Below are 113,882 nucleotides of genomic sequence, written 5' to 3'. Positions count from 1 at the left end.
GGACAGCCAGCGCTGGCCTTCTCGGTCAGGATCGTCGGCGTCGTCGGTACACGAGCTGCCGAAGGCGTCCTCGAAGTAGCCGCAGGTGTTGAGCTCGTCCATCATCACCGTGAACGCCACCCGCAAGGTGGCCGGGCGCAGTGGTGCCGGGGGCTCCGGCGGCCGATGGCGCTGCGAGTAGTAGCGCTTGGGCCGGTATCGGGGCAGCGCCTCGGCGTCGCGGATCAGCTCGGCGACCAGCTCCACGGCCGGATCGACGGCGCGGTTGCTTCTGACGACGTCGAGCTGGCCTTGCTGGGCGGCGCGGATGTTCTCTAGTGCCGCCGCGACGGCCGTCATTGTCTTGGCGCGGTGGTACTCGACGAACAGCCGGTAGCCGCGGTCGCCGTGGAAGGCCTCGGCCAGCAGCCAGCCCAGAGTGTCCTCATCGTCCTGCCCGGCCTCGAGCAGCGCGATGGCCTCGGCGGCGAACAGGGCTGGCGGCCAGACCAGCTGCAGCTCGGAGCGCTCCACGGGCACCGCGTCACGGTAGCCAGTGCACGGGGTTCCCTGCGTTATCCCGCCTGATGCGAGGACCGATGTCGACATGGGCGTCAGCGCCCAACCGGAGGCATGCTTGGCGGATGTCCGACCTGGAGCCTGCTGCTGACGCTCCGGACGAGGCGGGAGACCTGGTACCGCTCGCGGCGGCCTTGGACCGTGCGTCGCGGGAGCGGTCCAAGTACCTGATGGCGCTGGAGGCCCGGGAGGCCCTCGGGTTGTCGCTGCTCGACGAACTGCCTGACGACTTGCCCTGCGCGGAGCGGGCGACGGTATGGGCGCTGGAGTACCACGTTGAGACGGTCGACGCGCAGGGCCGACGCCGAGTGCGGCTCGCGCCGACGCACGAGCATGACGAGGGAGCCGACCCGCCGGCGCCAGCTGACGTGCCGGAGCCCGTCGCCGAGGTGTGGCGGGCCCTGCTCAGTCTGGTGACACAGCCACCGGCGCGGGCCCGTCTGCACCACCTGCTGTTCGAACGTGGCGGACCGGCCCGACGGGAGCACGCCCAGTCCGCCGCGGCGGCGTACATCGCCTCGGCGCAGGACTGGGAACGGGGCCTGGACGCCGTGCAGGATCTGACCGCCGCCACCAGACTCGCCCGGGCGACCGGGGACCGAGACCTCACGGCCGAGTCGCTGACCGGGATGTGCACCCTCGTGGCGCGTCGCCTGGAGGAGGACGACCCGCCTGCCGGGATCGTCACACGGGGGCTCCGGCACCTGGTGGGTGAACCGGACTGCCCACCAGAGGTCGACGAGCTGCTGGAACGGGCGGCCGCGGCCTGGCCCGACGCCAACCGTAAGGACGGCGCGCTGGTGCTGATGCTGGAGCGCTGCTCGGACGACGAGGCCCGCAGGCAGGTATGGCGACGACGGGTCGCGGCGTTCACCGAGGAGGCGGCGGCCGCCTCGTCCGGGATTCTACGTGCGGTGCGGCTCCAGCAGGCTCTGGGTCTCGCGGAGGCGTCCGGTGACAAGGAGCTCCGGCAAGACGCCGCCGCCGCACTCCAGACGGTCCGGCACGACGACCTCGGGCTCATGTCGTTCACCGCCACGTCGCGCCGCTACGAGGAGGAGTTCGAGCGGCAGGTCACGGCGCTGTCCGTCGGCGACTCCTGGCAGCAGGCGCTCATCACGTTCGCCCTCGCTTCGCCGCTCAGCGGCGACACCGAGCGCAACCGCGAGCTGGTCAGGCGCCGCCACGCCGAGCACCCCCTCAGCGCACTCTTCCCCACCCAGCTCCTCGGTCCGGACGGCCTGCCCGCCTACACCGGCACCAGCGAGGAGGACCGGTTTGACCTGGATCTGGTCCAGTGGGAGACCGACCTCATCGGACAGTGGCTCCCAGTCCTCGCCGCCGCCCTCCACGAAATCCCTCGCGTGCATGGGCTCCCAGACCTGCAGGACATCACTAAGTTTCTTGCCGAGTGGCCCGCCGTCGACGGCCCCCTTGCGCCCGCACTGGCCAGAGCGCTGCTGCGCTACTGGGCCGGCGACAGCGAGGGCGCCGCCTACACCGTCCTGCCGAGGATCGAGTCGGTCGTCCGGGGTCTGGTCCTGGCGACCGCCCGCGGCGTGTACCGGCTGCAACGCGAGCACAAGCCCGGCCAGTACGCCGGGCTCGGGCAGCTCCTGCCAATCTTGCACGAGGAGTACGACCTGAAGGAGTCCCAGACCCGCTTCCTGTCCGCCTTGCTTCGTCACCCGGCCGGGCTCAACCTGCGCAACCAGATGCTGCACGGCTTCATCGGCGACCCCGGCCCTGGGCTCGCCGCCACGCTGCTGCACGCCGCCTTGTCTCTATGCGTCATTGCCCGCCCCAAGCCGCAGGCGGACGAGGCCCGCTGATTGAACGGTCATGCTGCTCGAGGGGCTCAGTCACGAGCCGTCACTCAGGGCCTGATTGCCAAGACGATCGACCTGATCATCGCGATCGCGCCCCGCTTCGCCGGAGCACCGACTGAGCCACCGAGGCTGACTACGGTCCCATCAGCGTCGCCGGGACAACTCCGTGGCCGCGCGTCGGTCGAAATTGGTCCGACTTCGTCCTCCGCCGACCCCGGCAGGCGCTCCAGCGGAGCGGGTCGGACAGGCGGTAGGACGCCGGTGATCGTCGCCGGCAGAGCCCCGAGGGTCATGGGGTGGGCTCCGCGTCGGAGCGCTCGTCTCCCTGTTCGGCGGGCTGGTTGACCGCGGTCGGGAGGAGCCTGGCGGTTAACTCCTCGTGGCGGCGGAGGCGATCCGCGTAGGCATCGGCGCGCTTCTGGTCGACCTGAGGGCCGTCGTAGACGGCCACCTTCGTCATCTGCTGGGGGACCGCCAACTTGTGGAGGTCCTTCGAGATCTTCTCTAGGTGTCCCACGGCCTGGTGAACGCCCTTCTCGACCATCCACTGACGCGACGTGAAGACGCCCCAGTCCAACACCGAAGGAGTGGTGTGGACCTCGTCAAACGAGTCGGTGTAGGTGATCGACACATCGTGCCGGGTCGGGAGGTGGTCGTACCTCTCCTCGCTCCGCTCCCGCCCCTGGTCCCAGAACGTGCGCCACTCCTGGCCCGGAGCCAAGAACGGGATGGTCCCTGGGAGCTTCACCTCCTGAGCTCTGTCCTCCTGGTCAGTGCGGACAAGCGGAGGTGTGCAGGAGATGATGACGTCCCGTGCGCCGGTGGTGCCGAGGTTCTGGATCACGACCTCGATGAACTCCGGCATGGCCTGGTTGGGCACGGCGGACATCACGACGTAGGGCTGGGCCTGCTCGCGGCGCAGCGTTCGCGCCTCTTCCAGCTGGTCGCTGGCCACGGTCAGCTGGCCGCTGGCGACGGTCAGCGAACGGCGGAGGCCGTCCAGCTGCCCCTTGGCGTAGTACGCCGCGATGAGGGCGACGAGCAGGGTGAGCCCCCCGAAGATCGCAGCGCCAAGGGCGCTCCAGGCGGAGAGGACGTCGGTCCACGGGATCGGGTCACTCGCCGGATCGGTCGGAACCACGTCCGTTGTCGCCATGCCCGGAGAGTAGGACGAGGGTCCGACAGCAAGAACCCGTAGATACGTCCTTAATCTGCCGGTGTCGTCTCGCCGTCCGACTCCAGTGAAGTCGTCGAACATGTCGTCAGGAATCGACCCGGTGCCCAACGCCACGTCCAGGATTTCCTGCACCCTCTCGGGGACGATCTCGCCGTCCACGTAGGCGTACCGAGCTCACTTGACCTCCCGCGCCAGTGCGTCCTGGAAGTAGTCATCGAGGCGGGCAGTCACCGCTGGCGAGCCGCTCAGTTGGTCGAGCTGCTGCAGTGCGGAGACGGCTTTGAGGTCGTCCTGATGCTGGGCAGAGGTCACTTGCTCCGGCGACGCGGTCGGGACTCACCCGAAGACCCGCAGCGCGGTGTCAAATGCCTCCCTCGAGGCCATCGGTGAGCCGACGCTTTGTCTGCAGGGCATCGAGGCGCTCGGCGGCGAACTTCTCCGCTCGAGCACGGAGGCGCTCCAGTGCCTCCTCCACCACAGGGCGCAACAGTGCCAACTCGCTGTCGATCTGGTCGGCGCGCTTGCTGGCCCAGTCTTTGATCTGCTCCGGGTCGACATCGGCCGCGAAGTCCTGCTTCATCTCGATCAGGGTCTTGGCCGAGTCGAAGCGGCCTGGGCCGACCAGTTTGCCGGGGATGACCGGGTGCTGGCCGCCCGTGCGGACCGGCATCTCGAGGAACTGCCAGTTGCCGCTGAACGGGATGCGGCAGGTGACGTGAGCTCGGCCGGACTGCACTGACATGGGGAAGGTGGTCTTTGACCGATCGAGCGCGGGGAACTGGACGTTCACCTGGGGGTCGATGATCGCTGTTGGGGAGGCTAGTTCTGCCTCTGATGCCAGGTTCAGCAGCCGTTCGAGTGTCGTCCACCTGCTCTCGATGAATTTCGCCAGCTCGACGCCGTGGAACAGTTCTTCCGTCACCATCGTCACAGCCTGGCACGGCGGATCGGGCCTGGTACGGAGCGGATGGCCGATGCGTCCGGTCGGACGCGGTGGATCACGATCTCCGGCCGGAGGACCCGACCCGTTCGCTGAGCAGAGTGCCAGGGACGGCGCGCGCAGGCAGAGGGCGAGCGCATGCACGCGGCGGGGGTGAAGCCGGCCGAGCTAGCTTCGGCGCTCGGCGTGGGACGCGCGACCGCCTACCGGCACCTGGGCGAGCGCTCCAACAGCACCGCCAAAGGTGTCCGGTGGCGCCCAGCCTTCCCGTCGGGGCCGGCTTTGCTTGCTTCCACCGGCTGCATGCCGGCGACGAGGCTCGGGCGCAGGCGGCTGCTCAGCTTGCGAAAAAGTTTGGTCGAGGGCGCGACGTTGACCGCGGTCGGCTCATACGGTCCCCGCGACACATCCCCCAAACGTGGAGACCGCCATGAACAGCACCGCCGGTGCGACGCCGAACGACCCCTACCTGTCCGTCGAGACCGATACATGGCAGCACGACCTGGACCGCCGTATCCCGACCTCCGGCATCACCACGACGACCCACGCCCAGAGGCCGGGGTCTCCCGGTATCACCGTGTGCAAGCAGCAGCCATCGACCGGGCAGGACGCCACCCGGTACCCGGTGCACCGGGTCGCCGGCGCCGGGGAGTGCCCGGACTGCGTCCGACTGGCCGGCTGACGAGCCACCTATGTGACGCCGGCCGGAAGGTCAGCATTCCGCGCGGAGTTGCCTCGAGTCGTCGATCCACTGGCGCCGGGTCTCGATCTTCTGGCCGCAAGGACGCCGGAGCGATGCGCACGTGGGCCCCGGGAGAACGGCCACGAGGTGTCCGAACGAGGTGCGGCGATCCCGCTGAACTACCTGACCGCCACTTCGCGCTGCACCGCCGGGCCCGCCTGCTCGCCGGGGCGCCGCCGGCGGCCTGGGCACCGCCGCCTGCCAGCTCGCCGCGGCGCACGGGGCGCCGGTGCTCGCCGTCGCGTCCAGCGGGGCCAAGGCCGAGGTCGCCCAGGCGGCGGGGGCGCACGGGACCCTCCCGGTCGAGGGTTTCCTGGGCGCCGCACGCGAACTGACCGGCGGGAGGGGGGTGGACGTCATCGTGGACCCAGTCGGCGGCGACCGCTTCACCGACTCTCTGCGGTCACTGGCCACCGAGGCCCGGGTCGTGGTCCTGGGCTTCGCCGGCCGGCAGATCCCCACCGTGAAGGTCAACCGGCTGCTGCTGACCGACACCACCGTGCTGGGTGCCGCCTTGGAGGAGTTCTGGCAGAACCACCCCGGGTACGTCGGGCAGCAGTGGCGCGAACTGCTGCCGCTCATCGAGTCTGGTGTCGTCGACCCCCCGATCAGCGGCGTGTACCCAGTATCGCAGTCGACGGCTGCAAAAAACTATCAACTGCATGCACACCCGTCGCCCCGTCTGCGCCTTAGTGAGACTGTACGAGGGCCGATATAAGCTGTGAAAGAATGCGGCACGCATGCTACCAATAGAGGTAGTCCGGGCCCCGCCTCGCGGGGCCCATCGTCGTTTCTAGGGGTGACGTGTTGGTCATTGTCGAATGGCGTTGGAAATGCATGGCGGGATAAAGGTGTACGCCGGTCCGCCGGCGGCCGCCCGGGCGTACCTGGAGGCCGACCGCGGCCGCGCTGATGACTACTACCTGGCCGAGGGCACCGGCCTGGCCCGCCGCTTCACGGCCACCGCCGGGCGGCTGGAGGAGCTCTTACCGCTCACCGGCGACGGCTACGAGAGGTGGGTTGCCGGGCGGGACCCGGACACCGGCGCGCCGCGCGGGCGGCTGCGTACCGACGAGCGGGCCGTACGGTTCGTCGAGGCTGTGGTCAACGGCCCGAAGTCCTGGTCCCTGGCCGCCGCGGTGCACCCGGACGTCGCCGCCGCCTACGACGCCGCCCAAGACCGCGCAGCGGTCGAGATCATCAGCTGGCTCTCCGGGCATGCCACCACGCGGGTCGGCCCGCGCGGTGGGCAGGTGCAGGTGCCGCTCGACGTCCTGGAGGCGGTGGCGGTGCGGCACTACACCTCCCGCGCCGGAGATCCGCACCGGCATCTTCACCTGCAACTCAACGCACGAGTGTTCGCCGCCGAACAATGGCGCGGGCTGCACACCGTCGGCGTCCGCGACTTCCTCGCCGCGATCAACGGAATCGGGCACGCCGCGGTCGCCTGCGACCCGCAATTCCGCGCCGCGCTGGCCGCCCACCGCTACACCCTGAATGCGACTGGAGAAATACTGGAGTTCGCCAGGTATGTCGGTCCGTTCAGCGCGCGGGCGGCGCAGATCGGGCGCAATCTCGATCGCTACGAACGCGACTGGATGGCCGCGCACCCCGGCGAATTCCCGGGGCCGGCTCTGCGGCGGGCGTGGGACGCCCGCGCATGGGCCGACGGCCGCCCGGACAAGGTCACGCCGCGTTCGGGGGCCGACCTCACCGTGCGCTGGCGGGGTGAGCTGGCCGCCCTCGGCTACCGCGATCCCGACCGACCGGTCCAGTTGCGGCCCACCCCGGTCGGTGTCTTGGACCGCGACCGCGCCGCCGACCAGATCCTCACCCGGCTGGCTGCCGGCCGCTCGGCCTGGAACGCCGCCGACCTGCGCGGCGAGGCCGAACGGCTGATTGCCGCCGCGGCCGTCGTCGCCGAGGCCGCGGTCCGTAACGAGTTGGCCGAGGACCTCACTGCCCGCGCTCTGGCCCGCTGCCTTCCGCTGCTGGCGCGCGACGGGGTGCCCGAGCACGTCCGGGCCTGGACCTCTCCGGCGGTGCTGGAGGTCGAGGCCGACATGGTCGCCCGCCTCGCCGCCCGCGGCACCCACCACGGTGCACTTGCCGACCTGCGACCGGACTGGGTCGCCGGTATGGAGCGGCTGGACCCCGGACAGGCCGCTACCGCGGCCGCGCTCGCCGGGAACCGGCCGCTGGTGGTGGTGGAGGGCGCGGCCGGCGCGGGCAAGACCACCACCCTGGCCGCGGCCCGACGACGACTGGAGGACCAGGGGCGGCGGCTGACGGTGGTCACCCCCACCCTGAAGGCGGCCAGGGTCGCCGCCGCCGAGGTCGGCGCCACCGCCGGCTCGGCGGCCTGGCTGGCCTTCCAGCACGGCTGGCGCTGGACCGACGACGGCGCCTGGACCAGGTTGACCCCCGGTGAGGCCGACCCGGCCACCGGCCAGCTCTATGCCGGACCTGGGAAGAACGCGCGGCTGCGGCCGGGGGACATCCTGGTCGTCGACGAGGCCGGGATGCTCGACCAGGACACCGCCCGAGCCCTGCTGGTCGTCGCCGACGAGCACGACGTCCGGGTGACCCTGCTCGGTGATCGTCACCAGATCGCCGCCGTCGGCCGCGGCGGGGTACTGGACCTCGCCGTGCGCCGGGTCGAACCGGCCGCGCACGTCACCCTCTACCGGGTACACCGCTTCACCCGCACCGACCAGGCCGGGCAGACGGTGCCCGACACTGAGTACGCCGACCTGACCCTGGCCATGCGCGACGGCGCGGATCCCGACGGGGCGTTCGACGCGCTGGCCGCCCGCGGCTATGTCCGCCTGCACGCCGACGCCGCTGCGCTGCGGGAGGCGCTGGCCGCCCTGGCCGCAGAGCTTCACCGCCGAGGCGAGCAGACAGCGATCGTGGTGGACACCCGCGAGCAGGCCGCCGAGCTGGGCGCCGCGATCCGGGAGCGGCTGGTCGCCGACGGCCGGGTCGAAGACACGCGGGTCGCGGTCACTGGGGCGGGGCAGCGGATCGGTGCCGGGGACCGGATCGCCACCCGCCGCAACGACCGAGTACTGGGCGTGGCCAACCGGAATGTCTGGACCGTCACCGCCGTCGGTTCGTCCGGGGCGCTGGCCGTCGTCCCGGCCGATGTCACCCCGACCCGCGCCGTTCCGGCCGATGTCACCCCGGGTGTCACCCCGGCCGGAGCGGGGGAGCGGGTGCTGCCCGCCGGCTACGTCACCGCCCACGTCGAGCTGGCCTACGCCAGCACCGCGTACGGGGTGCAGGGCGACACGGTCACCACGGCCCATGTGGTGATCGGCGAGCACACCGGCGCCGCGTCAGCCTACGTGGGCATGACCCGCGGCCGCACCGCGAACACCGCGCACCTGGTGGCCGCCGACCTGGCCGAGGCGCGGCAGCAGTGGATAGCGGTGTTCGGCCGCGACCGCGCCGACCTGGGCCCCGGCCACGCCGCGCAGCTCGCCGCCGCCGAAGCCGCCCGCTACGCCCAGCCTCGCCCGCTCGACCAGGTGCTCGCCGAGCTGCGCGAGGCGTGGACGGTCGAGCAGCGCTGCCTGGATCGGCTGGACAGCCTTCAGCCTCAGCACGACACGCTGCGCGCTGTCGTCGCCCTTCAGGCCGCCCAGAAGCTCACCCGGGTGGGCGTGCTCGGCTGCAGTCCGGGCCCTGCCGAGCGGCTGAGCGACGTCGACCGGGGCATCGCGGCCGCCGAACACGAGCTGGCCGGCGCGCGGGAACGCATCGCCGCGCTGTTGGCCAACCCGACCCTGCGCGACCAGCCCGCCGATCGGCTCATCGCAGAACGCAACGCCTGGCGCGCCCGAGACGCCGATCCCTCCCAGTTCCCGGCAGCCCCGCGACCAGCCGCCGTCGACCCCGGCGTACCGCGGCCGGAGTCCGAGCGCCGCGGCCCCTCTCTCACCCGGGGCGGCTCGTCCCCCGGCCTCGGGCGATGAGCAGCGCCCCGGAGAACTGCAGACCAACTGGAGAAACCCGGCAGGATCTTGCGGTCGGCTGTCACCAATGGGCTTCGTTTGGCGCCTTCTACAGGTGACGGGGCCCAGCCCATCCGACCACGACCGGAGCCGACCATGACCGACCATCCCGCCGGCCGCGAACCCGAGCTGCTCACCGTCACCGAAGCGGCCGACCCTCTTCGCGCGCCGGTCGCCACCCTGCGGTACTGGCGACACCTGGGCACCGGCCCCCGCAGCTTCCGCCTCGGCCGCCGCGTCCTGTACCGCACCGACGACCTCCACGCCTGGATCGCGCAACAGCACGCCCAGGCCCTCGACCGTCGATGAGCGGGCGTCGTCCACAGGCGTGCCGGCCTCCCCAGAGACTCGAGACGGCGTTGACCCGGGGAGCCGTCGTGGGCACGGTCGACTGATGGCCGGCAGCATCACCGTGGACGTGCTCAGCGACGGCAGCAAGCGGTACCGGTCGCGGTACCGCGATGCTCGTGGGCGGCAGCACGAGAAGCGATTCGTGCGCAAGGTCGACGCCCAACGATGGCTCGACGAGCAGACGTCGGCGATCGTCACGCAGACCTGGACGGCGCCGGAGCGTGGCCGGGTCACCGTCGATGTCTGGGCAGAGCAGTGGCTCGCCGCGCAGACCGGGCTGAAGCCCAGCACGCTCTACCGCTACCGGTCGCTGCTGCGCGTCCAGATCCTGCCGCGCTGGGGTCGGCACCGGCTGGCCGACGTCACCCATGCCGAGGTCGCCGCGTGGGTGGCCCAACTCGTCGCCGGCGGCCTCGCGCCGGCGACGGTGCGGCAGGCGCACCGTGTCCTCGCACTCGTCCTGATCCTCGCCGTCCGCGACGGGCGCATTCCGCGCAACCCGGCATCCGGTGTGCCGCTGCCCAGGGCCCGGCGCGCCGATCCCCGGTTCCTCACCCGCATCGAGGTGGAGCGGCTGGCGGATGCAGCGGGGGAGTACGGCGACGTCGTCCGCCTGCTGGCGTACACCGGCCTCCGGTTCGGCGAGATGGCCGCCCTACGGGTCCGCCGGGTCGATTTCCTCCGCAAGCGGCTCACCGTCGCCGAGAGCGCCACGGAGGTCGGCGGCACCGTCGAGTACGGAGCGCCCAAGACGCACCAGCAGCGCACCGTGCCGATCCCGAGCATCCTCGTCGAGCCCCTGTCCCGCCGCTGTCAGGGCAAGGGCCCGGACGACCTCGTCCTGACTTCGCCGGGCGGCGCCGTCCTGCGCTCGGGGAACTTCCGGCGGCGGTTCTTCGACCCGGCGGCCATGGCCGCCGGGCTCAAGGACCTCAGCCCGCACGACCTCCGGCACACCGCCGCCAGCCTGCTGGTGGCCAGCGGCGCGAACGTCAAGGCGGTCCAGCGGATGCTCGGTCACGCCTCCGCAGCGATGACCCTCGACGTCTACTCCGGGCTCTTCGACGACGACCTCGGCGCGCTTGCCGATCGCATGGACGCCGCCCACGAGGCGTCCGTAACAAGACGTAACGGTGGGCGGGCAGGAGCAGGTCTGCGTCCTATAGAAAAAGGTGCCACAGCAGGCGTGGTTGGTCGCTCAAATCCGCCCGCTGGACGGGCTCCGCTCAGGAAGGAACGTACTCCCGCACGGCCCTGAGGAACTGGTCAGCCATCGCCCCCGGGTTCGCGGTGAGGTCGACGGTGGCGAACCGAATCCGGTGCCCTTGGATTACGACCTCCTCGTCGAGGTTGCCGTCGACGACGGGGTGGAGCATCAGTCCCTCCGACTTCGGCCCCACCTCGTGGGCGTCCTGGGACATCAGGTAGGCGTAGATCTGGTAGGCGTAGTTGCTCGACAGCGCCTCCTTGCCGAACTGATTCGGCTTGGTCACCGACGTGAACTTGGTGTCGATGACAATCTGTCTTGGTCCCGCTCCTGACGGGTCAGGGTGACGTAGCCGGATGTCGAGCAACATCCCAGGCAGGATGGCTGCGATCCCCGGGGACGCGCGCGTGATGTCCCAATAGAGCCGCTTACCGTGTTGCACGTCCCAGCCCTGGGGAGCCATTCGGTGACGGTAGAAGCCGTACGCCGCATGCTCGAACAGGTGGCGGAGATAGTGGTCGCCGAGGAAGGGGAGGGGCAGCATCTTGGTGCCGGCGTCGGTTGTCGGGATCGTCAGGGTTAGCAGGAGCTCCGCCGCCGCAAGCATCTTTCGGTCACGGGCGAGCAGTCGCTCTCGCTGCATTGCTGACGCTGCGCCGAGCGGCGGACAGGGAGCGCGAACCCCGGCGGCTCCCATCTGGAGGGCTAGGGACCGGTAACGCGGCTGCTGCGGTACTAGCGCGGCCGCCTTTTCGAGCGCTGCCTTCGCGAGACGATTGGCCGGCGTGTCGGTGACGACCTCATCGAAGGTGCAGCTGATCTGACCTCGGCTGAGCAGTTGACGGCGCTCGGTCGCTAGGACGTTGATACGTCCCCGGACTCGCGTGACGGCCCGCGTCGTCCGACTAAAACCGACCGAGAGTCCAGTGTGGAGCCGCACCGTAACCTCGTCGGCCAGGATCCTCGCGACTAGGTCCGGGAGCGTCTCGGGATCGTCCTCAGCGGCGGCGAGGCCGGCGCCATCACTGCGGTAGAGCGATGACGCATAGAGCTGGAGCAACCAAACATTGCGGATGGGGATCTGGAGTGTCACGACCCCAGCAGCTTCTGGCACGCGGTCTCAGCCAGCTCCGGCCGGTCAAACCAGTACTCCTCGAGCAGCGGGCGGACGTCGGTGTCGACTACGCGGCGCCACCACGCGTCCGTGGTCAGTCCGGTCTCGAGGGCGACTGTGGGTGTGAAATAGCTGTGACCAACGCAGTACTGACGTCCGAGGGCGCTGTCCTTCGTGATTGCATCGTTCAACACATCAAGCTGCTCGCTGTACTTCTCGAGTAGCTCGCGGTCGTACCCGAGTCCGCTGACGTGTTCCACCCAGTCCTCGCCGAACAACGGTTTGAGCTCGATGAAGGCGAACCTGCGCCGCAGGGCCATGTCCACGATGGCCAGGGAGCGGTCAGCGACGTTCATGGTCCCGATGAGATAGAGGTTCTTCGGGACGAAGAAGGCCTCCTCGTCGGGGCGAGGGTAGGCGAGGCTCATTGCTTGCTCAGGAGCGCGTTTGTCAGCCTCGATGAGCGTCAGCAGTTCCCCGAACACCTGAGCGGGATTACCTCGGTTGACTTCCTCGATCACGAGGACGTGAAGGTGCTCGGGGTCGGCCCTCGCCTTCGTGCACATGTCTAAGAACGGACCGTCAGACAGTACGAGCCCTGAGTTGCTGGAGGGGCGCCAGCCCCGCACGAAGTCCTCGTAGGTGAGCGACGGGTGGAACTGAAGAACGTGGACCCGCTTGCTGCCGCGCTCGTTGCACAATGCCCACGCCAGTCGGCGTCCCAGCCATGTTTTGCCAGTACCTGGTGGCCCTTGAAGAATGATGTTCTTACGGCTACGGAGTCGCTCGAGCATCGGCTCTAGCTCGGCTGCGGGGACAAAGCAGCCATCGTCGCGGATTGAGTTGACGTCGTACGTCTCGCCGGGCACTCCGACCACTGCGTCGGTCGCGAGCGGCACTGGATCGTCTATCAGTGTGTCCGGGTCCAGCGGCGCCGTGACGGAAGTGAGGTCGTTGTAGGCAGCCTGCGAAAGCTCGGGGAAGGAGTTATACGGCGAGTTGGCGTCGGCCAGCCAGGCCGCGACCGCCTCGGTATTGGCGAGGAACTGCTCTCCGTCGATAGTGGCGTTGAGTGACAGTCTGGCGGCGAGCTCCGGGAACTCTTTCTTGAAGAACGCAGTGTTGGTGGAGTCGTAGGCGGCGAAAGTCTGTGGTCTGATCCAGTAGATGCCCATCGTGAGCTTGCGGGTACCGCCGTGGGCGCATACATCGAACGCTGCGACCAGCCGCTCGCGCGTCTCCTCGTTCGCCTCCGCTGCGTAGTCGACTGCGGCGCGGGCCAGTTCCCACAACGAGGCGACAGCGCGATCGCCACGCTCGATCTCCCAGGGGATGAACCAGGAGTTAAGGTTGTTCACCACTGGCACACCGGCGAAGGAGCGCGGGTACGGAGGGGCCACGTCAAGCGCTTGGCCGTACGCCTCCGCAATGCGCGCACGTGCCTCCTGCTTGATGCCCCGGTTGAAGGAGCCGAGCACGGTGAAAGGGTCGACGTCTCGGAGCGGCCCGCGCGTGCCGTCGGTAAGGCGATCAGACCGGAGGTACTTGAAGAGCTGGGGGCGCCCGGATGCGCTGGCCACTGCCCACATCTTGGCGAGCAGCGCGCCGTGGTCGTCATGGTAGGTCAGCAGAGCGTCGGCGAGGCGGGGGTAGAAGTCGGCCCACGAGTAGTCGGGTGTGCCGCTTGGCTGGGGAGTCGTCAGCAGATGCTCGAGCTCGTCCTCAGCGGTCTTGACGGTGAAGAGCGTGGTGGCAGAGCTGATCTCTTCCTGCGCCGCCTCGGAGAGTTCGCTGCGCGGGACGCCTGTCCGTACCCACGTCACGGGGCGCCAATGTTTGTGGACGTCGCTCTCGGGATGGAACTCGTAGGGACCTGATACCCGGCCGATGTCCAGAGTGTTGGTGGCGCGGTCCGGGCACACGACCACGTCGCCGATCTCCATGGTGTGCACGAATCGGTACAGAGTCCCGGCGTGGCTAGGGATCTTCTCGTCGCTGATCTCCGGCATCTTCGTGACCAGTGCTGCCTTGAACGCGTCCCGGGTTGGCGCGATAGTCGACAGGTCGCCAACCTCGTCCCAACCAATGCGCACTGCCTTGTCCACCCGAGGGTCAATCGCCGGCTGGTTGTTGTGGATCCCCCATGTCGCCATGCTCGGATGCTATCCGCCGACTGAGTGCGGGGCTCCAGCGTCGACTGCTGGCAGCGAGGCGGCGTAAAGGGCCACCAAGCTCAGCCCGGCACAGTGAACTGGCCGGTTCCACGGCCGCGGGTGTCGGCAGCGATCCACTTTCCCGCGGGGTCCATCGCGACCCCTTTCTGACGACGATGACACCCCCTGTACAGCGATGTTCACGTGCCGAAGGGGTGCCGCTGGAAGGATGTTCACCTTTGAAGCAGATCGCAGCCGATGTTGGGATCAGCGAGTCGTGTCTGGCGAACTGGATGAAGGCCACCGACGTCGCAGACGGAGTCAAGCCCAGGACGACCGCTGCGGAGAACGCGGACCTTCGCCGGCCCGCAAGCGGATCCGCTACTCGAGCAGGAGAACGAAGTTCTGCGCCGGACTGTGGCGTACCTGTCCCAGGCCAACCTGCCGGGAAAGGACCTACCCGCTCGTCCTGGCTCGCGGTCGACGGGATCCTCGTCGCGGTGACGTGCCGGGTCCTCAAAATCGCCCGCCAGCCCTACTACCGGTGGCGGTCGCCGAGAGCGCTACCGAGGTCGGCGGCACCGTCGAGTACGGCGCGCCCAAGACGCACCAGCAACGCACCGTGCCGATCCCGAGCATCCTCGCCGAGCCCCTGTCCCGCCGCTGTCAGGGCAAGGGCCCCGACGACCTCGTCCTGACTTCGCCGGGCGGCGCCGTGCTGCGCTCGGGGAACTTCCGGCGGCGGTTCTTCGACCCGGCGGCCATGGCCGCCGGGCTCAAGGACCTCAGCCCGCGCGACCTCCGGCAGCCTGCTGGTGGCCAGCGGCGCGAACGTCAAGGCGGTCCAGCGGATGCTCGGTCACGCCTCCGCAGCGATGACCCTCGACGTCTACTCCGGGCTCTTCGACGACGACCTCGGGGCGCTCGCGGAACGCATGGACGCTGCCCACCAGGCCTCTGTAATTAGACGTCACGGTACGTAGTGTGGGCACCGTGTGGGCACGGCGCCCTGGTGTCAAGATCGACGTGCCCGGATCGGCCCGCTGACCTGGACTTATATCGGTGGGGCGGGTGGGGCGGGTGGGGCTCGAACCCACGACCCAGGGATTATGAGTCCCATGCTCTGACCGGCTGAGCTACCGCCCCAGGGCGTTCACGCTAGCGGTCGCCCTCAGTCGGTCGGCACGGTGCTGCCCAGCACGCGCCCGTCGGCGTCCAGCGCCTCGACGGCCAGGTAGGCCGGGTCGCCGTCCACCGGCAGCCGGGTCTCGAAACCGGACCGCGGGACCGGCTGCCCGGCCTCGGCCGACACCTCGTCGTCCCCGGCGACCAGCCGCCACGAGTCGACCTCGGTCGCGCCGTTCCAGCTGACGTGCACGGCGCCGTCGGCGAGCACCGCGTCCGGCGGCTCAGCCGGCGTGGCGCTCCACTGCTGCCGGTAGGCGCGGTAGTTGTCGCCGCTGCCCAGTGCGGCGTCCCAGAGCAGCGTGCCGTCGGCGGTGAACTCCGAGTAGTACGGCCGCGACCCCCAACCGATGAACACGTTGCCGTTGGGCAGCTGCTCCAGGCTGCCCTGGCTGCCGGCGAGCCGGTCGGGGTCGGGCGGCAGGTACTCGGTCACCAGCGTCGCGGTCCGGGCCTGCTCGTCCAGCTCCAGCCGCAGCCCCCGCGAGGTGGGGCCGATGTCCGGCTCGGACTGGTTGTCGAAGAGGGTCAGCGTGCCGTCGGCCTGCCGCTCGGCATCGTGCTGCCAGGCGAACTCCACCCCCTCACCCAGGTCGAAGTCGCTCTCCTCGCCGCCGAGGGTCCACAGCACCTCGCCGGACTCCCGGTCGAGGTCGTAGACGCCCCAGGTGTTCCGCGCCGAGACCAGCAGCGACCCGTCGGCGTCCTCGGCGACCGAGTTGACGTGGAAGTAGTCGAACGGCGCATCCTCGGTGCCGCCGTCCTCCGGGAGCTCGCTCTTGGTCTCCTCCAACGGCACGTGGTCCAGGGACCGCCAGGAGAACAGCACCTCACCGGTCGCGACGTCGACCTCCTGGACGGCGTTGTCCCACACCCAGCCGTCCTCGGGGCCGCCGACCGGGGTGAGGTCGATCTGCTCCTTGACGTAGGCGGCGATCAGCGCGGTGCCGTCGGAGGTGAGCCGCCCCTCGTGGATGTCGGCCTGCCCCGGCTCCACCTCGCCGCCGGTGGTGATCGTGGCGATCTCCCGGTAGGAGTCGTCGACGACGACGAACTCCCCGAGCCCCATCCCGACCACCGGGCTGGTGCCCTGCCACCAGGTCAGCACCGGCTCGCCGTCGAGCTCCTGCACGCGGACGTCGTAGCTGCGGCTCTCGGTCGGGTGGATCCAGATCGGCTCGCCCGTCTCGTCGACGATCAGCACCCCGTTGAGCGGCGCGCCCTCGCTCTTCGGTCCGAGCAGGACCACCGACCCGTCCGCCGCCGGTGCGGCTGCCGCCGTGGTGACCTCGATGTCGGGAGCGGTCAGGTCGGGGCGGCTGGCGTACGCCGGCACCGCGGGCCCGACCGACACCTCCGCCTCATCCTCCGCCGCGCCGCCGTCCGCGCCGCAGCCGGCGACGAGCCCCAGTGATGAGATGCTGGCGCACAGCGCGAGGGGCAGGGACCGGGTCCGCGGCATGCGGGGATCCTCGCAGGGGTCAGGGATCCGCGCAGGGGCCAGAGACCCGCGCAGTCGCCGCCGACACCATGGACACTTTCCGCCCAGAATGTCCACGTGTCGCGCCCATCGGTGCCCCGACCTGCTGGATCATGCGCCTCGTTGGACCACTCGAGTCCCAGACGTCTCATCTGCACCGCTCCGCACTGGCGCAGCAAGGTCACGATCAGGCAAACTGTCGAGCGGTTGCTCCGGGAACCGCCGAAGTACGAACGCAGTCATCACGCGACAGGTCCGTTGGGGAAGACGAACCAGTCGAGTCGATGGAGGTGCGCCGTGCAGCGACGGTCAACCCAGGGTGTCGTCTTCGTGCACGCGTGCCCGAAGGCGCTCTGCCAGCACGTCGGATGGGCGCTCGAAAGCGTCCTGGGCGCGCCGGTCTCTTTGTCATGGGCTGACCAGCCCGTGGCCCACGGGTCCTACCGTGCCGAGATCGCCTGGACGGGTGCGCCCGGCACCGGGGCCAAGCTGGTCGCTGCCCTCAAGCAGTGGCCGATGCTGCGCTTCGAGGTCACCGAAGAGGCCAGCCACGGCAACGACGGCGAGCGCATGTCCTACGTGCCCGGGCACGGCGTGCACCGGTCACCGGTCAGCGCCAACGGCGACCTGGTCATCAGCGAGCAGCAGCTGCGCCACCTGGCTGCGACCGCCACCTCGGTCGAGGCCTTCCGGCACGGCGTCGACGCCCTGCTCGGTTCAGCCTGGGACGCCGACCTCGAGGCCTACCGCTACGCCGGCGACGCCACCCCGGCCACCTGGCTGCACCAGGTCGTCTGAGGAAGGACCTGCTTCCCGGAGCAGCTCGCATGATCGCCGCACTCGCAGTACCGCCGCCGTCCTCACGCTGCAGAGGAGGGTCGGCGACTGGGAGGTGAGGCTGACGGCCGGCCCCGCACACGCACAGCGGCCCGGCACCCTCCACGGAGGGTGCCGGGCCGCTGTACGTCAGGCCCCGTCCGGAGGCTCGCCCCGAGCGTGCGAGGGGTGAGTGGGACGGGGTCCTTCGTCAGAGCGGGATGTTGCCGTGGGCTCCCCGCCCGGACGGTGCCTCCGCCAGTGCGGCGACCAGCCTGCGCTTGGTCTGCGCCGGCTCCACCACCTCATCGACGACACCGATCTCCCGGGCCCGGTTGACCCCGCCGGCGATCCGCTCGTGCTCGGCGGCCAGCTCGGCGTGCAGGGCCTCGCGCTCCCCGGGCGGGGCGGCGGCGAGCTTCTTGCGGTGCAGGATGCCGACGGCGGCCTTCGCGCCCATCACGGCGACCTCGGCACCCGGCCACGCGAACACGGCGGTCGCGCCGAGCGAGCGGGCGTTCATCGCGATGTAGGCGCCGCCATAGGACTTGCGGGTCACCAGCGTCACCCGCGGCACGACGGCCTCGGCGAAGGCGTGCAGCAGCTTGGCGCCGCGGCGGACCACGCCGTCCCACTCCTGCCCGACGCCGGGCAGGTAGCCGGGGACGTCGACCAGCACGACCAGCGGCACCCCGAAGGCGTCGCACATCCGCACGAACCGGGCCGCCTTCTCCGCCGACGCGGAGTCCAGGCAGCCGCCCAGCCGCAGCGGGTTGTTGGCGATCACGCCCACCGTCCGGCCGGCCAACCGGCCCAGGGTGGTGACCACGTTCGGCGCGAACCGCGGGTGCAGCTCCAGCCCGGGCCCGTCCAGCAGTGAGGCGACCAGCGGCTTGACGTCGTAGGCCCGGTTGCGCTGCTCGGGGAGCAGCGCCATCAGGTCGACGGCGGGCTCCTCGGCGGCCGGGGCGAAGGTGCCCTGGGCGGCGAGGAGGTCGACGGCCTGGCGGGCGGTCTCCAGGGCCTCGGCCTCGGTCTCGGTGACCACGTGCACGACACCGGAGCGCCGGCCGTGGGTGTCCGGCCCACCGAGCTGCTCCTGGTCGACGACCTCACCGGTGACCGAGCGGACGACGTCCGGGCCGGTCACGAAGACCCGCCCGGCCGGCCCCATGATCACCAGGTCGGTCAGCGCCGGGCCGTAGGCAGCCCCACCGGCGGCCGCACCCAGGACGACCGAGACCTGCGGCACCCGCCCGGAGGCGCGGACCATCGCGGCGAACACCTCACCGACCGCGTGCAGGGCGGTGACGCCCTCGGCCAGCCGGGCCCCGCCGGAGTGCCAGATGCCGACGACCGGCACCCGTTCCCGCAGTGCGGTGTCGATCGCGTCCACGATGTGCCGGCAGCCGTCGAGGCCCATGGCGCCGCCCATGATCGTGGCGTCGGTGCAGTAGGCGATGGCGGGGGAGCCGGCCACGGTGCCCCGGGCGGCGAGCACCCCGGAGGTGTCCCGGGCGGCCAGCAACTGCATCGAACCGGGGTCGAAGAACCGGGCGAGCCGGTCCTCGGGGTCCCTCGGGTCGATGGTCGGTGTGGTCGGCGGTGCGGCGGAGACGGTGGTCATGAGCAACTCCTCGAAGCGCAGGTCCGGAGGGGGTGGCCGCGCAGCAGGGCCCCGCCGCGAGCCCGGGGGTGGACGGGGCCCGTCCTCACGCCGTCGTGAACACCAGGGCCATGTTGTGGCCGCCGAAGCCGAACGAGTCGTTCAGTGCGGCGGAGAAGGTCGCCTTCCGCGCGTCGCGGCGGACGATGTCGAGGGCCTGGACGGCGGCGTCGTCGTCGGGGTCGTCCAGGTTCGCGGTGGCCGGCACCAGCTGCTCCCGCAGCGCGAGGATGGTGAAGACCGACTCCAGCGCACCGGCCGCCCCGAGCAGGTGCCCGGTCTGGCTCTTGGTGGCGGTGACGAGCGGGTGGTCGCCGATCGCGTCGCGGATCGCCGCAGCCTCCGCGGTGTCGCCGATGGGGGTGGAGGTGGCGTGGGCGTTGACGTGGCCTATGTCGGCCGCGGTCAGCCCGGCGTCCCGGATGGCGGCGGTGATCGCCCGCCCGGCCCCCTCGCCCTCGGGGTGCGGGGCGACCAGGTCGTAGCTGTCGGCGGTGCCACCGGCACCGGCCAGCCGGGCGTGGACCTTCGCCCCGCGTGCCTTGGCGGCGTCGGCCCGCTCCAGCACCAGGGCGGCGGCGCCCTCACCGAGCACGAACCCGTCACGGCCCTTGTCGAACGGGCGGGAGGCGCGGTGGGGCTCGTCGTTTCGGGTGCTCATCGCCCGCATCGCGGAGAAGCCGGCCATCGGCAGCGGGTGCACGCAGGCCTCGGTCCCGCCGACGACGACCATGTCGGCCCGGTCCAGCCGCAGCAGGTCCAGGCCCCAGCGGATGGCCTCGGCCCCGGACGCACAGGCGCTCACCGGGGCGTGCACCCCGGCCCGGGCACCGACGGCGAGGCCGACGGCTGCGGCCGGGCCGTTGGGCATGAGCATCGGGATGGTGAAGGGGGAGACCCGCTTGGGCCCCTTGCTCGCGAGGATGTCGTTCTGGTCGAGCAGGGTCACCGCACCGCCGATGCCGGTGCCGAACACGACGGCGACCCGCAGGGGGTCGACGCCGGAGTCGGCGCCGGCGGCGTCGCGCCAGGCCTCCTCGGCGGCGATCACGGCGACCTGCTGGCTGCGGTCCAGCCGCCGGATGCGCACCCGGTCGAGCACCTCGGCCGGTTCGGTGGACAGCCGGGCGACGAGCTGGGCCGGGAAGTCCTTGGCCCAGTCGTCGGTGATCCGGCTCACCCCGGACCGGCCGGCCAGCAGCGCGTCCCAGGTGGAGGCCACGTCGCCACCGAGCGGCGTGGTGGCACCGAGCCCGGTGACGACGACGTCAGCGGTGGGCGTGGTCATGGACGTTCCTCCTGGGAGTAGCTGAGCCCGGCCGGCCGGCCGGGGGGAGTGCGGGGGAGAGCTGGATCAGCCCTGGTTCTTCTCGATGAACGACATCGCGTCGCCGACGGTCTTGATGTTGGCGAGCTCGTCGTCCGGGATCGCCACGCCGAACTTGTCCTCGACGGCGGTGGCGATCTCGACCATCGACAGCGAGTCGACGTCGAGGTCGTCGGTGAAGGACTTCTCGGGGGTGGCGTCGGCGGGGGCGACCCCGGCCACCTCCTCCAGGATCTCGGCGAGACCGGCCTGGATGTCTGCGGTGCTGGGCACGCGGGGTCCTCTCTGTGGCATGGGTGGCGGGGGCCCGGGAGGGTCTCCGCCTCGTCCGGGACGGGTGTCCCGGGGGTCTGTGGCCGGTCGGTCGCGCGCCTCAGGGGAGGCGCAGCACCTGACCGGCGAAGGTGAGCCCGGCGCCGTAGCCGAGCACCAGGGCCAGGTCACCGGACTTGGCCTCACCGGACTCCATCAGCGCGGTGAGCGCCAGCGGGACGGAGGCGGCCGAGGTGTTCCCCGACTGGACGACGTCCCGGGCGATCACGGTGTTCTCGCCGAAGCCGAGCTTCTTGGCCATCGACTCGATGATCCGCAGGTTGGCCTGGTGTGGGGCGAAGACGTCGATGTCGGCGGCGGTGACGCCGGCCTTCTCCATCGCCTCGATGAGCGTCTGGGTCAGCTTCGTGGTGGCCCAGCGGTAGACGGCCTGACCGGCCATCGTCATGGTCGAGCGGCCGGCGGCGATCTCGATGGCGGTGTACTGGTCGCCGTCGCTGCCCCAGGCGACCGGGCCGATGCCCGGCTCGTCGGTGGGCCCCAGGACGGCGGCCCCGGCGCCGTCGGCGAAGATCACCGCGGTGCTGCGGTCGGTCTGGTCGGTGACGTCGGAGAGCCGCTCGACCCCGACCACCAGCACGTTGGTGGCCTCGCCGGTGCGGATGGCGTCGTTGGCCACGCTGAGCGCGTAGCAGAACCCGGCACAGCCGGCGTTGAGGTCGAAGGCGCCGGGGCGCGGGATGCCCAGCCGGTGCGCGACCTGCGGGCCGATGCCCGGGATCGGGGCGGTCAGGCTCGCGCTGGCCACGATCACCAGGTCGATCTGGTCGGGGGCCAGTCCGCTCGCCGCCAGCGCCTTGCCGCCGGCGGCGATGGACATGTCGACCAGCGTCTCGTCCTCCGACGCCCAGCGGCGCTCGGCGATGCCGACGCGGGACTGGATCCACTCGTCGTTGGTGTCCATCACCTGGGCGAGCTCGTCGTTGGTCACGCGGCGGCGGGGGCGGTAGGAGCCCAGGCCCAGGATGGTCGCGCCGGCAGCCCCCTCCCGCAGCTTGATCGTGGTCACTCGGAAACCTCCGGGTAGAGACGGGCGATCGGGTCACCGGCGTCGACGAGGTCGCCGTCCTGCACGAGCCACTCGGCGAGGACGCCGTCGTAGCCGGTGGAGACGTTGACCTCCTCGCGCCGGCTGCGCACGGAGCCCAGGGGGCTGCCGGCGGGGAGGTGGGTGCCCTCGGGGACCTCGGCCGGGCGGACGGTGCCCCGGACCGGGGAGACCACGACGCGCCAGTCGGGGGAGTGTTCGGCCTCGGCGCGGCCGCGCTCGGCGGCGATCAGGTCGCGAGCCCGGTCGAGATCGGCCGGGCTGGTCAGGGCCAGCACCTCGATGTCGCTCCCCTTCCACTCGCGCTTGGCCAGGCCGGCCAGCGCGCCGGCGGGCGGGAGCTCCAGCACGGCGGTGACGCCGAGGTCGCGCAGGGTGGCCAGGCACGCGTCGAACCGCACCGGGCTGGTGACCTGGCTGACCAGCCGGGAGAGCACCTCGGCGCCGTTGTCGACCGCGGCGCCGTCGGCGTTGGAGAGCAGCAGCCGGCTCGGGGCGGCCGGGCGCAACCCACCGATCAGGCCCTCCAGCTCGGCGCGAGCGGAGGCCATGTGGTGGGTGTGGAACGCCCCCGCCACCGACAGCGGCATGATCCGCGCCTTGGCCGGCGGGTCGGCCTTGAGCGCGGCCAGCCCGTCGAGGGTGCCGGCGGCGACGACCTGCCCGCCGCCGTTGCGGTTGGCCGGCACCAGGCCGTGCTGCTCGATCGCGGCGAGCACCTCGTCGGGGTCGCCACCGAGGACGGCGGACATCCCGGTCGGCGTCTGGGCGCAGGAACGGGCCATGGCCCGGCCGCGGACGGCGGTCAGCGCGATCGCCGCCTCGACGGAGAGCACGCCGGCCAGCGCGGCGGCGGTCAGCTCGCCGACGCTGTGCCCGGTGATCACGACGTCCCGCCCGGCGTGCGGGGAGTGCACCACCGGCCCGGGCATCCCGCCGAGCTCGCGGGCGATGAACAGGCTCATCGCGACGACCAGCGGCTGGGTGACCGCGGTGTCCTTGATGGCCTCGGCGTCACCGGTGGTGCCGAGCTCCAGGAGGTCGGCGTCGGCGACGGCACCGGCCCAACGGAAGAAGGACTCGGCGCCGGGGAGCTCGAGCCAGTCGGTGAGCATCCCGGGCTTCTGTGCACCCTGTCCGGGGGCGAGAACGGCCAACACGTGTTCACCGTGCCAGCCCGAGCGCCCGCGCGGGGTGGCATCGCCCACGAAGATCTACGACCTCCTCTTGGAGGATCCCTCCAAATGGATGCCCAGCAACCCGACATCGTGGCCGCGTGTCGGTCCGATAGACCACAAGAAGGCGACCCTCAGTGCCAGAGGGAGTGGCTGCCCTCCAGCTGTGCGAGGGCCAGCGCCAGCTGCAGCGTCCAGGCCCCCCGGGGATCGGTGGCCGAGTAGCCGGTGAGCTCGGCGGCCCGCTTGAGCCGGTACCGCACCGTGTTCGTGTGCACGAACAGCGCCCGGGCGCTGGCCTCCAGGTTGCCCCCGTTGCCCAGCACGGTGCGCACGGTCTCCAGCACCTCGGCACCGGCCGCCTGCAGCGGCGCCGTCACCCGCTCGGCCAGGGCCGCGCGGGCCAGCGGGTCGCCGTCCAGCGCCCGCTCGGGCAGCAGGTCCTCCGCCTCGACCGGCCGGGGCGCGGCCGGCCAGGCCGGCGCAGCGCGCAGCCCGGCCAGGGCCACGCTGGCGGACTCCCCGGCATGGGCCAGTGAGTCGACCCGCGGGCCGAGCACCACCGGGCCGGGGCCGAACTCCCGGCACACCCGGGAGGTCACCTGGGCGAGGTCGGAGGCGCCACCGAGGACGACGACGAGCTCGTCGGCGTGCACCCCGACGAGCACCTCGCAGCCCAGCGACCGGGCCGCCCGGCGGACGGCGGCGCGGGCGTCCTCGGCGCCCGGCGGGGCCGAGCCGACCAGGACGACGACCGGCTCGGTCTCCGTCCAGCCCAGGGCCGCGGCCCGGCCGGGGAGCTCGTCGGAGCGGTCGCCGCGGACCAGGGCGTCGACGACGAGCGCCTCCAGCCGGGCGTCCCAGGCGCCGCGGTTCTCGGCGAAGCTGGCGTAGACGTGGGCGGCGGCGAAGGCGATCTCCCGGCTGAACTGCAGCACGGTCAGCCGCAGCCGGTCGGCGTCCCCGGGTTCGGCGACCTGCTCGACCCGGTCCTCGACCACCTCGACGGTGACCTTGATCAGGTCGACCGACCGCTTGAGCGGCAGGGCCTGCATCAGCTCGCGGGGCGCGGCGCCGAACACCTCACCGGTCAGCCGCGGCGGCCGGCCGGGGTGGCGGCACCACTCGACCAGCGAGGCGATGCCGGCCTGGGCGACCAGCGTCACCCAGGACCGCTGGCTGGCGGGCATCGCCCGGAACCAGGACAGCTCCTCGTCCATCCGGGCCACCGCCTGGGTGGCCAGAGCGCCGGAGGAGCGTTCGAGCCGGCGCAACGTCGCCTCCGAGGGCTGCGTGCGCACCGGACCGGCTCCCATCCCGCCAGCCTGTCACGGCGCACCGCCGGTCAGGCATCGTGGAGTCGTGCACACCGCTCCTCCGGGTCAGCCCGCCCCCACCGTCCGCCGGGAGACCGGCCGATGAGCGGGCTGGACTCCCGGGTGCTGCTGGCCCCGCAGGACGGGTCGCTGGGCCCGCTGCTGCGGCTGGCCGACGACCGGCTCGGCGAGGCCGCCGGCTACGGGCGGCACGCCCACGCCGACGTCGACGTGGTGGCGGTCGTGCTCGCGGGCTCGCTGCGGCACGCCTGGGGGCGCGAGGCCGTGCTGGGGGCCGGGGACGTCGCCGTCCTGCGCGCCGGCCGGGGGCTGGAGCACGACGAGGTGGCCGGCACCGGGGGAGCGCACGTCGTCCAGACGTACCTGCGGGCCGCCGACCCCGGGGCGCCGCCGTCGCACGACGTCGTGCTGCGGCCGACCGGGTGGGTCGACCTCGGCCGGCCCGACGCCCGGCTCTGGGTCGGCCACGCCGGTGCCGGCGTGCCGCCCGGGCTGCGGGTCCTCGTCCGGGACGGCGAGGTGACCGTCGAGCCGGGGGACGGCCCGGTCGAGGGCCCGGCCGCCGTGCTGGTCTGGCACCTGGACGCCGCCCGGCCGGCCTGGGCGGACTGAGCTACCGCAGGTGCTGAGCCCTGCTACAGACTGGCCGCATGCCTGCCGACGCATCTCTCGCCGCTGACCTGCTCTCCGCCGCCCGGGCCGACGCCGACCGCACCGTGGACCTGCGCCGCCGGCTGCACCGCCAGCCCGAGGTCGGCCTGCAGCTGCCGGCCACCCAGGCGATGGTGCTGGCCGCCCTCGGCGACCTGCCGATCGAGCTGACCACCGGCACCAGCACCAGCTCGGTCGTCGGGGTGCTGCGCGGCGCCCGCCCCGGGCCCACCTACCTGCTGCGCGGGGACATGGACGCCCTGCCGCTGACCGAGGCGACCGGGCTGCCGTTCGCCTCCGAGGTGCCCGGCGCGATGCACGCCTGCGGGCACGACACCCACGTGGCCATGCTGGCCGGCGCCGCCCGGCTGCTGGCCGCGCGCCGGGAGACCCTGGCCGGGCAGGTGGTGTTCATGTTCCAGCCCGGGGAGGAGGGCCACCACGGCGCCCGCTTCATGCTGGAGGAGGGGCTGCTCGACGTCGTCCCGGACGCCCCGGTGAGCGGCGCGTTCGCGCTGCACATCTCCACGGTGTTCCCGACCGGCACGATCAACGTCCGGGCCGGCGCCATGATGGCCTCGGCCGACCAGTTCCGGATCGTCGTGCACGGTCGCGGCGGGCACGCCTCGACCCCGCACCTGGCCGCCGACCCGGTGCCGGTCGCGGCGGAGATCGTGCTGGCGCTGCAGGCGATGGTCACCCGCCGGGTCGACGTCTTCGACCCGGCCGTGGTCACGATCGGGCACCTGGAGGCGGGCACGAAGGACAACATCATCCCGCCGTCGGCGGTCATGGACGGCACGATCCGCACCCTCTCGCCGGAGCGACGGGCCGACGTCCTCGCCTCGGTGCAGCGGGTCGCCGAGCACGTCGCCGCCGCCCACGACCTGCGGGCGGAGTTCGTCCGGGTCGAGGGCTACCCGGTGACCGTCAACGACGCCGGGGTGGCCGGGCAGGTGACCGAGGCGGCCGCGCAGCTGCTGGGGCAGCAGGCCAGCGCGGTGATGGCGGCGCCGCTGATGGGCGCGGAGGACTTCTCCTACGTGCTGGAGCAGGTGCCCGGCGCGATGGCGTTCCTGGGTGCCTGCCCGCCCGACCTCGACCCGGCGACGGCCCCGGGCAACCACTCCGACCTGGTCGTCTTCGACGAGGACGCCCTGCCGGCCGGGGTGGCCATGTACGCGTTCATGGCGGCCCAGGCCCTCGCGGGCTGACGGGTCACCTCGGGTCCCTGAGGTCCGCCGCGGCCCGGAGCGCCCGGGCCGCGGCGGGCGGGTCGTCGGCGGCGAACCGCACGGCCGTCACCGTGGCCGAGCGGCGGCCGAGATCGATCGTGGTGGGGCCGGTCAGCCGGACCTCCACGCCGGTCGAGCCCGAGACGCCGAGCACCAGCTCGTCATCGGCGACCGAGATCGTCCGGTCCGGTGCCGGTCGCCGGCGGACGGAGACCGAGGCCACCCGGTCGAGCGGCACCCGGACGTCGGCGAACGTGGCCGCACGCAGTCGCAGCACCTCCGCGGTCACCACGTGCGGGCGGACGACGTTGGCGGCGGCCATCCCGGCGACGAACAGCAGCGTCCAGACGCCGACGACCAGCAGCACCCACCGCAGGGCGACCCAGGGCACGGCGAGCTCGACGACGGCCAGCTCGACCACCGTGAGCCCCAGGAACGCCACGGCCAGCGGGCGCAGGTCACGGTCGTAGGGGATCGCGACCGCGCCCGGCGGGACCCCGTGCCGGCGGCGGCGCACCAGCAGCACCAGGGACGCCCAGAGCCGCAGCTCGTGGTGCACCGCAGCGGCGACCGGGCCGGGCAGCACCGCGCGGAGGGCGTCGCCCAGGGCGGCCTCGGCCTCGGTCCCCGCAGTCCGGGCCTGCCGGTACCGCCGCCGGGCGGCGACCAGCTGCCCCGCCACGGTCAGCGCGACCAGCCCCTCGACCAGGAGGAACAGCAGCGCGGCACTGCCCAGCGAGAGCACGCCTGCGGCGACCAGCACCACCTCGACGAGCAGCACCGCCGGCCCGGCCCACCTCAGGGCGCGCACGTCGGCCACCCCTGGCCCGCGAGTTCGACGCAGCGGCGCTGGGCCGGGGTGAGTGAAGCGAGGAAGGCCGCCCAGGCGGTCTCCCCGTGCCCGCCGTCCTCGGCCGGTGAGCCGGTCGGGCCCGGGAAGAGCTCGGGGCCCAGCATCCGGAGCTCCGTGGCGACCTCGGTGACCACGGGATCGGCGGCGGCCACCCCGGCCAGCGCCTCGAACCGGGCTGCCCAGGCGCCGATCCGGTCGACGGCGGCGGGATCGGCGAGGACGGCCCGGTAGCGGTCGGCGATGCCGGTGAACCCCTCGGCCCCACCGGAGGTCTCGAGCAGCTCGAGCAGGTCCCGTTCCCGGCGGAGCTGGTCGGGGCCGGTCCCCGGTGCGGCCGTGGTCAGGTCGCGCAGCAGGTCGGCGACCTGCTCGGAGGTGGTCAGGTCCTCCCGGGCGAGGAGGTCGGCGAGCTGCCGACGTCGGGCGCCGATGGTCTCCGCCTGCTGGGCCAGGTCCGCATCCAGCGCGAGCAGGGCGTCGCGCACCCCGGCTCCTGGGGTCGGGTGGCTGCCCAGTGCGGCGGTGACCCCCGGCAGGGACAGGCCGAGCTCGACCAGCCGGCGTACGCGGAGCAGCTGCGCCGCGTCGTGTGCGTCGTAGTCGCGGTAGCCGTTGGACAGCCGGCTGGGCTCGGGGAGCAGCCCCACGGCGTGGTAGTGCCGGATCGTCCGGGTCGTCGTCCCCGCCAGCCTGGCCAGCGCACCGATGCTCACCACGCCGTCAGGATGGACCTTGCCGCAGCGTCAAGGTCAACACGACGAACGGCCCGCCTCCCCGGGATCGGGGAGGCGGGCCGTTCGATCGGACCGGAGCTCGTCGGCGACTACGCCTCGGGCTGCTGCTCCGGGGCGGTGCTGGTGTCGGCCGGAGCAGCCTGCACCTCACCGATCTGGTACTTCTCGACCGCCTGCCGGACGACGTCGCGCTCGATCTCGCCGTACTGGGCCAGCGAGGCCAGCGTGCGCACCACGATCGACTCGGCGTCGACCCGGAAGTGCCGGCGCAGCGCCGGGCGGGTGTCGGACAGCCCGAACCCGTCGGTGCCCAGCGACGTCAGGCCGCCCGGGACGAACGGGGCGAGCAGGTCCGGCACCGCCTTCATCCAGTCCGAGACCGCGATGACCGGACCGGGGACGTCGGTCAGCTGCTGGGTGACGTAGGGGACCTTGGGCTCCTCCGCCGGGTTCAGCAGGTTCCACTCCTCGGCCCGGACCGCCTCGCGACGCAGCTCGTTCCACGAGGTCACCGACCAGACGTCGGCCGAGACGCCCCAGTCCTGGGCCAGCAGCTCCTGCGCCCGCAGCGCCCACGGCACGGCCACCCCGGACGCGAGCACCTGGGCCTTCTTGCCGTCCTCCAGCTGCGGACCCTCGGCGTAGCGGTACATGCCGGCCAGCAGCCCGGTGACGTCCAGGCCCTCCGGCTCGGCCGGCTGGACGTAGGGCTCGTTGTAGACCGTCAGGTAGTACATGACGTCGGGGCTGCGGTGCCCGCCCAGCGGGGCGCCCGGGTCCTCGCCGTACATCCGCCGCAGGGCGTCCTTGATGATGTGCCCGAGCTCGTAGGAGAACGCCGGGTCGTAGGAGACGACCGCCGGGTTGGTCTCCGCGAGCAGCAGCGAGTGCCCGTCCTCGTGCTGTAGGCCCTCGCCGTTGAGCGTGGTGCGCCCAGCGGTGGCCCCGAGCAGGAACCCGCGGGTCATCTGGTCACCGGCCGCCCAGAACGAGTCGCCGGTGCGCTGGAACCCGAACATCGAGTAGAAGATGTAGATCGGGATCATCGGCTCGCCGTGCGTCGCGTACGACGTCCCGGCGGCGATGAACGACGCCGCGGAGCCGGCCTCGTTGATCCCCTCGTGCAGGATCTGCCCGGTCGTGGACTCCTTGTAGGCCAGCATCAGCTCGCGGTCGACCGAGGTGTAGTTCTGGCCGTGCGGGTTGTAGATCTTCTTCGTCGGGAAGAGCGAGTCCAGCCCGAAGGTGCGGGCCTCGTCGGGGATCACCGGGACGAAGCGGGGGCCGAGCTCCGGGTCCTTGATGAGCTCCTTGAGCAGCCGGACGAACGCCATCGTGGTGGCGACCTCCTGCTTGCCCGATCCCCGCTGCACGACCTCGAAGGCCTTGTCGTCGGGTGCCTTGAGGGGCTTGGCCGCGTAGCTGCGCCGGGGGATGGACCCGCCCAGCTGACGCTTCCGCTCCTCCATGTACTGCATCTCGTCGGAGTCGGGTGCCGGCTTGTAGTAGGGCGGCAGGGTCTTGTCCAGCTGCTCGTCGGGGATCGGCAGGTAGAGCCGGTCCCGGAAGTTCGCCAGGTCCTCCGCGGTCAGCTTCTTCATCTGGTGCGTGGAGTTGCGGCCCTCGAAGTGGTTGCCGAGCGTCCAGCCCTTGATGGTCTTGGCGAGGATGACGGTGGGCTGGCCCTTGTGGTCCATCGCGGCCTTGTAGGCGGCGTAGACCTTGCGGTAGTCGTGGCCACCGCGCTGGAGCTCCCAGACCTCCTTGTCGCTCATCCCCTCGACCAGCTTGCGGGTGCGCGGGTCGCGGCCGAAGAAGTGCTCGCGGACGTAGGCGCCGTCCTCGGCCTTGTAGGTCTGGTAGTCGCCGTCCGGCGTGGAGTTCATCAGGTTGACCAGCGCGCCGTCGCGGTCGGCGGCCAGCAGCTTGTCCCAGCCGCGACCCCAGATCACCTTGATGACGTTCCAGCCGGCGCCGCGGAAGAAGGACTCCAGCTCCTGGATGACCTTGCCGTTGCCGCGGACCGGACCGTCGAGCCGCTGCAGGTTGCAGTTGACGACGAACGTGAGGTTGTCCAGCTCCTCACGCGCGGCCAGGCCGATCGGCCCCAGCGACTCGGGCTCGTCCATCTCGCCGTCGCCGAGGAACGCCCACACGTGCTGGTCGGCGGTGTCGGCGATGCCGCGGTCGTGCAGGTAGCGGTTGAACCGCGCCTGGTAGATCGCGTTCAGCGGGCCGAGGCCCATCGACACGGTGGGGAACTCCCAGAAGTCGGGCATCAACCGCGGGTGCGGGTAGGACGACAGGCCACCGCCGGGGTGGCTGACCTCCTGCCGGAAGCCGTCGAGCTGGTGCTCGTCGAGCCGGCCCTCGAGGTAGGCCCGGGCGTAGATGCCGGGGGAGGCGTGCCCCTGGAAGTAGATCTGGTCGCCGCCGCCGGGGTGGTCCTTGCCGCGGAAGAAGTGGTTGAAGCCGACCTCGTACAGCGATGCGGACGACGCGTACGAGGAGATGTGACCGCCGACGGCGATGCCCGGGCGCTGCGCGCGGTGGACCATGATCGCGGCGTTCCACCGGATGTAGGCCCGGATCCGACGCTCGACGTCCTCGTCGCCGGGGAACCACGGCTCCTGCTCCGGCGCGATCGTGTTGATGTAGTCGGTGCTGCGCAACGCGGGTACGCCGACCTGCTGCTCGCGGCTGCGCTCGAGCATCCGGAGCATCAGGTAGCGGGCCCGGCCGCGACCGGCGTGGTCGACCACCGCGTCGAGGGACTCCAGCCACTCCTGGGTCTCGTCCGGGTCGGTGTCGGGGAGCTGGCTGGCCCGCCCGTCGGTGATGACCGCACGGGGGCTGCCGATGGTGCGGGCGGGGTCTCCGTCCGACTGCTGCGTTGCGCTCATGGCCACATCGTCTCCTGCCGGGGCGGCGCACGTCACGTCCGCCCCGCGCCGTGTCCTGCCAGACGGGATGCGCGGCGCGACCGTGCCGCCCGGTCGGGGCCTTGCGCCTGCCCGTCGATGCCCTACGCTCCGCTGCAAAGGTGGCCCGGACAGCGTGGGCCCGCACCCCCGCGAGACGCGGGGGACGGGCACGTCACGGGCCGTCTTCCACCCGGGCGGAGGGGGTCGGGTCGAGTCCACGAGAGGTCCCGACCGGGCAGGCCGGGCCGGGACAGGGCACCATCCCCCCAGGACGATCGCACCGGCGCACCACGCGACGGGGCGGGACAGACAGCACGGCAGCACACGACACCGCCCGGACAGACCGGGCAGCGAGCACACGGAGGAACAGCGGGGATGAGCGTCGACTCGGGCAGCACCAGCATGGCTGCCCGGCTGGGGATCAAGCCGGGCATGGTCGTGCAGGAGCTCGGCTGGGACGAGGACGCCGACGAGGACCTGCGCGACTCGGTCGTCGAGCTGTCGGGCGGCGAGATGGTCGACGAGGACTCCGACGAGGTGGCCGACGTCGTCCTGCTGTGGTGGCGCGACGAGGACGGCGACCTGATCGACGCGCTCGTCGACTCGATCGCCTCCCTCGCCGAGGACGGCGTCGTCTGGCTGCTCGTGCCGAAGTCCGGGCGCCCCGGCCACGTCGAGCCCGGTGACGTCACCGAGGCCGCCCCCACCGCCGGGCTCGCACAGACCTCGAGCATCTCCGCGGCCAAGGACTGGTCGGGCATCCGGCTGGTCACCCCGAAGGCGGCCCGCTCGCGCCGCTGAGGCACGATCGGGTGATGACCCTCACCGTGGGCGGCGCCGCCCCCGAGTTCAGCCTCCCCGACCAGGACAAGCAGGTCGTCTCCCTCTCCGGGCTGCGGGGTGCTCCGGTCCTCGTCGTGTTCTACCCGTTCGCGTTCTCCGGGATCTGCACCGGTGAGCTGTGCCAGCTGCGCGACGAGCTGGCCACCTACACCGACGCCGGGGTCCAGGTGGTGGCCATCTCCACCGACCCCACCTTCAGCCTCAAGGCGTTCCGGGCCGAGCAGGGCTTCGGCTTCCCGCTGCTGTCGGACTTCTGGCCGCACGGCGCGACCGCCCAGGCCTACGGGGTCTTCAACGAGCGGGCCGGGATGCCGCTGCGCGGCACGTTCCTCGTCGACGCCGAGGGCACGCTCGTCTTCGCCGAGGTCAACCAGCCCGGTGACGCGCGTGCGCAGTCCGGCTGGAAGGACGCGGTCGCCAAGCTGTCCGCCGCCTGAGCTTCGGTCCACCGGCAGCTCGTCGAGCGGCGGGGGCGGCGGGGTCCTCCCGCTACCCTGGCCGCACGGGCGCGTAGCTCAGCGGGAGAGCTCTCGCCTTACAAGCGAGCGGTCGCAGGTTCGATCCCTGCCGCGCCCACCCGTCGGCAGCGGCGCACGCGCTCGGTGGAGCGGGCTGCTCAGTCCTCGGTGCCGCGGACGCCGGACCGCCGGCCCGGGGTGGTCTCCCGGATCAGCCGCCGGGCCGCGTCCACCTCCCGGGCGACCGGGGCCAGCACGCCGTCGGCGTCGATCTCGGCGTCGTCGGGGGCGCGGTGCTCACGCAGGTCCCGCTCCAGCTCCCGGATCGCCTTGCGCAGCACGCCGACCTGCGCCGGGTCGGGGGCCGGTTCCCCGGCGCGCAGCGCGATGACAGCCTCGGTGACGGCGTCCGACGTCCGCTCCAGCTGCACGATCACCGGCCACCAGGCCGCCGCCCGGCTGCTGATCGGCGGCGGCTCGGCCAGTCGGCGCTGCAGCTGCGTCTGCAGCTCGGTCAGCGCCCGGTAGCTGCCCCGACGGGCCCGCCGGGTGGCCTCGGGGCCCTGGGTGAACGCGGCGTCGACGAAGCGGTCCAGCGCCAGGGTCGCGCTGCGCAGCGCGTCGTCCAGCGGGGCCCGCCAGGTCTGTGGCCACAGCAGGTAGCCGAACACCAGCACGATCCCGCAGCCGATCAGGGTGTCGACCAGCCGGGCACCGACCAGCCCGGCGCCACTGGGCGTGGCCAGGTCCAGCAGCAGGATGATCAGCGGGGTCTGGAAGACGGAGAACAGGCCGAAGTTGCCGCTGCGGGCCCACGGCAGTGCCCCGGCGGACAGCGCCAGCGGGAGCAGCACCCAGGCGTCCCGCTCCAGGAAGGTCAGCAGCAGCGACCCGATCAGGACGCCGAGCAGCGTGCCCGCGCCGCGCTGCACCGCCCGGGTGAACACCGATCCGTAGTCGGGCTTGAGCACGATGGCGACGGTCAGCAGCACCCAGTAGGGCCGCTCGATCGGCAGCACCTGGCGGGCGATCTCGGCGACCGTCATGCACAGCGTGAGCCGGACGACGAAGGCCCGGGAGTCGGCGTTGCCCACGGTCCGGTCGAACAGGTCGTGCAGCCGCACCCGCCACTCCAGCTCGGGGCGCACCACCGCCGCCGAGGCCCGCTCCTCCGGGTCGCCGACGACGTTCCACACCAGCCGCAGGCCGTGCCGGACTGCCCGGCGCGGCGCGGGTGCGTCCTCGACCGGCGGCGGCCGTTCGCCCAGCACCGGCCGGCGGCTGGTGACCGCGGTGGCCAGGGCGTGCGCGGCCCCGATGTCCCGGGAGTCGGCCGGCACCCCGCCCCGGGCGCTGGCCACCGCGCCCTCCACCAGCGGGGCCGCGGCGTTGAGCACCCCGGCCAGCTGGGCGAGCTCCCGGCTGCGGCCGGCCGAGCGGCTGCGCGCGTAGAGGACCCGGTCGTAGCCGGCGTTCAGCGCCAGCGTGAGCTCCCGGCGGGCCTCCTCGGTGCGGTCGGTGCCGATCGCCGCGAGCAGCTCGGCGACCCGGGTGAACACCGCCCCCACCGCGGACCGGTCGGGGTCCAGCGGCTCGGTGCGCGCCTGCACCAGGACGGCGAGGGCACCCCATGCCGCCCCGGCCAGGAAGAACCCGAGCTCCACACCGGCCGACAGCGGGGTCTCCAGCCCGGAGGAGATCGCGGTGTAGATGAGCAGCTGCAGGGCGCCCAGGGAGAAGGCCCCGCTGATCGAGCTCAGCAGGGCGGCGATCGCGGAGACGACGACCATCAGCAGCACCGGCTGCCAGCCGCCGCCGCTCAGGCCGTGCCCGACGAGCAGGCCGACCCCGCCCAGCAGCGACGCTGCGGCGACCCGGCGCAACCGCACCCGGAGCGGGCCCGACTGCGGCGCCAGCGTCGCCGCCAGCGCGCCCATGGTGCCGAAGACCCCGGCCCCCACCGCCGGTCCCTGCACGCCCCCGATCGCCAGCGCGAGGGCCAGCGGGCCGGGGATGACCAGGGCGAAGCGGGCGACGTCGCGCCACGGCACGCTCGCGGGACTGGTGTGCACCAGTTCCTCGAGCCAGGCCGGCGCCCGCAACCCCCGCTCCGCCACGAGGGCAGCCTCCCACCCGGGCGCGGCGCACCGGCCCAGGACGACGCACACTGGACGACGTGCCGTGCCCGGGAGACCACCGCCGCACCGGCCTGGCCCGGCGGTGACGGCCACCGTCCAGCAGACCGCCGCCGCCCGGCCCGCCGATCCCACCGCACCGGTGCCCGCGGGTGGCTGGTTCCGCCGGCTGGTCGGCTACTGCCTGCGGCACCGGCGTGACCTGATCGGCGCGTTCGGGGCGGCGCTGATCGGCTCGGTGATCGCCGCCGGGGTGCCACTGCTGACCCGCGAGGTGGTCGACCGGGTCGTGGCCGGCGCCGAGTCGGGGGCGTCCGTCGACGTCACCCCGTTCATCGTCGCGCTCGTGCTGGCCGGGGTGTTCCGCTTCGCGGCCGGCTTCGTCCGCCGCTACCTGGCCGGCCGGCTGTCGCTGAACGTCCAGCAGGACCTGCGCAACGACGTCGCCGCGGCGCTGTCCCGGCTGGACGGGCCGGGGCAGGACCGGCTGCAGACCGGCCAGGCGGTGAGCCGCTCGATCAGCGACATCACCCTCGTGCAGGGGCTGCTGGCCTTCCTGCCCAACCTGACCGGCAACGCGCTGCTGTTCGTCGTCTCCCTCGGCGTGATGGCCTGGCTCTCCCCGCTGCTTACCCTGGTCGCGCTGGCCGTCGGGCCGGCGCTGTGGTGGTTGGCGCTGCGCTCCCGCCAGGACCTGTTCCCGGCGAACTGGGCCGCCCAGCAGCAGGCCGGGGCGGTGGCCGGGGACGTCGAGGCCGCCGTCACCGGGGTGCGGGTGGTGAAGGGCTTCGGGCAGGAGGACCGGGAGCTGGACCGGCTCGACGAGGGCGCCCGCCGGCTGTTCGGCGCCCGGATGCGGGTGGTCCGGTTCACCGCCCGCTACAACCCGCTGCTCCAGGCGGTCCCCGCACTGGGCCAGGTCGGCGTGCTCGCGCTGGGCGGGTGGCTGGCGCTGCGCGGGTCGATCACGCTGGGCACCTTCCTGGCCTTCGCCACCTACCTGGCCGTGCTCGTCTCGCCGGTGCGCCAGCTCGCCGCCGTCCTCACCATCGGGCAGCAGGCCCGGGCCGGCGTGGAGCGGGTGCTGGAGATCGTCGACGCCCGCCCGACGGTGGTGTCCGGCGCCGACCCGCTGCCCGCCGGGCCGCTGCCGCTGGAGCTGGACGAGGTGACCTTCGGGTACGGGCCGGGCCGGCCGGTGCTCTCCGGGGTGTCGCTGCGGGTCGAGCCGGGGGAGACGCTCGCGCTGATCGGCACGTCGGGCTCGGGCAAGTCGAGCGTGGTGAGCCTGCTGCCGCGCTTCTACGACGTCTCCGCCGGTGCCGTGCGGATCGGCGGCCGCGACGTCCGGGACCTGGATCTCGGGGAGCTGCGCGGCGCGCTGGGCATCGTCTTCGAGGACAGCTTCCTGTTCTCCGACTCGGTGCGCGCCAACATCGCCTTCGGCCGCCCGGACGCCGGCGACGCCGAGGTCCGGGCCGCCGCTCGCGCCGCCCAGGCGGACGGGTTCATCAGCGAGCTGCCCGACGGTTACGACACCGTCGTCGGGGAGCAGGGGCTGACCCTGTCCGGCGGGCAGCGACAGCGGGTCGCCCTGGCCCGGGCGCTGCTCACCGACCCGCGGGTGCTGGTGCTCGACGACGCCACCTCCGCGGTCGACGCCGCGGTCGAGGCCCGGATCCACGCCGCGCTGCGCAGCGCCGTCCGGGGCCGGACGACGTTGCTGGTCGCGCACCGCCGCTCCACCCTGGCGCTGGCCGACCGGGTGGCCGTGCTGGACGCCGGTCGGGTGGTCGACGTCGGCACCGCGGCGGAGCTGGAGGCGCGTTCACCGCTGTACCGGCTGCTGCTGTCCGGCACCGGCGGGGAGCCGGAGGTCGACGACGCGCCACCGGCCGGCACGGTCACCCAGGCGGCCTGGCCGGAGCCCGAGCCGGTCGCCGAGGACGACGGCCCGGCGCAGCCCGCGGCTCCCTCCATCGGCGGCCGGGGCTCGGCGATGGCGGCCGCTGCGCCCACCCCCGCGCTGCGGCAGCTGGTCGCCCGGCTGCCCCCGACCGTCGACGACCCGGACGTGCCGGCCGACCGGGCCCGGGCCGGGGACCGGGAGTTCTCGCTGTGGCGGCTGATCCGGCCGTTCCGGTGGCCGCTGGCCGGCGCGCTGGTCCTGGTCGCCCTGGACACCGCGGCCCAGCTGGCGATCCCGGCGCTGGTGCGCACCGGCGTCGACCGGGGCATCACCGCCGGGTCGACGTCCCTGCTGCTGGGGGTCGCCGGCATCGCGCTGGCCGTCGTCGCTGCCGGCCTGCTGGTCGCCCGGGGCGCCGCCTGGCTCACCGGTCGCACCGGTGAACGGCTGCTCTACACGCTGCGGGTGAAGACCTTCGCCCAGCTCCAGCGGCTCGGGTTGGACTACTACGAGCGCGAGCTCGGCGGCCGGATCATGACCCGGATGACGACCGACGTCGACGCGCTGTCGGCGTTCCTGCAGACCGGGCTGACCACGGCGGTGATCAGTGTGCTCACCCTGGTCGGGGTGCTGGTCATCGTCTTCCTCTACGACGTCGTGCTGGCGCTGGTGCTCGTCGCGTCGCTGCCGGTGCTGGCGGTCACCACGGTGTGGTTCCGGTCCCGGTCGGTGCCGGCCTACACCGAGGCCCGGGAGCGGGTCAGCGCGGTCAACGCCCGGCTGCAGGAGGACGTCGCCGGCATCCGGGTGACCCAGGCCTTCGACCGGGCCGACCACTCGACCGCCGTCTTCCACGGGTACGCGCAGGCCTACCGCGACGTCCGGCTGCGGGCCCAGCGGTACATCGCCACCTACTTCCCGTTCGTGGAGTTCCTCTCCGAGGTGGCGGCCGCCGCGGTGCTGGCGGTGGGGGCCGCGCGGCTGGCGGCCGGCGACATCACCGCCGGCGTGCTGCTGGCGTTCGTGCTGTACGTGAACACGTTCTTCTCCCCGGTGCAGCAGCTCTCGCAGGTGTTCGACAGCTACCAGCAGGCCGCGGTGGGGCTGCGGCGGCTGCGCGGCCTGCTGCGGACGCCCACCTCCACCCCGGCCGCGGCCGACCCGGCACCGGTGGGCCGGCTGCGCGGGGAGGTGCGGCTGGCCGACGTCACGTTCAGCTACCGCGGCGCCCCGGCCCCGGCGCTGCGCGACGTCTCGCTGACCGTGGCCCCGGGGGAGACCCTGGCGCTGGTCGGGGAGACGGGGGCGGGCAAGTCGACGGTGGTGAAGCTGGTCGCCCGCTTCTACGACCCGACGTCCGGGGCGGTCTGCGTCGACGGCGCCGACCTGCGCTCGCTGGACCTGCTGCAGTACCGGGCGCGGCTGGGCGTCGTCCCGCAGGAGGCGTTCCTGTTCGCCGGCACCGTGCGCGACGCGATAGCCTACGGCCGCCCCGACGCCTCGGACGCCGAGGTGGAGGCCGCCGCCCGGGCGGTGGGGGCGCACGCGATGGTCGAAGGGCTGCCGCGGGGCTACCGGACGCGGGTCGGGGAGCGCGGGCGGTCGCTGTCGGCCGGGCAGCGGCAGCTGCTGGCGCTGGCCCGCGCGCAGCTCGTGGACCCCGACGTCCTGCTGCTGGACGAGGCGACCGCGTCGCTGGACCTGGCCACCGAGGCGGCGGTCACCCGGGCGGCCGACGTCGTCGCGCGGCGGCGGACGACGCTGGTCGTCGCGCACCGGCTCACCACCGCGGCCCGCGCCGACCGGGTGGCGGTGCTGGACGGCGGCCGGGTCGTCGAGGTCGGGCCGCACGCCGAGCTGCTGGCCGCCGGCGGCGCCTACGCGACGCTGTGGGCGGCCTACACCGCCGACGAGGACGCCGACCCGCTGATGGACTGAGGGCTCGACCCCTCGGATGCCGAGTGCGCAGTTGCTGCCGCCCGCTCCGGCGTGTCGGCGCGTGTCGTCGACCAGTACTGCGCACTCGGCGTCGGGCCAGAAGGGGCGCGGCGGTCGACACGTCGACGTGTCAGGGTGTCGACATGTCGGCCGGGGGGCAGGTGCGGGATGCCGACGACGCGGACCTGGCCGAGCTGGCGGCGGTGGAGGCCGCGGCCGACGAGCTGTTCTGGCCGCTGGGCATCACCGACCTCCCCCCGCCGGCGACCGCCGAGGAGCGCGCCCGCGCCTGGCGGGTGCTGGTCGCCGGTCGCCCGGTGGCCGGGTTCGCCGTCCTGGAGCTGGTGGACGGCGCCGTCCACCTCGAGCAGCTGTCGGTGCACCCGGCCCACGGCCGGCGGGGGATCGGCACCGCGCTGCTGGCGGCCACCCTGGACACGGCCCGGCAGCACGGCGCCGACCGGATCACGCTGCTCACCTACGCCGACGTCCCGTGGAACGCCCCGTTCTACGCCCGGCACGGCTGGGTGGCGACCACCGAGCTGACCCCGGGGCTGCAGGCGCTGCGGCGCCGGGAGACCGAACTCGGGCTGGACCGGCACGGGCCGCGGGTGGCGATGGTCCGGCCGACCACCTGAGGTTGCAGCCGACGGTGGGCGGGGCACAACGGGTCCATGACACAGAGCGCCGCCGATCTGCAGACCGACCGCCCCTCCGGTGAGCTGGAGGTGGTGCACGCCTTCACCGAGGGACCGATGCCGACCGGGGTCTCGGTGTCGCACACCGGCCGGGTCTTCGTGAACTTCCCGAAGTGGGGCGACGACGTGCCCGCCACCGTCGGAGAGATCCGGGACGGCGAGGTCGTCGCCTTCCCCGACGAGGCGTGGAACTCACCCGCCGGCGATGACGACCGGGGTGCCTTCGTCAGCGTGCAGAGCATCGTCGTCGACCCGGCCGACCGGCTGTGGGTGCTCGACACCGGCTCCCCGCTCTTCCAGCCCACGCAGATCGGCGGGCCCAAGCTGGTCTGCATCGACCTGAGCACCGACACCGTGGTGCAGACCATCGTCTTCCCGCGGGAGAGCGCCCTGGAGACGACCTACCTCAACGACGTCCGGTTCGACCTCCGCCGGGGCGAGGCCGGCGTCGCCTACATCACCGACTCCGCCGACTCGGGCGAGAACGCGATCATCGTGGTCGACTTGGCCACGGGGGAGTCCTGGCGGCGGCTGCGCGACCACCCCTCCACCAAGGCGCAGGTGCCGCCGGAGCTGCTGCTCATGGTGGAGGGGCGGCCGTTCCTGCAGCAATCGGAGCCCGATGCCGAGCCGCAGCCGGTCGCCATGGGGGCCGACGGGATCGCCATCTCCGCCGACGGCGCACGGCTCTGGTACTGCCCGCTCGCCGCCCGGCACTGGTACAGCGTGGCCACCGACGCACTGGTCGACCGCAGCCTCGACGACGACGCGGTGGCGGCGACGGTCGTCGACGAGGGGGACAAGGGCAGCGCCGGGGACGGCCTGGAGACCGACGACGCCGGGAACCTCTACGCGACCGCCGGGGAGCAGAACGCGATCCTCCGCCGCCGCCCCGACGGCACGATCGAGACCCTCGTGCACGACCCCCGGCTGCTGTGGCCGGACACCATGTCGGTGGCCACGGACGGCAACCTCTACGTGACCGCCAACCAGCTGCACCGGCAGGCGAGCTACGCCGGCGGCACCGACCGGCGCCGGTACCCCTACGTGCTGTTCCGGACCCCGATCGGCGCCGGCCCCGTCCGCCTCCGCTGACCGGCCGCCGGCCGGCCAGGTGGGCCTGTCCTACAGTCCGTGACCGTGGCGGTTCCGGCGCAGGGCGCACGATGAGCGACGCGGCAGCGACCACCCCGGCAGGTGTCCCGCTCGGGCGGGTGGTCGCTGCGCTGGAGGCCCGCTACGACCCGGCGCTCGCCGAGCCGTGGGACGCCGTCGGGCTGGTGTGCGGGGACCCCGTCGAGGTGGTCCGCTCGGTGCTCTTCGCCGTCGACCCGACGTCCGCCGTGGTGGACGAGGCGATCGAACTGGGCGCCGACCTGGTGGTCACCCACCACCCGCTGCTGCTCACCCCGGTGCACGGCGTGCCGGCCGACGACGCCAAGGGCCGCCTGGTGCACCGGCTGGTCCGCGCCGGCATCGGGCTGTTCGTCGCGCACACCAACGCCGACCGGGCCGCCGGCCACGGCGTCAACGACGCGCTGGCCGCAGCCCTGGGGCTGGTGGACGCGGTGCCGCTGGAGCCGTCGACCACTCCCGGGGCCGGGCTCGGTCGGGTCGGGGTGCTCCGGGAGGCGACCAGCCTGCAGCGGTTCGCCGAGCAGGTGGCCACCGCGCTGCCCGCCACACCGGGGGGCGTGCGGGTCGTCGGGGACCCCGGGCGGTCCGTGCGCACCGTCGCGGTCTGCGGCGGCAGCGGCGGCTCCCTGCTGGCCGCGGCCGCCGAGGCCGGCGCCGACGTGTTCCTGACCAGCGACGTCAAGCACCACCCGGCGGTGGACGCGGCCGAGGTCCCCGGACCGGCCCTCTGCGACGTGGCGCACTACGCGTCGGAGTGGCCATGGCTGCCGGTCGCCGCCGACCTGCTGCACCGTGACCTGGGCGGGCAGGTCCGGGTCACCGTGTCCGGCCGGCGCACCGACCCGTGGACGTTCCGCGTCGACGGGGCGCCCCACCGCTGACCGCACCGGCCCGGGCCGGGTGGTCCGGCGGGCCCCGCCGCGCGGGTAGGTTGACCCCGTGCAGGCTGACCACTTCGACCAGCAGAAGCTGCTGGCTCTCGCTGCGGAGGACGTCGCCCTCGCGCAACTCGCCCACCGCAAGCGCACCCTTCCCGAGCTCGCCGCCGTCGAGGCCGCCCAGGAGGCGCAACGGGCCCTCCTCGACGACGTCGTCCGGGCCGAGACCGAGGTGCGTGACCTCGACCGCGAGCAGAAGCGGTTGGAGGCCGACGTCGACACCGTCCGGCAGCGCGCCGCCCGCGACCAGTCGCGGATCGACTCCGGCGGGGCCACTCCCAAGGAGATCACCGGCCTGCAGCACGAGCTGGAGTCGCTGAACCGCCGGCAGGGCGACCTGGAGGACCAGGTGCTCGAGCTGATGGAGCGCCGCGAGACCGCCGACGCCGCCCTCGCCACGGCGCAGGGTGGCCTGGCCGGGGCACAGGCAGACCAGGAGCAGGCCGAGCAGCGGCGTGACACGGCCCTGGCCGAGATCGCCGAGGCCACCCAGCAGCACCGGGCCAAGCGGGACCAGGTCGCCGCCACCGTCCCCGCCGACCTGCTCAAGGTCTACGACCGGGTCGCCGCACAGACCGGCAGCACGGGCGCCGCCGAGCTGAAGGCCCGTCGCTGCCAGGGCTGCCGGATCGAGTTCTACGGCACCGAGCTGGCCTCCTACCGCAACGCCGACCCGCACACGGTGCTCCGCTGCGAGAACTGCAACCGGGTCCTCGTGCGCACCGCCGAGTCCGGGCTGTGAGCCGCCGACTCATCATCGAGGCGGACGGCGGGTCGCGGGGCAACCCCGGTCCGGCCGGGTACGGCGCGCTGGTGAAGGACGCCGAGACCGGCCGGCTGCTCGCCGAACGGGCCGAGTCCGTCGGCCGGGCCACGAACAACGTCGCCGAGTACGGCGGTCTGGTCGCCGGGCTGCAGGCCGTCCTCGACCTCGACCCGAGCTCGAGCGTCGAGGTCCGGATGGACTCGAAGCTCGTCGTGGAGCAGATGTCGGGCCGCTGGCAGATCAAGCACCCGGACATGAAGAAGCTCGCGCTGCAGGCCCGGGACATCGCCCGCCAGCTCGGCTCGGTCCGCTACACCTGGATCCCGCGGGCGCAGAACAGCGCCGCGGACGCGCTGGCCAACAGCGCCATGGACGGCAAGCCGGTGCGTCGTGACCTGGCCACCGAGCCGGTGGTGGTCGAGGACGACACCCAGCCGACCGCCGAGCCGGCGCCGGTCGTCGTCACCGTGACCCACCTGCTGCGGCACGGGCGCACCGAGCACACCCCGGAGCGTCGGTTCAGTGGCAGCAGCGACCTGCCGCTGTCCGAGCTCGGGCGTGCGGACGCCGAGGCCGCGGCCCGGCACCTGGCCGGGCGTGGGATCGACGTGATCGTCAGCTCGCCGCTGCAGCGCACCCGGCAGACCGCCGAGGCGGCCGCGCAGGTGCTCGGCGTCCCGGTCGAGGTCGACACCGACCTGCGCGAGCTGGACTTCGGCGCGTGGGAGGGCCTCACCGCGGCCGAGGCCCAGGCGAAGAGCCCGCTGGCGTTCCGGCGCTGGTCCGGTGCGACCGACGTCCGCCCGCCCGGTGGGGAGTCGGTCGCCGACGTCTCCGCCCGGGTCGCCCGGGCGCGGGCGCGGGTCCTGGAGCGGCACGCCGGGAAGACGGTGCTGCTGGTCAGCCACGTGACCCCGATCAAGCTCCTCCTCGCCGCCGGCCTGGGCGTCGGGGACGAGATCGTGCACCGGGTGTTCCTGGAGGCCGCGTCGCTGTCGACGGTCACCTGGTCCACCGACGGCCGCACCTCGGTGCGGCTGGTCAACGACACCAGCCACCTCGGCTGACCGCCCCGGGAAGCCGCCAGCGGCCCCGACTGTTGGACCCAACGGTAGTCATGCCCGGCCTGCTGAGGAGTTCTGTGACCGCGACCGTCGTCGATGAGCGCACCATGTCCGCCGCCGAGTACGAGACGTGGGCGGCCGAGGTCCGCCGGCTGGCCGACGAGCGCGGCGCCGTCGTCCTGGCGCACAACTACCAGGTCCCCGAGATCCAGGACGTCGCCCACTTCACCGGCGACTCGCTGTACCTCTCCCGGGTCGCCGCCGAGACCGACGCCCGCGAGATCGTCTTCTGCGGCGTGCACTTCATGGCCGAGACGGCGAAGATCCTGTCGCCGGACAAGACCGTGCTGCTGCCCGACCTCGCCGCAGGCTGCTCGCTGGCCGACAGCATCACCGCCGAGCAGCTGCGGGAGTGGAAGGCCGAGCACCCCGGTGCCGTCGTGGTCAGCTACGTCAACACCACCGCGGCGGTGAAGGCCGAGACCGACATCTGCTGCACGTCGTCCAACGCCGCCGACGTCGTGCGATCGATCCCGGCCGACCAGGAGATCCTCTTCCTGCCCGACCAGTTCCTCGGCGCGCACGTGAAGCGGGTGACCGGCCGGTCGAACATCTCGATCTGGGCGGGGGAGTGCCACGTGCACGCCGGGATCAGCCCGGCCGACGTCCGGTCGCAGATCGCCGCCCACCCCGACGCGGAGATCCTGGTGCACCCCGAGTGCGGGTGCACCACCTCGGTGCTGGACCTGGTCAGCCACGGTGACCTGCCGGCCGACCGCACCCGGGTGCTCTCGACCGGGGGCATGGCCACCGCCGCCGCGGCCAGCACCGCCGGCCAGGTGCTGGTGGCCACCGAGATCGGCATCCTGCACCAGCTGCGGTCGCTGAACTCGACGACCGAGTTCATCCCGATGAACGCCCGGGCAGCCTGCCGCTACATGAAGATGATCACCCCGGCGAAGCTGCTGCACACGCTCCGCACCGGCGAGGGGGCGATCGACGTCGACCCGCAGACGGCCGCCCGTGCCCGGCGGGCGGTCGAGGCGATGATCGCGATCGGCGAGCCCGGCCGCGGCGGCGAGTGAGCCTCACCCGCAGTTGATCAACGGGCGCTGCCGTCAGGTGCGGAGGAAGAGGTAGATCGACACCCCGATGCCGAACGCGACGATGAGCACGCGCAGCGGCGTGGTCGGGATGCGGGTCGCCACCTTCGCGCCGAGGAAGCCGCCGAGCAGGGCAGCCGGGGCACAGACCGCGACGTAGGCCCACTCCACGGGGCCCCAGATGCCGAAGACCACGACGGTCACCGAGGCGGTGACCAGCGAGATCGCGCTCTTCATCGCGTTGGCCAGCTTGAGCCGGCCCAGCCCGAGCCCCAGGACGCCGACCAGGATGACGCCGAGCGCGCCGCCGAAGTAGCCGCCGTAGACGGTGGCCAGGAACAGCATCACGTACAGCCACACCGGGTCGGCGTGGACGACGCCCTCCGGCTGCTTCTTGAGCCGCTTGGTGATCATCGTCTGGAAGGCCAGGAGGGTGCTGGCGAGGAAGACCAGCACCGGGACGACGGTGTCGAAGGCCTCGGTCGGCGTCGTCAGCAGCAGCACCGATCCCACCGTGCCGCCCAGCACCGCGACCACCGAGAACCGGATCATCCGGCCCCGCTGACCGCTGTACTCGTTGCGGAAGCCGAGCACCCCGCCGATGTAGCCGGGCCACTGGGCGACCGAGTTGGTCACGTTCGCCGCCACCGTCCCCAACCCCAGGGCCACCAGCACGGGGAAGAGGATCAGCGACCCGCCGCCGGCGATCGAGTTGATGCCGCCGGCCAGGAGGGCGACCCCTGCGGCGATGAGCAGGTCGACAGCGGACACGGGCGCGGAGCCTACTGTCCGGCTCATGAGGGATGACGTGCGCGCGCTGGTGATGGCCGCCGGGATGGCCGGGTCGGGCGCGGTGCACCTGGTGCGGCCGCAGACCTACGACTGGATGATCCCCCCGGAGCTGGGGCCCGCCCGGCCGTGGGTGACCGGCAGCGGGGTGGCGGAGCTGGCCACGGCTGCCCTGCTCGCCGTCCCGCGGACCCGCCGGCTCGGGGGCTGGGCCGCGGTGGCCGTGCTGGTCGGCGTGCTGCCCGCGCACGCCCAGACGCTCCGCAGGTTCCGGCGCGACCCGGCCAGGCTCACGGTCGCGGTGGCGCGGATCCCCTTCCAGGTGCCGATGCTCAGCGCCGCGCTGCGGGTCGCCCGCGGCCGCTGATCAGCGGCCGCGGACCGGGGGCGGCTCGGGGTCGGTGAGCCGCGGGCCGTCCATCAGGCTGCCGGCCTGCTTGACCCGGCGCAGCACCGTCGAGGTCTCCAGCGTGCGCACCGGCAGGGCGCCGACCCGGTCGGTGAGGAAGCGGTACAGGTGGGCGGTGTCCCGGCAGGTCACCGCGACCATCAGGTTGGCCGGGCCGGTCACGACTGCGGTGAAGCCGGTCTCCGGCGCCCTGGCCAGGGCCTCACCGACGTGGGCGATGTCCTTCGGGGCGACGCCCAGCCAGAGCAGCGCGCTCACCGGGTGCCCCAGCAGCTCGGTGGCGATCTCCAGGTCGAAGTAGAGGGCGCCGGCCGAGCGCAGCGCCTCCACCCGCCGGGCCACCCGGCTCTCCGACCACCCGGTGACCCCGGCGAGCTCGGCCCAGCTGAGCCGGCCGTCGGTGGCGAGCGCGGCCAGCAGCAGCTCGTCCTCCGGGTCGAGGACCACGGGGGTGGGGGCCGCCCGGGACGAGTCCGAGCCCAGGGCGGCGATCTGCTCCGCGCTGAGCGGGTCGTCGAAGTCGGTCCACTCGTAGGCGCCGCCGACGTAGGAGTGGAGCACCGAGAACGCGGCGAGGTCGATGACCTGGACGGTGCGCGGCAGCCGGTCCAGCAGCAGGGCGTCGCGCTGGCGGGTCGTGCGGGGCCGCGTCGAGCAGGTGATCTCCGCGCCGCCGGCGGTCAGGCTCACCCACGAGACGTCGGGACGGCGGGCCAGGGCGTCCGCCACGGCGCCCGCGGCGGCCGGCTGCACCCGCATCCGGATGTGCCAGCTGGGCTCGGTGGCCTCCGGGGTGGTGAGCCCGAGCACCCGGACCACGCCGTCGGCCCGCAGCCGCCGCCACCGGCGGGCCACGGTCTGCTCCGAGACGCCCAGGACGGCGCCGATCCGGCTGAACGGCGCCCGGCCGTCGACCTGCATGGCGTGCACGATCTGGCGGTCCACTGCATCGAGCACGGTCGCCATCCTGCACCACGGGGCCCCAGATGGAGGATCCCGTCACTACGGGCCGGGCGAACCAGGTTCTGTCCCAGGACCGTTGCACAGTGGCACCATGCGTTCGTGGTTGCCGCTGGTCGCGATCTGCACCGGCACGTTCATGCTCCTCATCGACGTCACGATCGTGAACGTCGCCCTGCCCGACATGGCCACCGACCTGGACACCAGCTTCGGCCAGCTCCAGTGGGTCGTCGACGTGTACGCGCTCGCGCTGGCGGCCCTGGTGCTGGGCGCCGGGTCGCTCGCCGACCTGTACGGGCGGCGCCGGGTCTACCTGATCGGCCTGGTCCTCTTCGCCGTCGCGTCGCTGGCCTGCGGGCTCGCCCCCAGCGCTGAGCTGCTGATCGGGGCGCGGGCGGTGCAGGGCGTCGGGGCGGCGGCCATGCTGGCCACCACGATCGCGCTGATCAACACCAGCTACGAGGGGCGCGACCGCGGGACCGCCTTCGGGATCTGGGGGGCCGTGGTCGGGGCGGCCGCGGCCCTGGGCCCGATCCTCGGTGGCGCCCTCACCGAGCTCGACTGGCGGTGGATCTTCTTCGTCAACCTGCCGATCAGCGTGTTCGGCGTCGTGCTGACCCTCATCGCGGTGCAGGAGACGCGCCAGCCGAACGCCCCACGGCCCGACGTCCCCGGCATCGTGTTGTTCACCCTCGGCGCCTCGGGGATCGTCTTCGGCCTCGTGCGCGCCGCCGCCGACGGGTGGAGCGCCCCGGTCGCCTGGGGCCCGCTGGCCGCCGGCGTCCTCGTGCTGGCCGCCTGGGTGCGCGTCGAGCGCGCTCGCCCGGCGCCGATGCTCGACGTCCGGCTGTTCGGCAACCGTTCCTTCACCGGGATCATGCTCGGCGCGCTGCTGCTGAACGCCGCTGCGTTCAGCGGCAGCCTCTACATCTCGCTGTGGCTGCAGTCGGTGCTCGGGCTCTCACCGCTGCAGGCCGGGCTGGTGTTCATCCCGCTCTCGGCGTTCAGCTTCGTCGTGGCCGCCTTCGCCGGGCGCTGGCTCCAGACGTTCCCCCCGCGGTTCGTGGTCGGCGGCGGGCTGGTCGTCATCGGCGTCGCCGCGCTGCTGATGGCCTTCGTGCAGGCCGACTCCTCGTGGCGGGTCCTGGTCCCGGGGCTGGCCGTGCTGGGCATCGGGGTCGGCGTGGCCAACCCGTCGCTGGCGTCCTCGGCGCTGGCCGCGGTGCCGCGCGAGCGCAGCGGGATGGCCTCGGGCGCGGTGAACACCGCCCGGCAGCTCGGTTTCGCCCTGGGCGTGGCGGTGCTCGGCAGCGTCTTCACCGCGCAGGCGGCCGGCGTGCTCCGGGACGCCGGCGCAGCCGATCCCGCGGACACCGCCTCCGCACTGACCGCCGGCCAGGCCGGCCAGCTCGTCGGCTCGGCGCCCCCCGCGGACCGGGCCGGCCTCGCCGACCTGCTGGGCAGCGCCTACGCCAGCGGGCTGCGGGAGGTCTTCCTGGTCAGTGGCGGCGCCGGCATCGTGGGCGGGCTGCTGGTGCTGTGGCTGGTGCGCGCCCCGGCCCCCAGCCAGGGCGGGCCGCGGGCGGCGGAGCCGGAGACCGCCCCGGCGCGCTGAGCGGGCAGACTCCGGGCATGGCCACCGCTCCCGCCCCGTTCCCCGACGACTGGCAGCGCGCCCTCGTCGTCGCCGCGCACCCCGACGACATCGAGTACGGCCCCGCGGCCGCGGTCGCGGTGTGGACGGCGGCGGGCAAGGAGGTGCACTACCTGCTGGCCACCCGCGGCGAGGCGGGCATCGCCGGGCTCTCACCGGCCGAGGCCGGTCCGCTGCGCGAGGAGGAGGAGCGCCGGTCGGCCGCCGTCGTCGGCGTCTCGGAGGTGGAGTTCCTCGACCACTCCGACGGCGTCCTCGTCGCCGACCTGCAGCTGCGCCGGGACCTCGCCGGGGCGCTGCGCCGGCACCGGCCCGACCTGGTCGTGGTCATGCACGGCGGGGACACCTGGACCCCGCCGGAGGTCACCCCCGGCGCGCTGAACTCCGCCGACCACCGGGCGCTGACCCGGTCGCTGCTGGACGCGGTGGCCGACGCGGGCAACGAGTGGATCTTCCCCGACCTGACCGAGACGCCGTGGTCGGGCGTGCAGTACGTCGCCGTGCACGCCGTCGGGTACCCGCCGCCGCACGTGGTCGACGTCAGCGCCGGCGTCGAGACCGCCGTCGCCTCCCTCGTCGAGCACCGCCGCTACCTGGAGGCGCTGTCCGACGACCCGGTGGCGGAGCAGGCCCGCCGGCAGGTCGACATGGCCACCCTCACCGAGGACGGCGGGCGCCAGGTCGGCTTCCGGCTCTACTGGGGCTGAGCTGCAGCCGGCCTGAGCGGCGGGGGTAGGCTGCCGGCACGACGGACGAGTCGGCTGGGCGGTCGCGTCGGTGGGGGAGACCCCGCCGCCGAGGAACGTCCGGGCTCCACAGGGCAGGGTGGTCGCCAACAGCGACCCGGGGTGACCCGCGGGAAAGTGCCACAGAGAACAGACCGCCAGTGCGTGCACTGGTAAGGGTGAAACGGCGGTGTAAGAGACCACCGCACACCGGGTGACCGGTGTGGCTCGGTAAACCCCACCCGGAGCAAGGTCGAAAAGGGACGGCGGTCCGCCGCCGTCCTGCGCAGGCGTTCGAGGGCTGCCCGCCCGAGCCTGCGGGTGGACCGCTCGAGCCTGTCGGCAACGGCAGGCCTAGATGGATGGCCGCTCATCGGGACGCCGCGAGGCGCCCGGGGACAGAACCCGGCGTACAGGCCGACTCGTCCGTCGCCCCCTCAGCCGCCGTCTCCCTCCCGGGAGGCGTCGGCGGCGTCCGCCCGGTCGACCCGCGGCTGCCCGCCCGGGTGGCTCACGTGGCCGGTCTGGTGTTCCGGGTGATCTTCCCCGCGTCCGTCGTCCCGGGTGGCGTAGAGGCTGGTCGCGGTCACCAGCGCGAGGATCCCCACGATGACCCCGAGGGACGCCAGGGTCGGGATCTCCGGCGTCTCCGGCCAGACCCCGTGCGCCCAGTGCAGGACCAGCTTGACGCCGATGAAGCCGAGGATGGCGGCCAGGCCGTACCCCAGGTGCACCAGCTTGCTGAGCGCGCCCTGCAGGACGAAGTAGAGCGCCCGCAGCCCGAGCAGTGCGAAGGCGTTGGTGGCGAACACCAGGAACGGGTCGCCGGTGATGCCGTAGACGGCGGGCACGGAGTCGACGGCGAAGACGACGTCGGTGGCCAGGACGGCGAACACGACCAGCGCGAACGGGGTCGCCGTGCGCTTGCCCGCCTCCTGGATGAACAGCCGCGGGCCGTGGTAGGTCTCGGTCACCGGCATCAACCGCCGCAGCAGCCTGACCGACCGCATCGAGGAGATGTCCAGCTCGTTGCCGTGCCCGGACCGCTGATCCCGCAGCACCTTGACCGCGGTCAGCAGCAGGATCGCGCCGAACAGCAGGAAGGCCCAGCTGAGGTTCTGCAGGGCCGCCGCCCCCAGCGCGATGAAGATGCCGCGCAGCACCAGGGCGCCCACGATGCCGTACAGGAGGACCCGCTGCTGCAGCTCGACCGGCACGGCGAACGCCGACAGCAGCAGCATGAAGACGAACAGGTTGTCCACCGAGAGCGACTTCTCGACCAGGTAGCCGGTCAGGTACTCCAGCCCGGTCTGGGAGCCGTACTGCGTCCAGATGAAGACGGCGAAGGCCAGCGGCAGCGCGACGTAGAAGACCGACCAGCCCACCGCCTCGCGCATCGACACGGCGTGCGGTCGGCGGGTGACCACGAAGTCCAGCGCCAGCAGGGCGATGACGGCGGCGATGGTCGCCGCCCACAGGACCGGTGTCCCGATCGTCTCCAGCGTCGACGCGGGCGCCTCCGGGAGGGCGGCGGCGAGCACCGCGTCGCCGGGTGCGGTCGTCGTCATGGTCCTCCTCGCGCCCCCGCCGCGGGCGCACCCACGTGCAGCGGGCCCCCGCCCGGGCACCGGTTCCTGGGTGCGGCGTGGACCCGGCTACGGAGCCGGGATCGCCCGGCTCCTGCCCGTCGTCCCGCACCCGCAAACCGGCTCGTGGCCCCGGGCGGGGACCCACCCGCCCACCGGCCCGCGCCCGGTGGTCAGGGCTGGGCGTCGCCGCCGACCTCGGCGACGATCGCCCGGAACGTGGTGGTGTCGACCTCGTCGTCCACCGTGACCCGCACGATGTCGGTGATCTGCTGGCTGGACGCCGTCCGGCAGGCGCTCACCCGAGCGGCGGCGATCAGGGTCAGCTGCTGCAGCCGGGCGGTGGGCTGGGGGACCGGGGGGAGTCGCTTCTCGCGCATGGACGGACGGTAGGCAGACCGTCCAGCAGTTCTCCGCACGTTGCGGCACCGTGTCGTCTCACCGCCGTCCCGAGGGGCACACCAGGCGTCTCCGGTCCCGCAGGCACCACGCCATCGGCGGGGCTCAGGCCCGGACGTCGGCGCGCTGCCGCTCGTGGACGCTCAGCCACTCCTCCAGCTCGGCAGCCGGCAGCGGCGGGGAGTGCAGGAAGCCCTGGCTCTCGTCGCAGTCCAGGGCGCGCAGGTGCAGCAGCGTCGCAGGGTCCTCGACGCCCTCGGCGACCACCCGCAGCCCGAGTTCGTGGGCCAGGGCGATGGTGCTGGAGACGATGGCGGCGGCCCGGGCGTCGGTGAGCAGGTCGGCGGTGAACGAGCGGTCCAGCTTGAGCTCGGCGACCGGCAGCTGGTGCAGGTAGGTCAGCGAGGCGTAGCCGGTCCCGAAGTCGTCGATGCTCACCGTGGTGCCCAGGTCGGCGAGCGCGCCGACGACGGCCAGGCTGCGGTCGGGGTCGCTGAGCAGCACCGTCTCGGTCACCTCCAGGACCAGCGCAGACGGCGGGAGGTCGTGGGCGCGGAGCAGGTCCGCCACCCGCTGCGGCAGCTCGGTGTCGAGCAGGTTGCTCGCCGACAGGTTCACCGAGACCCGCAGGACCCGGCCCTGCTGCCGCCAGCGGGCGGCCTGGGCGACGGCCTGGGACAGCACCTCGTCGGTGATCGCCCCCATCAGCCCGTGCACCTCCGCCAGCGGGAGGAACTCGGCCGGCCCCAGCAGGCCGCGTACCGGGTGCAGCCAGCGCAGCAGCGCCTCCACCCCGACGACCTGCCGGGTGGCGATGTCGACCTGCGGCTGGTGGTGCAGCACCAGCTCCCCGGTGACCAGCGCCCGCCGCAGCTCCTCCACCATGGCCAGCCGCCCACTGCTGTCGATGTGCCGCGCCCGGTCGTAGACGACGACGGTGGCATCGGAGCGCTTGGCGTCGTACATCGCCGCGTCGGCCTGCCGCAGCAGCGATGCCCGGGTCGAGCTCCCGGCGTCCCCCGTCGAGGGACCGGCGTCGCGGTGGGTGACCCCGATGCTGACCGCCACGTGCAGGGTCAAGCCGCCCACCTCGAAGGGCTCGGCGAACCGGGCCTCCAGCTGGGCGCCGAGCAGCACGGCCCGGGCGGCGGGGGAGCGAGGACCGTCGGCCCGGGCGATGACGGCGAACTCGTCACCACCCAGGCGGCCGAGCAGCTCGCCGGCACCCAGGGCCGACCGCAGCCGGTCGGCCACCAGCCGGAGCAGGTCGTCGCCGGCCGCGTGGCCGAGACCGTCGTTGACCTCCTTGAACTTGTCCAGGTCCAGCAGTGCGAGCGCCACCGGCTGGCCGGCGCCGCACAGCTCCTCGACCCGGCGGAGCACCGCCCGGCGGTTCGCCAGCCCGGTGAGCTCGTCGGTCAGCGCTTCGTGGCGGCTCACTGCCAGCTGGGACAGCTCACGGACGTTGACCAGCAGTCGGATGCTGGAACCGGTGGCGGCCGCCGCAGCGCACCACGTGGCGAGGGCGGTGGAGTGGCTGACGGCACCGGTCACCAGGATCGCCGTGGAGGCGGCGATCACGACGAACGCCCCGACGGTGGAGGCGGTCGGGTCGGTCGGCTGCGGCTCCGAGGGCGCCGAGCGCAGGAACGCAGCCAGGACCAGGCACAGCAGACCGCCCACCGGTGCGAAGGACGGCCACACGGTCGTCGAGCTGCCGGCGGTCGTCATCGCCACGCCGGACAGCGGCAGGAGGAACGCCGCGAGGACCAGCCAGGTCCGTGGGTCTCGGCCCATCGCCCCCAGGAAGACCATGGACAGCGCCGTCCCGGCGAGCACGAACAGCGCGGCGTCCTGGGCCAGCAGCGGTTGCAGCTGCCACCACGGCAGGGCGCTCAGCCGGCTGCCGGTGCGGTCCAGGACGACGTCCAGCAGTGCGACGACCGCGAGCACGGCGGCCAGTCCGTTGAGCACGTCGTTCGGGTCGGCGAGGTTGGTCCGGTACCGGTTCCAGCGGACCAGACCGGCATAGGCGAGCGGGAAGGCCGCCACGGGCGCCCACTCGGCGGGCAGGGCCGCGACCGCGGCGGGGACGTCGACGAGCTCGAGCACCCGGGACGCCACGGGACCGAGGGTGGTCAGCAGGGCCGCCAGCGCCAGCCTGGTCCACAGCCCGCGTTCGTGCCCGACCCGGCGGGCGCGCCAGCTCAGTGCCGCACAGGCACCGACGCACAGGGCGACCGAGCCGCCCAGGGAGACCCCGGGGATCGCGAGGGCGGGCGCGCCGAGGTCCACCAGCCCGGCCGCCACCAGGGCTGCCGCGGCCGCCACGACGACCAGGGCCCAGCGCGGGGATCCCGGGAGGAGTCGCGGGCGGGGGACTGCGGGCATGGAGGGGGATCGGTCCCGGGGCGCGTGCGGTGAAGGGCGGCGCCGTGAGTTCACCCGTCGGGAGCAGGACCGCCGGACCACCGGTGAGGTGGGTGCGCCACGATGGTGGCGTGGACGGCTGGGCACGCTGGCTCGCGGTGGCCGTGGCCGGGCTGCTGCTCAGCTGGGCACTGCTGATGGTGCTGGCCCGCACCCTGCCGCCGGGCGCCGCACGTGAGCTCGCCCGCTTCCTGCCCGCGTGCCTGACGACGGTCCGGAGGCTGCGCAGGCACCCCGCAGTCCCCCGCCGGGCGAAGGCGGCGCTGCTGGTGGCCGGGCTGTGGGTCCTCTCGCCGATCGACCTGATCCCGGAGTTCCTGCCGGTCATCGGGCCGCTGGACGACGTCGTGGTGGTCGCGCTGGCGTTGCGCTACGCCGCCCGCCGCGTCCCCCGAGGAGTTCTCCTGGAGGCCTGGCCGGGGGACCGCCGCATCATCGAGCGGCTGCTCGGCCCGGCCGCCCCGGTCGAACGGGGCTGACCGTCCCGGGGGCCGGCTGGGCCGGCCTCCCGGGACGGTCCGGCTCAGCCGGTGGAGCGGGGCTGGGCCGGGTTGGTCGGGTCGCCCTGGGAGGGCGGGTTGATCTTCGGGCCGGTGGTCGCCTCGGACACGGGTGATCCACCGGACGGCGCGGGGGCGTGCTCGGGCTGGGAGCCGGCCGGGTCGCCGCCGGAGGGCTGCGCGCCGGACTGGAGCTCATCGAGCCGGTGGGTCATCGCCGAGACGACCTGCACCCGGTTGGCGTGCGACTTCTCGTAGGCCAGCACGGTCTGCAGGCCGTCGGCGTCCAGGGTGCGGATGCGTGAGGTGAGGCTCCCCACGGGCAGGTGGTCGTAGTCGGGCAGCGGGAGGCTGTCGCGCTCGGACATCCCGGCTCCTTCCGGTCGTGGGAACAGTTCTGCCGACGGCTACCCGGGCGGGACGGGCTGACACACCGGGTGTGAGACGGCCGGACCGGTGGGTAGGCCGCGACGACGCACTGATCGGGGCCCAGCCCCGGCCCCGTCCGCACACGTCGACCACATCGAAGGAGCCCCCGTCCCATGGACGTGACCTTCCTGGAGCAGGTGTTCAGCGCGCCCGGCCCGTACGCCACGGTCTGCGCTGACGTCACCCACACCACCGAGAACGCCGACACCGAGGTCGAACTGCGGGTCCGCGCGGTCTGCGAGGAGCTGGCCGCTGCCGGCGCACCCGAGGGGGTGGTCGAGTCGGTGCGCAGCCAGCTGCTGCAGGCCAACGACGGTGGGGAGATCGCCACCCTGCGCGGCCGCGCCCTGGTCGTCGCCGCCGACGGGTCGGTCGTCCTCGACGAGGCGCTGGCCGACGTGCCGCGCGACCCGGTCGCCCGCTGGTCGCCCTACCCGGACCTGCTGCCGGTGTTGCGCCAGCTCGCCGGCCGGGTGCCGCACGTGGTGGTCGTCGCCGACCGGGTCGGCGCCGACATCTCCGTGGCCACCGTCCCCGGCCGCCCCACCGACGAGGAGACCGTCGAGGGCGACACCTTCCACATGCGCAAGGTGAAGGTCGGCGGCTGGGCGCACAACACCTACATGCACACCGCGGAGAACCAGTGGGAGGAGAACCTCGGCCAGGTGGCCGACCACCTCCACCAGCTGGTCGTCCAGAGCGGAGCCCAGTTCGTGCTCGTCGCCGGCGACGTCCGGGCGCGCCAGCTGCTCGCGGACAAGGCGACCAAGGAGGTCGGCGACATCCTGGTCTCGATCGAGGAGGGCGGCCGCGCCGCCGGAGCAGACCGCGAGCCGGTCGAGCGCCGGGCCCTGGAGCTCGTCGCCGAGCACGAGGCGCACGGGCAGGCGCGGGCCGTCGAACAGGTCCAGGCCGCCTCCGCCCACGGCCTGGCCGTGACGGGCACCGCGCTGGTCGTCGAGGCGCTGCGCAAGGCCCAGGTCGAGACCCTGGTCCTCGCCGACCAGGTCGACGACGAGCAGCTGCTCATCGGCGCCGACCCGTTGCAGATCGGCGTGGACGAGTCGGACATGACCGCCCTCGGGGTCTCCGACGCCGAGCGCGTCCCCGCCGACCAGGCCCTGCTGCGCGCCGCCGTCGGCAGCGATGCGGCGGTCGTCGTGGTCCCGCGGACGGCGATGCCCGGGGACATCCCGGTGGCCGCCGTCCTGCGCTACACCGACGCCTCCACCTCCAGCTGACCTACGGGTCACCCACACCGGCCGGTCCACGGCCATCGACACGAGGAGGACCCCCATGACCGATCCCCACCAGCCCGCCACCGCACCCGGCACGGACCCGGCCGACGTCGAGCAGCGAGCCGCGCTCGCCGAGGCGCTCGGCAAGGAGGTCTGGCCGGCCGACAAGGACACCCTGGTCGCCAAGGCGCAGGAGTCCCACGCTCCCGACCGGGTGCTCGCCTCGCTGAACCGGTTGCCGAGCAGCACGGAGTTCACCAACGTGCAAGAGGTCGCCGAGGCCCTGGGGATCCACACCGAGCAGCAGCGCTTCTGATCGTGAGGCATCGGTTCGGGGGACGTGGGTAGGGGAGCTCCATGCCCTCCATGAAGGACCCGTCCCCCGAGGCGATCGCCAACGTCACCGAGCAGAACGTCGAGACCCGGGCGCGGCTGCTGCCCGAGGAGCAGTCCGTCGAGGGCGACACCGACCCGACGAACGAGGGCCTGGATCCCGAGGTGCAGGCCGCGGTCATCCTGGCCGAGTCAGAGGAGCGCACGATCCACGCCGACCCCGACGACGCCCAGGGCGGGCACCGGCAGTCCGCGGAGACCGCCGACCTGCCCTGAGCTCTCCGCCGCTCAGCCCCCGGGGCGGGGCGGTGCCGTGCTCTCCCGGACGACGAGCCGGGTCGACAGCTCCAGGCGCGGGGTCTCCAGGTGCTCGCCTCGTACCAGTCGTAGCACGGTGCGGGCAGCGAGCGAACCCATCTCCGACAGCGGCTGGTGCACGGTGGTCAGCGGCGGTGAGGACCACTGGGCGCCCGGCAGGTCGTCGAAGCCGATCACGCTGACGTCCTCGGGCACCCGCAGGCCGGCGCGGCGGACGGCCTCGAACACCCCGAAGGCCATCTGGTCGTTGGCGGCCACGACGGCGGTCGGCGGCGCGGGCAACTGCAGCAGCTCCGTGGCCGCCCGGAAGCCGGCCTCGTGGCTGAAGTCCCCGGCGACCTGCAGGTCTGGGTCGACGGTGAGCCCGGCGGCCTCCAGCGCGGCCCGGTGCCCGTCCTGGCGAGCCCGGCTGCACAGCAGGGTGGGCGTGCCGGTCACGACGCCGATCCGGCGGTGGCCGAGCCCGATCAGGTGCTCCGTGGCGGTCAGCCCGCCGGCCCAGTTGGTGGCACCGATGGTCGGCACGTCCAGTTCGGGGACCCCGGCAGGGTCGATCACCACGGCCGGGACGTGCAGCCGGCGCAGCTCGGCGTGCAGGGCCGGGTCGACGTCGCTGGTCACCAGGATCGCGCCGTCGCTGTTGCGCCCGGCGAGGTTGTCCAGCCACGAGCGGGTGTCGCTGGCCCGACGGTGGATCGCGGTGACGACGGTGCCCACGCCCTCGGCGTGGGCGGCGTCCTCGACACCGCGGATGATCTCCACGGCCCACGGGCTGTCGAGGTCGTTGAAGACCAGGTCGATCAGCCGGGCAGCCGCGGTGGGCCGGCCCCCGCGACGCCGGTAGCCGTGGTCACGCAGCAGCCGCTCGACCCGTTCCCGGGTGTGCGGCGCGACGTCGGACCGGCCGTTGAGGACGCGCGACACCGTCGGCACGGAGACCCCCGCCTCGGCCGCGATGGCCGCGATGGTGACCGTGCGGGTCTCGGACACGTGCTCCTCCTCGTCGTCGGAGGGCTCACCCTACGGCGCTCCGGCGCGCCCATCGGAGATCTCCGGGACACGCCGAGGACCTGTTGTCACGGCACCCGCTCGTTCGTAACGTGCGTCGCAGCACTTCCGGAAACTCCCGATATGGCGACGACGCCGACGAGAGGTTGCACCATGGGCTCCCAGCTGTCCCTGTCCCGAACGTTCGTCCGGTGCGCGGTGGGGGTGGGCGTGCTGCCCGTCCTCCTCGGCGCCACCCTCGCCCCCGCCGCCGCCGGGGAACGCAGCCGGGTCCCCGACCAGGCCGTGGAACAGCGCGTCCAGAAGGCCCTCGACCGGTACGGCCTGCGCGACGTGGCGCCGCGCGACCTGGAGATCGGCACCGCCGTCGCGGGGGGCGGGCACCACCTCGAGCAGGACTACCCCGACCCCTTCACCTACGACGAGGAGTACCGCGAGGCGCTGGCGCGCGAGTTCAGCTCGCTGTCGCCGGAGAACCAGATGAAGTGGGAGTTCATCCACCCGGAGCAGGGTCGGTACAACTTCGAGCCCATGGACGCGATCGTCGAGTTCGCCCAGGAGCACGGGCAGGAGGTGCGCGGCCACACCCTGCTGTGGCACAGCCAGAACCCGGCGTGGCTGGCGGAGGGCGACTTCACCCCCGAGGAGCTGCGCGCGATCCTCAAGGACCACATCCAGACCGTGGTCGGCCGCTACGCGGGCGAGATCCAGCAGTGGGACGTCGCCAACGAGATCTTCACCGACGGCGCCAACCCGACCCTCCGGCCGGAGAACATCTGGATCAGCGAGCTGGGCCCCGGCATCATCGCCGACGCCTTCCGCTGGGCGCACGAGGCCGACCCGGAGGCGCAGCTCTTCCTCAACGACTACGCGGTCGACGACATCGGGCCGAAGAGCGACGCCTACTACGCCCTCGCCCAGGAGCTCCTCGCCCAGGGCGTGCCGTTGCACGGCTTCGCCACCCAGGCTCACCTGAGCTTCGAGTACCCGTTCCCGGCGACGCTGGAGGAGAACCTGCAGCGCTTCGACGACCTCGGGCTGGAGACGGCGATCACCGAGCTCGACGTCCGCATGCCGCTCGGGGAGGACGGCCGGCCCACGAAGGAGCAGCTGAGCCAGCAGGCCGACTGGTACCGCTGGGCGCTGGAGGCCTGCCTCGGCGTCGAGGACTGCAACTCCTTCACCATCTGGGGCTTCAACGACAAGTACTCCTGGGTGCCGGTCTTCTTCGAGGGCACCGGAGCGGCCAACGTGATGTTCGAGGACTACACCCGCAAGCCCGCCTACTGGGCGCTCGCCGTGACCCTCGCCAAGGCCCGCTGGCTGGGCGTGCGGTGACGGCCGGGACCGCCTGAACCCGGTGGGGAGCCCGGTGACTGGCCGGGCTCCCCACCGGGTAGCCGTTCGAGGTCAACCGTCCCGACGACCGAGGAGAACGGCCGTGCCGAAGACCACGAAGAGCGGCGACGCGAAGCAGAGCGAGATCCCCAGCACCCTGCAGCGCTCGGACGAGAAGGCGCAGCGGACCTTCGCCAAGGCGCACGACTCCGCCGCCGAGGAGTACGACGACGCACAGCGCGCCAACCAGGTGGCCTGGAGCGCGGTGAAGCACACGCACGAGAAGGTGGGCGACCACTGGGAGCCCAAGGACCACAAGGGGCCGAGCGACCCCCAGGCCGAGGGAGGCCGGGACACCGACCGGGAGACCAAGGGCGGCGTGGACGCGAACGCCTCCAAGTCCCACCTCTACGACGTCGCCAAGGAGCTGGACGTGGAGGGCCGGTCGAAGATGGACAAAGACGAACTCGTCGACGCCATCCAGAAGGCCAACGACCAGAAGACCGCCGAGGCGCGCGAGAAGTGACCCGGCGAGACTGACCGGGTGCAGAGGGAGGACATCAGGGTCCGCTACGAGCGGGCCAGTCAGTGGCCGCTGATCGTCATCGCGGTGCTGTTCGTCGTCGCCTACGCCTGGCGCGTGCTGCAACCGGACGTCCCCGGGTGGGTGCGGACGGCGCTGCTGGTGGTGACCGTCGCGGTCTGGCCGGTGTTCCTGGTCGACTACATCGTCCGGCTGGTGCTGGCCGAGCGCCGGTGGCACTTCGTCCGGCGGAACTGGGTCGACGGCCTGGCCGTGCTGCTGCCCCTGCTGCGCCCGCTGCGGGTCATCAGCCTCGTCCGGGTCGCCCGGGTGCTCGACCGCCGGCTCACCGTCTCGCTGCACGGCCGGGTCGCCTACTACGTCACCTCGATCTCGGCCCTCGTCGTCTTCATGGCCTCACTGGCCGTCTACGACGCCGAACGGGACGCCCCCGACGCCGTCATCACCGACTACGGGGACGCCGTCTGGTGGGGGCTCACCACGATCACCACCGTCGGCTACGGCGACGAGTACCCGGTCACCGGTGAGGGGCGGCTGGTGGCGGCCCTGCTGATGATCGGCGGGATCGCCCTGCTCGGGGTGGTGACCGCGGCGGTGGCCTCCTGGTTCGTCGGCCGGGTCGCCGACGCGGCCCAGGCCCAGGACGAGGCGGACGGCGTCGTCCTGCGCGCGCAGCTGGCCGACCTGACCGAAGAGGTCCGCCGACTGCGCGCGGACCTGGCCGGCCAGCTCAGCCCGACGGGATCAGGATCAGCTTCGTCTGCCGCTCGTCCAGGTACTCCACCCCGGCAGCGGTGAGCGCGATGCCCTGCTCCAGCGCCATCCGCACCAGCTGACCGCCCCACTCCGCGACCGGCACCCGAACGCACAGCTCGAGGGCGTAGACGGTGTCCGGGTGCACGAGGGCCGACCCGGCGCCGGGGACGCCGTCCTGCTGGTCCCACATCCCGATCGCCGGGCCGGCCCCGTGGCCGTGCACCCCGACCGGGTGGGAGTAGACGTCACCGTCGATGCCCGCCGCAGCCGCGGCAGCGCGGGCGGCGGCGAGCACCTCGTCGCCGGTCCGGCCCGGGTGCAGCGCCGCGGTCGTCAGGTCCTGCATCCGGTTCCCGACGGCCAGCGCGGAGACCAGCCCGGCCGGGGCGGCGTGCTCCCCGGGGCGGAGCACGTAGGCGTTGCGCTGGGTGTCGGTCATCAGGCCCAGGCTGGAGAGCCCGACGTCGCAGTGGACCAGGTCGCCGGGCTCGATGGCCGCGTCGTAGGGGACGCCGGGCAGCACGGTGCCGCGCTCGTCGGTGAGCGGCGTGCCGGCCCGCTGCAGCCCCACCGTCGGCTGGAACCAGGCGTCCACCCCGAGGTCGGCGAAGCGCTGCCGGATCCACCAGGCGACGTCGAGCGCCGTCGTCTCACCCACGGTGACCACGGCCGGTGAGAAGGCCTCGGCGATGACCTCGTGGGCCAGCCGGTTCAGGGCGTGCAGTGCGGCGATCTCCTCGGGCAGCCGGGTCTCCAGCCAGCCGACCGCGAGCTGCTCGGCCGACACCAGCTTCTCCGCGTGCGGGCCCAGTGCCCGCACCAGCAGGTCGTGCTCGGTGTGCGCCAGACCGTCGGCGTGGGCGAAGGTCGCCGAGACGTCGACCCCGATCCTGCGCGGGGCGGCCTGGTCGACGAAGCGGCGGACGGCGGCCCACTGCGACTCCTCCGCCGTCAGCCCGGGCTGCTCGTCGGCGTCCCAGGAGCCGAGGAACTGGCCGACCGGGTACCGGGAGACCGCCGCGGCGGTGACGCCGTCGTCGCTGCGGTGGAACAGCAGGATGGTCCGCCGCCGGGCCGACAGCCAGGTCGCCGGCAGCAGCGTCGGCAGCACCGGGTCCTCGTTGTACTCGCGGCCGACGACCACCCACAGGTCGATCTCCGCGCGGTCCATCAGCCCGGGCAGCACGTCGAGCAGCCGCTGGGTCAGCCAGCGGTCCCGGACGTCGGCCTGCTCACGCAGGGGCAGCGGCACGGTGCGGGTGGGGTCGGGGGCCACCCGGTCGGCGGTCGCGGTCATGCAGGGAGGAAAGCAGACCGCCGCCCGGGCCGCCCGGGGACGGCGGCGGTGCCCGTCCGGGTCAGGCCGTCGCGCCGCCGGCCGGGCTCCGCCGCGAGCCTCCGGTCACCTGAGGGTGCCGGCCGAGGGTGCTGCCGGCCACGACCACCCGGTCCCGCCCGCCCTGCTTGGCCTCGTACATGGCCGCGTCGGCCCGGTCGACCAGCCGCCACAGCGCATCGCTGGGGTCCTCGCCGTCGACCGGCCCCGCCAGCGCGACCCCGATCGAGGCGGTCACCGCCCGCTGCTGCGCGCGTCCGCTGTCCACGACGGCCAGTCGGAGCCGCTGCGCCAGCCGCCAGGCCTCGTCGGGGTCGGACACCAGCCCGAGGACGACGAGCTCCTCCCCGCCGGTGCGCGCCAGCACGTCCGCGGGCCGCACGCTGGCGGCCAGCGCGCGGGACACCGCACGGAGCACGGCGTCCCCCACCGCGTGGCCGTAGGTGTCGTTGAGCCGCTTGAAGTGGTCCAGGTCCAGCACCAGCGCCGCCACCCGCTGGCCGTCGCGCCGGGCCTGCCGCCAGATCCGCGGTGCCTGCTCGACCAGCGACCGCCGGTTCGCCAGGCCGGTCAGGGGGTCGGTCGAGGAGAGCGCCTGGGTCGCCGTCAGCAGCCGTTCCACCCGGCGGCGCAGCACGAAGACCCCGACCGTGGCGGCGTTGAGCAACCCGGCGCTGGCGGCCACGGCCACGACGAGCGCAGCGGTGCCCGGATAGCTGTCGGCCAGTGCCGTCCAGCAGGCCACGACCACGGCGACCATGTGCACCGCCAGCGCCCGGACACCCAGGAACCAGGCGGCGACGAGACAGGTGAACAGCAGCATCAGGGGAGGGGCGTAGCGCAGCGGGTCGCCGGTCGCCCAGGCGAGCACCACGTAGACCAGGTCCCCGAACAGCACGAGGGCGACGGTCACCGCCTCGCCGGCGCGTCGACGCACCCCCAGCGCGGCGGCGATCAGCAGGCAGGCGCCCAACGTGGCGGCGTAGACGGGTCGACCGGCGCCGTCCCGCACCGCGCCGTCGACGAACAGGTTGATCGAGCCCAGGACCGTGAGCACCCCGAGCAGCGCCGCCAGGGCCCAGGCCGCCAGGGCGTTCTCCGCACCCCACCCCGTGCGCAGTGGATCGCGCGCCGGGCCGGTGGAGTCCCCGCCGCGGCGCGTACCGGGCGTGTGGGCCCCCGCCATGGCCAGCAGCATGCCGCAGGAGCGCGCTCAGCAGAACCGGGTGGAGCGCACCATTTCCGGAACCCGCTCTGTTGGCCGGGGCGACCGTCGGTCGGCGGCGGGGACGACCGTCGGATGCGAGGCTGGGCACCTGAGCTGGACGACCACCGGCTGGACGACCACGAGAGGAGCTGGCGATGGCGCAGGGACCGTGGTTCTACTGCCTGAAGCACCACGCCGTCGAGACGCGGGACGGCTGTGCCGAGCGGCACCGCCTGGGTCCGTACGAGACCCGCGCGGAGGCCCAGGACGCGCTGGAGAAGGTCGCCGAACGCAACGAGGCGGCCGACGCCGCCGACCGCGCCTGGGAAGAGGGCCGGGAGTAGCCCACCCGTTCGGCCGTCCGCGGCCGCCCGGGGCATGATCACCGGCAGGTGCGTCCGTGAGGGCGCCCGGAGGACAGGAGGAGCCGTGACGGACGGACGCGCGATGGAGGACCTCGTCGTCGGCGTGATCGGAGGCACCGGGCCGCAGGGCCGGGGTCTGGCGGTGCGGTTGGCCGCGGCCGGGCAGCGGGTGCTGCTGGGTTCCCGGGACGCCGAGCGCGCCGAGGAGGTCGCCGGCGAGGTGGCCACCCGGGCCGATGCGGCCGCCGGCGGCGTCGGGGTGTCGGTCCGTGGCGGCTCCAACGCCGACGTCGCGGGGGCGGCGGACCTGGTGATCGTCGCGGTCCCGTACGCGGGGCACGCCGACACCCTCGCCGAGCTGGCGACCCCGTTGGCCGGCAAGGTCGTCGTCGACTGCGTCGTCCCGATGGGCTGGGACGAGCTCGGCGCCTACGTGCTGGACGTCGCCGAGGGCAGCGTGTGCCAGCAGGCCGCCGTCCTGCTTCCGGACAGCTCCGTCGTGGGCGCCTTCCACCACCTCTCGGCCGTCACGCTGGAGGACCTCTCCCAGCCGACGCTGGAGGGCGACGTGATGGTGGTCGGTGACGTCCGGGAGGCCACCGACCTGGTGCAGGCCCTCGCCGGGCGGCTGCCGGGCATGCGGGGGGTCTACGCCGGCCGGCTGCGCAACGCCCGCCAGGTCGAGGCGCTGACGATCAACCTGGTCTCGGTCAACCGCCGCTACAAGGCCCACGCCGGCGTCCGCATCACCGACGTGTGAAGCGCAACCCCGCCCGGCCCCCGCCCGGCGGACTCCCGCACCGCTCGACCACGTGCGCTGAGTGTCAGTCCGGCACGTCCTGACTGGCACTCAGCGCACGTCGTCGTGATCCGGAGGTGGCCGCAGGCCACGTCCGGAGGGCGTCAGTCGAACGAGTGCTCTGACGTCGGGAAGGTGCCGTCCCGGACCTCGGTGGCGTACTCCTGGGCGGCCCGGAGGAGCTCGCCGCGCAGGTCGGCGTACTTCTTCACGAACTTCGGCACCCGCCCGGAGGTCATCCCGGCCATGTCCGGCCACACCAGCACCTGGGCGTCGCAGTCGGGCCCGGCACCGATCCCGATCGTCGGGATGGACAGCTCCTTGGTGACCTGCCCGGCGATCTCCGCGGGCACCATCTCCATCACCACGGCGAACGCGCCGGCGTCCTGCACGGCGTGCGCGTCGGCCAGCAGCTGCTCGGCCCCGGCGCCGCGGCCCTGCACCCGGTAGCCGCCCAGGGCGTGCTCGCTCTGCGGGGTGAAGCCGATGTGCGCCATCACCGGGATGCCGGCCTCGGTCAGCAGCCGGACCTGCGGCGCCACCCGGATGCCGCCCTCCAGCTTGACCGCCTGGGCCCCGCCCTCCTTCATCATCCGCACCGCGGTGTCGAAGGCCTGCTGCGGACCGGACTCGTAGCTGCCGAACGGCAGGTCGGCGACGATGAGCGCACGCTTCGTCGAGCGGGTGACCGCCCGGGTCATCAGCAGCAGGTCCTCCACCGTCACCGGCACGGTCGAGGTGTGACCGAGGACGACGTTGCCCGCCGAGTCGCCGACCAGCAGCACCGGGATGCCGGCCTCCTCGAACACCGCTGCTGCGTAGGTGTCGTAGGCGGTGAGCATCGCCCACTTCTCGCCGCGGTCCTTGGCCTGCTGCAGGTGGTGGACGCGCACCCGGGCGGTGGAGGTGCCGCCGTAGAGGGGGGACTCGGTCATCGGGCCGCTCCTTCGCGGACGCTGGGCAGGCTCTCCCGCCAGCGGTTGGTGATCGGCAGCCGGCGGTCGCGGCCGAAGGCCTTCAGCGAGATCTTGGTGCCCGGTGCGGACTGGCGGCGCTTGAACTCGGCGGCGTCGACCAGCCGCAGCACCCGGGCCACCACCTCCGGGTCGTGGCCGCGCTCGAGCAGCTGGGCGAGCCCCAGGTCACGGTCCACGTAGTCGGCGATCACGGCGTCGAGCTCCTCGTAGGAGGGGAGCGAGTCGCTGTCCTGCTGCCCGGGGGCCAGCTCTGCCGACGGCGGCTTGTCGATCGAGTTCTGCGGGATCGGCTGCACCTCGCCGCGGTCCCGGGCGTGCGCGTTCCGCCAGCGGGCGAGGTCCCAGACGAGGGTCTTGGGCACGTCCTTGATCGGGGCGAACCCGCCGGCGGCGTCGCCGTAGAGCGTCGAGTAGCCGACGGCGACCTCGCTCTTGTTGCTGGTGGCCAGCAGCAGGTGGCCGTGCTGGTTGGACAGCCCCATCAGCAGCGTGCCGCGCACCCGGGCCTGCAGGTTCTCCGCGGCCACGCCGGACAGCTCCACCGCCGCCTCGAACGCCGTCACCACCGGGGCGATCGGGACGACGGAGTAGTGCATCCCCAGCCGCTGCGCCGAGTCCGCGGCGTCGGCCAGGGAGTGCTCGCTGGACCACCGCGACGGCAGCCCGACGCCGACCACCCGGTCGGCACCGAGCGCGTCGACGGCCAGCGCGGCGACCAGGGCCGAGTCGATGCCGCCGGACATGCCGAGCACCACCGAGGGCATGCCGTTCTTGTCGATGAAGTCACGCAGGCCCAGGACCAGGGCCCGCCAGACCTCCTCGCAGTCGCTCAGCGGCTCGGCGACCGACCCGGGCTCGGCCGGCCAGCCGGCCACCGGCTCCTCGGACACCAGGTGCCGGGTGACGGTCATCGGCCCGATCCGGCCCTCCCGCCGCTCCGGCACGGCCGCCGGGTCCACCGTCAGGTCGACGGTGAGCAGGTGCTCGACGAACTGCGGGGCGCGGGCGAGCAGCTCACCGGCGGCGGAGACGGCGAGCGAGTCGCCGTCGAAGACCAGCTCGTCCTGCCCGCCCACCTGGTTGCAGTAGACGATCGGGGCGTTCGCCTCCGCGGCGCGGCGCTGCACCAGCGGCAGCCGCAGATCGTCCTTGGCGCGCTCGTAGGGCGAGGCGTTGGGGGAGACGACGAGGTCGACGCCGGCCTGCCCGGCGACCCCGCACGGGCCGCCCTCGACCCAGAGGTCCTCGCAGATCGTGAGCGCGACGTCGACCCCGTGCAGCCGGACGACCGGCAGCTCGGTGCCGGGCACGAAGTAGCGGGCCTCGTCGAAGACGCCGTAGTTGGGCAGGTGGCGCTTGTGGTAGCGGGCGACCACGGCACCGCCGTGCAGCAGCGCCGCGGCGTTGCGCGGGGCCCCGCGGCGGGGGTTGGCGTCGCCGGGGGCGTCGTCGGCGTCGGTGGGGGGCTCGTCGACCGGCGCCGGGCCGGCCCCCTCGGTGTGTGCCAGGTAGCCCACGACGACGGCGGTGCCCCCCAGGCCCTGCTCGGCCAGCGTCCCCGCCAGCTCGGCCAGCGCCTGCTCGCTGGCCCGGGCGAAGGACTCGCGGAGCACCAGGTCCTCGGCCGGGTAGCCGGTCAGCGTCATCTCCGGGAACACGACCAGGTGGGCGTCCCGGCCGGCGGCCCGCCGGGTCCAGTCGACGACCAGCTCGGCGTTGCCCGCGAGGTCCCCGACCCGGGTGTCGACCTGGGCGAGGGCCACCCGCAGCTGTCGCACCGACTCCGCCGTCCGCTGCTGATCACTCACACCGGTGAGTGTGGTCGCCGCCCCGCCCGGTCGCCCAGGTGGGGACTCCCCGGAGGAGTGTGGTTCACGCCACAGACCTGCCCGGGGCGGTGCGGTGCGTGACCGGTCCGGGGCGCCTGTTCCGCCCGGCCCCCGGAGGGGGCAGGCTGGGGACCACGTAACACCGCCGTCACGACTGGAGTGGAGCATGGCGAGCATGGACCGCCAGCAGGAGTTCGTCCTGCGCACCCTGGAGGAGCGCGACATCCGCTTCGTGCGGCTGTGGTTCACCGACGTCTCGGGCTACCTGAAGGCCGTCGCGGTGGCGCCGGCCGAGATCGAGGCCGCGTTCGCGGAGGGCATCGGCTTCGACGGCTCGGCGATCGAGGGCTTCGCCCGGGTCTACGAGTCCGACATGCTGGCCAAGCCCGACCCGGCCACGTTCCAGGTCATGCCGGGCTCGCGTGGGCAGGCCAGCGAGACCGCCCGGATGTTCTGCGACATCACGCTGCCCGACGGGTCACCGGCCTGGGCCGACCCGCGGCACGTGCTGCGGCGGGCGCTGAGCAAGGCCGCCGACATGGGGTTCACGTTCTACACCCACCCCGAGATCGAGTTCTTCCTGCTCAAGGACCTGCCCAGCGACGGCAGCGCACCGGAGCCGGCCGACGTCGGCGGCTACTTCGACCTCTCCACGCACAACGTCGCGCACGACTTCCGCCGGGAGGCGGTCTTCGCGCTGGAGGCGATGGGCATCTCGGTGGAGTTCAGCCACCACGAGGTTGCCCCCGGCCAGCAGGAGATCGACCTGCGGTACGCCGACGCGCTGTCGATGGCCGACAACATCATGACGCTGCGGCACGTCGTACGGGAGGTGGCGCTGGCCCAGGGCGTGCACGCGACGTTCATGCCCAAGCCCTTCACCGAGCTGGCCGGCTCGGCGATGCACACCCACCTGTCGCTGTTCGAGGGCGACCGCAACGCCTTCCACGACCCGGCCGACCCGATGCGGCTGTCCACCACCGGCAAGCAGTTCATCGCCGGGCTGCTCACCCACGCCCGGGAGATGACCGCGGTCACCAACCAGACGGTCAACTCCTACCGCCGGCTGCTGGCCGGCACCGAGGCGCCCACGGCGGCGACCTGGGGCCGGGCCAACCGGTCGGCGCTGGTGCGGCTGCCCTCCTACAAGCCGAACAAGGGCAACTCCGCCCGGGTCGAGGTGCGCTCACCGGACTCGGCGTGCAACCCCTACCTCACCTTCGCGGTGCTGCTGGCCGCCGGGCTGCGGGGCATCGAGAAGGGCTACGAGCTGCCGCCCGAGGCCGAGGACGACGTCTGGTCGCTGACCGACACCGAGCGGCGGGCGGCCGGTTACGAGGACCTGCCGGTCTCCCTGGGCGAAGCGCTCACCGCCATGCAGGGCAGCGAGCTCGTCGCCGAGACCCTCGGGGAGCACGTCTTCGACTTCTTCCTGCGCAACAAGTGGGAGGAGTTCAACTCCTACCGGCAGAACGTCACCCCCTTCGAGCTGAAGCGCTACCTCCCCGGCCTGTGACGTCCCGGCGCCACCGAAATGGCCATTTCGGTGGCGCCGGGACGGGGAACTAGCCTTCCTCCCATGGCCAGCCTGCTCGTCGTCGTCCCCTCTGACACCGACCCGCCGACCCGGCTGGGGGAGTGGCTGCGCGACGCGGGGCTGGAGCTGGACGAGCGGCGGCTGTCCCGCGGGGAGCCGCTGCCGGCGGACCTGACCGGGTTCGACGGGCTGCTGGTGCTGGGCGGCCCGCAGTCCTCGCTGGACGACGAGCAGACCTCTCCGGAGCTGGTCGGCGTGCGGCACCTGCTCGGCCAGGCGGTCGCGGCCGACGTCCCGACCCTGGCGATCTGCCTGGGCGCCCAGCTGCTGGCCCAGGTCGGCGGCGGCAGCACCCGGGTGGGCGACGACGGCCCCGAGGTGGGGGCGACCCTGGTGGCCAAGCGGGACCTGGCCGACCTCGACCCGCTGTTCGGTCCGCTGCCGCTGTCACCGGACGTCCTCCAGTGGCACCACGACGAGATCGACCGGCTGCCGGCCGGCGCGACCCTGCTGGCGAGCAACCCGCGGTACGCGAACCAGGCCTACCGGGTCGGCGACCACGTGTACGGCCTGCAGTTCCACATCGAGACCGACCCGGACCTGGTGCGGCAGTGGGCTGAGGGCGATGCGGTGGGCGTGGCCGGCAGCGGCCTGGACGTCGAGACCATCTGCGCCCGGGCGAGCGCCGTGCACCCGGACCTCGCCGAGGTGTGGGCTCCCTTCGCGGCCCGGTTCGCCGACCTGGTGCGCGCCCGCGCCACCAGCCGGGCCTGACGGTGGCGGCCGCTCCGCAGCTCGACGACGAGGTGCCCCGCCGGGCCGTCGTCCGGCTGGTGCGCTTCGGGTTCGACGACGGCGCCCGGGTGGCCCGGCTGCTGGCCTCCCCGGCGCTGGGGCTGTGGGACCTGGAGCGCAACGAACCGGCCGACCCCGAGGCCGCCCCGGTGGTCTCCGCGCTGGCCCGCGCCGGCGACCCGGACCTCGCCGTCCGCTCGCTGGCCCGGCTGGTCGAGGCGCTGGACGCCGCCGACCCCGACGGTGAGCTCGCGGCCGCCCTGCTGGCCCGGCTGCGCGGCTCGGCGACCGTGCGTGGCCGGCTGCTGGCCGTGCTCGGGGCCTCCGCCGGCCTCGCCGACCACCTGGCCGCACACCCGACCGACTGGGTGGTGCTGGACACCGCGGACCGCACCGCCCGGCCCACCCCGCACGAGCTCGAGCAGCAGCTGCTCTTCGCCGTCGGGGCCGATCCGCACGACCCGCCGTGGGGAGTGCGGCTGGGCGCGGCGGCACCCGACGCCGACCCCGCCCGGGTCCGCGACCTCCGGCACGCCTACCTGCGCGCCGTCCTCTCGCTGGCCGGCCGTGACCTGGGCGACGGGCTGCCCGCCGACGAGGTGGCCGCCGAGCTGTCCGACATCGCCGGTGCCGTGCTCACCGCCGGCCTCGCCCTGGCCCTCGCCGAGCAGCCGGCCGACGCGACCCCGTGCCGGCTGGCCGTCATCGGGCTGGGCAAGTGCGGTGGCCGGGAGCTGAACTACGTCAGCGACGTCGACGTCGTCTTCGTCGCCGAACCCGTCGAGGGGGAGGACGACGCCGCGGCCGTCGCCAGCGCCGCGCGGGTCGCCGGTGCCCTCATGCGGGTCTGTGGGCAGGCCGCCTGGGAGGTGGACGCGGCGCTCCGCCCGGAGGGCAAGGCCGGTCCGCTGGTGCGCACCGTGGCCGGGCACCGCGCGTACTACGACCAGTGGGCCAGCACCTGGGAGTTCCAGGCCCTGCTCAAGATGCGGCCGGTGGCGGGTGACCCGTCGCTGGGCCGGGAGTACGTGGACCAGCTCTGGCCGCTGGTCTGGAAGGCCGGTGACCGGCCCGGTTTCGTGGCGGACATCCAGGCGATGCGCCGCCGGGTGGAGCAGAACATCCCGGCCGCCCAGGCCGAGCGGCAGCTCAAGCTCGGCCGCGGTGGCCTCCGGGACGTCGAGTTCAGCGTCCAGCTGCTGCAGCTGGTGCACGGCCGGGCCGACGTGTCTCTGCGCGCCGGCGGCACGATCCCGGCGCTGACCGTCCTGGGCGCCGGCGGGTACATCGGGCGCGAGGACGCCGCCACCCTGATCGCCTCCTACCGCTTCCTGCGCACCGTCGAGCACCGGCTGCAGCTGCTGCGGCTGCGGCGCACCCACCTGCTGCCGGTGGCCGACGACCAGCTGCGCTGGCTGGCCCGCTCGCTGGGCTACAAGCCCGACCACCGCGGCGACTCGGTCGCCGTCCTGCAGGCGGAGCTGGCCCTGCACAACCGGGTGGTCCGCCGGCTGCACGAGAAGCTCTTCTACCGGCCGCTGCTGTCCTCGGTCGCCCGCGTGCCGGGCGAGCACCTGCAGCTGGGCCCGAAGGCGGCGGGGGAGTGGCTGCGGGCGCTGGGCTTCGCCGACCCCGACGGTGCGCTGCGGCACCTGACCGTGCTCACCGGTGGGCTGAGCCGCTCGGCGTCCATGCAGCGCTACCTGCTCCCGGTGCTGCTGCAGACCTTCGCCTCCTGCGCCGACCCCGACGCCGGGCTGCTGGCCTACCGCAAGGTCAGCGAGGCGCTGGGCAACGACCAGTGGTTCCTGCGACTGCTGCGGGACGAGGGGCAGGCCGCCGAGCGGCTGGCCGTGCTGCTGGGCTCCAGCCAGTACGTCGCCGGCCTGCTGACCCGCACGCCGGAGGCGATGCGGATCCTGGCGGACGACGCCCAGCTGGAGCCCCGCAGCGCCGAGACGCTCACCTCGGCGTGGCGGCAGGCGGTGGCCCGGGCCGACAGCCCGAGCGCCGGCGTGCAGGTGCTCCGGTCGCTGCGCCGCCAGGAGCTGCTGCGGATCGCCTGCGCCGACCTGCTCGGCCGGCTGGACGTGCTCCGGGTCGGCCAGGCGCTGTACGACGTCGCGGTGGCGACGCTGCGCGCCGGGCTGGACGCCGCAGTGCGCAGCTGGGCCGTCGAGACCGGGCTGGCGGTCGAGGACGTCCCGGTCGACGTCGCGGTGATCGGCATGGGCCGGCTGGGCGGCGCCGAGCTGGGCTACGGCTCGGACGCCGACGTCCTGTTCGTGCACCGCCTCCGCCCGGGTGCGGACGAGGGCCGGGCCACCCCGGCGGCCACCGCCATCGCGCACGCCCTGCGCCGGCTGCTCAGCGAACCCGCGCCCGACCCGGCCTTCGAGGTCGACGCCAACCTCCGTCCCGAGGGCCGTCAGGGGGCGATGTCGCGGAGCCTGAGCGCGTTCGCCGAGTACTACGAGCGCTGGGTCTCCACCTGGGAGGTGCAGGCGCTGCTGCGGGCCGAGCCGGTGGCCGGCGACGAGGCGCTGGGCCGGGAGTTCGTCGCCCTGATCGACCCGCTGCGGTACCCGGCCGAGGGGCTGTCGGCCGAGCAGGTGGCCGAGATCCGCCGGATCAAGGCCCGGGTGGACAGCGAGCGGCTGCCCCGCGGCGCCGATCCGGCCACGCACACCAAGCTCGGCCGGGGCGGGCTGGCCGACGTGGAGTGGACCGCGCAGCTGCTCCAGCTGCAGCACGCCGCGACGCACCCGGGGCTCCGGGTCACCGGCACGGTGGCGGCCCTGGAGGCCCTGGCGGAGGCCGGTCTGCTGGACGCCGAGCAGCGGGACGCGCTGCGGTCGGCGTGGGAGCTGGCCAGCCGGGCGCGCAACGCCGTCTTCCTGGTCCGCGGTCGACCGGGTGACCAGCTGCCCCGGCAGGGGCTGGAGCTGAGCGGGGTGGCCCGGGCGTGCGGGTACGGGCCGGAGACCGACGCCGGGCAGTTCCTCGACGAGTACCGGCGGGTCACCCGGCACGCGCGCACGGTCGTGGAGCGCGTCTTCTACGGCCATACCGACGAGGGCTGAGCCGGCCTCGGCGAGGTGGCGGGTGGGCGGTCGGTTGGGCACGGCCGGTCCCGGGCACCCTGGAGCGGTGCCCACCGACCAGACCCCGGCCGCCGTGCCCGACGACCCTGCCGACGTGACCGACGCCCGGGTGCGTGACGAGCCCCCGTCCGACGAGCCGACGGCGACGATCACCCCGTACCGGGACGGGCCGCTGATCGTGCGCGGGAACTTCCAGCTGGTCGACACCGACGGCCGGGAGATCGACCCGGGCCGCAAGACGGTGGCGCTGTGCCGCTGCGGGAAGTCCGGGATCAAGCCCTTCTGCGACGGCACCCACAAGCGCGCCGGGTTCCACTCCGGCAGCGCCCCGTCCCGCCCCCGGCCGGCGGCCCGGCTGTTCCAGGAGGCCGGTCGCGAGTCCGACGACGGGCACCGGCCGCCGACCTGAGCGGACGTCGGCCCCGGTCCACCGCCTGTTCGCCGGTGGGCCACCTGCTGGCCGTGCGGGCGTACCAGGGTCGGCGGCGACCCTGACCCGAACTCCTGAGGTGGCCCGTGCTCCGTCGTCCGCTCCGTCCCGTCACCGCCGTGCTCTCGCTCAGCGCGCTCGCCCTGCTGGCCGCCGCCGGCCCGGCCGCAGCCGCACCGGCACGCACCTTCACACCGCTGGCCACCTTCCCCGTGGCAGGGGAGGTCGCCGAGATCATCTCGGCCACCCCGGACGGGCGGACGGTCGTCTACACCGACTCCGAGCTCGGCCGGATCGGGCTGGTCGACCTGAGCGACCCCAGCGCGCCGCGGGACCGGGGGGCCATCGACGTGGGCGGCTCGCCGACCTCGGTAACCGTCACCTCCAGCGCCCGGTACGCCCTGGTCGCGGTCGACACCACCACCGACCTGACCCGGCCGTCGGGCCACCTGGCCGTCGTCGACCTGCCGCGGCGGGCGATCGTGCGCACGATCGACCTGGGCGGTCAGCCCGACTCGATCGACGTCGGCCCCAGCGGCGTCTTCGCGGCGATCGCGATCGAGAACCAGCGCGACGAGGACATCGAGGTCGGGGACGTGGAGGGCGGGCTCCCGCAGCTGCCGGCCGGCTTCCTCTCGGTGGTCGACCTGCGCGGCCCGGTCAGCGCGTGGACGGTGGGCCGGGTGGAGCTGACCGGGCTGCCGGGTGCGGTCTTCGCCGACGACCCGGAGCCGGAGTTCGTCGACGTCGACGGCCGGGACATCGCCACCGTCACCCTCCAGGAGAACAACGCCGTCGCGCTGGTCGACCTGGCCCGCCGCCAGGTGGTCAGCTCGTTCTCGGCCGGCACGGTCACCCGCACCGACGCCGACACCGTCGACGACGACGTCATCGCCTTCGACGACCCGCTGGTCGCCCCGCGGGAGCCGGACACGGTGCAGTGGACGCTGCGCGGCAACCTGGTCACCGCCGACGAGGGCGACCTGGCCGAGGAGCCCGCCGGCGGGCGCGGTTGGACGGTCTTCGCCCAGGACGGCACGGTGCTGCACAGCAGCGCTGGCTCGGCCGAGCGGGCGCTCGCGGCCGCCGGCGCCTACCCGGACGGGCGCAGCGACGACAAGGGCGCGGAGTTCGAAGGGGCCGAGGTCGCCCGCATGCGCGGGGTCGACTACACGTTCATCGGTGCCGAGCGCGGTGACGCGGTGCTCGTCTACGACACCGACCGCGATGCCGCGCCCGAGCTGCTCCAGGTGCTGCCCGTCGGCGACGCCCCCGAGGGGCTGCTCGCCATCCCGTCCCGCGGGCTGTTCCTCACCAGCAACGAGGACGACGGCTCACTGTCGGTCTTCGGCCTCCGCTGAGGGAGGACCCCCTCGGCCCCCTCGCAGGGGCCCGCCGCGAGCTCGCGAGTGGTGGGGGGGCGAGGGGGTTCTTCTTCAGGCGGCGACCGGGTCACCCTCGCGCAGGCCGGAGCGGCCGGCCTCCCAGGCGCCCAGCAGGTGCTCGGCGGTGAGACCGTCCAGCGCCAGCGAGCACTGCGCACCGAAGAGGACGTCGGCGGCCAGCGACGGGTCGTCGGCCACCAGCGATCCGCACATGTCGACCGAGGCGATCTGCTCGTGGACGGCGTCGGCCTCCACGTGCTCGTCGTAGAAGACGCTGGTCCGCTCGCTGAACCCGAGGCGCCGCAGCCCGGAGGAGTAGCGGCGGCTGGGCTCCGAGGAGGTCATCTCCACCGCCGCGAGGTGGCCGAGGCACGCGCCCCGGAACCGGCGGTGCAGCCCGAACAGCGACATGGTGTTGACCGAGGTGAAGGCCACCGCGGGGGCGTCGTCCCAGAGGGCGCCGTAGCCGGTGTCCAGCCCCAGGTCGGCCATCATCCCGGCGAACAGCTGGCTGTGCATGCGCTCGGCCGAGCCGCCGCCGTACTCGTCGGCCTGGATCTCGACCATCGCCGCCTTGGCCCGCCCGCCGATCCGCGGGATGGCCCAGGTGTGCGGGTCGCCCTCCTTCAGGTGGTACACCGAGCGCAGCGTGAGGTACTCCTGCCACTGCTCGCGGGTGCCGTGCCTGGCCAGGTACCTGGACAGCGACGGTCCGTCGTCGGCCTCGATCACTGCGTTGAGCTGCCGGTCGACCGGTTCGTCGGTGGGCTCGACCGGGGTGACCAGGGCCCGCAGCGCCGTCAGGTGTCGCTGCTCGAGCAGGGCGCGCAGCCGCAGCAGTTCCGGGTCCCACTCCCAGGCGTCGTCCACCTCGTCGAAACCGCGGTAGTGCAGCTCGTAGCAGATGGCCAGGCTCAGCTGGAGGTCGTCGTCGGTGAGCGGGTCGACCGCCGAGGCGGCCAGCCCGTCGGCGGCGGCCAGCGTGCGGGTGCTGAGGGTCGCCCCGGCGGCGAGGTCCGCGCACAGCGCGGCACTGACGGGGCCCCGTGGCTTGGGAAGGCGCATGGATCCGGTCATGCCCAGCCGGTCGCCGTCCGGAACCTCCCGGGACGGATCGGTGGTGCGCCATCTGCTGCCGGGCTCCGGACCTCGGGCGAGGGCCGGAGCCCGGCGTGCTGCGCGGTCAGACCTGCTGGTCGAAGGCGGAGGCCATCCGGGCCTGCTCCTCCAGCACCTCACCGATCCGGGCCTGGACGGCGTCCAGCTGGCCGATGATCTCCCCGGTGGTGTGGATGCCGTCGGCCACCGCCTTGCTGCTCGCCTGGATCCCGGCGATCTGGTCGGACACCTTCTGCGTCGCGTTGGCGGTCTCCCGGGCGAGGTCCTTGACCTCGCTGGCCACGACTGCGAAGCCCTTGCCCAGCTCGCCGGCGCGGGCGGCCTCGATGGTGGCGTTCAGCGCCAGCAGGTTGGTCTGGTCGGCGATGCCGGAGATGATCCGGATGACCTCACCGACGGCGGCCGAGGCCTCGTCCAGCGCCTCGACCTCGGTGGTCATCGTGGACGCCTGGCTCACCGCGCTCTCCGCCACCCGGCCGGCGTCATGGGCGGCCTCACGGAGCCGGGACACGGTGTCCAGCAGCTCGCGGGCGTTCTCCGCCGACTCCTCCGTGCGGCGCAGCACGTCCAGTCGCTGCGACACCAGTTGCTGCACGTTCTGCAGCGCCGACCGGCGGGACACGGACAGCTCGATCGTCGAGGTGACGAAGAAGTCCATCGTGCCGACGACCCGGCCACCGACCATCAGCGGGAAGCACACGCCGGACTTGACCCCGGCGCGCTGGGCTGCCGGCGCGCGGACGCAGTCGGTCATCTCGCCGATGTCGCTGACGAAGAAGAGGTCCCGGGACCGCCAGGTGCGCCCCGAGAGGCCGACCCCCTCGGCGAAGCTGGCGGTGAGGGTCACCTTGCGGAACTCCTCACCGGCCGAACCGGACTCCTGCTGGAAGCGCAGCACCTTCGCGCTCTCGTCCAGTGCCCAGTAGGAGCCGTAGGCCCAGCCGAACGCCTCCCGCACGGTGTCCAGCGCGATGCGCAGGGCGGCCTGTTGGTCGCGGGCAGCGCTCAGCTCGGTGACGACGGTGGTGACCGCGACCCGGTCGTCGAGCGTCTCCTGCAGCTCCGCCTTGCCCAGCGCGGACCTGCGGGCGTGGCTGAGCAGCCGGCCCAGGGAGTCCCACTTCCCCTGGCGGGCGCCGAAGAACGGGAGCTCCCCGGCGTTGTAGTACTCGTAGAGCGCGACGACCCGGCCGTTCTCGACCAGCGGCAGGATGCACCCGGCCGTGGCGCCGGCGGCGAGCGCCGCAGCCCAGCGCAGGCACCTCCGCGGGTCGCTGCTCCCATCCGTCACCAGCGCCCTCTTGGTGCGGATCGCCTCGCCGCCGTAGCCGTCGGAGGCGGTCATCTGCAGCGCCTGGCCGCCGAAGCCCGCGGCGATGGTCGGCGCCAGGGGGCCGGACTCGTGGGTCAGGTGGAAGACCCCGCCGTCCGCGACCAGCCAGACCGCACCGTAGGCGATGTCGAGTTCGTGGACGAGCGTCTCGATGATCACCTGATGGGCCTGGGGTTCGCCGGTGACGCCCTGGTCGAGGCGAGCGATCACGGCCTCCACGGCTTCGACGTCGCGGGGCATGTGCCCTGCGTCGGTGCCGTTCGTGACCGGGGTGCTGGTGCGCCGCCTCATCCGTGTCCTCCATCGCAGGCTGGGCGCCGGCCCGCGGGGCTCGCGGCGGCGCGCTGAGCTGCCGGACCCCAGCAGCGGTCGGCCCAGCTCGTCATGGACATCGGCAGGTCGCGCCGGCAGTTGAGCCGGGGGACAACTCGGTCGCGTGCCACCCACTCCGTGGTCGCTCGGCCCCGACCGCGAACCTGCCTGATCCATGTTTTCGGCCGTGTCGAGTGGCAAGGGCACGTGATGTGGCAAGGGCCACAGGACATGAACGACACCACCACGATCGAATCGGGGTCTGTCTCATGAACACCTTCCTCGCGCTCTCCTCCGCTGTGCTGCTGACGGCCAGCGGGCTGGTGGGCGGTGCCACCACCGCACCGCCGGCCGCTCCACCCACTCCGGCGCCGTCCGCCGGGGACCAGGCACCGCCGACGGGTCTCCAACCCGTGGGGACGCCGGGCACGGCCCCGGTGCAGGCGGGCGGCTTCCCCGCCGTGACCGGGCCGACGGCCCACCTGACCGACGTACGGACCGCTGGGCACGACGGCTTCGATCGCGTGGTCCTGGAGTTCGCCGGGGACGCTGCGCCCGGGTACCGGGTGTCCTACGTCGAGCCCCCGATCACCGAGGACGGCTCCGGCGCCGAGATCTCGGTGCCCGGTCAGGCGTTCCTCGAGGTGCGGGTCGCGCCCGCCAGCGGCGTGGACCTGTCCGGCGAGGAGCCGCGGGAGACCTACACCGGTCCCGACCGGGTCGCCCCCGCCGACGGCGGCGTCGTCACCGAGGTGGTCGAGACCGGTGACTTCGAGGGCCAGCTCGCCTGGACGATCGGGCTGGAGCAGCGCGTGCCCTTCGGCGTCGCGGTGCTGGAGGACCCGACCCGGCTGGTCGTGGACCTCTACCACGAGCCGGCTGAGTCGATCGAGCCGATCGGGGCCGGGGACGTCGCGGACTCCGTGGTCTCCGGGGCCGGGGAGCCGGTGGCGGTCACCGACGTCCGGCTGGGGGCCCATCCCGGCTTCGACCGGATGGTCTTCGAGGTCGCCGGTGAGGGGGAGGCCGGCTGGCGGGTCGGGTACACCGACGACCCGCGGGCACAGGGCTCCGGTGCGCCCATCGACGTGCCGGGGGACGCCGTCCTGGGCATCACCCTGACCAACATCGCACTCCCCGCCGACGCCCCGGAGGGTGCGCAGCCCTGGGACGGCCCCGACCGTCAGCAGGTGCCCGGGGCATCGGTCCTGCAGGCACTGGTGGAGGACACCCTCTTCGAGGGCCAGTACACGTTCTTCGCCGGGCTCGACGCGGAGCGGCCGTTCGCGGTCTCCCGGCTCTCCTCGCCGCAGCGCATCGTCGTCGACGTGCTGGCCCAGGACGGGCTGTCGCCGGTCGACCTCGGCAACCGGTGCGAGCACCCGGACGGCTTCGCGATCAGCTACCCGGGGTCCTGGTCGACCAACGCCGGTGACGTGCTGCCGCCCTGCTCCCGGTTCGCTCCCGAGCCGTTCACCCTGACCGAGGGGACCGACGTCCGGACGGCGCCGATCTCCGCCTCGGTGGAGCCGGTCCCGTACTCCCGGGCCAGCGCACCGCAGGAGGGCGCCGAGGAGAGCCGCAGCGGCACCATCGTCGACGGGCGGCAGGGCGTCCGGGTCCAGCGCACCTCGACCGGTGAGGGCCTGTGGCCGGAGGGCACCCCGATCACCACCTACCTGATCGACCTGGGTGCCGGTGGGCCGGACGGTCCGGCCACCCTGGTGGCGAACACCGTGGGGCTGCCGGAGTTCGACTACGAGCGCAACGTCCGGGTCCTGGACCACATGGTGCACACCCTGGACATCACGGACGGCTCCGCAGGCTGACGCGCAGAGAGGGCTGAGCTGCAGACGGGTCACGGCCCGCCTCCGCGAGGAGGCGGGCCGTGCTCGTGCAGGTCAGGCGCGGTCGACCAGCCGCAGCACTGCCTCGGCGACCACGTCGGGGCGGTCGGCCGGGACGAAGTGGCTGGCGTCCTCCACCCAGGTGAGCCGGGCACCGGGCAGGTCGTCCGCCAGCCGCTGCCCGTGCTCCGGCTTCATCTGGTGGTCCTGCCGGCCCCACACGACCTCGGCCGGGACGGTCAGGCGCGACAGGAACGGGGCCACCGTCTGGGTGTAGACGGAGTCCAGGGAGCGGAGGTGCCGGCTCAGCAGCCGGGGCCCGTCCGGCCGCTCCCACGGCTCGACGAACCGGTCCAGGAAGGGTGTCGCGCGCTCCTGGTGGGCGAACAGCGTGCGCAGCGCCGGCCGCAACGCCCTCCCCAGGGCTGCGGGGGGCAGCTGGCGGACCAGTGGCCAGCCGGCCTTCATCGCTCGCACCAGGGGCACCGGCCACGCGTCGTAGCAGACGCCGTCGACGACGCCCAGGCCGGCGACCCGTGCGCTCGCCGTCGTGGCGAGGATCTGCGCGACGCCGCCACCGAGGTCGTGCCCCACCACGATGACCCGGTCCAGGTCCAGGGCGTCGAGCAGGCCCAGCAACCGGGCGGCCTGGGCAGCGAGGTCCACCGGCTGGCCGTCGCGAACGGGGGAGTCGCCGTAGCCGGCCATGTCCACGGCCAGCACCCGGGCCCGCTGCGCCACGACCGGGACGACGTCCCACCAGAGCCGGTGATTGGTCGGGATGCCGTGGACCAGCAGCACGGTCGGGCCGTCCTCGCCGGCCCTCCAGACGTTCATCGGGCGGTCGCCCACCGGGACGAGCTGGGTTTCTCCGATCGGAAGGTCCATGCGGGCTCCAGTGCCCGTCGATGCCCGGTCTGACGCATTGGGGTGAGGTGCTTCAGCTCGCGCCGGGAGCGGCCGATGAGACGGGTACAGCCCCGAGGAGTGAACGTGAAGAAGAGACGGTCGGAAGCCGACCAGAAGGTCGCCGAGCTGCTCCGGACCGCGAAGGAGTCGCTGCAGCTCTCCGTGGCCTTCCTCAGTCGGTTGGACGGGACGACCCAGCACCTGGAGGTCGTCGAGTCCTCGGTGCCGTTCCTCTTCCAGGAGGGCAACCAGCAACGCCAGGAGGAGACCTTCTGCCAGGCCATCCTGGACGGCGACCTGCCGGCGGTGATCCCCGACGTCCGGAAGCACCCGGTGGCGATGGCGTTGCCGGCCGCCCGGATGCCGAGGATCCGCAGCTTCGTCTCGGTGCCCGTCGTGCTGAGCGACGGCGAGCTCTACGGCACCTTCTGCGCTGCCGGTCTCACCACGGACAAGGGGCTGACCAAGCGGGACCAGTCGTTGATGACCGTGCTCGCCTCAGCGGCCGCCGTGCTCATCGAGCCCTCGGTGCGCGAGCGGGAGCGGCGCAGCGAGCTGCTGGGCCGACTGGAGCCGGTGGTCTCCGACGGGGGACCGGTCGTCCTGCTGCAGCCCATCGTCGACCTGGCCACCGGGCTGCGGGTCGGGTCCGAGGCGCTCAGCCGGTTCCCCGCTTCATGGGCGAAGGCGCCGGACGTGTGCTTCGAGGAGGCGCACAGCGTCGGGCTGGGGCACGAGCTGGAACTGCTGGCGCTGCGCCGGGCGGCGGACCACCTGGGCGTCGTCGAGGGGTACGTCGCGATGAACATCTCCCCGGCGACGCTGCTGGAGCCGGGGTTCGCGGCCCTGATGGAGACCCTGCCGCTGGACCGGGTGCTGCTCGAGCTGTCCGAGCACGACCAGGTGGCCGACTACGCCGCCCTGGCCGCCGTGCTCAGCCCGTTCCGGGCTCGTGGGATGCGCCTGGCCATCGACGACGTCGGCGCCGGGTTCTCCTCGCTGCGGCACATCGTCATCACCGCACCGGACGTGATCAAGCTGGACCGCAGCATCGTCTCCGGCGTCGACGCCGACCCGGTGCTCACCCGGTTGGTCGCCTCCCTCGTCGAGTTCGGGCACGGCTGCGGGGCGGGCGTGGTGGCCGAGGGCGTCGAGACCGCTCCCGAGGCGGCGGTGCTCCGCGGCCTGGGGGTGGACCTCGGGCAGGGCTGGCACTTCGGGCGCCCGGAGCACCCCGGGGCCGCGGTCGCCGCACCGACGGTGCAGGTCCCGCGCGCCCGGACCCCGGCGGTGCACGTCCCCGCCGGATGAGCGGTTCGAGATGGCCCCACGAACAGGGCCGCCCCCGCCGGGAGACCCGGCGGGGGCGGCGCTGTCGTGCAGGTCAGGGCCGGTGACGGCCCCGTCGATCAGATGTCGTAGTACATCGCGAACTCGTGCGGGTGCGGGCGGAGCCGGATCGGGTCGATCTCGTTCTCCCGCTTGTACTCGATCCAGGTCTCGATCAGGTCGGAGGTGAACACGCCACCGTCGAGCAGGTAGTCGTGGTCGACCTCGAGCCGGTCGAGCACCGCATCCAGCGACGCCGGCACCTTCTCGATGCCGAGGGCCTCCTCGGGCGGCAGCTCGTAGAGGTCCTTGTCGATCGGTGCCGGGGGCTCGATCTTGTTCTTGACGCCGTCGAGGCCGGCCATCAGCATCGCCGAGAAGGCGAGGTAGGGGTTGGCCGACGGGTCGGGCACCCGGAACTCGATGCGCTTGGCCTTCGGGCTGTCGCCGGAGATCGGGATGCGCGTGCACGCCGACCGGTTGCGCGCGGAGTAGACCAGGTTGATCGGCGCCTCGTAGCCGGGCACCAGCCGGTGGTAGCTGTTGACCGTCGGGTTCGTGAAGGCCAGCAGCGACGGGGCGTGGGCCAGCAGGCCACCGATGTAGTGCCGGGCCATGTCGGACAGCCCCGCGTAACCGGTCTCGGCGTGGAAGAGCGGCTCGCCGTCCTTCCAGAGGCTCTGGTGGCAGTGCATGCCCGAGCCGTTGTCGCCGAACAGCGGCTTCGGCATGAAGGTGGCCGACTTGCCGGCTGCCCAGGCGGTGTTCTTCACGATGTACTTGAAGAGCATCAGGCTGTCGGCCGAGCGCAGCAGGGTGTCGAACTTGTAGTTGATCTCGGCCTGGCCGCCGGTGCCGACCTCGTGGTGACCACGCTCGAGCTCGAGCCCGGCGTTGGCCAGGTTCACCATCATCGTCGAGCGCAGGTCGCTCTGGTGGTCGTAGGGCTCGACGGGGAAGTAGCCGCCCTTGGGCCTGGTCTTGTACCCCAGGTTGGGGCCGCCGTTCTCGCCGGTGAGTGAGCCGGTGTTCCAGGAGCCCTCGACCGCGTCGATGTGGTAGTAGCCCTCGTTGATCGAGGTGTTGTGCCGCACCGAGTCGAAGACGTAGAACTCGGCCTCGGGGCCGAAGTAGGCGGTGTCGGCGATGCCGCTGGCCGCCAGGTAGGCCTCGGCCTTCTTCGCCACGTTGCGCGGGTCGCGGCTGTAGGCCTCGCGCGTGATCGGGTCGTGGATGAAGAAGTTGATGTTCAGCGTCTTGTGGATGCGGAACGGGTCGAGGTAGGCGCTGCTCGCATCGGGCAGCAGCAGCATGTCGGACTCGTTGATCGCCTGGAACCCGCGGATGGACGAGCCGTCGAAGCCCAGACCGTCGGCGAAGGTGTCAGGCCCGAAGGTCTCCGCGGGGATGGTGAAGTGCTGCATGACGCCAGGCAGGTCGCAGAACCGGACGTCGACGAACTTCACGTCGTTGTCGCGGATGTAAGCGGTGACCTCTTCGGGACTGTTGAACATCGATCCTCCGGGAGTGGACGGAAAGCCACCCGCAAGTTACGAGCGCGGGGTTGCTCCGGGGTGTCTCTTGTGTTTCGTCGCGGTAACACCGCTCCTGGCGTGTCGCGACGGTCTCCTGCCGTCACCCGCTGCGAGCGTGCGAGTGGTGAGAGGCAGGAGGTCCCTTCACTACGCTGGTGGAGTGGCCGGCGACGACGCTCAACCCTCTCAGGAGCGCCCCCGGGGCGCCGCACTGGGGCTGCCCGGTACCGGCCCCGGCTCGCTGGCGTCCTTCGGGCAGCGGGTGGTCGCCTTCGCCGTCGATGCGCTGGCCGCGGCGCTGATCGCCGGCCTGTTCACCGCACCGCAGCTGCCGCGCAACTGGAGCCTGCTGGCCTTCGCGCTGATCACCGTGGTCTTCCTGGTGCTGGCCGGCCAGACCCCGGGCATGCGGCTGCTCGGCCTGCGGCTGGCCCATCCGGAGCCGGAGCGGCGGCTCTCCGTCTGGCGAGCGGTGGTGCGCACCGGGCTGCTCATGCTGCTGGTCCCGGCGCTGGTCGTCGACGTCGACGGCCGCGGCCTGCACGACCGGCTGACCGGCACCGCAGTCATCCGCGACTGACCGCGTTCGCCGGCGGCCCGGCCCGGTGACCCCACCGGAGACGCAGGACGCCCCCGAGCCGACCGGCTGGGGGGCGTCCTGCGGTACCTGGGGACCGGCTCAGCGGCGACGGACCTGCCGCTGGCTGACCGACATCTGCCGGCCACCGGGGAGCGGCCCACCCGGCACCGGCGGGCGCGGGCCACCCAGCGCCGACATCCGCTTGCCCAGGGCGTTGACCTCGCCGCCGTTCAGGTTGCGGGGCAGCTTCATCACATGGGTGCTGAGCTTCTTCAGCGGCACCTGGCCCTCCCCGTCGCCGACGGTCACGTCGTAGATCGGGGTGTCGCCGACGACCTTGGCGATCCGGCGCTTCTCGGCTGCGATCAGAGTGCGGACCCGCTGCGGGTCGCCCTCGCCCACCAGGACGATGCCCGGCCGGCCGAGCACCCGGTGGACGGAGTCCAGCTCCCGGTTGCCGGCGACGCCGGAGCTGACCCGCCAGTCGCCGCGCATGCCCTCCAGGACCCAGGACGCGGCACCCGGTCGGCCCTCGACCTGCCGGTAGGCCGACCCCTGCGCCCGGCGGCCGAAGACGATCATCGCCCCCAGCAGACCGAGCAGGACGGCGAAGGGGAGGAACAGGAACGGCGAGCTGAGCAGGATGCCGACCAGCTCGACCACGCCGGCCACCGCCACGAAGACGATGAGCATGATCCAGGGCAGCTTCGGGTCGTTCTTGTACGTCATCGAGTAGGCCTGCCGGATCATCCCGGCCTGGCCCTTCAGCTTGGCGAGCCGCGAGGCCTTCGGCTGGCCGTCCTTGCCCAGCTTGGGCTTCTTGCCCCGCCGTCCCTTGCCCGTCGCGGCCGGTGCGCCGACCGCGGTCGAGCCCTTGGTGCCGCGCCCGGGCGGTGCGCCGGCCGGACCGCGGCCCGCGGCGCCGGCGGGGGCGGAGGTGTCGGTGGACCTGCTGCGTGCCATGTCGCCCAGGATAGTCGGAGGACCGGCCACCTCCCGCCACGCGCGAGCTCGCGGCGGGACCCTGTTGCGGGCCGGCGGCCGGCTCAGCTCGTCGGGGTGAGCCCGCGGGCCGCAGCGGCCTGCTGGTACAGCCGGCCGGCGCGGTAGGAGCTGCGCACCAGCGGGCCGGCCAGGACGCCGGGGAAGCCGATCCGCTCGGCCTCGGCGGCGAAGCCGACGAACTCGTCGGGCTTCACCCACCGGACCACCGGGTGGTGCCGGACGCTGGGCCGCAGGTACTGGGTGATCGTGAGCAGGTCGCAGCCGGCGTCGTGCAGCGCCTGCATGGTCTCCACGACCTCGTGGGGCTCCTCGCCCATGCCCAGGATCAGGTTGGACTTGGTGACCAGGCCGGCCTCGCGGGCCGCGGTGATCACGGACAGCGAGCGCTCGAAGCGGAAGCCCGGGCGGATCCGCTTGAAGATGCGGGGCACCGTCTCCACGTTGTGCGCCAGCACCTCCGGCCGGGAGGAGAACACCTCGGCCAGCTGGTCGGGCTCGGCGTTGAAGTCGGGGATGAGCAGCTCGACACCGCAGCCGGGGATCTGCGCGTGGATCTGCCGCACCGTCTCGGCGTACAGCCATGCTCCGCCGTCGGGCAGGTCGTCACGGGCGACGCCGGTGATGGTGGCGTAGCGCAGGCCCATGGTGGCCACGCTCTCGGCGACCCGGCGGGGCTCGTCGGCATCGAAGTCGGCCGGCTTCCCGGTGTCGATCTGGCAGAAGTCGCAGCGCCGGGTGCACTGGTCACCACCGATGAGGAAGGTGGCCTCGCGGTCCTCCCAGCACTCGTAGATGTTGGGACAGCCGGCCTCCTCGCACACCGTGTGCAGGCCCTCCCGCTTGACCAGCGACTTCAGCTCGGTGTACTCCGGGCCGGTCTTGAGCTTGGTCTTGATCCACTCGGGCTTGCGCTCGATCGGCGTCTGGCTGTTGCGGACCTCCAGGCGCAGCATCTTGCGGCCGGCCGGTTCGATCGGCGAGGTCGTCGCCGGGGCCTCCGGCCCTGCAGTCGTAGCTGCCTCCTCCATGCCCAGGCTCATGCCCAGCACGGTACTCCCGCCTGCCCGAGTGCTCCGGGGACGCCGGAGGGGGCCCAGCCGGCGGCTGGACCCCCTCGGGAGCGTGCGGTGCGGCCGGGATCAGCCGCGGGTGTTGCCCGGCGTGCCGTCCGGGCCGCCGGTGTCGGCGCCATCCGGTCCGGCGGTGGCAACCGGGGTGTCCGGGTCGTTGGCCGTGCTGCTCGCCGGCTCGGGGGCCGACTGGTTGCTCGGCTCGTCCGATCCGGAGGCCGGCTGTGCGGTCAGCGCGCCGACGTCGGTGTCGGTGGGGCTGGAGTCCGAGGGGGCCGTCTCGGCGGTGGAGACGGTCTTGCCCTGGGCCTCGGGGCTCTCGGTCCCGCCTGCAGGGGTGCTCGGGGAGGTGGGCACGGGGTCCTCTCGGTAGCTGGGCACGGGGCCGTCGCCGGTCGGCGCCGGGGTCCAGGAGTCGCTCTCGTTCTTCTTGCGCAGGACGACGGCGACCGCAGCGAGGACGGCCAGCACGCCGAGCACCCAGGGCCAGCGCCGGGGCTCGGGCTCGACTCCGACGCGCCGCTTGACCGACGTGACGGTCTTCGTGGTGCGCTTGCCGGCCTCCTTGCGGGCCCGGCCGGCTGCCTTCTCCAGCTCGGCGCGCCGCTTGGCCGCCTTCTTGGAGAGCTTGTCGGCCTTCTTGCCCAGCTTGTCGGCCTTCTTGCCGGCGGCTGCACGGTTGGTCTCGGCGGCGGCGCGCACCGCTGCGACCCGCAGCGCGGCCTGGGCGCGGGCGGCCTCGGCGGCGGCCGTGGCGTCCTGGCGCACCTTGTCGCCCTGCTTCGCGGTGGCCGCACCGAGGGTCGCGGCGCTGGCGGCCAGCTCGGCACTACGCGCGTCCAGTTGAGCCCGTGCCGCCTCGACGCTGCTGGCCAGGCCGGCCCGGGCGCTGTCCAGCGCAGGGCCGGCTGCCCCGCGAGCCGCCTCGATCCGGGGGGTCGCGGCGGCGATCGCCGTCTCCAGGTTGGCCCGGGCCGACTTGCCAGCGGCCTCGAACGCCGGGCCGCTGGCCTCACGGGCGGCCTCGAGCCGCGGGAGCGCAGCGGCCACCGCCAGCTCGAGGTTGGCCCGGGCGGCCCGGGTCGCCGCGTCGAGACGGGGGACCAGGTCCTTCTCGTAGGCCTTCTGCGCTGCGTCGATGCGCGGTGCGAGGTTCTTCTGTGCCGCGTCCAGCCGCGGGACGAGCACCTCGCGGGCCGCGTCCAACTGGGGGGCGAGGGCGGCCACGGCCGCCCCGACCCGAGGGGCCACGTCCGCGGCGTAGGCGCTCTGGGCGGCCTTGGTCGCGGCTGCCACCTGCGGGGCGAGCTGCTCCGCCGTCGCCCGACGGGCCTCGGTGACCGCCGCGCCGATGTGGGCGAACCCCTCTTGCAACTCGGTCCCGATGACCTCTGTCGAGCTCTTCTTGCGGAACACTCCAGCACCTCCGAGTTGATCGCTTCGGCGATCATCCTGCCCGTTGACGCCGCCGGGCACACCCTGAACCCCGACCCGGTCCGCTGGGAGGCCCGGATCCGCCCGGCAGGCGGGGTGCTGGGTGGCCAGCAGCGGACAGCTCCGTTCACTAGCGTCCGTCCCGTGCAGCTACGGATCTTCACCGAACCCCAGATGGGCGCCACCTACGACGACCTCCTCGCGGTGGCCCGGCGGACCGAGGAGACGGGCTTCGACGCCTTCTTCCGGTCCGACCACTACCTGACCATGGGCGGGGACGGGCTGCCGGGCCCCACCGACGCCTGGGTGACCCTGGCCGGCCTCGCCCGGGAGACCTCCCGGATCCGGCTGGGCACCCTGATGACGGCGGCGACGTTCCGGCTGCCCGGGCCGCTGGCCATCTCGGTGGCCCAGGTCGACCAGATGAGCGGCGGGCGGGTGGAGCTGGGCATCGGCTCGGGCTGGTTCGCCGCCGAGCACCGCGCCTACGGCATCCCGTTCCCCGAGGTGGGGGAGCGGTTCGACCGCTACGAGGAGCAGCTCGCCGTCATCACCGGGCTGTGGAACACCCCGGTCGGCGAGACCTTCGACTTCACCGGCGAGCACCACCAGCTCTCCGGCTCCCCGGCGCTGCCCAAGCCCGTGCAGCCCGGCGGCGTCCCGATCCTGGTCGGCGGCAGCGGCAAGAAGCGCACCCCGCGACTGGCGGCGAGGTACGCGGCCGAGTTCAACGTGCCCTTCGCCTCCGCCGAGGACAACGCCCGGCTGTTCGCCGGCGTCCGGGACGCCTGCGCTGAGGTCGGCCGTGACCCGGGCGAGCTGGTCCAGAGCTCCGCCCTGGTGCTGTGCGTCGGCCGGGACGAGGCGGAGCTGGCCCGCCGCGCCGCCGCCATCGGCCGGGACGTCGAGGAGCTCCGGGCCCACGGGGTCGCCGGCACGCCGGCCGAGGCCGTGGACACCCTCGGCCGATACGCCGAAGCGGGGGCGAGCCGGGTGTACCTGCAGGTGCTCGACCTGGCCGACCTCGACCACCTGGACCTGGTGGCGGCCGAGGTCGCCCCTCAGCTGGGATGAGCACTGCAGTGCCCCGCCCGTCCGCGCGGACGGGCGGGGCGCCGGGGCCTCAGCCCAGCTCGGAGGCGAACGGTGCCAGCGCCGCCCGGGAGCCCAGCCAGGTGTTCGCCCGCTGCAGGTCGTCGTCGAAGTCGATCTCCACGGCGGAGAACCGGGAGATGTCCAGCGGCTGGAAGCGCACGCCCGACCGCCGGATCGCCAGCTCCATGCCCCGCTCGAAGTAGTCGGAGGCCTCGCAGGCCGCCAGCTGCTCGATCAGAGCACGCTTGTCCGCGCCGGACACGTAGTTGATCCCCACCGCCTCGCCGAGGCCACCGACCACGGTCTTGGACAGCTCGCGGATGAACCCGTCGGCGTCGAGGGTGTACTTGACCTCCTCGTCGGCGACCGTGGAGGTGTCCACGCAGACGAAGCTCTGGTCCGCGTGGACCAGGGGGGCGGCGTGGTCGAGCACCGCCGGGTCGAACACCACGTCGCCGTTCATCCAGAGCACGCCGCCGGCCTGCGAGGTGCGCAGGGCGCGCAGCAGGCTCTGCGAGGTGTTCGTGACGGCGAAGTCGGGGTTGAACGCGAACAGCAGGTCCGGCTGTGCGCGCATGACGGCCTTGGCCCGGTAGCCCACCACCGCGGTGATCGGGGCGGCGTCGCCGAAGACGGCGCGGACGCCGTCCAGCTGCTGCTGCATGATGCTGCGGCCGTCCATCAACGGCGTCAGCGGCTTGGGCAGCTTGCGGCCCAGCCGGGTGCCCATGCCGGCGGCCAGCACGACCACCTGGGGGGCGGTGGTGACGGGGTCGGCGGCGGGGACGGAGACCAGGGAACGCGACCGCTGATCGCGGCCCCCGGTCAGGATCGGGTCAGCAGTGCGCATGCTCATCTCCTCGGTTCGTCGTTCGTGGGCAGGGGGCGGAGCCGGGTCGGCCGGGGTGGCCGTCGGCGGGGAAGAACAGCTGGAGCACCCGCTCGGTGGCCGAACCGTCCTCCAGGGAGCAGAAGCGCTCCCGGAACCGGTTGTACCGCGCGGTGGGCACCCATGGGTGGTCGCCGAGTTCGCCGACGGCCGCCAGCACCTCGTCGCTGGTGGTCAGCAGCGGGCCCGGGGCGATCTCGGCGAGGTCGAAGTAGAAGCCCCGCAGGTCGTCGCGGTAGTGCTCCAGGTCGTAGGTGAAGTGGACGATCGGCTTCCCGGTGACGGCGAAGTCGAACATCGTCGAGGAGTAGTCGGTGACCAGGACGTCGGCGGCCAGGTACAGCTCGCTGATGTCGGGGTGCCGGGACACGTCCACGAGCGGCGCCCGGCCCTGGACCACCAGCTGGTCGGAGACCATCGCGTGCAGCCGGACCAGCAGCACGTGGTCCGGTCCGAGGCCACGCGCCAGGTCGCCCAGGTCGACCGGGAAGGAGTGCGCCGGGCCGTCGGCGCTGAGCACCAGGTCGTCCCGCCAGGTCGGCGCGTAGAGCACCGCCGTCACGTGCTCGGCGATCCCGAGCGCCTCCCGCACCCGGGCGCGGCGGCGGTCCCGGTCGGGTGCGCTGAGCACGTCGTTGCGCGGGTAGCCGGTCTCGTGCACCGGTCCGTCGAAACCGAACGCGCTGCGCAGGTGCGGCGTGCTCGCCGCGTTGGGGGAGAGCAGGTGGTCCCAGCGGGCGATGTCCCGCATCACCATCTCCAGGCGGCCTTCCGGGGCCCAGACCGCGTCCCGGTGCAGCCGCTTGAGCGGCGTGCCGTGCCAGGTCTGCAGGTAGGTCGTCGTCGGCTGCTTGTCCCACTCCCGGGAGAGGCCGTCGTTGGAGACGATGACGTCGGCGGACTCCAGGGCCGCCCGGGCGCCGGGGCCCCAGTGCTCCTCGGTGTGCACCCCGGCCGGGAAGTCGCCGGTCAGCTCGGGGCGGGCCAGCCAGACGGCGTCCATCTCGGTGCCGCGCGCGAGGAGGGCCTCGTAGATCGCCCGCGGGTTGTCGTTGTACCGGCCGCCGAAGCTGTTGAAGACGACCTTCACCGTCGCCGGCCCAGGACGGAGGAGGGGGCGGTCACCCGGCATCGGGTGCGCCTCGTGGCCCGCTGCGGGCCTGGGCGTTCTGTCATGCACTCACTCCTCTTCCGTCGGTCCGGCTCGACCAGTGCGTGTGCGTGGCGACCGGCCGGCCACGGGTGCGACCTCTGCTGGCCGCCAGCGGGGCAGTGCGGTACGTCCAGGTGCGGTTGCGTCCAGGTGCCTTGGATCCAGCTGCCTTGCATCCAGGTGCGCCACTGCACCGGGTCGGGGCGGCGGTGCACCCGGCCGGCACCGGGGCTGGTCCTCCGGTCGCGCTGCCGCGTGCCGAGCGGCGCTGCTGAGTTCCGGTGGACCTCGACGTCCCGGTGCGTGCGGGCTGCGGTCGTCCCGCCGGGGCCGTCCCCGCTGGAGTTCCTCGCCCGTCCGCAGTCGAGCCAGTGCAGGCTACGGCCTCGAGGGCCCCGCCGTCGAGCCGGGGGGCTGTGGCGGCGCGCTAGGATCGGCTGCGTGACCGGCGGACTCCTGCTTCCCCAGCCGTGCTGATCTGACCTGACGCAGACCAGCACGGCGACCCCTCCTGCGTGAGGGGTCTTTTCATGTCCGCCCCTCGTACCCGGGAGCACCGACCATGAGCCAGACGGCCAGCCAGCACACCGAGCCCTCCGCTGACGGGGTGCCCCCGCACCGCTACACCCCGGCACTGGCGCAGCAGATCGAGCTCGCCTGGCAGGACCGGTGGGAGGCCGAGGGCACGTTCCACACGCCCAACCCGGTCGGCCGGCTGAGCGAGGGCTTCGACCGGGTGGCCGACCGGCCCAAGGCCTTCCTGATGGACATGTTCCCGTACCCCTCCGGTGCCGGGCTGCACGTCGGGCACCCGTTGGGCTACCTGGGCACCGACGTCACCAGCCGCTTCCTGCGGATGGACGGCCACAACGTGCTGCACCCGATGGGCTACGACGCCTTCGGCCTGCCCGCCGAGCAGTTCGCCGTGCAGACCGGGCAGCACCCGCGGGTCACCACCGAGGCGAACATCGCCGCGATCAGTGCCCAGCTGCGCCGGCTGGGCGTCGACCACGACACCCGCCGCACCTTCGCCACGATCGACCCGGGCTACTACAAGTGGACCCAGTGGATCTTCCGGCAGATCTTCGAGTCCTGGTTCGACGAGTCCGCCGACGGCGGCCGCGGCAGGGCCCGGCCGATCCCCGAGCTGGTCGCCGAGCTGGACGCCGGCACCCGGCAGCCGGCCGAGGGCACGCTGCCCGAGGGCCGCAGCTGGGCGCAGCTGTCCGACGTGGGACGCCGCCGGGTCGTCGACGCGCACCGGCTGGCCTACCGGCGCGAGGCGCCGGTGAACTGGTGCCCCGGGCTGGGGACGGTGCTGTCCAACGAGGAGGTCACCCCCGACGGCCGCTCCGAGCGGGGGAACTTCCCGGTGTTCCGCCGTCCGCTGACCCAGTGGATGATGCGGATCACCTCCTACGCCGAGCGGCTGCTGACCGACCTGGACCGGCTGGACTGGTCGGACTCGCTGAAGCAGATGCAGCGCAACTGGATCGGCCGCTCGACCGGTGCCCGGGTGCGGTTCGCGGTGTCAGGGGAGACCGTCGAGGTCTTCACCACCCGGCCGGACACCCTGTTCGGCGCCACCTACCTGGTGCTGGCCCCCGAGCACCCGCTGGTCGGCACGCTGACCGCCGACCGGTGGCCCGAGGGCACCGACCCGCGGTGGACCGCGGGCGCGGACACCCCGGCCGAGGCGGTCGCCGCCTACCAGCGCCAGGCCTCCCGCCGCTCGGAGCTGGACCGGCAGGCCGAGGGCCGGGAGAAGACCGGTGTCTGGCTGGGCGTCACCGCGCGCAACCCGCTGACCAGGGCCGACCTGCCGGTGTTCATCGCCGACTACGTGCTCACCGGCTACGGCACCGGCGCGATCATGGCGGTGCCGGGTGAGGACGCCCGCGACTGGGACTTCGCGCAGGAGTTCGGGCTGCCCGTCGTCCGCACCGTGCAGCCGCCGGCCGACTTCGACGGCGGCGCGTACACCGGCACCGGCCCGATGATCAACAGCTCGAACGAGCAGCTGTCGCTGGACGGGCTGGACAAGGCCGCCGCCATCGCCAAGGTCACCGAGTGGCTGGTCGCCACCGGCGCCGGCGAGGCCACGACCACCTACAAGCTGCGGGACTGGCTGTTCAGCCGGCAGCGCTACTGGGGCGAGCCGTTCCCGGTCGTCTACGCGATCGACGGCGAGGACGCAGATCTGCCGGTCGCCGTCCCCGAGTCGATGCTGCCGGTGCTGCTGCCCGACGTCGACGACTACTCGCCCACGACGTTCGCCGACGACGACGCCGACTCCCAGCCCGAGCCGCCGCTGTCCCGGGCCACCGAGTGGACGACGGTCACCCTGGACCTGGGAGACGGGCCGCGGAACTACCGGCGCGAGACGAACACGATGCCCAACTGGGCTGGTTCGTGCTGGTACTACCTGCGCTACCTGGACCCGGCGAACGACGAGCGCTTCGTCGACCCGGAGCTGGAGGCCTACTGGATGGGCCCGCGGGAGCCCGGTGACGTCGGCGGCGTCGACCTGTACGTCGGTGGTGTCGAGCACGCGGTGCTGCACCTGCTGTACGCCCGCTTCTGGCACAAGGTGCTCTTCGACCTGGGCCACGTGTCCAGCGAGGAGCCGTTCCGCCGGCTGGTCAACCAGGGCTACATCTCCGCCTTCGCCTACACCGATGCCCGTGGCTTCCACGTGCCCGCCGCCGAGGTCGTCGAGGAGGACGGTCAGTTCCGGTACCAGGGCGAGCCTGTCACCCGGGAGTACGGGAAGATGGGCAAGAGCCTGAAGAACGTGGTCACGCCGGACGAGATGATCGCCATGTTCGGCGCGGACACCTTCCGGGTGTACGAGATGTCGACCGGGCCGCTGGACCAGTCGCGGCCGTGGGAGACCAAGGCCGCGGTCGGTTCGCAGCGGCTGCTGCAGCGGGTCTGGCGGGTCGTGGTGGACGAGGAGTCCGGCGCGCTGCGCGTCGGGGACGTCGAGCCGGGCGACGAGACCTCGCGTGCGCTGCACCGGGCGATCGAGGCCGTGCGCGACGGCATGACCACGCTGCGGTTCAACATCGCCATCGCCCGGATCACCGAGCTGACCAACCACCTGACCTCGGCCTGCCCGCCCGGGACGGCGGTGCCCCGCTCGGTCGCCGAGGCCCTCGTGCTGCTGGTCGCGCCGCTGGCCCCGCACCTGGCCGAGGAGCTGTGGGCCCGGCTGGGGCACTCTGACTCCGTGGCCTGGGCGTCCTTCCCGGTGGCCGACCCGCAGTGGCTGGTCGACGAGACGGTGCAGGTCGCCGTCCAGGTCAACGGCAAGGTGCGGGCCCAGGTGGCCGTGCCGGCCGACGCGGACGCCGCAGCACTGGAGGCGGCGGCCCGGGCGGACGAGCGGATCGCCGGCTACCTGGACGGCGCGACCGTGCGCCGGGTCGTCGTGGTGCCGGGTCGGCTGGTCAACTTCGTCCTGGGCTGATCACCGACCCGCCGTCCCGCGGCCGTGGCCCGTGGCCCAGCAGTGATCAGGTGCCCTGATCGAACCCTGTCCTCCCGCATCAACGCTGGTGCGGGAGGACAGCCAGTGGTGTGGGGAGACCGGCACGGGGCCGAGGGGCCTCAGGCGGTCGGGGTGATGCGGATCATCGTCTGGCGTTCCCGTCCGCGGTGCGTGACCCGCGCCGCGATGCGGGAGGTGCCGTAGGTGATCCGCCACTGCCAGCCGTAGCGCCGGGCGAGGGCAGCTCGCGCATGGGCCCACTCGGCGGGGTCGAGGAACTCGGCGACAGCGTCGACGGCGGGGCCCTCGAGCCGGCCGCGCATGTCGCACGGCGCGACGGTGACCCGGCTGGTGTGCCGCAGTCGCTTGACCTTGCCGGAGTCCGCCCGCGTCCAGACCACGAGCGCGTCGCCCTCGGGCGCCGCCCAGACCGGGGTGGGCACCGCCTCGCCGGTGCGCCGGAAGGTGGTGAGGCTGACGTACCGGCTGGTGGGGAGCCGGGTCACGCGACGGAGGTGCGGGTGAGCGCGCGGCGCATCGCGGTCTCGACCGTGTCCATGACCTGGGCGACGGTGACGTCGCGGCCGAGCTCGACGCTCAGCGAGGTCGCCCCGGCGTCGGGGATCCCGCACGGCACCATGTTGGTGAAGGCGGCCATGTCCGGGTCGCAGTTCAGCGCGAAACCGTGCATCGTGACGCCCCGGGCGACCCGGACGCCGATGGCGGCGATCTTCCGGTCGGGGCCGCGCTCGTCGGCCCGGACCCACACGCCGCTGCGCCCCTCGACCTGCTCGGTGGCCAGGCCGAAGCTGCCGCAGACCTCCATCAGGGCCCGCTCCAGCCGGCGTACGTGTGCGACCACGTCGACCGGGTCGGGCAGGGCGACGATCGGGTAGCCGACCAGCTGGCCGGGACCGTGCCAGGTGATCTTGCCGCCTCGGTCGACGTCGATCACCGGGGTGCCGTCGAACGGCCGCTCGTGCGGTTCGGTCCGCTTGCCCGCGGTGTAGACGGGTGGGTGCTCCAGCAGCAGCAGCGTGTCCGGGCCGGTGCCGGCGACGCGTTGCTCGTGCAGCTCACGCTGCTGCGCCCAGGCCTGCTCGTAGGGGACCAGACCTGCTCGGACGACCACCAGCTCGCTCATGCCGCCGAGCGTATGCCGTGCACCGCCGCGCGTGCGCCCGACCGCCGATCCGTGCTCAGCCGGTCCCCGGGTCGGTGGTGGTCGGGCCGGTGGCGGTCGGGAGCGGGGTGCCGAGGCGCCGGAGCACGGCCCGCGCGGTGCGGGCCCCGCTGGCCATCGCGCCCTGGATGGACGGGGTGTCGCGGTGGTCTCCGCAGACGAACAGCCCACCGCCCAGGTCGACCGGGCGTCGGTGCTGCAGCGGGGGAGTGGCCGCCGGCTGCGCGCCGGTCACCGTGACGGTGGTGAGGTGCTCGAGGTCGGTGGTGGCGACACCGTGCAGGCGCGCCACCTCCGCACGGACGTCGGGCTCCCGGGTCGGCGCCAAGGTCGAGCTGGCGACGAGCGCCCGGCGGTCGGGGCTGTACGCAGGCTGCGCATCCGAGACCACCGCGCTGTTCACCAGCTGACCACGGGGTTGCCCGAGCACGATCAGCGGCGCCGACCAGGGCGACTCCGGCAGCACGTGCAGGTGCGTGGTCACCTGCCGGGGCGCCGAAGCATCGACCCCGGGGAGCAGGGCGGCGGCGGTGTCGGCGTCGGTCGCCACCACGACGACGTCGGCGGCCGTGGTGCCGGCGTCGGTGTGGACCGCACGTTCCTCCACGCGCGTCACGCGGACACCCAGGTGCACCCGGTCGGCGGGGAGTCGGGCGGCGAGCTGTTCGCCGATCGACTGCATCCCACCGGCGGGGAGGCCGACCCGGCCCCGGACGAAGCTGCGCCAGACCAGGTCCAGGTAGCGGCTGGAGGTCTCGAGGCGGTCCTCCAGCAGGACGCCGGCGAGGAAGGGGCGGAGGAACACCTCGAGAGCCTGCTCGCCGACGCCGGCGGCACGGAGGGCCTCGTCGGCCGGGCGCTCCCGGGCCGCGAGCAACCGGGACACCGGTGCGTAGCCGGCCCGGGCGGAGAAGGCGGCGAGCGCGGCCGCTCGGTGCGGCCCGCCCAGGGGCGCCCGCAGGGTGTCCACGACGGTGCCTGGGTGCTGGCGGGGGTCGACCACCCGGTGGGCGCGTCCGTCGACCCGGACCACCGCGCCCGTCCAGAACCAGCCCAGGTCGAGCGCCGGCAGGTCGAGGTCGGCGGCTCGTGGGTAGCCGGTGTTGAACACCTGGAACCCGCGGTCGACCAGGAAGCCGTCGACCCGGGAGGTGGACAGCCGGCCGCCCGGGTGCTGGGCGGCGTCGACCAGTTGGACGTCGCACCCGGCGGCGGCCAGCCGGGTGGCCGCACTCAGCCCGGCCAGGCCCGCACCGACCACGACGACCTCGGCACGGGGTGGCAGCGACATGACCTGAACGTAGGCGGTCCCGGGCCATGTCGCCCTGCCCCGTGGCGGATCTGTGGACCGGCCCGGAGCCTGTGGACGAGCCCAGCGGGGGACTGCCCGTCGGCCCTACGGTCCCGGCATGCCTGCGCAGCCCTCCCCGTCCGCGGCTCCCGTCGTGCCCGGCTACGTGCTCGAGGAGCTCCTGGGCCGGGGTGGCTCCGGGCAGGTGTGGCGGGCCCGGCCGCGGTCGGGTGGCCCGCCGGTCGCGGTCAAGGTGCTGGTGCGGGGGGATCCGGAACGGCAGGAGCGCGAGGCCGGGCTGCTCGGCGAGCTCGACCACCCGCACCTGGTGCGGCTGCACCACGTCGTCCGCCGGGAGGTGCGTGACGGCCCGGCGCAGGTGGCGTTGGTGCTCGACCTGCTCGCCGGCGGCAGCCTCGCAGCCCTGCTCGCCCGGCGGGGGCGGTTGCGGCCGGGCGAGGTGGTCACGACGGTGGCCCCGGTGGCGGCCGCGCTGGCCCACGCCCACGAGCGGGGGGTCGTGCACGGCGATCTGTCGCCGGGCAACGTCGTGTTCACGGCCGAGGGACGCCCGGTGCTCACCGACCTGGGCACCGCCCGGCTGGTCGGGGACACCGCACGGGCGGAGGTCACCCCGGCGTACGTCGACCCGGTGGTGGCCCGCGGCGGTGCGCCCGGGCCGGCGTCGGACGTCTTCGGCGTCGCCGCGGCGGCCTTCCACGCGCTCACCGGGGTCGCCCCCTGGAACGCCGCGGACCCGGCGGGCACGCTGGCCGTCGCGGCGGGCGGTGAGATCCCGGACCTCGCCCTCCTGGCCCCCGAGGCACCCGAGGAGCTGGTGCGCGTGGTCCTCCGCGGCTTGTCGGCCGAGCCCCATCTGCGGGGGTCCGCCGCTGCGTTCGCCCTCGACCTCCGCCACTCCTGCCGGCCGGAGCCGGTCCGTCTCCCGGTGGCCGGCGTGCCCGATGGCGAACTCGGGGCCACGGGGCAGGGCCCACGGACCGAGCTCACCCACCAGGTGCCCGGCCGCCGGCCCCGCGCCGCGCACGCCGTGCCGGTTCCCGACGGCCGGTGGGCGCAGCTGCGAGGGCGGCTCGGTGACCGGGTCGCCGCCGCACGAGGGGGCAGCGACATGGGAGTGGGTCCGCTGGTCACGGGTGCGCTGCGGCGCGCGGCGACGGCCGGCCTGGTGCTCGTCGCCGTCGCGGCCGCGCTGGCCGTGGTGACCTGGCTCGGAGCGAGCTGGGGTGGGTCCAGCGCCGACCCGGTGCCGGCCGCGGGCCGGGCCGCGGCGGGCACCGCGCCCCCTCCGCCCACGACACCGACCTCCCCGGACGGGGATGCGGATGACGGCTCGGCGTCGCCGGCCGACCGGTCGGCAGCCCCGGTCGGGGACGCCGAGTGGGCTGCCGTGCTCAGCGACCTCTACGTCCGGCGCAGCACGGCCTTCGTCGAGGCCGACCCGACGCTGCTGGCGGAGGTGCACGCGTCCGGCAGCGCACTGCTGGCTCGCGACACCGAGCAGGTCCAGCAGCTGGTCGGCGCCGGCCAGCGGCTGGACGGCTTCGCGCCCCGGCTGGTCCGCCTGGTCGAGGTGACGGCCCAGGGGCCCACCCGGGTCGAGGTGCAGCTGGTCGACGCGCTGCCGGCCTACCGGGTCGTGCGAGCCGGTGAGGCCGAGCCCTCGGTGGTCGCCGAGGTCCCTGCCCGGGGTGAGGCGCCGGTCCGGCTGGTCCTCGAGCGCGCGGCTGACGGCTGGCGGGTCGCCGACGCCGTGCTGGGCGGGTGAGCTCAGCGCGCGGCGACGGCGGCGCGCAGTGCCTCTCGGAGGTCCTCGTGGGTGAACCGGAACCCGGCGGATCGCAGCACCTCCGGCACGGCGCGCTGGCCGGCCAGGACGCCCACGTCGGCGAACTCCCCGAGGGCCAACCGCAGGGCGAAGCCCGGGACGGTGAACACCGCGGGCCGGTGCACGACGTCGGCGAGCGCAGCGGTGAACTCCGCGTTGGTGGCCGGGCTGGGGGCGGTGAGGTTGACCGGACCGGACACCGGGGCGGTGAGCAGGAACCGGATGGCGTCGACCTCGTCCTGCAGGCTGATCCAGGGCATGTACTGCCGACCCGAGGCGAGCTTGCCGCCCAGGCCGAGGCGGAACAGCGGGAGCAGCCGGCCGAGCAGACCGCCGGGGCCGAGGACGAGGCCGGTCCGCAGTGTCGCGACCCGGACCCCGGCGGCGGCGGCCGGTGCTGTCGCCGCCTCCCACGTCACACACACCTGGGCCAGGAAGTCGTCGCCGGCCGGCGCGGTCTCGTCGACCACCCGCTCGCCGGTGTCGCCGTACCAGCCGACCGCGGACGCCGACAGCAGCACCCGCTCCCGGTCGGGGTCGGCAGCGGCCGCATCGACGAGGGCCTGGGTCACCGTGGCCGTGCTGTGGACCCGGCTGGCCAGCACCTGCTTCTTGTGCGCGTCCGTCCAGCGCCGGTCACCGACCCCGACGCCGGCGAGGTTGACCACGGCGTCCACGTCGGTCAGCAACCCCTCAGGGATGCCGTGGTGCGCCGGTTCCCAACGGTGCTCGTCGGCGGTGCGCGGGGTGCGGCGCACCAGACGCAGCACCTCGTGCCCGTCGGCCACCAGCGCCGGCACGAGCGCGGATCCGATCAGCCCGGAGGACCCGGTGACCGCCACCTTCATCGAGTGCTCCTTCGGATCTGTGCGCGGGCCTGCGTCAGGCGGACGACGAAGGGCCCCGGCCGAAGCCGGGGCCCTTCATCGGTGGATCAGGAGATGCCCAGGTCGGCCTGGAACTGCCCGCCTTCGAGCCGTTCCTTCACGGTGGTGAGGAAACGGGCGGCGTCCGCGCCGTCGACGATCCGGTGGTCGTAGCTCAACGCCAGGTACACCATCGAGCGGACCGCGATCACCTCGCCGAGCTCGGGGTCCTGGACCACGACGGGGCGCTTCACCACCGAACCGACACCCAGGATGGCCACCTGGGGCTGGTTGATGATCGGGGTGTCGAACAGCGCTCCGCGGCTGCCGGTGTTGGTCAGCGTGAAGGTGCCACCACCGAGCTCGTCCGGCGTGATCTTGTTGGTGCGCGTCCGCTCCGCCAGATCGGCGATCTTCCGGGCGATGCCGGGCACGTTGAGGTCGCCCGCACCGCGGATGACCGGCACCAGCAGGCCACGCTCGGTGTCCACGGCGACGCCCAGGTTCTCGGCGTCGTGGTAGGTGACCGTCCCGGCCTCGAGGTCGACCGAGGAGTTGACCACGGGGTGCGCCTTGAGGGCCTCCACCGCTGCCTTGGCGAAGAACGGCAGGAACGACAGCTTCACGCCCTCGCGGGCGGCGAAGTCGTTCTTCACCTGGTTGCGCAGGTTCGCGATCCGGGTGACGTCCGCCTCGACGACGGTGGTGAGCTGCGCGCTGATCTGCAGCGACTCGACCATCCGCTTGGCGATGACGGTGCGCAGCCGGGACAGCTTCTCCGTGTTCCCCCGCAGCGAGGAGTCCGGGGTGGCGGCCGGCGACGGGGTGCGCGCACCACCGGAGGAGGCAGCGGCCGGCGCGGCGGCCGGCTCCTTCTTGGACTCCTCGGCAGCGGCGAGCACGTCCTGCTTGCGGATCCGGCCACCGACACCGGTGCCGGTCACCGATCCGAGGTCGACGCCGTGCTCCGCGGCCAGGCGGCGCACCAGGGGGGTGACGTAGGCGCCGCCGCCGTCGGGTGCCGGTGCCGCGGCGGGCCGCGATGCGGGCGCGACGGCCTCGGCCGGGGACGGCTGGTCGGTGGGCGACTCGGTCGGCATGCTCCCGCTGGAGCCGTAGTCGGCACCGGGCTGGCCGGTGTCGGTGTTGGCCTCGACGGGCGTCGGCTGGCTCGCCTCCGGAGCCGCCTTCTCCTTCGGCTTCTCCTTCGGAGCCGGCTTCTCCTCGGCGGCGGGCTCCGCCTTCGGCTCGGACTCGGCCTTCGCGGAGCCGCCACCGGAGCCACCGATGACGGCCAGCTCGGCGCCGACCTCCACGGTCTCGTCCTCGGCCACGACGATCTTGGTGAGCACACCCGCCACGGGGGAGGGGATCTCGGTGTCGACCTTGTCGGTGGAGACCTCGAGGAGGGGCTCGTCGACCTCGACCTGGTCACCCTCCTGCTTCAGCCAGCGGGTGACGGTGCCCTCGGTGACGCTCTCGCCCAGCGCCGGCATGGTCACCGAGGTGCCCTCGCCGCCAGAGCCACCCGAGTCGCCGTCCTGCTCGGCGGCCGCGGGGGCCGGCTGCTCGGCCGGGGCCTCCTCGGCCGGCTCGTCCTGGGCCGGCTCCTCGGCAGCGGCGGTGTCCTCGGCCGGTGCCTCCTGGGCGGGGGCGTCCTCTGCCGGGGCGCCGGCGTCGCCGCCGTCCTCGCCACCGATCACGGCCAGCTCGGCGCCGACCTCGACCGTCTCGTCCTCGGCCACGACGATCTTGGTGAGCACACCCGCCACGGGGGAGGGGATCTCGGTGTCGACCTTGTCGGTGGAGACCTCGAGGAGGGGCTCGTCGACCTCGACCTGGTCACCCTCCTGCTTCAGCCAGCGGGTGACCGTGCCCTCGGTGACGCTCTCGCCCAGGGCGGGCATGGTGACGGACGTCGGCATCGAAGGCAGGTCTCCTCAGGTCGTGGGGTGGTGCTGAGCGGTGGTGCTGTGCGGGTGGTGCTGTGCGGGTGGCGCTGTTCAGCCGGTGGTGCTGAGCAGGTGGTGTCAGTTGTGCGCGTGCAGTGGCTTGCCGGCCAGGACCAGCGCCGCCTCGCCGAGGGCCTCGCTCAGCGTCGGGTGCGGGTGGATCAGCTGGGCGACCTCCTCCGGGAGCGCCTCCCAGTTGTAGACCAGCTGCGCCTCGGCGATCATGTCGCCGACCCGGCTGCCGACCATGTGCACGCCGACCACCGGTCCGTTGCCGGCGACGCGGATCAGCTTGACCGCACCGGCCGTCTTCAGGATCGCGGCCCGGCCGTTGCCGGCCAGGTCGTAGGTGGCGACCTCGATCTCGCCGTGCTTCTCCTTGGCCTGGGCCTCGGTCAGGCCGACGGAGGCGACCTCGGGCTCGGAGTAGGTGACCCGCGGGACGCCGGCGTAGTCGATCGGCACGACCGGCAGTCCGGCCAGCCGCTCGGCGACGAGGATCCCCTCGCCGAAGCCGACGTGCGCCAGCTGCAGGGTCGGGATCAGGTCACCGACGGCGGAGATGGTCGGCACGTTGGTCTGGCAGTACTCGTCGACGAGGACGTACCCGCGGTCCATGGCGACCCCGGCCTCCTCGTAGCCCAGGCCCTGGCTGACCGGGCCGCGGCCGACGGCGACGAGCACCAGCTCGGCCTCGTACTCCTTGCCGTTCTCCAGGGCGACCTTCACGCCGTCGGCGGTGGTCTGCACGCTGGCGACCCGACTGCCCAGGGAGAAGTCGATCTTGCGGCGGCGGAAGGCACGCTCCAGCAGCTTGGAGGACGACTCGTCCTCCAGCGGGACCAGGTGGGGCAGGCCCTCGACGATGGTCACGTCGACGCCGAAGGACTTCCACGCGCTGGCGAACTCGCAGCCGATGACCCCGCCACCCAGGACGATCGCCGAGGCCGGCACGCGGTCGAGCTTCAGCGCGTGGTCGCTGGTGATGACCTTGGTGCCGTCGATCTCGATGCCCGGCAGCGAGCGGGCGTAGGAGCCGGTCGCGAGCAGGACGTGGCGCCCCTCGTAGGTCGCGTCGCCGACCTGGACCGCGGTGGGGGAGACGAGCTTGCCCTCGCCCTCCACGTAGGTGATGCCGCGGCTCTTGATCAGGCCCTGCAGACCCTTGTGGTTCTTGGTGATGACGCCGTCCTTGTAGGCGTTCACCCCGTCCATGTCGATGCCCGAGAGGGTCGACTTGACGCCGAACTGCTCGCCCTCGCGGGCGTTGTCGGCGACCTCGGCGGTGTGCAGCAGGGCCTTGGTCGGGATGCAGCCGCGGTGCAGGCAGGTTCCGCCGACCTTGTCGCGCTCGATCAGGACGACGGACATGCCCAGCTCCGCCGCGCGCAGTGCGGCGGCGTAGCCACCCGAGCCACCACCGAGGATGACCAGGTCAGCGGGGGTGGTCGGTGCGCTCACGGCTGCTCCTCAGTGCTGGGTGTCCCGGAGTCCTCCGGGCACGGCGATCCTGCGCGTGCCCATCCTGCCACTCCGGGGAACGACGCGTTCGGATGCTCCGTTGCACTCCCCGAGTGCGTCGCGGAGCAGCCCGCGACCGGCGAGGACTGGAGCAGTGCGATGGGGCTGATCGACCGGCTGCGTGGCCGCCGCGGCAGCAGCGGGGCCGCCGGGAAGGGCCGTGGCCGGCGCGGCACGCTGGACCGCGCGTCAGGGTCGGCGGACCTGAGCCACCTGGAGCAGTTCGTCGCCACCCGGCGGGGCGTCGAGGGGTACGTCGAGCCCCGCACCGCGGTGACCGAGACGACGATCCTGCTGGTCGCCGCCGACGGGGAGTGGACGCGCCGGCGGATCGACGGCCCGGAGACCGCCCGCAAGCTGTCCCGGGACCTCACCGTCCCGGTCTACGACGCACAGATCACCGGCTACCCGCAGCGGATGCGCGACTGGAGCGCCCGCCAGAAGGCGGACGACAAGCTGTAGTGGCTGGGCCCCCCACCCCGGCAGGGGCGGGGGGCCGTCAGCTCACTGGGCCGCGATGAGGCCCTCGATCGTCGCGAGCAGGGTGCGGACCGGGACACCGGTGCCGCCCTTGGGCGTGTAGCCCCAGGGCGCCCCGGTGTTGTAGGCCGGGCCGGCCACGTCGATGTGCGCCCAGGGCAGCCCGGCGGGCACGAACTCGGACAGGAAGTGCCCGCCCACGAGCATCCCGCCCATCCGGTCGGCGTTCGCGTTGACCATGTCCGCGATCGGGGAGTCCAGCCCCCGGCGCAGCTCCGCCGGCAGCGGCATCGCCCACATCGGCTCCCCGCTGCGCCGGCTGGCCGCGACCACGGCGTCCCGCAGGTCGTCGCTGCCCATCACGCCGGCGGTGCGGGTGCCCAGGGCGACCAGCTGCGCGCCGGTCAGCGTCGAGGTCTCCAGCAGGTGGGCGGGGGAGTCCTCGACGGCCCGGCAGATGGCGTCGGCGAGCACGACCCGGCCCTCGGCGTCGGTGTTCGTGATCTCCGCCTTCTTCCCGTTGCGGAACGTCACCACGTCGGCCGGGCGGTAGGCGGTGCCGCTGGGCATGTTCTCGGCGATCGGCACGGTGGCGGTCACGTCGACCGGGAGGCCGAGCTCGGCGACCAGGCAGATGGTGGCGATCACGGCCGCGGCACCGGCCATGTCGCTCTTCATGTCCTCCATCTTCGCGGCGGGCTTGATCGAGATGCCGCCGGAGTCGAAGGTGATGCCCTTGCCGACCAGCGCGACGCTCGTCAGCGCCTTCTTGCCCTTGTACTCCAGGCGCAGCAGCCGCGGCCCGCGGCTCGAGCCGCCGCCGACGGCGAGGATGCCGCCGTACCCGCCCGCGGCCAGGGCCTTCTCGTCGAGCACCTCGACCGACAGCCCGGCCTTCTTGCCGGCCGCGGCTCCACGGGCGGCCAGCTCGGCCGGGTACAGGTCGTTCGGCGGGGCGTTGACCAGGTCGCGGACCAGGGCGACGGCGTCGGCGACCGCCCGCACCCGGGCCAGCGGCGCCTTGGCAGCGCCCGCGTCGGGGACGACGAGCTCCACCGAGGACGGCGGGGAGGGGCGGTCCGCCGGGAGGTCGGACTTGTAGGCGGTGTACTCGTACGCCCCGAGCAGCGACCCCTCGCCGACGGCGTGCAGCCGGTCGGCGTCCGGTGCGCCGCCCACGGCGGCGAGCAGGCTGACCAGTGAGCTGCGGCCGGTCAGCGCGCGGCTCGCGGCCCCGGCGGCCCGGCGGACCGCCTCGGCGGAGTACGAGCCGTCGGCCTGCGGGGCGCCCAGCCCGGCCACGGCCACGACCGGGAAGGGGCCCTGGCCGAAGGTGGGCAGCTTGGTGACCTCGTCCTCGGCCCCCCGGGCGCCGAGATCGGCCAGCGCGGCGAGGAGCCGGCCGCCGAGGAGCCGGTCGACCGCATCGGCCCCGGGCGTGGACACCAGGCCGGCGGGTCCCTTGCCGACCCCGACGACGACGGCGTCGGCGGTCAGCTTCTCGAGCGGGCGGTCGGTGGCGGAGACGGTAGGCGGCACCCGACGATCGTAAGGAGGTGGTGAGGACGGCGTACGACCGGCAGGTCGCCGACCACTAGCGTGCTGACGGTGAGCCCCTTGACCTCCCCGCTGCACGATCGCCACGTCGCCGCCGGCGCGAAGTTCGCGGACTTCGGTGGCTGGTCCATGCCGATCGAGTACGCCGGTGGTGGCGTGCTGGCCGAGCACACCGCCGTCCGGGAGGGGGTCGGGCTCTTCGACGTCTCGCACCTGGGCACCGGCACGGTGCGTGGCCCGGGGGCCGCCGAGTTCGTGAACGCCTGCCTGACCAACGACCTGGGGAAGATCGGGCCCGGCCAGGCCCAGTACACGCTGTGCTGTCTGCCCGACGGTGACCCGCAGGCCGGGGGAGTGGTCGACGACCTGATCGCCTACCTGCACGGCCCGGACGACGTCCTGCTCGTGCCGAACGCCGCCAACGCCGCCGACGTGCTGGCCCGGCTCTCGGCCGAGGCGCCGGCGGGCGTCACCGTCACCGACCGGCACACCGAGGTCGCCGTCCTCGCCCTGCAGGGTCCGCGTTCACCCGAGGTGCTGGCGGCGGTCGGCCTGCCCGGCGGGCTGTCCTACATGTCCTTCGCGGAGACGCCCGGCTCCGGCGGGGACGAGGTCACCGTCTGTCGCACCGGTTACACCGGGGAGCACGGCTACGAGCTGCTCGTCGCCGCCGACCGTGCCGCCCAGCTCTGGGATGCGCTGCTGGCCGCCGGCGCGCCCGAGCAGATCCGGCCGTGCGGTCTCGGCGCCCGGGACACCCTGCGCACCGAGATGGGCTACCCGCTGCACGGCCACGAGCTGTCGCGGGACATCACGCCCAACCAGGCGCGGTCGGGCTGGGCCGTGGGCTGGGGCAAGAGCGCCTTCTGGGGGCGCGAGGCGCTGCTGGCGGAGAAGGCGGCCGGGCCGGTCCGTCAGCTGTGGGGTCTGCAGGCGCCCGGCCGGGGCATCCCGCGGCCGGGGATGCTCGTCCTCGGCGCCGACGGCTCGCGGATCGGGGAGGTCACCAGCGGCACGTTCTCCCCGACCCTGCGGACCGGGATCGCGCTGGCGCTGCTGGACAGGTCCGCCGGCGCCGCGGAGGGCGCAGAGGTCGCCGTCGACGTGCGGGGGCGGCCTCAGGCGGTCGTCGTCCGCCGTCCGCCCTTCGTCCCCTCGCACGTCCGCTGAGGCGCTGCCCGGCCGGTCACTTGGCCGGCACCGGCGGGTCGGGCACCTCGTCGGCGACCACGGCGTCCCGCCTGCCCATCGGCTCGGGGTCGCCCTGGGTGGTGTCCCGCGCGGTCTGGTGCTCGGTCTCGGCGTTGATCTCCGCGCCCAGCAGCACCAGGTAGCAGGTCAGGTAGAGCCACAGCATCAGCACGATGACGCCGGCGATCGCGCCGTACGTCTCGTTGTAGGAGCCGAAGTTGTTCACGTAGAAGCTGAACGCGACGCTGACGACGGCCCAGATGAGGGTGACCACCAGCGAGCCGAGGCTCACCCAGCGGATCTTCGGCGCGTCCCGGTCCGGGGCGACCCGGTAGAGAACGGCCAGCGAGCCGATCACCACGCCCAGCAGGAGCACCCAGCGCAGGGCCTGCGCGAGCACCGTGCCGACACCGCCCAGCGGGAGCGCATCGAGCACCACCGGGACCACGGCGATGAGGGCGAAGGTGAAGAGGATGAACACGATCGCGCCCAGGGTGAGCACCAGGGAGAGCGCGCGCAGCTTGAGGAAGTTGCGCGTCTCGACCTCGTCGTAGGCGATGTTCACCGCCTTCACCATGTTGCTCACGCCGCCGGACGCCGTCCACAGCGCACCGAGCACCGAGGCGATCAACCCGAAGGTGAGTGCCCCGCCGGCGTTGCTGGTGATCTCGGTCAGCTGCTCGGTGAGGATGTCCTGGGCGTTGTCCGGGAGCTGGTCGGACAGCGACTCGATCTGCTGGGTGACCTGCTCGGGGGAGGCGACCAGGCCGTAGATCGAGATGGTCGCGATCAGCGCCGGGAAGATCGAGAGGAAGGCGAAGAAGGCCACCCCACCGGCGATGATCGGCATGTTGTCGGCGTTGTTCTCCGCCCAGGACCGCTTGACGATCTGCAGCCAACCGCGCTTCGGGATGTCCGTCGGGCGGTCGGCGTCGATGCCCGGCATCTCCTGGGAGTCGGGCACCTCCGGGGCCGGCCGGGCGGCTTCCCGCCGCTCGCCGCGGACGACGGCCGACGAGGAGGCACCGCTGCCCTCGCCGTTGCCCGCGGCACGCGCCTCCGTGGCCCGCAGTGCGGCCCGCCGCTCGGCCTTCTCCTGGACCCGCGCGCGGATGTTCTCCACGGCGCTGCCCTGCCGCCCGTCGTCGACCATCGGTCCCATCCCCTTGTCTCGGGTCTGCAGGTGGAACGGTGGGGTCCGGTCATCCGGACCCCACCGGCGGTTCAGCGGCTCAGCTGGGCCAACGTCCGCCGCCACCCGGAACGACGGCGCGGCAGCCGCCGGCCGGCAGCCCGCTGGGTCGCCGAGACCCGCTTCACCGCGACGCGCTCGCCGGCCCGCAGCCGGGCAGTGGCGGCCTGCTGCGTGGCGGACAGCTGCTTCGAGGCCGCCCGCTCCGCCGCGGAGAGCTGCGTGGTGGCGCTGCGCTTGCGTGCGCTGAGGCTCGCGATCGCAGCCTTCCGGCGCGCCTCGGCTCGCTTCGCGGCCTTCTTCCGGGCGACTGCCCGCTCCTTGCCGGCGCGCTCGGCCGCCTTCTTGGCCGCTGCGCGACGCCGGGCGGCCTCCTTGGCCGCCGCGCGCTCCGCGGCGGTCTGCCGACGCTTCCGTCGCCAGGCGAGCAACCCGACGAGCGCGGTGAGGGCGGCCACGCCGCCACCGATGACGGCGGGCGGGTTCTCCCGGTAGGTCTCGACCGCCGTGTCCTTGGTCCGGTTGGCGCTCTCCAGCGCCGAGCTCTTGGCCTGGTCGACGCGCTCCTGGGCCCGGGCCGGGACGTCGAGCCGGTGGCTCAGCTCGTCGACCGTGCGACCGAGCTGCTCCCGGGTCTGGTCGATGTCGGCACGGATCGCATCGGGGTCGGACTTGCCCCCCGGACGGCTATCGTCGGGTCCGGTCATCGGGATGCACTCTCCTTCACGGTGGCGACGTCGGTCTTGATGCTCGAGATGGCCTCGGTCGGCACCGGCGGCGCTGCCTGCTGGACGTCCTTCTTGCCGATGAGGGCCAGCACGCCGGCGACCACGAACAGCACCACGGCGACGACGACGGCGGCCAGCCAGCCCGGGAGGGCGAGGGCCAGGGCCAGCACTGCGGCGGCCACGAGCACCTGGAGTCCGAGGAAGCCGAACAGGCCGGCACCACCGAAGAGGCCGGCCCCCAGGCCGAACTTCTTCGCCTTGGCGCCGACCTCGACCTGGGCGAGGCGCATCTCGTCCCGGACCAGGGTGGTCAGCTGGTCGGACAGCTGACCGATCAGCTGACCGGTGGATGCGTTCTCGGGCGCGGGCGGAGGTGTCTCCACCCGGCTGGCGCCGGCGCTCATGATGAGCTGGCTCATTCGTCCTCCGCGGTGTCGGGCGTGGGTGGTGTCCTGCACCATGCCCGGGTGCTTACCGCGTAAACCAAGATCGCCAATGCGTGCGCCGGAGTAGTTGGCCCCGAGTCGCTCTGTTCGGGGCTGCCCCGAGGCGGCGGGATCGCTAGCCTGCCGCCATGAGCTGGACCTGGCAGCTGGAAGACCCCTCGGGTGCACCGATCGACCCTGCCGCGCTCGGGGTGGAGGTGCCCGAGTGCGACAACCAGGGCGACGCCGAGTCCTGGCTGGGGGAGGCCTGGCGTGACCTGCTGGAGCGCGGGGTCGCCACGGTGACGCTGCAGGAGGACGGGGAGCGGGTGTACGGCCCGATGGGCCTGGCGGCGAGCTGAACCGGGGCGGACGCCGCAACGACGTCCGCCCCGTGTCCTCGTCCCGCTCCCCGTGCTGAGCTCGGGAGGGGGCTCCGTCAGCCCCGCGAGGTCTTGGCGGGGTCGCGCACCACCACGTCGCCCAGGGCCTCGTCGATGCGGGTCATGACCTCCGGCGGCAGCTGGACGCCGGCGGCCTTGACGTTGTCGTGCACCTGCTCGGGCCGGCTGGCGCCGATGATCGCCGCGGCCACGTTGCTGTTCTGCAGGACCCAGGCCACCGCCAGCTGGGCCATCGACAGGCCCAGCTCGTCGGCGATGGGCCGCAGCTGCTGGACGCGGGTGAGCACGTCGTCGGTCAGGTAGTCCTTCATCGACCCGCCCACGGTGGCGTGCCCGCCGCGGCTGTCGGCCGGCGGCTGCTGACCGGGCATGTACTTGCCGGTGAGCACGCCCTGCGCCAGCGGCGACCAGACGATCTGGGAGAGGCCCTCCTGCTCGCTGGTGGGCACCACCTCCGCCTCGATGACCCGCCACAGCATCGAGTACTGGGGCTGGTTGCTGATCAGCTGCACCTTCAGCTCGCGCGCGAGCTCGGCAGCGGCGGCGATCTCCTCGGCGCGCCACTCCGAGACGCCCAGGTAGAGGACCTTGCCCTGCCGCACCAGGTCGGCGAAGGCGGTCATCGTCTCCTCCAGCGGTACCGAGGAGTCGTACCGGTGTGCCTGGTAGAGGTCGACGTAGTCCGTCTGCAGTCGCTTCAGCGACGCGTTGCAGCTCTCGATCACGTGCTTGCGGGACAGCCCGCGGTCGTTGGCTCCCGGGCCGGTGGGCCAGTAGACCTTCGTGAAGATCTCCAGGCCCTCCCGGCGCTGGCCGGCCAGCGCCCGGCCGAGGACCGACTCGGCCTTCGTGCCCGCGTAGACGTCGGCGGTGTCGAAGGTGGTGATCCCCGCATCGAGGGCGGCCCGCACGCAGGCGTGCGCGGCGTCCTCCTCGACCTGGCTGCCGTGGGTGAGCCAGTTGCCGTAGGCGATCTCGGAGATGGTCAGGCCGGAACGGCCGAGGCGTCGTGTGTGCACGGCTCGAGACGGTACTTAGACCCGTTAATGACCGGCGGCGGCCCCCGCCAGGGCGCCGCCCCGAGCGGAGCGAGGGGTGGGGGAGGGGGGTTTCCTCAGACCTCGGCGCCCAGCGGGACCTGCGGCTTGGGGAAGCGCCAGCGGCGGATCATCGTCGCCCGGCTGACGCCGTACCAGATCAGGCTGCGCATCTTCTGGTCGGTGTCCGGGAAGCGCTCCTGGACCTTTGCCTTGATCTTGCGGCCGAGGAGGAAGGAGTCCCCGATGATCACCAGGAAGAAGGCGAACCAGACGAACACGGTGTAGCTCTGCACGGCGGGGACCGGGATGAAGTAGCCGACCAGCACGAGTGCGGCCACCGCCAGGAAGAAGCTGCCGGCGTTGCGACGGGCGTCGACGACGTCCCGGACCAGCCGGCGCACCGGGCCGCGGTCCCGGGCGGGCAGCGCGCTGTCGTCGCCACGGGCGGCAGCGGCGCGGCTGCTGCCACGCCCGGCGGCCTGCTGTTCGCGCATCCGCTTGTACGCCTCCTTGCGCGTGGTCGGCGGCGGCGGCACCGGGCCGGTGCGACGACCCTGCGCCTGGTTGCGCCGAGGGGTCGGCCGGCCCTTGCCCGTCGTGCCGATCGCCGTCGACCCGTGCGGGGTGACGGCGGCGGCGTCCGGCGTCGTGTCGGAGGCGGAACGGCGGCCGGGCAGGCGGAGCTTCACGGCTGCGGAGTCTACGTGGCCGCCGCTCGTCGACGGGGGTCCCGGCAGGCGGTGTCCCTCGGGTGGGCAGTGTGCAGCCCGCCCGCTCTCCGATCGCGCCGTACAGTGGGAAGCAGCTCCGCCACGGCGGTGTTGGCCGTTCTGAGAGTCCGTCCCCGTGGCGGGCCGAGCAGGACACCCTCGAGTGTGGGAGGACCACGACATGACCGTGCAGGACACGCAGGCCCCCGGCGCCACCGGCGTCATCCTCAGCGACACCGCGGCCCTCAAGGTGAAGACGCTGCTGGAGCAGGAGGGTCGCGACGACCTGCGGCTGCGGATCGCGGTGCAGCCGGGTGGTTGCTCGGGCCTCCGTTACCAGCTGTTCTTCGACGAGCGCTTCCTCGACGGCGACGAGACCTTCGAGTTCGGTGGCGTCGAGGTCATCGTCGACCGGATGAGCATCCCGTACCTCAGTGGCGCGACGATCGACTTCGTCGACACCATCGAGAAGCAGGGCTTCACCATCGACAACCCGAATGCGGGCGGCTCCTGCGCCTGCGGCGACTCGTTCCACTGATCGTCGGCTAGCTCGAACGCACGAGGCCCGGCACCCCGCGAGGGGGCCGGGCCTCGTCGCGTCCGGGGCTGGGGAGTGCCTCCTCAGCTCACCCGGCCGCGGATCAGAGCCGGACCGGGTAGACCGGCTCCGGGATCTCCGGGGTGATGCGCTCCTCGACGAAGATGCCGTGCCAGATCATGAAGACCAGCACCCCCCAGACCTGCCGGGCGATCCGCTTGCTGGGCACCTCGGCCGCGCGCAGCCGGTCCAGCAGGCCGAGCACGTGGTCACGGTCGAGCCACTCGTCGGTCTGGCTGTCGGTCACGATGCCCCGGGCCCAGTCGTGCAACGGGCCGGCCAGGAACTCCGCCGTCGGGACCGGGAAGCCCAGCTTGCGCCGGTTCATGATCTTCGGCGGGACGATCTGCCGCATCGCCTGCCGCAGGGCGTACTTGGTCGCGTCCCCTCGGCTCGGCACCCGCATCTCCAGCGGCAGGCTGCTGGCCAGCGCGAAGACCTCCGGGTCCAGGAACGGCACCCGCAGCTCCAGGGAGTTGGCCATCGTCATCTTGTCCGCCTTGACCAGGATGTCGCCGCGGAGCCAGGTGAAGAGGTCGACGTACTGCATCGCCGTCACGTCGTCGTAGCCGGCCTCGCGGGTCTGCCGGTAGAGGGCCTCGGTGACGGTGACGTGTGAGAGGTCGGGGTCGCGGCCGGGCAGCAGCTGGGCGAGCTCGTCGGCGTTGAGGTTGCGGGCGTTGCCGTAGTAGCGCTCCTCGAGCGGGATCGACGCCCGGCGCAGCAGGTCCTGCCCCCGGACGCCCTCGGGGACCAGCCGGGACAACCCGCCCAGTGCGCGGCGGCCGGCGGCCGGGAGCTTCGACGCCCAGGCCAGGCTCAGGGGCTCCCGGTAGATCGTGTAGCCGCCGAACAGCTCGTCGGCCCCCTCTCCGGACAGGACCACCTTCACGTGCTTGCGGGCCTCACGGGCCACGAAGTACAGCGGCACGAGCGCCGGGTCGGCGACCGGGTCGTCCAGGTACCAGACGACCGTGGGGATGGCGTCGGCGAACTCCTGTGCGGTGACCTCCACCGGGACGTGCTTCACGCCCAGGATCGCCGCCGACTCCGCGGCGATGTCGACCTCTGAGGTGGCCTCCCGCTGGAAGCCGACGGTGAAGGTGACCAGGTCGGGGTTGTACCTGTGCGCCAGGGCGGCGACCGCGGTCGAGTCGATCCCGCTGGAGAGGAACGAGCCCACGGTGACGTCGGCGCGCATGTGCTTGGCCACCGAGTCCTCCAGCACCTCGGCGATCCGGTCGAAGAGGGCCTGTTCCGACCCGGGGGTGACCGGCTTGGGGACGAACGTCGGGTGGAACCAGCGCTTCGTCTGCAGCTCGCCGTCCGTGACGGTGAAGCTGGTTCCGCTCTCGATCCGCCGGATCCCCCGGTGCAGGGTGGCGGGCTCGGGCACGTACTGCAGCGTCAGGTAGTGCTGAAGGGACGCCGGGTCGACCCCGCCGGCCCCGGGGGTGCCGCCGAGCAGCTCCAGCAGGGCCTTCTTCTCCGAGCTGAAGACTAGGCCGCCGTCGGCCAGCCGGGCGGTGAACAGCGGCTTGATGCCGAAGGCGTCCCGAGCGCCGAACGCCGTCCCGGTCCGGGTGTCCCAGATGACGAACGCGAACATGCCGCGCAGTCGCGGGACGATGGCCTCGCCCCACAGGTGGTAGCCGGCGACGATCGCCTCGGTGTCGCCCTCGGTGGCGAAGGTGGCGCCGGCGGCCTTCAGCTCCGCACGCAGCTCGAGGTAGTTGTAGATCTCGCCGTTGAAGACGATCCGGTACCGGCCCTCGGCGTAGGGCATCGGCTGGGGGCTGCCCTCGATGTCGATGAACGCCAGCCGGTTGAAGCCCAGCACCGCGTGCCGGTCCGACCAGACCTCCCGGTCATCGGGGCCACGGTGCCGCAGGCACCGCAGGGCGTGCTGCACCCCGGAGACCGTCTGCTCGTCGACCCGTTCGGCGTCGGTGGACAGGTAGGCCAGCAGGCCGCACATGCGGGAGGTCTCCAGGTGGTGGGGGAGGGAACGGGGCCGACGGCCCCGGGGTCAGACGCGCTCGCCGGCGCGGGTCTTGCGGGTGGCGATCCGCTCGGCGAGGAACGACAGGACCGGCACCGTGCCGGCCAGCAGCACCAGCACCGAGCCCTGCAGCGTCCACCGGGCGCGGAGCGCCAGGTCGCAGGCGGTCACGAAGAAGATCGCGTAGAGCCAGCCGTGCGCGGTGCCGATGACCTCCACGGGGCCCTCGACCTCGGCGAAGTACTTCAGCGGGACGGCGACCAGGACGAGGGCGATCAGCAGGACGCCGACGACCCAGGCCATCACCCGGTAGCGGCGTAGGGCAGCCGGGACATCGTGCCCGACCCGGCGGGCGAGCGCGCGCGGGAGACGCGAGGTGGTCGCCGCGCGGTCAGCGGTCACTGCTGCTCCCGGGCCGGAGCGCCTTCTCGTTGAGCTCGGCGAGGTAGGCGTTGTAGGCAGCCAGTTCCGGATCGCCCGTGGTGTCGATCCGCGGCCGCTGGTAGAGCACCAAGGAGGAGCCGGGCTCGTCGTCCGCGGGGTCGCGGGCCAGCTCGTCCTTGCACATCTTGAGGTAGAACCCCAGGCCCATGAACCCGTAGAGCGGCCACTGGAGCGCGTAGCTCCAGTTGACGGCACCGCCACCGGCCTCGGCCTTCGTCAACTGCCAGTAGCCGAGGAAGAACGTCATCACGAAGAGCGCCACCACGACCAGGTGCATGAAGAGCCACCCGGGGCTGAGCAGGCGTCGGTACACGCCCGCGACTGTAACCGCCGGGACCGACGGCAGGCTGTCGCCCACGGCGTGGTCCGGAGCACGCCGACCCCACGCCGGCAGTGGGCGCAGGGCTCGCTGCGCGCCGGAGTGGACGCCACCGACCGCGTCCGACCAGCCGTTCCGGGCGACCCGCCGGGACCGTCCTCCCGGCCCCGGGACGACAGGCGGGGTCGGCTAGTCTCGGCGAGACTGTGGTCGGGGTGGGCAGAGCCCGTCGGGCAACCGAGGAGCACCCGCCGGTGAGACCGCGTGGCGTCGCCACGCGGGGGATGAGGAGGCAGCGGGCAGTGGCTCGACGCAGCAAGCTGGCGAAGGTCGCCGGGCTCGGTCTCCTGGGAGCGCTGACGCTCAGCGGGTGCGAACTGACGGGCAGTTGGGTCAGTTGGGGATGGCCTGAGGGCATCACCGACCAGGCCGAGGCGATGCACGACCTGTGGATCGGTTCGACGATCGCCGCCCTGGTGGTCGGCATCGGGGTGTGGGCGCTCATCGCCTACGCGACGATCCGGTACCGGAAGCGCGGGGACGAGCTGCCCCGGCAGACCGCCTACAACCTCCCGCTCGAGGTCGTCTACACGATCATCCCGTTCCTGATCATCGCGGTGCTCTTCTTCTTCACCGTGAACACCCAGAACGAGGTCCGTGACGTCAGCGAGGACCCCGACGTCACGGTGGCGGTCAACGCCTTCAAGTGGAACTGGCAGTTCGTCTACCCGGAGACGGAGACCGAGGCGGGTGAGGCGGTGTCGACCGTCGGCACCAGCACGGAGATCCCGATCCTCGTGGTCCCCACCGACCGGACGATCCGTTTCGAACTGGCCTCGGCGGACGTCATCCACTCGTTCTGGGTGCCGGAGTTCCTCTTCAAGCTCGACATCATCCCGGGCCAGGACAACGGCCGGGACAACGTCTTCGAGGTCACCGTCCGCGAGGAGGGCGCGTACGTCGGCCGCTGCGCCGAGCTGTGCGGCACCTACCACGCGTTCATGAACTTCGAGCTGCGGTCGGTCACCCCGGACCAGTACGAGACCTACCTCGAGGCGCGCGAGGACGGGCTGTCGACCTACGACGCCCTCGTGCTCATCGGCGAGCCGGGTGAGGCGGTCTCCACGGAGCCGTTCCTCCTCGAGCGTGAGCAGCAGGCGGTGGCCTCGGATGACTGACGCGATCACCCCGCACTACCTGGAGGAGCGGCCGTGAAGGTCGAAGCGCTCATCTTCAACTTGATCACGGTGTTCTGCCTGGTGACCGCGGTCGTCTACGGCTTCTGGGCGCGTGAACCCATCGGGACGACGGCCCTCGCCCTGTCCGGTGGCCTCACCGCCCTGATCGGTGGCTTCTTCTGGTTCGTGAGCCGCCGGATCGACGAACGCCCCGAGGACCGCAAGGACGCCGAGATCGCCGATGGGGCCGGCGAGCTGGGCTTCTTCAGCCCGGCGAGCTACTGGCCGTTCGGGCTGGCCTTCTCCGCCGGCATCATGGGCCTCGCGCTGGCCTTCTGGTACCCGTGGCTGGTGCTCGTCGGTGCCGTCGCGCTCATCGTGACCATCGGTGGGCTGCTGTTCGAGTACTACGTCGGGCAGAACGCACACAGCTGATCGCCAGCACGACCGCACGACTCAGCGGGGCCCCTTCCCAGTCGGGAAGGGGCCCCGCTCGGCGTCTGTGCCCGGACACCGACGAGGGGCAGGGCTCGAGGTAGCCGGGAACTGGTCGCCGACCTGCCTGGGCTGTGCCGGGCGGACCGAACGTCAGCCGAGCGTCCTGGGCGAGCGAACGGCTCCCGTCAGGACCGTGCATCCTCCGCCAGGGCCTTCCATCGTCGGAGGGAGACGCCTCGGCCGGGAAGCGGTTCAGGGCTGTGGGGAGACGCGCCGGCGTAGCGGAGGGCCTGGGCCTGCAGCGGGCCCAGCTGTGTCAACGACGGCTGAAAGTGGACCCCTCAGCGTCGGGTGAAAGTGAACCCCCTCCGGTGGTCAGTCGTCGGTG

The 113,882-nt window shown here is 73.2% G+C and carries 100 protein-coding genes, 2 tRNA genes and 1 other RNA gene (1 of these 103 running past the window's edge); 50 read left to right on the top strand and 53 right to left on the bottom strand.

Annotation, left to right across the window (positions count from 1 at the left end):
- Window positions 1-519, bottom strand: the 5' end (the start) of a protein-coding gene (locus tag O2W18_RS20825; protein WP_269189328.1) for a hypothetical protein. The gene continues 666 nt to the left of window position 1, outside the view; the window shows 519 of its 1,185 coding nt (coding positions 1-519); its start codon is at window positions 517-519; its stop codon lies beyond the left edge, outside the window.
- Window positions 520-623: 104 nt separating this feature from the next.
- Here O2W18_RS20825 and O2W18_RS20820 point away from each other — a divergent pair, with 104 nt between their 5' ends.
- The gene (locus tag O2W18_RS20820) at window positions 624-2,390 is read left to right on the top strand and encodes a DUF4209 domain-containing protein (protein WP_269189327.1); all 1,767 of its coding nucleotides are present in this window, start codon (window positions 624-626) and stop codon (window positions 2,388-2,390) included.
- A gap of 286 nt (window positions 2,391-2,676) precedes the next feature.
- Here O2W18_RS20820 and O2W18_RS20815 read toward each other — a convergent pair whose 3' ends face one another.
- The 3 genes from O2W18_RS20815 to O2W18_RS20805 are packed head-to-tail and all read right to left on the bottom strand — an operon-like array spanning window position 2,677 to window position 4,489.
- A complete protein-coding gene (locus O2W18_RS20815; protein ID WP_269189326.1) occupies window positions 2,677-3,723 on the bottom strand; it encodes a hypothetical protein in 1,047 nt (348 codons plus the stop codon).
- A gap of 15 nt (window positions 3,724-3,738) precedes the next feature.
- Window positions 3,739-3,876, bottom strand: a complete 138-nt coding sequence (locus O2W18_RS20810; protein ID WP_269189325.1) for a hypothetical protein — start codon at window positions 3,874-3,876, stop codon at window positions 3,739-3,741.
- Window positions 3,877-3,925: 49 nt separating this feature from the next.
- Window positions 3,926-4,489: a hypothetical protein gene (locus O2W18_RS20805; RefSeq protein WP_269189324.1), complete on the bottom strand. Its 564-nt coding sequence runs from the start codon at window positions 4,487-4,489 to the stop codon at window positions 3,926-3,928.
- A 445-nt stretch (window positions 4,490-4,934) separates the two neighbouring features.
- Between O2W18_RS20805 and O2W18_RS20800 the strand changes: the two genes are divergently transcribed.
- The 5 genes from O2W18_RS20800 (at window position 4,935) to O2W18_RS20780 (ending at window position 10,874) form a co-directional block, all read left to right on the top strand.
- Window positions 4,935-5,186 carry a hypothetical protein gene (locus O2W18_RS20800; RefSeq protein ID WP_269189323.1) on the top strand — a complete coding sequence of 84 codons (252 nt, stop codon included), beginning with the start codon at window positions 4,935-4,937 and terminating at the stop codon, window positions 5,184-5,186.
- A 289-nt stretch (window positions 5,187-5,475) separates the two neighbouring features.
- Window positions 5,476-5,964: a zinc-binding dehydrogenase gene (locus O2W18_RS20795; RefSeq protein WP_269189322.1), complete on the top strand. Its 489-nt coding sequence runs from the start codon at window positions 5,476-5,478 to the stop codon at window positions 5,962-5,964.
- Window positions 5,965-6,091: 127 nt separating this feature from the next.
- The gene (gene mobF / locus O2W18_RS20790; RefSeq protein WP_442929156.1) at window positions 6,092-9,226 is read left to right on the top strand and encodes a MobF family relaxase; all 3,135 of its coding nucleotides are present in this window, start codon (window positions 6,092-6,094) and stop codon (window positions 9,224-9,226) included.
- A gap of 135 nt (window positions 9,227-9,361) precedes the next feature.
- The gene (locus O2W18_RS20785; RefSeq protein WP_269189320.1) at window positions 9,362-9,574 is read left to right on the top strand and encodes a helix-turn-helix transcriptional regulator; all 213 of its coding nucleotides are present in this window, start codon (window positions 9,362-9,364) and stop codon (window positions 9,572-9,574) included.
- Window positions 9,575-9,659: 85 nt separating this feature from the next.
- Entirely contained in the window at window positions 9,660-10,874 is a 1,215-nt protein-coding gene (locus tag O2W18_RS20780) for a tyrosine-type recombinase/integrase (protein ID WP_269189319.1), read from the top strand.
- Here the strand turns inward: O2W18_RS20780 and O2W18_RS20775 are convergent.
- Window positions 10,843-11,916: a 5-methylcytosine restriction system specificity protein McrC gene (locus tag O2W18_RS20775; RefSeq protein WP_269189318.1), complete on the bottom strand. Its 1,074-nt coding sequence runs from the start codon at window positions 11,914-11,916 to the stop codon at window positions 10,843-10,845. The two genes, O2W18_RS20780 and O2W18_RS20775, sit on opposite strands and share 32 nt — an antisense overlap.
- Window positions 11,913-14,090 carry an AAA family ATPase gene (locus O2W18_RS20770; protein ID WP_269189317.1) on the bottom strand — a complete coding sequence of 726 codons (2,178 nt, stop codon included), beginning with the start codon at window positions 14,088-14,090 and terminating at the stop codon, window positions 11,913-11,915. Before O2W18_RS20770 ends, O2W18_RS20775 begins: the two co-directional genes overlap by 4 nt.
- Before the next feature lie 815 nt (window positions 14,091-14,905).
- Here O2W18_RS20770 and O2W18_RS20765 point away from each other — a divergent pair.
- A complete protein-coding gene (locus O2W18_RS20765) occupies window positions 14,906-15,073 on the top strand; it encodes a hypothetical protein (RefSeq protein WP_269189316.1) in 168 nt (55 codons plus the stop codon).
- An 89-nt stretch (window positions 15,074-15,162) separates the two neighbouring features.
- Here the strand turns inward: O2W18_RS20765 and O2W18_RS20760 are convergent.
- Together O2W18_RS20760 and O2W18_RS20755 are read right to left on the bottom strand one after the other, a co-directional pair.
- Window positions 15,163-15,236 (bottom strand) — tRNA-Ile (locus tag O2W18_RS20760).
- 25 nt (window positions 15,237-15,261) lie between these two features.
- Window positions 15,262-16,737 (bottom strand): arylsulfotransferase family protein, encoded by a 1,476-nt coding sequence (locus tag O2W18_RS20755; protein WP_269189315.1) that lies wholly within the window; start codon window positions 16,735-16,737, stop codon window positions 15,262-15,264.
- A gap of 96 nt (window positions 16,738-16,833) precedes the next feature.
- Between O2W18_RS20755 and O2W18_RS20750 the strand changes: the two genes are divergently transcribed.
- Complete coding sequence (locus O2W18_RS20750) at window positions 16,834-17,553, top strand: DUF3145 domain-containing protein (protein WP_331254094.1); 720 nt, start codon at window positions 16,834-16,836, stop codon at window positions 17,551-17,553.
- 229 nt (window positions 17,554-17,782) lie between these two features.
- Here O2W18_RS20750 and O2W18_RS20745 read toward each other — a convergent pair whose 3' ends face one another.
- The 6 genes from O2W18_RS20745 to O2W18_RS20720 all read right to left on the bottom strand — a co-directional run bounded on the left by O2W18_RS20745 (window position 17,783) and on the right by O2W18_RS20720 (window position 24,421).
- Window positions 17,783-19,198 (bottom strand): acyl-CoA carboxylase subunit beta, encoded by a 1,416-nt coding sequence (locus O2W18_RS20745; RefSeq protein ID WP_269189314.1) that lies wholly within the window; start codon window positions 19,196-19,198, stop codon window positions 17,783-17,785.
- Between the two features lie 85 nt (window positions 19,199-19,283).
- Window positions 19,284-20,525, bottom strand: a complete 1,242-nt coding sequence (locus O2W18_RS20740; RefSeq protein WP_269189313.1) for a beta-ketoacyl-[acyl-carrier-protein] synthase family protein — start codon at window positions 20,523-20,525, stop codon at window positions 19,284-19,286.
- 66 nt (window positions 20,526-20,591) lie between these two features.
- On the bottom strand, window positions 20,592-20,837 hold the full coding sequence (locus tag O2W18_RS20735; protein WP_036341438.1) for an acyl carrier protein: 246 nt from the start codon (window positions 20,835-20,837) through the stop codon (window positions 20,592-20,594).
- Window positions 20,838-20,937: 100 nt separating this feature from the next.
- Window positions 20,938-21,906 carry a beta-ketoacyl-ACP synthase III gene (locus tag O2W18_RS20730; RefSeq protein ID WP_269189312.1) on the bottom strand — a complete coding sequence of 323 codons (969 nt, stop codon included), beginning with the start codon at window positions 21,904-21,906 and terminating at the stop codon, window positions 20,938-20,940.
- On the bottom strand, window positions 21,903-23,105 hold the full coding sequence (locus O2W18_RS20725; protein ID WP_269189311.1) for an acyltransferase domain-containing protein: 1,203 nt from the start codon (window positions 23,103-23,105) through the stop codon (window positions 21,903-21,905). The genes O2W18_RS20730 and O2W18_RS20725 overlap by 4 nt, the downstream gene beginning before the upstream one ends.
- Window positions 23,106-23,254: 149 nt before the next feature.
- Entirely contained in the window at window positions 23,255-24,421 is a 1,167-nt protein-coding gene (locus O2W18_RS20720; RefSeq protein ID WP_269189310.1) for a PucR family transcriptional regulator, read from the bottom strand.
- A gap of 117 nt (window positions 24,422-24,538) precedes the next feature.
- Here O2W18_RS20720 and O2W18_RS20715 point away from each other — a divergent pair, with 117 nt between their 5' ends.
- Complete coding sequence (locus tag O2W18_RS20715; RefSeq protein ID WP_269189309.1) at window positions 24,539-25,069, top strand: pirin family protein; 531 nt, start codon at window positions 24,539-24,541, stop codon at window positions 25,067-25,069.
- A gap of 38 nt (window positions 25,070-25,107) precedes the next feature.
- Window positions 25,108-26,322, top strand: coding sequence for a M20 metallopeptidase family protein (locus O2W18_RS20710; RefSeq protein ID WP_269189308.1), 1,215 nt, complete (start codon window positions 25,108-25,110; stop codon window positions 26,320-26,322).
- A 4-nt stretch (window positions 26,323-26,326) separates the two neighbouring features.
- Here the strand turns inward: O2W18_RS20710 and O2W18_RS20705 are convergent, their stop codons facing one another.
- The 3 genes from O2W18_RS20705 to aceE form a co-directional block, all read right to left on the bottom strand.
- Entirely contained in the window at window positions 26,327-27,154 is an 828-nt protein-coding gene (locus O2W18_RS20705; protein ID WP_269189307.1) for a hypothetical protein, read from the bottom strand.
- Complete coding sequence (locus O2W18_RS20700) at window positions 27,142-27,912, bottom strand: helix-turn-helix domain-containing protein (protein WP_269189306.1); 771 nt, start codon at window positions 27,910-27,912, stop codon at window positions 27,142-27,144. Before O2W18_RS20700 ends, O2W18_RS20705 begins: the two co-directional genes overlap by 13 nt.
- A gap of 107 nt (window positions 27,913-28,019) precedes the next feature.
- Window positions 28,020-30,833, bottom strand: a complete 2,814-nt coding sequence (aceE, locus tag O2W18_RS20695) for a pyruvate dehydrogenase (acetyl-transferring), homodimeric type (RefSeq protein WP_269189305.1) — start codon at window positions 30,831-30,833, stop codon at window positions 28,020-28,022.
- A 396-nt stretch (window positions 30,834-31,229) separates the two neighbouring features.
- Between aceE and O2W18_RS20690 the strand changes: the two genes are divergently transcribed.
- The 3 genes from O2W18_RS20690 (at window position 31,230) to O2W18_RS20680 (ending at window position 32,273) form a co-directional block, all read left to right on the top strand.
- The gene (locus O2W18_RS20690; protein WP_164699990.1) at window positions 31,230-31,655 is read left to right on the top strand and encodes a DUF3052 domain-containing protein; all 426 of its coding nucleotides are present in this window, start codon (window positions 31,230-31,232) and stop codon (window positions 31,653-31,655) included.
- Between the two features lie 14 nt (window positions 31,656-31,669).
- Window positions 31,670-32,134, top strand: a complete 465-nt coding sequence (locus O2W18_RS20685; RefSeq protein ID WP_269189304.1) for a peroxiredoxin — start codon at window positions 31,670-31,672, stop codon at window positions 32,132-32,134.
- A gap of 67 nt (window positions 32,135-32,201) precedes the next feature.
- Window positions 32,202-32,273, top strand: a tRNA-Val gene (locus O2W18_RS20680).
- A gap of 40 nt (window positions 32,274-32,313) precedes the next feature.
- On the opposite strand, the gene O2W18_RS20675 is transcribed toward O2W18_RS20680, so the two are convergent.
- Window positions 32,314-34,272, bottom strand: a complete 1,959-nt coding sequence (locus O2W18_RS20675; RefSeq protein ID WP_269189303.1) for an FUSC family protein — start codon at window positions 34,270-34,272, stop codon at window positions 32,314-32,316.
- A 103-nt stretch (window positions 34,273-34,375) separates the two neighbouring features.
- On the opposite strand from O2W18_RS20675, the gene O2W18_RS20670 reads away from it, so the two are divergent.
- The 7 genes from O2W18_RS20670 to nadA all read left to right on the top strand — a co-directional run bounded on the left by O2W18_RS20670 (window position 34,376) and on the right by nadA (window position 43,825).
- On the top strand, window positions 34,376-38,137 hold the full coding sequence (locus O2W18_RS20670) for an ABC transporter ATP-binding protein (protein WP_269189302.1): 3,762 nt from the start codon (window positions 34,376-34,378) through the stop codon (window positions 38,135-38,137).
- A 143-nt stretch (window positions 38,138-38,280) separates the two neighbouring features.
- The gene (locus O2W18_RS20665) at window positions 38,281-38,775 is read left to right on the top strand and encodes a GNAT family N-acetyltransferase (RefSeq protein WP_269189301.1); all 495 of its coding nucleotides are present in this window, start codon (window positions 38,281-38,283) and stop codon (window positions 38,773-38,775) included.
- A gap of 36 nt (window positions 38,776-38,811) precedes the next feature.
- Window positions 38,812-39,930 carry an L-dopachrome tautomerase-related protein gene (locus O2W18_RS20660; RefSeq protein ID WP_269189300.1) on the top strand — a complete coding sequence of 373 codons (1,119 nt, stop codon included), beginning with the start codon at window positions 38,812-38,814 and terminating at the stop codon, window positions 39,928-39,930.
- Window positions 39,931-40,001: 71 nt separating this feature from the next.
- Complete coding sequence (locus O2W18_RS20655) at window positions 40,002-40,853, top strand: Nif3-like dinuclear metal center hexameric protein (RefSeq protein WP_269189299.1); 852 nt, start codon at window positions 40,002-40,004, stop codon at window positions 40,851-40,853.
- Window positions 40,854-40,911: 58 nt separating this feature from the next.
- Window positions 40,912-41,652, top strand: coding sequence for a zinc ribbon domain-containing protein (locus O2W18_RS20650; protein WP_269189298.1), 741 nt, complete (start codon window positions 40,912-40,914; stop codon window positions 41,650-41,652).
- Window positions 41,649-42,743, top strand: a complete 1,095-nt coding sequence (locus O2W18_RS20645) for a bifunctional RNase H/acid phosphatase (RefSeq protein ID WP_269189297.1) — start codon at window positions 41,649-41,651, stop codon at window positions 42,741-42,743. The genes O2W18_RS20650 and O2W18_RS20645 overlap by 4 nt, the downstream gene beginning before the upstream one ends.
- Before the next feature lie 74 nt (window positions 42,744-42,817).
- Window positions 42,818-43,825, top strand: coding sequence for a quinolinate synthase NadA (nadA, locus tag O2W18_RS20640; protein WP_269189296.1), 1,008 nt, complete (start codon window positions 42,818-42,820; stop codon window positions 43,823-43,825).
- A 33-nt stretch (window positions 43,826-43,858) separates the two neighbouring features.
- Here nadA and O2W18_RS20635 read toward each other — a convergent pair whose 3' ends face one another.
- The gene (locus tag O2W18_RS20635; RefSeq protein ID WP_269189295.1) at window positions 43,859-44,614 is read right to left on the bottom strand and encodes a sulfite exporter TauE/SafE family protein; all 756 of its coding nucleotides are present in this window, start codon (window positions 44,612-44,614) and stop codon (window positions 43,859-43,861) included.
- 25 nt (window positions 44,615-44,639) lie between these two features.
- On the opposite strand from O2W18_RS20635, the gene O2W18_RS20630 reads away from it, so the two are divergent.
- Window positions 44,640-44,999, top strand: coding sequence for a DoxX family protein (locus tag O2W18_RS20630; RefSeq protein WP_269189294.1), 360 nt, complete (start codon window positions 44,640-44,642; stop codon window positions 44,997-44,999).
- On the opposite strand, the gene O2W18_RS20625 is transcribed toward O2W18_RS20630, so the two are convergent.
- A complete protein-coding gene (locus O2W18_RS20625) occupies window positions 45,000-45,998 on the bottom strand; it encodes an Lrp/AsnC family transcriptional regulator (RefSeq protein WP_269189293.1) in 999 nt (332 codons plus the stop codon).
- 97 nt (window positions 45,999-46,095) lie between these two features.
- On the opposite strand from O2W18_RS20625, the gene O2W18_RS20620 reads away from it, so the two are divergent.
- The 3 genes from O2W18_RS20620 (at window position 46,096) to rnpB (ending at window position 48,809) form a co-directional block, all read left to right on the top strand.
- Window positions 46,096-47,616 (top strand): MFS transporter, encoded by a 1,521-nt coding sequence (locus tag O2W18_RS20620; protein ID WP_269189292.1) that lies wholly within the window; start codon window positions 46,096-46,098, stop codon window positions 47,614-47,616.
- Between the two features lie 17 nt (window positions 47,617-47,633).
- A complete protein-coding gene (locus tag O2W18_RS20615; protein ID WP_269189291.1) occupies window positions 47,634-48,362 on the top strand; it encodes a PIG-L deacetylase family protein in 729 nt (242 codons plus the stop codon).
- Window positions 48,363-48,408: 46 nt separating this feature from the next.
- An RNA gene (gene rnpB, locus O2W18_RS20610) (RNase P RNA component class A) lies at window positions 48,409-48,809 on the top strand.
- 8 nt (window positions 48,810-48,817) lie between these two features.
- Here rnpB and O2W18_RS20605 read toward each other — a convergent pair.
- From O2W18_RS20605 to O2W18_RS20595, 3 genes are all read right to left on the bottom strand, one after another.
- Complete coding sequence (locus O2W18_RS20605; protein WP_269189290.1) at window positions 48,818-49,948, bottom strand: TerC family protein; 1,131 nt, start codon at window positions 49,946-49,948, stop codon at window positions 48,818-48,820.
- Between the two features lie 191 nt (window positions 49,949-50,139).
- Entirely contained in the window at window positions 50,140-50,346 is a 207-nt protein-coding gene (locus tag O2W18_RS20600) for a hypothetical protein (RefSeq protein WP_269189289.1), read from the bottom strand.
- A 124-nt stretch (window positions 50,347-50,470) separates the two neighbouring features.
- Window positions 50,471-52,756, bottom strand: a complete 2,286-nt coding sequence (locus tag O2W18_RS20595) for a putative bifunctional diguanylate cyclase/phosphodiesterase (RefSeq protein ID WP_269189288.1) — start codon at window positions 52,754-52,756, stop codon at window positions 50,471-50,473.
- 110 nt (window positions 52,757-52,866) lie between these two features.
- On the opposite strand from O2W18_RS20595, the gene O2W18_RS20590 reads away from it, so the two are divergent.
- Window positions 52,867-53,274 (top strand): YkvA family protein, encoded by a 408-nt coding sequence (locus O2W18_RS20590; protein ID WP_269189286.1) that lies wholly within the window; start codon window positions 52,867-52,869, stop codon window positions 53,272-53,274.
- A gap of 44 nt (window positions 53,275-53,318) precedes the next feature.
- Here the strand turns inward: O2W18_RS20590 and O2W18_RS20585 are convergent, their stop codons facing one another.
- Complete coding sequence (locus tag O2W18_RS20585) at window positions 53,319-53,663, bottom strand: hypothetical protein (RefSeq protein WP_269189285.1); 345 nt, start codon at window positions 53,661-53,663, stop codon at window positions 53,319-53,321.
- 174 nt (window positions 53,664-53,837) lie between these two features.
- On the opposite strand from O2W18_RS20585, the gene O2W18_RS20580 reads away from it, so the two are divergent.
- The 3 genes from O2W18_RS20580 to O2W18_RS20570 are packed head-to-tail and all read left to right on the top strand — an operon-like array spanning window position 53,838 to window position 55,571.
- Window positions 53,838-54,965: a baeRF2 domain-containing protein gene (locus tag O2W18_RS20580; RefSeq protein WP_269189284.1), complete on the top strand. Its 1,128-nt coding sequence runs from the start codon at window positions 53,838-53,840 to the stop codon at window positions 54,963-54,965.
- A gap of 55 nt (window positions 54,966-55,020) precedes the next feature.
- Window positions 55,021-55,278, top strand: a complete 258-nt coding sequence (locus O2W18_RS20575) for a DUF2795 domain-containing protein (protein ID WP_269189283.1) — start codon at window positions 55,021-55,023, stop codon at window positions 55,276-55,278.
- Between the two features lie 41 nt (window positions 55,279-55,319).
- Window positions 55,320-55,571, top strand: coding sequence for a hypothetical protein (locus tag O2W18_RS20570; RefSeq protein WP_269189282.1), 252 nt, complete (start codon window positions 55,320-55,322; stop codon window positions 55,569-55,571).
- 12 nt (window positions 55,572-55,583) lie between these two features.
- Here O2W18_RS20570 and O2W18_RS20565 read toward each other — a convergent pair whose 3' ends face one another.
- Entirely contained in the window at window positions 55,584-56,603 is a 1,020-nt protein-coding gene (locus O2W18_RS20565; RefSeq protein WP_269189281.1) for a LacI family DNA-binding transcriptional regulator, read from the bottom strand.
- A 171-nt stretch (window positions 56,604-56,774) separates the two neighbouring features.
- Between O2W18_RS20565 and O2W18_RS20560 the strand changes: the two genes are divergently transcribed.
- The 3 genes from O2W18_RS20560 to O2W18_RS20550 all read left to right on the top strand — a co-directional run bounded on the left by O2W18_RS20560 (window position 56,775) and on the right by O2W18_RS20550 (window position 59,301).
- Window positions 56,775-57,959 carry an endo-1,4-beta-xylanase gene (locus O2W18_RS20560; protein WP_269189280.1) on the top strand — a complete coding sequence of 395 codons (1,185 nt, stop codon included), beginning with the start codon at window positions 56,775-56,777 and terminating at the stop codon, window positions 57,957-57,959.
- Between the two features lie 103 nt (window positions 57,960-58,062).
- Complete coding sequence (locus O2W18_RS20555) at window positions 58,063-58,485, top strand: ChaB family protein (RefSeq protein ID WP_269189279.1); 423 nt, start codon at window positions 58,063-58,065, stop codon at window positions 58,483-58,485.
- Between the two features lie 18 nt (window positions 58,486-58,503).
- Window positions 58,504-59,301 (top strand): potassium channel family protein, encoded by a 798-nt coding sequence (locus tag O2W18_RS20550; protein ID WP_269189278.1) that lies wholly within the window; start codon window positions 58,504-58,506, stop codon window positions 59,299-59,301.
- Here the strand turns inward: O2W18_RS20550 and O2W18_RS20545 are convergent.
- A complete protein-coding gene (locus O2W18_RS20545; protein ID WP_269189277.1) occupies window positions 59,234-60,556 on the bottom strand; it encodes a M24 family metallopeptidase in 1,323 nt (440 codons plus the stop codon). The genes O2W18_RS20550 and O2W18_RS20545 overlap by 68 nt on opposite strands.
- Before the next feature lie 61 nt (window positions 60,557-60,617).
- The gene (locus O2W18_RS20540; protein ID WP_269189276.1) at window positions 60,618-61,781 is read right to left on the bottom strand and encodes a GGDEF domain-containing protein; all 1,164 of its coding nucleotides are present in this window, start codon (window positions 61,779-61,781) and stop codon (window positions 60,618-60,620) included.
- A 176-nt stretch (window positions 61,782-61,957) separates the two neighbouring features.
- On the opposite strand from O2W18_RS20540, the gene O2W18_RS20535 reads away from it, so the two are divergent.
- Together O2W18_RS20535 and npdG are read left to right on the top strand one after the other, a co-directional pair.
- The gene (locus O2W18_RS20535) at window positions 61,958-62,146 is read left to right on the top strand and encodes a hypothetical protein (RefSeq protein WP_269189275.1); all 189 of its coding nucleotides are present in this window, start codon (window positions 61,958-61,960) and stop codon (window positions 62,144-62,146) included.
- Between the two features lie 85 nt (window positions 62,147-62,231).
- Window positions 62,232-62,927 (top strand): NADPH-dependent F420 reductase, encoded by a 696-nt coding sequence (gene npdG / locus O2W18_RS20530; RefSeq protein WP_269189274.1) that lies wholly within the window; start codon window positions 62,232-62,234, stop codon window positions 62,925-62,927.
- Window positions 62,928-63,070: 143 nt separating this feature from the next.
- Here npdG and panB read toward each other — a convergent pair whose 3' ends face one another.
- Window positions 63,071-63,901: a 3-methyl-2-oxobutanoate hydroxymethyltransferase gene (gene panB / locus O2W18_RS20525; RefSeq protein WP_269189273.1), complete on the bottom strand. Its 831-nt coding sequence runs from the start codon at window positions 63,899-63,901 to the stop codon at window positions 63,071-63,073.
- A complete protein-coding gene (locus tag O2W18_RS20520; protein WP_269189272.1) occupies window positions 63,898-65,751 on the bottom strand; it encodes an NAD+ synthase in 1,854 nt (617 codons plus the stop codon). The genes panB and O2W18_RS20520 overlap by 4 nt, the downstream gene beginning before the upstream one ends.
- A 187-nt stretch (window positions 65,752-65,938) precedes the next feature.
- On the opposite strand from O2W18_RS20520, the gene glnA (O2W18_RS20515) reads away from it, so the two are divergent.
- From glnA (O2W18_RS20515) to O2W18_RS20495, 5 genes are all read left to right on the top strand, one after another.
- Window positions 65,939-67,288 (top strand): type I glutamate--ammonia ligase, encoded by a 1,350-nt coding sequence (gene glnA / locus O2W18_RS20515; RefSeq protein WP_269157078.1) that lies wholly within the window; start codon window positions 65,939-65,941, stop codon window positions 67,286-67,288.
- A gap of 63 nt (window positions 67,289-67,351) precedes the next feature.
- Window positions 67,352-68,083: a type 1 glutamine amidotransferase gene (locus tag O2W18_RS20510; protein WP_269189271.1), complete on the top strand. Its 732-nt coding sequence runs from the start codon at window positions 67,352-67,354 to the stop codon at window positions 68,081-68,083.
- 2 nt (window positions 68,084-68,085) lie between these two features.
- Entirely contained in the window at window positions 68,086-71,187 is a 3,102-nt protein-coding gene (locus O2W18_RS20505; protein ID WP_269189270.1) for a bifunctional [glutamine synthetase] adenylyltransferase/[glutamine synthetase]-adenylyl-L-tyrosine phosphorylase, read from the top strand.
- Window positions 71,188-71,254: 67 nt separating this feature from the next.
- The gene (locus tag O2W18_RS20500; RefSeq protein ID WP_269189269.1) at window positions 71,255-71,617 is read left to right on the top strand and encodes a CDGSH iron-sulfur domain-containing protein; all 363 of its coding nucleotides are present in this window, start codon (window positions 71,255-71,257) and stop codon (window positions 71,615-71,617) included.
- 140 nt (window positions 71,618-71,757) lie between these two features.
- Window positions 71,758-72,999, top strand: a complete 1,242-nt coding sequence (locus O2W18_RS20495; RefSeq protein WP_269189268.1) for a hypothetical protein — start codon at window positions 71,758-71,760, stop codon at window positions 72,997-72,999.
- A gap of 75 nt (window positions 73,000-73,074) precedes the next feature.
- On the opposite strand, the gene O2W18_RS20490 is transcribed toward O2W18_RS20495, so the two are convergent.
- Both O2W18_RS20490 and O2W18_RS20485 read right to left on the bottom strand, forming a co-directional pair.
- Window positions 73,075-74,088, bottom strand: a complete 1,014-nt coding sequence (locus O2W18_RS20490; RefSeq protein WP_269189267.1) for an iron-containing redox enzyme family protein — start codon at window positions 74,086-74,088, stop codon at window positions 73,075-73,077.
- Between the two features lie 118 nt (window positions 74,089-74,206).
- Entirely contained in the window at window positions 74,207-75,766 is a 1,560-nt protein-coding gene (locus O2W18_RS20485) for a methyl-accepting chemotaxis protein (RefSeq protein ID WP_269189266.1), read from the bottom strand.
- Window positions 75,767-76,056: 290 nt separating this feature from the next.
- Between O2W18_RS20485 and O2W18_RS20480 the strand changes: the two genes are divergently transcribed.
- Entirely contained in the window at window positions 76,057-77,616 is a 1,560-nt protein-coding gene (locus O2W18_RS20480) for an AMIN-like domain-containing (lipo)protein (RefSeq protein WP_269189265.1), read from the top strand.
- 72 nt (window positions 77,617-77,688) lie between these two features.
- Here O2W18_RS20480 and O2W18_RS20475 read toward each other — a convergent pair whose 3' ends face one another.
- Window positions 77,689-78,522: an alpha/beta fold hydrolase gene (locus tag O2W18_RS20475; protein WP_269189264.1), complete on the bottom strand. Its 834-nt coding sequence runs from the start codon at window positions 78,520-78,522 to the stop codon at window positions 77,689-77,691.
- Window positions 78,523-78,627: 105 nt separating this feature from the next.
- On the opposite strand from O2W18_RS20475, the gene O2W18_RS20470 reads away from it, so the two are divergent.
- The gene (locus O2W18_RS20470; protein WP_269189263.1) at window positions 78,628-79,854 is read left to right on the top strand and encodes an EAL domain-containing protein; all 1,227 of its coding nucleotides are present in this window, start codon (window positions 78,628-78,630) and stop codon (window positions 79,852-79,854) included.
- Between the two features lie 98 nt (window positions 79,855-79,952).
- Here the strand turns inward: O2W18_RS20470 and glnA (O2W18_RS20465) are convergent, their stop codons facing one another.
- Window positions 79,953-81,386 carry a type I glutamate--ammonia ligase gene (glnA, locus tag O2W18_RS20465; RefSeq protein ID WP_269157068.1) on the bottom strand — a complete coding sequence of 478 codons (1,434 nt, stop codon included), beginning with the start codon at window positions 81,384-81,386 and terminating at the stop codon, window positions 79,953-79,955.
- Window positions 81,387-81,567: 181 nt separating this feature from the next.
- Here glnA (O2W18_RS20465) and O2W18_RS20460 point away from each other — a divergent pair, with 181 nt between their 5' ends.
- On the top strand, window positions 81,568-81,987 hold the full coding sequence (locus O2W18_RS20460; protein ID WP_269189262.1) for an RDD family protein: 420 nt from the start codon (window positions 81,568-81,570) through the stop codon (window positions 81,985-81,987).
- Window positions 81,988-82,086: 99 nt separating this feature from the next.
- On the opposite strand, the gene O2W18_RS20455 is transcribed toward O2W18_RS20460, so the two are convergent.
- The 3 genes from O2W18_RS20455 to O2W18_RS20445 form a co-directional block, all read right to left on the bottom strand.
- A complete protein-coding gene (locus tag O2W18_RS20455) occupies window positions 82,087-82,950 on the bottom strand; it encodes a DUF4191 domain-containing protein (RefSeq protein WP_269189261.1) in 864 nt (287 codons plus the stop codon).
- A gap of 83 nt (window positions 82,951-83,033) precedes the next feature.
- Entirely contained in the window at window positions 83,034-84,032 is a 999-nt protein-coding gene (gene lipA, locus O2W18_RS20450) for a lipoyl synthase (protein ID WP_269189260.1), read from the bottom strand.
- 99 nt (window positions 84,033-84,131) lie between these two features.
- The gene (locus O2W18_RS20445; protein ID WP_269189259.1) at window positions 84,132-85,478 is read right to left on the bottom strand and encodes a hypothetical protein; all 1,347 of its coding nucleotides are present in this window, start codon (window positions 85,476-85,478) and stop codon (window positions 84,132-84,134) included.
- Window positions 85,479-85,640: 162 nt separating this feature from the next.
- Here O2W18_RS20445 and O2W18_RS20440 point away from each other — a divergent pair, with 162 nt between their 5' ends.
- On the top strand, window positions 85,641-86,570 hold the full coding sequence (locus O2W18_RS20440) for an LLM class F420-dependent oxidoreductase (protein ID WP_269189258.1): 930 nt from the start codon (window positions 85,641-85,643) through the stop codon (window positions 86,568-86,570).
- A gap of 49 nt (window positions 86,571-86,619) precedes the next feature.
- Here O2W18_RS20440 and O2W18_RS20435 read toward each other — a convergent pair whose 3' ends face one another.
- Both O2W18_RS20435 and O2W18_RS20430 read right to left on the bottom strand, forming a co-directional pair.
- Entirely contained in the window at window positions 86,620-87,441 is an 822-nt protein-coding gene (locus O2W18_RS20435) for a phosphocholine cytidylyltransferase family protein (RefSeq protein WP_269189257.1), read from the bottom strand.
- The gene (locus tag O2W18_RS20430) at window positions 87,428-88,570 is read right to left on the bottom strand and encodes a CDP-glycerol glycerophosphotransferase family protein (protein ID WP_269189256.1); all 1,143 of its coding nucleotides are present in this window, start codon (window positions 88,568-88,570) and stop codon (window positions 87,428-87,430) included. Before O2W18_RS20430 ends, O2W18_RS20435 begins: the two co-directional genes overlap by 14 nt.
- 625 nt (window positions 88,571-89,195) lie before the next feature.
- Between O2W18_RS20430 and leuS the strand changes: the two genes are divergently transcribed.
- Complete coding sequence (gene leuS, locus O2W18_RS20425) at window positions 89,196-92,105, top strand: leucine--tRNA ligase (RefSeq protein ID WP_269189255.1); 2,910 nt, start codon at window positions 89,196-89,198, stop codon at window positions 92,103-92,105.
- A 140-nt stretch (window positions 92,106-92,245) separates the two neighbouring features.
- On the opposite strand, the gene O2W18_RS20420 is transcribed toward leuS, so the two are convergent.
- From O2W18_RS20420 to O2W18_RS20410, 3 genes are read right to left on the bottom strand one after another with little or no spacing between them, the layout of a single operon-like run.
- Entirely contained in the window at window positions 92,246-92,632 is a 387-nt protein-coding gene (locus tag O2W18_RS20420) for a PPOX class F420-dependent oxidoreductase (RefSeq protein ID WP_269189254.1), read from the bottom strand.
- Window positions 92,629-93,270, bottom strand: a complete 642-nt coding sequence (gene lipB, locus O2W18_RS20415) for a lipoyl(octanoyl) transferase LipB (protein WP_269189253.1) — start codon at window positions 93,268-93,270, stop codon at window positions 92,629-92,631. The genes O2W18_RS20420 and lipB overlap by 4 nt, the downstream gene beginning before the upstream one ends.
- Before the next feature lie 55 nt (window positions 93,271-93,325).
- Window positions 93,326-94,600, bottom strand: a complete 1,275-nt coding sequence (locus O2W18_RS20410) for an FAD-dependent oxidoreductase (protein ID WP_269189252.1) — start codon at window positions 94,598-94,600, stop codon at window positions 93,326-93,328.
- Window positions 94,601-94,718: 118 nt separating this feature from the next.
- Between O2W18_RS20410 and O2W18_RS20405 the strand changes: the two genes are divergently transcribed.
- On the top strand, window positions 94,719-96,389 hold the full coding sequence (locus tag O2W18_RS20405) for a serine/threonine-protein kinase (protein ID WP_269189251.1): 1,671 nt from the start codon (window positions 94,719-94,721) through the stop codon (window positions 96,387-96,389).
- Window positions 96,390-96,391: 2 nt separating this feature from the next.
- Here the strand turns inward: O2W18_RS20405 and O2W18_RS20400 are convergent, their stop codons facing one another.
- From O2W18_RS20400 to lpdA, 3 genes are all read right to left on the bottom strand, one after another.
- Window positions 96,392-97,297: a TIGR01777 family oxidoreductase gene (locus O2W18_RS20400; RefSeq protein WP_269189250.1), complete on the bottom strand. Its 906-nt coding sequence runs from the start codon at window positions 97,295-97,297 to the stop codon at window positions 96,392-96,394.
- Window positions 97,298-97,383: 86 nt separating this feature from the next.
- The gene (gene sucB / locus O2W18_RS20395; protein ID WP_269189249.1) at window positions 97,384-99,240 is read right to left on the bottom strand and encodes a 2-oxoglutarate dehydrogenase, E2 component, dihydrolipoamide succinyltransferase; all 1,857 of its coding nucleotides are present in this window, start codon (window positions 99,238-99,240) and stop codon (window positions 97,384-97,386) included.
- 105 nt (window positions 99,241-99,345) lie between these two features.
- Window positions 99,346-100,728: a dihydrolipoyl dehydrogenase gene (lpdA, locus tag O2W18_RS20390; RefSeq protein ID WP_269189248.1), complete on the bottom strand. Its 1,383-nt coding sequence runs from the start codon at window positions 100,726-100,728 to the stop codon at window positions 99,346-99,348.
- A gap of 159 nt (window positions 100,729-100,887) precedes the next feature.
- Here lpdA and O2W18_RS20385 point away from each other — a divergent pair, with 159 nt between their 5' ends.
- Window positions 100,888-101,250, top strand: coding sequence for an oxidoreductase (locus O2W18_RS20385; RefSeq protein ID WP_269157052.1), 363 nt, complete (start codon window positions 100,888-100,890; stop codon window positions 101,248-101,250).
- Between the two features lie 42 nt (window positions 101,251-101,292).
- Here the strand turns inward: O2W18_RS20385 and O2W18_RS20380 are convergent, their stop codons facing one another.
- Window positions 101,293-102,807: a leucyl aminopeptidase gene (locus tag O2W18_RS20380; protein ID WP_269189247.1), complete on the bottom strand. Its 1,515-nt coding sequence runs from the start codon at window positions 102,805-102,807 to the stop codon at window positions 101,293-101,295.
- Window positions 102,808-102,876: 69 nt separating this feature from the next.
- Here O2W18_RS20380 and gcvT point away from each other — a divergent pair, with 69 nt between their 5' ends.
- Window positions 102,877-103,995 (top strand): glycine cleavage system aminomethyltransferase GcvT, encoded by a 1,119-nt coding sequence (gene gcvT / locus O2W18_RS20375; protein ID WP_269189246.1) that lies wholly within the window; start codon window positions 102,877-102,879, stop codon window positions 103,993-103,995.
- A 16-nt stretch (window positions 103,996-104,011) separates the two neighbouring features.
- On the opposite strand, the gene O2W18_RS20370 is transcribed toward gcvT, so the two are convergent.
- From O2W18_RS20370 to O2W18_RS20360, 3 genes are all read right to left on the bottom strand, one after another.
- Complete coding sequence (locus tag O2W18_RS20370; protein WP_269189245.1) at window positions 104,012-105,169, bottom strand: YihY/virulence factor BrkB family protein; 1,158 nt, start codon at window positions 105,167-105,169, stop codon at window positions 104,012-104,014.
- A gap of 71 nt (window positions 105,170-105,240) precedes the next feature.
- Window positions 105,241-105,915: a DUF3618 domain-containing protein gene (locus O2W18_RS20365; protein WP_269189244.1), complete on the bottom strand. Its 675-nt coding sequence runs from the start codon at window positions 105,913-105,915 to the stop codon at window positions 105,241-105,243.
- Complete coding sequence (locus O2W18_RS20360; protein ID WP_269189243.1) at window positions 105,912-106,355, bottom strand: phage holin family protein; 444 nt, start codon at window positions 106,353-106,355, stop codon at window positions 105,912-105,914. Before O2W18_RS20360 ends, O2W18_RS20365 begins: the two co-directional genes overlap by 4 nt.
- A 155-nt stretch (window positions 106,356-106,510) precedes the next feature.
- Between O2W18_RS20360 and O2W18_RS20355 the strand changes: the two genes are divergently transcribed.
- A complete protein-coding gene (locus tag O2W18_RS20355; protein WP_269157046.1) occupies window positions 106,511-106,723 on the top strand; it encodes a hypothetical protein in 213 nt (70 codons plus the stop codon).
- 77 nt (window positions 106,724-106,800) lie between these two features.
- Here O2W18_RS20355 and O2W18_RS20350 read toward each other — a convergent pair whose 3' ends face one another.
- Complete coding sequence (locus O2W18_RS20350; RefSeq protein ID WP_269189242.1) at window positions 106,801-107,784, bottom strand: aldo/keto reductase family protein; 984 nt, start codon at window positions 107,782-107,784, stop codon at window positions 106,801-106,803.
- A gap of 95 nt (window positions 107,785-107,879) precedes the next feature.
- Complete coding sequence (locus O2W18_RS20345) at window positions 107,880-108,494, bottom strand: DUF3043 domain-containing protein (protein WP_269189241.1); 615 nt, start codon at window positions 108,492-108,494, stop codon at window positions 107,880-107,882.
- Window positions 108,495-108,696: 202 nt separating this feature from the next.
- Between O2W18_RS20345 and O2W18_RS20340 the strand changes: the two genes are divergently transcribed.
- Complete coding sequence (locus tag O2W18_RS20340) at window positions 108,697-109,053, top strand: HesB/IscA family protein (protein WP_269189240.1); 357 nt, start codon at window positions 108,697-108,699, stop codon at window positions 109,051-109,053.
- 103 nt (window positions 109,054-109,156) lie between these two features.
- Here the strand turns inward: O2W18_RS20340 and asnB are convergent, their stop codons facing one another.
- Genes asnB through O2W18_RS20325 form a run of 3 tightly spaced genes read right to left on the bottom strand, consistent with a single transcriptional unit; the run spans window position 109,157 to window position 111,872 of the window.
- Window positions 109,157-111,091 carry an asparagine synthase (glutamine-hydrolyzing) gene (gene asnB / locus O2W18_RS20335; RefSeq protein ID WP_269189239.1) on the bottom strand — a complete coding sequence of 645 codons (1,935 nt, stop codon included), beginning with the start codon at window positions 111,089-111,091 and terminating at the stop codon, window positions 109,157-109,159.
- Between the two features lie 51 nt (window positions 111,092-111,142).
- Window positions 111,143-111,517 carry a DUF3817 domain-containing protein gene (locus O2W18_RS20330; RefSeq protein ID WP_269189238.1) on the bottom strand — a complete coding sequence of 125 codons (375 nt, stop codon included), beginning with the start codon at window positions 111,515-111,517 and terminating at the stop codon, window positions 111,143-111,145.
- On the bottom strand, window positions 111,507-111,872 hold the full coding sequence (locus O2W18_RS20325; protein ID WP_269157040.1) for a metalloprotease: 366 nt from the start codon (window positions 111,870-111,872) through the stop codon (window positions 111,507-111,509). Before O2W18_RS20325 ends, O2W18_RS20330 begins: the two co-directional genes overlap by 11 nt.
- A 308-nt stretch (window positions 111,873-112,180) precedes the next feature.
- Between O2W18_RS20325 and ctaC the strand changes: the two genes are divergently transcribed.
- Both ctaC and O2W18_RS20315 read left to right on the top strand, forming a co-directional pair.
- Entirely contained in the window at window positions 112,181-113,056 is an 876-nt protein-coding gene (ctaC, locus tag O2W18_RS20320) for an aa3-type cytochrome oxidase subunit II (RefSeq protein WP_269189237.1), read from the top strand.
- 33 nt (window positions 113,057-113,089) lie between these two features.
- Window positions 113,090-113,491, top strand: coding sequence for a cytochrome c oxidase subunit 4 (locus O2W18_RS20315; protein WP_269189236.1), 402 nt, complete (start codon window positions 113,090-113,092; stop codon window positions 113,489-113,491).
- The last annotated feature ends 391 nt before the right edge of the window (window positions 113,492-113,882 follow it).

Origin of the sequence: Modestobacter sp. VKM Ac-2983 (genome assembly GCF_026967885.1) — a bacterium.
GTDB lineage: Bacteria > Actinomycetota > Actinomycetes > Mycobacteriales > Geodermatophilaceae > Modestobacter.
The sequence above is the reverse complement of the archived record's forward strand: the minus strand, read 5'-3'. Positions and strand labels throughout refer to the sequence as shown.

Coding starts and splice junctions, on each gene's coding strand:
- O2W18_RS20820 (WP_269189327.1), top strand. CDS start 624: ATGTCCGACCTGGAGCCTGCTGCTGACGCTCCGGACGAGGCGGGAGAC.
- O2W18_RS20540 (WP_269189276.1), bottom strand. CDS start 61,781: ATGGCGGGGGCCCACACGCCCGGTACGCGCCGCGGCGGGGACTCCACC.
- O2W18_RS20370 (WP_269189245.1), bottom strand. CDS start 105,169: ATGGTCGACGACGGGCGGCAGGGCAGCGCCGTGGAGAACATCCGCGCG.
- asnB (WP_269189239.1), bottom strand. CDS start 111,091: ATGTGCGGCCTGCTGGCCTACCTGTCCACCGACGCCGAACGGGTCGAC.
- lipA (WP_269189260.1), bottom strand. CDS start 84,032: ATGAGCCTGGGCATGGAGGAGGCAGCTACGACTGCAGGGCCGGAGGCC.
- O2W18_RS20805 (WP_269189324.1), bottom strand. CDS start 4,489: ATGGTGACGGAAGAACTGTTCCACGGCGTCGAGCTGGCGAAATTCATC.
- O2W18_RS20480 (WP_269189265.1), top strand. CDS start 76,057: ATGAACACCTTCCTCGCGCTCTCCTCCGCTGTGCTGCTGACGGCCAGC.
- O2W18_RS20615 (WP_269189291.1), top strand. CDS start 47,634: ATGGCCACCGCTCCCGCCCCGTTCCCCGACGACTGGCAGCGCGCCCTC.
- O2W18_RS20585 (WP_269189285.1), bottom strand. CDS start 53,663: ATGTCCGAGCGCGACAGCCTCCCGCTGCCCGACTACGACCACCTGCCC.
- O2W18_RS20475 (WP_269189264.1), bottom strand. CDS start 78,522: ATGGACCTTCCGATCGGAGAAACCCAGCTCGTCCCGGTGGGCGACCGC.
- O2W18_RS20780 (WP_269189319.1), top strand. CDS start 9,660: ATGGCCGGCAGCATCACCGTGGACGTGCTCAGCGACGGCAGCAAGCGG.
- O2W18_RS20690 (WP_164699990.1), top strand. CDS start 31,230: ATGAGCGTCGACTCGGGCAGCACCAGCATGGCTGCCCGGCTGGGGATC.
- O2W18_RS20605 (WP_269189290.1), bottom strand. CDS start 49,948: ATGACGACGACCGCACCCGGCGACGCGGTGCTCGCCGCCGCCCTCCCG.
- O2W18_RS20685 (WP_269189304.1), top strand. CDS start 31,670: ATGACCCTCACCGTGGGCGGCGCCGCCCCCGAGTTCAGCCTCCCCGAC.
- O2W18_RS20535 (WP_269189275.1), top strand. CDS start 61,958: ATGGCGCAGGGACCGTGGTTCTACTGCCTGAAGCACCACGCCGTCGAG.
- leuS (WP_269189255.1), top strand. CDS start 89,196: ATGAGCCAGACGGCCAGCCAGCACACCGAGCCCTCCGCTGACGGGGTG.
- O2W18_RS20600 (WP_269189289.1), bottom strand. CDS start 50,346: ATGCGCGAGAAGCGACTCCCCCCGGTCCCCCAGCCCACCGCCCGGCTG.
- O2W18_RS20360 (WP_269189243.1), bottom strand. CDS start 106,355: ATGAGCCAGCTCATCATGAGCGCCGGCGCCAGCCGGGTGGAGACACCT.
- O2W18_RS20785 (WP_269189320.1), top strand. CDS start 9,362: ATGACCGACCATCCCGCCGGCCGCGAACCCGAGCTGCTCACCGTCACC.
- O2W18_RS20710 (WP_269189308.1), top strand. CDS start 25,108: ATGCCTGCCGACGCATCTCTCGCCGCTGACCTGCTCTCCGCCGCCCGG.
- O2W18_RS20560 (WP_269189280.1), top strand. CDS start 56,775: ATGGGCTCCCAGCTGTCCCTGTCCCGAACGTTCGTCCGGTGCGCGGTG.
- O2W18_RS20455 (WP_269189261.1), bottom strand. CDS start 82,950: ATGGCACGCAGCAGGTCCACCGACACCTCCGCCCCCGCCGGCGCCGCG.
- O2W18_RS20715 (WP_269189309.1), top strand. CDS start 24,539: ATGAGCGGGCTGGACTCCCGGGTGCTGCTGGCCCCGCAGGACGGGTCG.
- glnA (WP_269157078.1), top strand. CDS start 65,939: ATGGCGAGCATGGACCGCCAGCAGGAGTTCGTCCTGCGCACCCTGGAG.
- O2W18_RS20365 (WP_269189244.1), bottom strand. CDS start 105,915: ATGACCGGACCCGACGATAGCCGTCCGGGGGGCAAGTCCGACCCCGAT.
- O2W18_RS20410 (WP_269189252.1), bottom strand. CDS start 94,600: ATGTCGCTGCCACCCCGTGCCGAGGTCGTCGTGGTCGGTGCGGGCCTG.
- O2W18_RS20400 (WP_269189250.1), bottom strand. CDS start 97,297: ATGAAGGTGGCGGTCACCGGGTCCTCCGGGCTGATCGGATCCGCGCTC.
- O2W18_RS20595 (WP_269189288.1), bottom strand. CDS start 52,756: ATGCCCGCAGTCCCCCGCCCGCGACTCCTCCCGGGATCCCCGCGCTGG.
- O2W18_RS20755 (WP_269189315.1), bottom strand. CDS start 16,737: ATGCCGCGGACCCGGTCCCTGCCCCTCGCGCTGTGCGCCAGCATCTCA.
- lipB (WP_269189253.1), bottom strand. CDS start 93,270: ATGAGCGAGCTGGTGGTCGTCCGAGCAGGTCTGGTCCCCTACGAGCAG.
- O2W18_RS20800 (WP_269189323.1), top strand. CDS start 4,935: ATGAACAGCACCGCCGGTGCGACGCCGAACGACCCCTACCTGTCCGTC.
- O2W18_RS20740 (WP_269189313.1), bottom strand. CDS start 20,525: ATGACCACGCCCACCGCTGACGTCGTCGTCACCGGGCTCGGTGCCACC.
- O2W18_RS20545 (WP_269189277.1), bottom strand. CDS start 60,556: ATGACCGCGACCGCCGACCGGGTGGCCCCCGACCCCACCCGCACCGTG.
- O2W18_RS20620 (WP_269189292.1), top strand. CDS start 46,096: ATGCGTTCGTGGTTGCCGCTGGTCGCGATCTGCACCGGCACGTTCATG.
- O2W18_RS20665 (WP_269189301.1), top strand. CDS start 38,281: ATGTCGGCCGGGGGGCAGGTGCGGGATGCCGACGACGCGGACCTGGCC.
- O2W18_RS20660 (WP_269189300.1), top strand. CDS start 38,812: ATGACACAGAGCGCCGCCGATCTGCAGACCGACCGCCCCTCCGGTGAG.
- O2W18_RS20770 (WP_269189317.1), bottom strand. CDS start 14,090: ATGGCGACATGGGGGATCCACAACAACCAGCCGGCGATTGACCCTCGG.
- O2W18_RS20385 (WP_269157052.1), top strand. CDS start 100,888: ATGGGGCTGATCGACCGGCTGCGTGGCCGCCGCGGCAGCAGCGGGGCC.
- O2W18_RS20490 (WP_269189267.1), bottom strand. CDS start 74,088: ATGCGCCTTCCCAAGCCACGGGGCCCCGTCAGTGCCGCGCTGTGCGCG.
- O2W18_RS20435 (WP_269189257.1), bottom strand. CDS start 87,441: ATGCGCACTGCTGACCCGATCCTGACCGGGGGCCGCGATCAGCGGTCG.
- O2W18_RS20485 (WP_269189266.1), bottom strand. CDS start 75,766: ATGAGGCGGCGCACCAGCACCCCGGTCACGAACGGCACCGACGCAGGG.
- O2W18_RS20405 (WP_269189251.1), top strand. CDS start 94,719: ATGCCTGCGCAGCCCTCCCCGTCCGCGGCTCCCGTCGTGCCCGGCTAC.
- O2W18_RS20340 (WP_269189240.1), top strand. CDS start 108,697: ATGACCGTGCAGGACACGCAGGCCCCCGGCGCCACCGGCGTCATCCTC.
- O2W18_RS20510 (WP_269189271.1), top strand. CDS start 67,352: ATGGCCAGCCTGCTCGTCGTCGTCCCCTCTGACACCGACCCGCCGACC.
- O2W18_RS20655 (WP_269189299.1), top strand. CDS start 40,002: ATGAGCGACGCGGCAGCGACCACCCCGGCAGGTGTCCCGCTCGGGCGG.
- O2W18_RS20745 (WP_269189314.1), bottom strand. CDS start 19,198: ATGACCACCGTCTCCGCCGCACCGCCGACCACACCGACCATCGACCCG.
- sucB (WP_269189249.1), bottom strand. CDS start 99,240: ATGCCGACGTCCGTCACCATGCCCGCCCTGGGCGAGAGCGTCACCGAG.
- O2W18_RS20630 (WP_269189294.1), top strand. CDS start 44,640: ATGAGGGATGACGTGCGCGCGCTGGTGATGGCCGCCGGGATGGCCGGG.
- O2W18_RS20570 (WP_269189282.1), top strand. CDS start 55,320: ATGCCCTCCATGAAGGACCCGTCCCCCGAGGCGATCGCCAACGTCACC.
- O2W18_RS20580 (WP_269189284.1), top strand. CDS start 53,838: ATGGACGTGACCTTCCTGGAGCAGGTGTTCAGCGCGCCCGGCCCGTAC.
- panB (WP_269189273.1), bottom strand. CDS start 63,901: ATGACCGAGTCCCCCCTCTACGGCGGCACCTCCACCGCCCGGGTGCGC.
- glnA (WP_269157068.1), bottom strand. CDS start 81,386: ATGTTCAACAGTCCCGAAGAGGTCACCGCTTACATCCGCGACAACGAC.
- O2W18_RS20575 (WP_269189283.1), top strand. CDS start 55,021: ATGACCGATCCCCACCAGCCCGCCACCGCACCCGGCACGGACCCGGCC.
- aceE (WP_269189305.1), bottom strand. CDS start 30,833: ATGAGCGCAACGCAGCAGTCGGACGGAGACCCCGCCCGCACCATCGGC.
- O2W18_RS20355 (WP_269157046.1), top strand. CDS start 106,511: ATGAGCTGGACCTGGCAGCTGGAAGACCCCTCGGGTGCACCGATCGAC.